General features: G+C 60.6%; 112 protein-coding genes, 1 tRNA gene and 1 pseudogene (1 of these 114 running past the window's edge). 74 read left to right on the plus strand and 40 right to left on the minus strand.

From position 1 onward, the window contains the following. Positions 1-220 precede the first annotated feature (220 nt). From asd to JMA46_RS01265, 14 genes are all read right to left on the minus strand, one after another. A complete protein-coding gene (gene asd / locus JMA46_RS01205; protein WP_207343483.1) occupies positions 221-1,357 on the minus strand; it encodes an aspartate-semialdehyde dehydrogenase in 1,137 nt (378 codons plus the stop codon). 66 nt (positions 1,358-1,423) lie between these two features. Next, complete coding sequence (locus JMA46_RS01210; protein WP_207343484.1) at positions 1,424-1,879, minus strand: hypothetical protein; 456 nt, start codon at positions 1,877-1,879, stop codon at positions 1,424-1,426. Then, positions 1,876-2,049, minus strand: a complete 174-nt coding sequence (locus JMA46_RS17050) for a hypothetical protein (RefSeq protein WP_247646955.1) — start codon at positions 2,047-2,049, stop codon at positions 1,876-1,878. Before JMA46_RS17050 ends, JMA46_RS01210 begins: the two co-directional genes overlap by 4 nt. A gap of 16 nt (positions 2,050-2,065) precedes the next feature. After that, complete coding sequence (locus JMA46_RS01215) at positions 2,066-2,500, minus strand: hypothetical protein (RefSeq protein WP_247646956.1); 435 nt, start codon at positions 2,498-2,500, stop codon at positions 2,066-2,068. 18 nt (positions 2,501-2,518) lie between these two features. Continuing rightward, a complete protein-coding gene (locus tag JMA46_RS01220) occupies positions 2,519-2,833 on the minus strand; it encodes a hypothetical protein (RefSeq protein WP_207343485.1) in 315 nt (104 codons plus the stop codon). Positions 2,834-3,261: 428 nt separating this feature from the next. After that, on the minus strand, positions 3,262-3,849 hold the full coding sequence (locus tag JMA46_RS01225; RefSeq protein WP_282099507.1) for a dihydrofolate reductase: 588 nt from the start codon (positions 3,847-3,849) through the stop codon (positions 3,262-3,264). Beyond that, entirely contained in the window at positions 3,846-4,664 is an 819-nt protein-coding gene (locus JMA46_RS01230) for a thymidylate synthase (protein ID WP_348770018.1), read from the minus strand. The genes JMA46_RS01225 and JMA46_RS01230 overlap by 4 nt, the downstream gene beginning before the upstream one ends. Positions 4,665-4,674: 10 nt before the next feature. Continuing rightward, positions 4,675-5,112, minus strand: coding sequence for a GntR family transcriptional regulator (locus JMA46_RS01235; protein ID WP_207343486.1), 438 nt, complete (start codon positions 5,110-5,112; stop codon positions 4,675-4,677). A 6-nt stretch (positions 5,113-5,118) separates the two neighbouring features. Further along, positions 5,119-6,756 carry a hypothetical protein gene (locus tag JMA46_RS01240; protein WP_207343487.1) on the minus strand — a complete coding sequence of 546 codons (1,638 nt, stop codon included), beginning with the start codon at positions 6,754-6,756 and terminating at the stop codon, positions 5,119-5,121. Between the two features lie 169 nt (positions 6,757-6,925). Next, entirely contained in the window at positions 6,926-7,891 is a 966-nt protein-coding gene (locus JMA46_RS01245) for an NUDIX hydrolase (protein WP_207343488.1), read from the minus strand. Then, positions 7,891-10,134, minus strand: coding sequence for an RNA degradosome polyphosphate kinase (locus JMA46_RS01250; protein WP_207343630.1), 2,244 nt, complete (start codon positions 10,132-10,134; stop codon positions 7,891-7,893). Before JMA46_RS01250 ends, JMA46_RS01245 begins: the two co-directional genes overlap by 1 nt. 77 nt (positions 10,135-10,211) lie before the next feature. Continuing rightward, on the minus strand, positions 10,212-11,198 hold the full coding sequence (gene mshD / locus JMA46_RS01255) for a mycothiol synthase (RefSeq protein WP_207343489.1): 987 nt from the start codon (positions 11,196-11,198) through the stop codon (positions 10,212-10,214). Between the two features lie 313 nt (positions 11,199-11,511). Beyond that, positions 11,512-12,531 carry a hydroxyacid dehydrogenase gene (locus JMA46_RS01260; protein WP_207343490.1) on the minus strand — a complete coding sequence of 340 codons (1,020 nt, stop codon included), beginning with the start codon at positions 12,529-12,531 and terminating at the stop codon, positions 11,512-11,514. A gap of 35 nt (positions 12,532-12,566) precedes the next feature. Next, on the minus strand, positions 12,567-13,265 hold the full coding sequence (locus tag JMA46_RS01265; RefSeq protein WP_207343491.1) for a response regulator transcription factor: 699 nt from the start codon (positions 13,263-13,265) through the stop codon (positions 12,567-12,569). A gap of 146 nt (positions 13,266-13,411) precedes the next feature. Here JMA46_RS01265 and JMA46_RS01270 point away from each other — a divergent pair, with 146 nt between their 5' ends. The 5 genes from JMA46_RS01270 to JMA46_RS01290 all read left to right on the plus strand — a co-directional run bounded on the left by JMA46_RS01270 (position 13,412) and on the right by JMA46_RS01290 (position 18,461). Then, positions 13,412-14,146, plus strand: coding sequence for a permease (locus tag JMA46_RS01270; protein ID WP_207343492.1), 735 nt, complete (start codon positions 13,412-13,414; stop codon positions 14,144-14,146). 213 nt (positions 14,147-14,359) lie between these two features. Further along, a complete protein-coding gene (locus JMA46_RS01275) occupies positions 14,360-14,962 on the plus strand; it encodes an FABP family protein (protein WP_207343493.1) in 603 nt (200 codons plus the stop codon). A gap of 56 nt (positions 14,963-15,018) precedes the next feature. After that, entirely contained in the window at positions 15,019-16,116 is a 1,098-nt protein-coding gene (locus tag JMA46_RS01280; protein WP_207343494.1) for a glycine cleavage T C-terminal barrel domain-containing protein, read from the plus strand. A gap of 177 nt (positions 16,117-16,293) precedes the next feature. After that, entirely contained in the window at positions 16,294-16,911 is a 618-nt protein-coding gene (locus tag JMA46_RS01285) for a PadR family transcriptional regulator (protein WP_207343495.1), read from the plus strand. Positions 16,912-16,955: 44 nt separating this feature from the next. Beyond that, positions 16,956-18,461 carry a DHA2 family efflux MFS transporter permease subunit gene (locus JMA46_RS01290; RefSeq protein ID WP_207343496.1) on the plus strand — a complete coding sequence of 502 codons (1,506 nt, stop codon included), beginning with the start codon at positions 16,956-16,958 and terminating at the stop codon, positions 18,459-18,461. Here the strand turns inward: JMA46_RS01290 and JMA46_RS01295 are convergent. The 4 genes from JMA46_RS01295 to JMA46_RS01310 all read right to left on the minus strand — a co-directional run bounded on the left by JMA46_RS01295 (position 18,415) and on the right by JMA46_RS01310 (position 22,026). Next, entirely contained in the window at positions 18,415-19,131 is a 717-nt protein-coding gene (locus tag JMA46_RS01295; RefSeq protein ID WP_207343497.1) for a GNAT family N-acetyltransferase, read from the minus strand. The genes JMA46_RS01290 and JMA46_RS01295 overlap by 47 nt on opposite strands. A 55-nt stretch (positions 19,132-19,186) precedes the next feature. Continuing rightward, positions 19,187-20,212: a 6-phosphofructokinase gene (locus tag JMA46_RS01300; RefSeq protein ID WP_207343498.1), complete on the minus strand. Its 1,026-nt coding sequence runs from the start codon at positions 20,210-20,212 to the stop codon at positions 19,187-19,189. Positions 20,213-20,341: 129 nt separating this feature from the next. Further along, on the minus strand, positions 20,342-20,590 hold the full coding sequence (locus tag JMA46_RS01305; RefSeq protein WP_207343499.1) for a hypothetical protein: 249 nt from the start codon (positions 20,588-20,590) through the stop codon (positions 20,342-20,344). Between the two features lie 44 nt (positions 20,591-20,634). Next, complete coding sequence (locus tag JMA46_RS01310; protein ID WP_207343500.1) at positions 20,635-22,026, minus strand: PspC domain-containing protein; 1,392 nt, start codon at positions 22,024-22,026, stop codon at positions 20,635-20,637. Positions 22,027-22,141: 115 nt separating this feature from the next. On the opposite strand from JMA46_RS01310, the gene JMA46_RS01315 reads away from it, so the two are divergent. Both JMA46_RS01315 and JMA46_RS01320 read left to right on the plus strand, forming a co-directional pair. After that, positions 22,142-23,416 carry an ATP-binding protein gene (locus JMA46_RS01315; RefSeq protein WP_207343501.1) on the plus strand — a complete coding sequence of 425 codons (1,275 nt, stop codon included), beginning with the start codon at positions 22,142-22,144 and terminating at the stop codon, positions 23,414-23,416. Beyond that, complete coding sequence (locus JMA46_RS01320; protein WP_207343502.1) at positions 23,413-24,069, plus strand: response regulator transcription factor; 657 nt, start codon at positions 23,413-23,415, stop codon at positions 24,067-24,069. The genes JMA46_RS01315 and JMA46_RS01320 overlap by 4 nt, the downstream gene beginning before the upstream one ends. Before the next feature lie 133 nt (positions 24,070-24,202). Here the strand turns inward: JMA46_RS01320 and JMA46_RS01325 are convergent, their stop codons facing one another. Next, positions 24,203-25,435: a pyridoxal phosphate-dependent aminotransferase gene (locus JMA46_RS01325; protein WP_207343503.1), complete on the minus strand. Its 1,233-nt coding sequence runs from the start codon at positions 25,433-25,435 to the stop codon at positions 24,203-24,205. Between the two features lie 248 nt (positions 25,436-25,683). Between JMA46_RS01325 and JMA46_RS01330 the strand changes: the two genes are divergently transcribed. The 8 genes from JMA46_RS01330 to rplL all read left to right on the plus strand — a co-directional run bounded on the left by JMA46_RS01330 (position 25,684) and on the right by rplL (position 31,183). Continuing rightward, positions 25,684-25,756: transfer RNA gene (locus tag JMA46_RS01330), tRNA-Trp, on the plus strand. 122 nt (positions 25,757-25,878) lie between these two features. Then, the gene (gene secE, locus JMA46_RS01335) at positions 25,879-26,169 is read left to right on the plus strand and encodes a preprotein translocase subunit SecE (protein WP_207343504.1); all 291 of its coding nucleotides are present in this window, start codon (positions 25,879-25,881) and stop codon (positions 26,167-26,169) included. An 88-nt stretch (positions 26,170-26,257) separates the two neighbouring features. Beyond that, positions 26,258-27,079: a transcription termination/antitermination protein NusG gene (gene nusG / locus JMA46_RS01340; protein ID WP_207343505.1), complete on the plus strand. Its 822-nt coding sequence runs from the start codon at positions 26,258-26,260 to the stop codon at positions 27,077-27,079. A 130-nt stretch (positions 27,080-27,209) separates the two neighbouring features. Further along, positions 27,210-27,641 carry a 50S ribosomal protein L11 gene (gene rplK / locus JMA46_RS01345; RefSeq protein ID WP_207343506.1) on the plus strand — a complete coding sequence of 144 codons (432 nt, stop codon included), beginning with the start codon at positions 27,210-27,212 and terminating at the stop codon, positions 27,639-27,641. Between the two features lie 159 nt (positions 27,642-27,800). Next, complete coding sequence (gene rplA, locus JMA46_RS01350) at positions 27,801-28,508, plus strand: 50S ribosomal protein L1 (RefSeq protein ID WP_207343507.1); 708 nt, start codon at positions 27,801-27,803, stop codon at positions 28,506-28,508. Between the two features lie 170 nt (positions 28,509-28,678). Beyond that, on the plus strand, positions 28,679-29,767 hold the full coding sequence (locus JMA46_RS01355; RefSeq protein ID WP_207343508.1) for a GNAT family N-acetyltransferase: 1,089 nt from the start codon (positions 28,679-28,681) through the stop codon (positions 29,765-29,767). A gap of 346 nt (positions 29,768-30,113) precedes the next feature. Beyond that, positions 30,114-30,683, plus strand: a complete 570-nt coding sequence (gene rplJ, locus JMA46_RS01360) for a 50S ribosomal protein L10 (RefSeq protein WP_207343509.1) — start codon at positions 30,114-30,116, stop codon at positions 30,681-30,683. A gap of 125 nt (positions 30,684-30,808) precedes the next feature. Next, complete coding sequence (gene rplL / locus JMA46_RS01365) at positions 30,809-31,183, plus strand: 50S ribosomal protein L7/L12 (protein WP_207343510.1); 375 nt, start codon at positions 30,809-30,811, stop codon at positions 31,181-31,183. Between the two features lie 193 nt (positions 31,184-31,376). On the opposite strand, the gene JMA46_RS01370 is transcribed toward rplL, so the two are convergent. Both JMA46_RS01370 and JMA46_RS01375 read right to left on the minus strand, forming a co-directional pair. Further along, a complete protein-coding gene (locus JMA46_RS01370; RefSeq protein ID WP_207343511.1) occupies positions 31,377-31,862 on the minus strand; it encodes a YbaK/EbsC family protein in 486 nt (161 codons plus the stop codon). Then, on the minus strand, positions 31,859-33,058 hold the full coding sequence (locus JMA46_RS01375; protein WP_207343512.1) for an acetyl-CoA C-acetyltransferase: 1,200 nt from the start codon (positions 33,056-33,058) through the stop codon (positions 31,859-31,861). The genes JMA46_RS01370 and JMA46_RS01375 overlap by 4 nt, the downstream gene beginning before the upstream one ends. Positions 33,059-33,522: 464 nt before the next feature. Here JMA46_RS01375 and rpoB point away from each other — a divergent pair, with 464 nt between their 5' ends. Both rpoB and JMA46_RS01385 read left to right on the plus strand, forming a co-directional pair. After that, positions 33,523-37,041: a DNA-directed RNA polymerase subunit beta gene (rpoB, locus tag JMA46_RS01380; RefSeq protein ID WP_207343513.1), complete on the plus strand. Its 3,519-nt coding sequence runs from the start codon at positions 33,523-33,525 to the stop codon at positions 37,039-37,041. Positions 37,042-37,140: 99 nt separating this feature from the next. After that, positions 37,141-41,043, plus strand: coding sequence for a DNA-directed RNA polymerase subunit beta' (locus tag JMA46_RS01385; RefSeq protein WP_207343514.1), 3,903 nt, complete (start codon positions 37,141-37,143; stop codon positions 41,041-41,043). A 146-nt stretch (positions 41,044-41,189) separates the two neighbouring features. Here JMA46_RS01385 and JMA46_RS01390 read toward each other — a convergent pair whose 3' ends face one another. Further along, on the minus strand, positions 41,190-42,179 hold the full coding sequence (locus tag JMA46_RS01390; RefSeq protein WP_207343515.1) for a patatin-like phospholipase family protein: 990 nt from the start codon (positions 42,177-42,179) through the stop codon (positions 41,190-41,192). A 412-nt stretch (positions 42,180-42,591) separates the two neighbouring features. Between JMA46_RS01390 and rpsL the strand changes: the two genes are divergently transcribed. The 40 genes and pseudogenes from rpsL (at position 42,592) to glmM (ending at position 73,578) form a co-directional block, all read left to right on the plus strand. Next, on the plus strand, positions 42,592-42,966 hold the full coding sequence (gene rpsL / locus JMA46_RS01395) for a 30S ribosomal protein S12 (RefSeq protein WP_038464715.1): 375 nt from the start codon (positions 42,592-42,594) through the stop codon (positions 42,964-42,966). A gap of 1 nt (position 42,967) precedes the next feature. After that, positions 42,968-43,438: a 30S ribosomal protein S7 gene (gene rpsG / locus JMA46_RS01400; RefSeq protein WP_038464713.1), complete on the plus strand. Its 471-nt coding sequence runs from the start codon at positions 42,968-42,970 to the stop codon at positions 43,436-43,438. Positions 43,439-43,510: 72 nt separating this feature from the next. Next, positions 43,511-45,625, plus strand: coding sequence for an elongation factor G (fusA, locus tag JMA46_RS01405; protein WP_207343516.1), 2,115 nt, complete (start codon positions 43,511-43,513; stop codon positions 45,623-45,625). A gap of 161 nt (positions 45,626-45,786) precedes the next feature. After that, positions 45,787-46,977, plus strand: a complete 1,191-nt coding sequence (gene tuf, locus JMA46_RS01410; protein WP_207343517.1) for an elongation factor Tu — start codon at positions 45,787-45,789, stop codon at positions 46,975-46,977. A 519-nt stretch (positions 46,978-47,496) separates the two neighbouring features. Next, positions 47,497-50,166 (plus strand): hypothetical protein, encoded by a 2,670-nt coding sequence (locus JMA46_RS01415; RefSeq protein WP_207343518.1) that lies wholly within the window; start codon positions 47,497-47,499, stop codon positions 50,164-50,166. A 21-nt stretch (positions 50,167-50,187) separates the two neighbouring features. Then, positions 50,188-51,303: a hypothetical protein gene (locus JMA46_RS01420; protein ID WP_207343519.1), complete on the plus strand. Its 1,116-nt coding sequence runs from the start codon at positions 50,188-50,190 to the stop codon at positions 51,301-51,303. Positions 51,304-51,863: 560 nt separating this feature from the next. Then, positions 51,864-52,172, plus strand: coding sequence for a 30S ribosomal protein S10 (gene rpsJ / locus JMA46_RS01425; protein WP_038464699.1), 309 nt, complete (start codon positions 51,864-51,866; stop codon positions 52,170-52,172). A gap of 17 nt (positions 52,173-52,189) precedes the next feature. Further along, the gene (gene rplC / locus JMA46_RS01430; RefSeq protein WP_207343520.1) at positions 52,190-52,840 is read left to right on the plus strand and encodes a 50S ribosomal protein L3; all 651 of its coding nucleotides are present in this window, start codon (positions 52,190-52,192) and stop codon (positions 52,838-52,840) included. Positions 52,841-52,844: 4 nt separating this feature from the next. Then, positions 52,845-53,438: pseudogene (gene rplD, locus JMA46_RS01435) on the plus strand (50S ribosomal protein L4); the annotation flags it as partial. 239 nt (positions 53,439-53,677) lie between these two features. After that, positions 53,678-53,983 (plus strand): 50S ribosomal protein L23, encoded by a 306-nt coding sequence (gene rplW, locus JMA46_RS01440; protein ID WP_038464693.1) that lies wholly within the window; start codon positions 53,678-53,680, stop codon positions 53,981-53,983. Positions 53,984-54,013: 30 nt separating this feature from the next. After that, the gene (rplB, locus tag JMA46_RS01445; RefSeq protein WP_207343522.1) at positions 54,014-54,853 is read left to right on the plus strand and encodes a 50S ribosomal protein L2; all 840 of its coding nucleotides are present in this window, start codon (positions 54,014-54,016) and stop codon (positions 54,851-54,853) included. Between the two features lie 12 nt (positions 54,854-54,865). Beyond that, positions 54,866-55,147, plus strand: a complete 282-nt coding sequence (gene rpsS, locus JMA46_RS01450; RefSeq protein ID WP_011775591.1) for a 30S ribosomal protein S19 — start codon at positions 54,866-54,868, stop codon at positions 55,145-55,147. A gap of 39 nt (positions 55,148-55,186) precedes the next feature. After that, positions 55,187-55,552, plus strand: coding sequence for a 50S ribosomal protein L22 (gene rplV / locus JMA46_RS01455; protein WP_044576432.1), 366 nt, complete (start codon positions 55,187-55,189; stop codon positions 55,550-55,552). Further along, positions 55,553-56,392, plus strand: coding sequence for a 30S ribosomal protein S3 (gene rpsC / locus JMA46_RS01460; protein ID WP_207343523.1), 840 nt, complete (start codon positions 55,553-55,555; stop codon positions 56,390-56,392). Then, positions 56,393-56,809, plus strand: a complete 417-nt coding sequence (gene rplP / locus JMA46_RS01465) for a 50S ribosomal protein L16 (RefSeq protein WP_207343524.1) — start codon at positions 56,393-56,395, stop codon at positions 56,807-56,809. 2 nt (positions 56,810-56,811) lie between these two features. Then, complete coding sequence (gene rpmC / locus JMA46_RS01470) at positions 56,812-57,135, plus strand: 50S ribosomal protein L29 (RefSeq protein WP_038464680.1); 324 nt, start codon at positions 56,812-56,814, stop codon at positions 57,133-57,135. Positions 57,136-57,197: 62 nt separating this feature from the next. Continuing rightward, positions 57,198-57,428: a 30S ribosomal protein S17 gene (rpsQ, locus tag JMA46_RS01475; protein WP_207343631.1), complete on the plus strand. Its 231-nt coding sequence runs from the start codon at positions 57,198-57,200 to the stop codon at positions 57,426-57,428. 440 nt (positions 57,429-57,868) lie between these two features. Beyond that, the gene (rplN, locus tag JMA46_RS01480; protein ID WP_044576718.1) at positions 57,869-58,237 is read left to right on the plus strand and encodes a 50S ribosomal protein L14; all 369 of its coding nucleotides are present in this window, start codon (positions 57,869-57,871) and stop codon (positions 58,235-58,237) included. 3 nt (positions 58,238-58,240) lie between these two features. Next, entirely contained in the window at positions 58,241-58,603 is a 363-nt protein-coding gene (gene rplX / locus JMA46_RS01485) for a 50S ribosomal protein L24 (protein ID WP_207343525.1), read from the plus strand. Further along, positions 58,600-59,184 carry a 50S ribosomal protein L5 gene (gene rplE, locus JMA46_RS01490; RefSeq protein WP_207343526.1) on the plus strand — a complete coding sequence of 195 codons (585 nt, stop codon included), beginning with the start codon at positions 58,600-58,602 and terminating at the stop codon, positions 59,182-59,184. Before rplX ends, rplE begins: the two co-directional genes overlap by 4 nt. A gap of 103 nt (positions 59,185-59,287) precedes the next feature. Then, a complete protein-coding gene (gene rpsH / locus JMA46_RS01495; RefSeq protein WP_207343527.1) occupies positions 59,288-59,686 on the plus strand; it encodes a 30S ribosomal protein S8 in 399 nt (132 codons plus the stop codon). A 22-nt stretch (positions 59,687-59,708) separates the two neighbouring features. Then, on the plus strand, positions 59,709-60,245 hold the full coding sequence (gene rplF / locus JMA46_RS01500) for a 50S ribosomal protein L6 (protein ID WP_207343528.1): 537 nt from the start codon (positions 59,709-59,711) through the stop codon (positions 60,243-60,245). A 2-nt stretch (positions 60,246-60,247) separates the two neighbouring features. Next, entirely contained in the window at positions 60,248-60,619 is a 372-nt protein-coding gene (rplR, locus tag JMA46_RS01505; protein WP_207343529.1) for a 50S ribosomal protein L18, read from the plus strand. Beyond that, entirely contained in the window at positions 60,616-61,329 is a 714-nt protein-coding gene (gene rpsE, locus JMA46_RS01510; protein WP_207343530.1) for a 30S ribosomal protein S5, read from the plus strand. The genes rplR and rpsE overlap by 4 nt, the downstream gene beginning before the upstream one ends. Beyond that, complete coding sequence (gene rpmD / locus JMA46_RS01515) at positions 61,329-61,541, plus strand: 50S ribosomal protein L30 (RefSeq protein ID WP_207343531.1); 213 nt, start codon at positions 61,329-61,331, stop codon at positions 61,539-61,541. The genes rpsE and rpmD overlap by 1 nt, the downstream gene beginning before the upstream one ends. 2 nt (positions 61,542-61,543) lie before the next feature. After that, a complete protein-coding gene (rplO, locus tag JMA46_RS01520; RefSeq protein ID WP_207343532.1) occupies positions 61,544-62,023 on the plus strand; it encodes a 50S ribosomal protein L15 in 480 nt (159 codons plus the stop codon). Between the two features lie 220 nt (positions 62,024-62,243). Then, positions 62,244-63,569 (plus strand): preprotein translocase subunit SecY, encoded by a 1,326-nt coding sequence (secY, locus tag JMA46_RS01525; RefSeq protein WP_207343533.1) that lies wholly within the window; start codon positions 62,244-62,246, stop codon positions 63,567-63,569. Next, positions 63,566-64,144: an adenylate kinase gene (locus JMA46_RS01530; protein WP_247646957.1), complete on the plus strand. Its 579-nt coding sequence runs from the start codon at positions 63,566-63,568 to the stop codon at positions 64,142-64,144. Before secY ends, JMA46_RS01530 begins: the two co-directional genes overlap by 4 nt. 114 nt (positions 64,145-64,258) lie before the next feature. Further along, positions 64,259-65,095, plus strand: coding sequence for a type I methionyl aminopeptidase (map, locus tag JMA46_RS01535; protein ID WP_207343534.1), 837 nt, complete (start codon positions 64,259-64,261; stop codon positions 65,093-65,095). Positions 65,096-65,244: 149 nt separating this feature from the next. Then, positions 65,245-66,204 (plus strand): P1 family peptidase, encoded by a 960-nt coding sequence (locus JMA46_RS01540; protein ID WP_207343535.1) that lies wholly within the window; start codon positions 65,245-65,247, stop codon positions 66,202-66,204. A gap of 217 nt (positions 66,205-66,421) precedes the next feature. Further along, a complete protein-coding gene (gene infA / locus JMA46_RS01545; protein WP_207343633.1) occupies positions 66,422-66,643 on the plus strand; it encodes a translation initiation factor IF-1 in 222 nt (73 codons plus the stop codon). A 29-nt stretch (positions 66,644-66,672) separates the two neighbouring features. Beyond that, on the plus strand, positions 66,673-66,786 hold the full coding sequence (gene rpmJ / locus JMA46_RS01550; RefSeq protein WP_011775570.1) for a 50S ribosomal protein L36: 114 nt from the start codon (positions 66,673-66,675) through the stop codon (positions 66,784-66,786). Positions 66,787-66,976: 190 nt separating this feature from the next. Beyond that, complete coding sequence (rpsM, locus tag JMA46_RS01555; RefSeq protein WP_038464651.1) at positions 66,977-67,354, plus strand: 30S ribosomal protein S13; 378 nt, start codon at positions 66,977-66,979, stop codon at positions 67,352-67,354. A gap of 47 nt (positions 67,355-67,401) precedes the next feature. Beyond that, on the plus strand, positions 67,402-67,803 hold the full coding sequence (rpsK, locus tag JMA46_RS01560; protein WP_038464649.1) for a 30S ribosomal protein S11: 402 nt from the start codon (positions 67,402-67,404) through the stop codon (positions 67,801-67,803). A gap of 133 nt (positions 67,804-67,936) precedes the next feature. Further along, on the plus strand, positions 67,937-68,947 hold the full coding sequence (locus JMA46_RS01565; protein WP_207343536.1) for a DNA-directed RNA polymerase subunit alpha: 1,011 nt from the start codon (positions 67,937-67,939) through the stop codon (positions 68,945-68,947). Positions 68,948-69,031: 84 nt separating this feature from the next. Then, positions 69,032-69,547 carry a 50S ribosomal protein L17 gene (gene rplQ, locus JMA46_RS01570; RefSeq protein WP_207343537.1) on the plus strand — a complete coding sequence of 172 codons (516 nt, stop codon included), beginning with the start codon at positions 69,032-69,034 and terminating at the stop codon, positions 69,545-69,547. Positions 69,548-69,682: 135 nt separating this feature from the next. Then, positions 69,683-70,591, plus strand: coding sequence for a tRNA pseudouridine synthase A (locus tag JMA46_RS01575; RefSeq protein WP_207343538.1), 909 nt, complete (start codon positions 69,683-69,685; stop codon positions 70,589-70,591). Positions 70,592-70,817: 226 nt separating this feature from the next. After that, positions 70,818-71,261 (plus strand): 50S ribosomal protein L13, encoded by a 444-nt coding sequence (rplM, locus tag JMA46_RS01580; protein WP_207343539.1) that lies wholly within the window; start codon positions 70,818-70,820, stop codon positions 71,259-71,261. Positions 71,262-71,298: 37 nt separating this feature from the next. Beyond that, positions 71,299-71,814, plus strand: coding sequence for a 30S ribosomal protein S9 (rpsI, locus tag JMA46_RS01585; protein WP_207343540.1), 516 nt, complete (start codon positions 71,299-71,301; stop codon positions 71,812-71,814). A 417-nt stretch (positions 71,815-72,231) separates the two neighbouring features. After that, entirely contained in the window at positions 72,232-73,578 is a 1,347-nt protein-coding gene (gene glmM, locus JMA46_RS01590) for a phosphoglucosamine mutase (protein ID WP_207343541.1), read from the plus strand. Positions 73,579-73,643: 65 nt separating this feature from the next. Here the strand turns inward: glmM and mscL are convergent, their stop codons facing one another. From mscL to coaA, 3 genes are all read right to left on the minus strand, one after another. After that, positions 73,644-74,051: a large conductance mechanosensitive channel protein MscL gene (mscL, locus tag JMA46_RS01595; RefSeq protein ID WP_207343542.1), complete on the minus strand. Its 408-nt coding sequence runs from the start codon at positions 74,049-74,051 to the stop codon at positions 73,644-73,646. A 65-nt stretch (positions 74,052-74,116) separates the two neighbouring features. Continuing rightward, positions 74,117-75,121, minus strand: a complete 1,005-nt coding sequence (locus tag JMA46_RS01600) for a M15 family metallopeptidase (protein WP_207343543.1) — start codon at positions 75,119-75,121, stop codon at positions 74,117-74,119. A gap of 47 nt (positions 75,122-75,168) precedes the next feature. Continuing rightward, entirely contained in the window at positions 75,169-76,137 is a 969-nt protein-coding gene (coaA, locus tag JMA46_RS01605; protein WP_207343544.1) for a type I pantothenate kinase, read from the minus strand. Positions 76,138-76,279: 142 nt separating this feature from the next. Between coaA and glmS the strand changes: the two genes are divergently transcribed. From glmS to JMA46_RS01635, 6 genes are all read left to right on the plus strand, one after another. Beyond that, positions 76,280-78,205 carry a glutamine--fructose-6-phosphate transaminase (isomerizing) gene (gene glmS / locus JMA46_RS01610; protein WP_207343545.1) on the plus strand — a complete coding sequence of 642 codons (1,926 nt, stop codon included), beginning with the start codon at positions 76,280-76,282 and terminating at the stop codon, positions 78,203-78,205. 60 nt (positions 78,206-78,265) lie between these two features. After that, entirely contained in the window at positions 78,266-78,613 is a 348-nt protein-coding gene (locus JMA46_RS01615) for a holo-ACP synthase (RefSeq protein ID WP_207343546.1), read from the plus strand. 1 nt (position 78,614) lies between these two features. Continuing rightward, positions 78,615-80,144 (plus strand): NAD(P)H-hydrate dehydratase, encoded by a 1,530-nt coding sequence (locus JMA46_RS01620; RefSeq protein WP_207343547.1) that lies wholly within the window; start codon positions 78,615-78,617, stop codon positions 80,142-80,144. A gap of 10 nt (positions 80,145-80,154) precedes the next feature. After that, a complete protein-coding gene (glgX, locus tag JMA46_RS01625) occupies positions 80,155-82,275 on the plus strand; it encodes a glycogen debranching protein GlgX (protein ID WP_207343548.1) in 2,121 nt (706 codons plus the stop codon). 36 nt (positions 82,276-82,311) lie between these two features. Next, positions 82,312-83,349 (plus strand): L-glyceraldehyde 3-phosphate reductase, encoded by a 1,038-nt coding sequence (mgrA, locus tag JMA46_RS01630; RefSeq protein ID WP_207343549.1) that lies wholly within the window; start codon positions 82,312-82,314, stop codon positions 83,347-83,349. Between the two features lie 241 nt (positions 83,350-83,590). Beyond that, on the plus strand, positions 83,591-84,670 hold the full coding sequence (locus JMA46_RS01635) for an inositol-3-phosphate synthase (RefSeq protein WP_207343550.1): 1,080 nt from the start codon (positions 83,591-83,593) through the stop codon (positions 84,668-84,670). 159 nt (positions 84,671-84,829) lie between these two features. Here JMA46_RS01635 and JMA46_RS01640 read toward each other — a convergent pair whose 3' ends face one another. Continuing rightward, positions 84,830-85,774 carry a hypothetical protein gene (locus JMA46_RS01640; protein ID WP_207343551.1) on the minus strand — a complete coding sequence of 315 codons (945 nt, stop codon included), beginning with the start codon at positions 85,772-85,774 and terminating at the stop codon, positions 84,830-84,832. Between the two features lie 179 nt (positions 85,775-85,953). Continuing rightward, on the minus strand, positions 85,954-87,645 hold the full coding sequence (locus JMA46_RS01645) for an alpha-amylase family glycosyl hydrolase (protein WP_207343552.1): 1,692 nt from the start codon (positions 87,643-87,645) through the stop codon (positions 85,954-85,956). A 318-nt stretch (positions 87,646-87,963) separates the two neighbouring features. Here JMA46_RS01645 and JMA46_RS01650 point away from each other — a divergent pair, with 318 nt between their 5' ends. Then, complete coding sequence (locus JMA46_RS01650) at positions 87,964-88,383, plus strand: serine protease inhibitor (protein ID WP_348770019.1); 420 nt, start codon at positions 87,964-87,966, stop codon at positions 88,381-88,383. Between the two features lie 125 nt (positions 88,384-88,508). Here the strand turns inward: JMA46_RS01650 and JMA46_RS01655 are convergent, their stop codons facing one another. Beyond that, a complete protein-coding gene (locus JMA46_RS01655; protein ID WP_207343635.1) occupies positions 88,509-91,580 on the minus strand; it encodes a S8 family serine peptidase in 3,072 nt (1,023 codons plus the stop codon). Between the two features lie 270 nt (positions 91,581-91,850). Further along, positions 91,851-93,101, minus strand: a complete 1,251-nt coding sequence (mshA, locus tag JMA46_RS01660; RefSeq protein WP_207343553.1) for a D-inositol-3-phosphate glycosyltransferase — start codon at positions 93,099-93,101, stop codon at positions 91,851-91,853. Between the two features lie 199 nt (positions 93,102-93,300). Here mshA and alr point away from each other — a divergent pair, with 199 nt between their 5' ends. The 5 genes from alr to tsaD are packed head-to-tail and all read left to right on the plus strand — an operon-like array spanning position 93,301 to position 97,490. Beyond that, on the plus strand, positions 93,301-94,515 hold the full coding sequence (gene alr / locus JMA46_RS01665) for an alanine racemase (protein ID WP_207343554.1): 1,215 nt from the start codon (positions 93,301-93,303) through the stop codon (positions 94,513-94,515). Continuing rightward, positions 94,515-95,147: a tRNA (adenosine(37)-N6)-threonylcarbamoyltransferase complex ATPase subunit type 1 TsaE gene (gene tsaE / locus JMA46_RS01670; RefSeq protein WP_207343555.1), complete on the plus strand. Its 633-nt coding sequence runs from the start codon at positions 94,515-94,517 to the stop codon at positions 95,145-95,147. The genes alr and tsaE overlap by 1 nt, the downstream gene beginning before the upstream one ends. After that, positions 95,135-95,869, plus strand: coding sequence for a tRNA (adenosine(37)-N6)-threonylcarbamoyltransferase complex dimerization subunit type 1 TsaB (tsaB, locus tag JMA46_RS01675; protein ID WP_207343556.1), 735 nt, complete (start codon positions 95,135-95,137; stop codon positions 95,867-95,869). Before tsaE ends, tsaB begins: the two co-directional genes overlap by 13 nt. After that, positions 95,869-96,402, plus strand: coding sequence for a ribosomal protein S18-alanine N-acetyltransferase (rimI, locus tag JMA46_RS01680; RefSeq protein ID WP_207343636.1), 534 nt, complete (start codon positions 95,869-95,871; stop codon positions 96,400-96,402). Before tsaB ends, rimI begins: the two co-directional genes overlap by 1 nt. Continuing rightward, positions 96,399-97,490, plus strand: a complete 1,092-nt coding sequence (gene tsaD / locus JMA46_RS01685) for a tRNA (adenosine(37)-N6)-threonylcarbamoyltransferase complex transferase subunit TsaD (protein WP_207343557.1) — start codon at positions 96,399-96,401, stop codon at positions 97,488-97,490. Before rimI ends, tsaD begins: the two co-directional genes overlap by 4 nt. A gap of 38 nt (positions 97,491-97,528) precedes the next feature. Here tsaD and JMA46_RS01690 read toward each other — a convergent pair whose 3' ends face one another. From JMA46_RS01690 to JMA46_RS01700, 3 genes are all read right to left on the minus strand, one after another. Further along, a complete protein-coding gene (locus JMA46_RS01690; RefSeq protein WP_348770020.1) occupies positions 97,529-98,230 on the minus strand; it encodes a VTT domain-containing protein in 702 nt (233 codons plus the stop codon). A 9-nt stretch (positions 98,231-98,239) separates the two neighbouring features. Then, a complete protein-coding gene (locus JMA46_RS01695) occupies positions 98,240-99,136 on the minus strand; it encodes a phosphatase PAP2 family protein (protein WP_207343558.1) in 897 nt (298 codons plus the stop codon). Positions 99,137-99,281: 145 nt separating this feature from the next. Continuing rightward, positions 99,282-100,424, minus strand: a complete 1,143-nt coding sequence (locus tag JMA46_RS01700) for a glutamate--cysteine ligase (RefSeq protein WP_207343559.1) — start codon at positions 100,422-100,424, stop codon at positions 99,282-99,284. A 99-nt stretch (positions 100,425-100,523) separates the two neighbouring features. On the opposite strand from JMA46_RS01700, the gene JMA46_RS01705 reads away from it, so the two are divergent. Next, complete coding sequence (locus tag JMA46_RS01705; protein ID WP_207343560.1) at positions 100,524-101,333, plus strand: shikimate 5-dehydrogenase; 810 nt, start codon at positions 100,524-100,526, stop codon at positions 101,331-101,333. 26 nt (positions 101,334-101,359) lie between these two features. Here JMA46_RS01705 and JMA46_RS01710 read toward each other — a convergent pair whose 3' ends face one another. From JMA46_RS01710 to JMA46_RS01720, 3 genes are read right to left on the minus strand one after another with little or no spacing between them, the layout of a single operon-like run. Continuing rightward, the gene (locus tag JMA46_RS01710) at positions 101,360-102,595 is read right to left on the minus strand and encodes a class I SAM-dependent methyltransferase (RefSeq protein WP_207343561.1); all 1,236 of its coding nucleotides are present in this window, start codon (positions 102,593-102,595) and stop codon (positions 101,360-101,362) included. 29 nt (positions 102,596-102,624) lie between these two features. Beyond that, positions 102,625-103,437 (minus strand): ABC transporter permease, encoded by an 813-nt coding sequence (locus JMA46_RS01715; protein WP_207343562.1) that lies wholly within the window; start codon positions 103,435-103,437, stop codon positions 102,625-102,627. Next, positions 103,434-104,324, minus strand: coding sequence for an ABC transporter ATP-binding protein (locus JMA46_RS01720; RefSeq protein ID WP_207343563.1), 891 nt, complete (start codon positions 104,322-104,324; stop codon positions 103,434-103,436). Before JMA46_RS01720 ends, JMA46_RS01715 begins: the two co-directional genes overlap by 4 nt. Before the next feature lie 340 nt (positions 104,325-104,664). Here JMA46_RS01720 and groES point away from each other — a divergent pair, with 340 nt between their 5' ends. Next, on the plus strand, positions 104,665-104,961 hold the full coding sequence (gene groES, locus JMA46_RS01725; RefSeq protein ID WP_038464523.1) for a co-chaperone GroES: 297 nt from the start codon (positions 104,665-104,667) through the stop codon (positions 104,959-104,961). Between the two features lie 115 nt (positions 104,962-105,076). Next, the gene (groL, locus tag JMA46_RS01730) at positions 105,077-106,684 is read left to right on the plus strand and encodes a chaperonin GroEL (protein WP_207343564.1); all 1,608 of its coding nucleotides are present in this window, start codon (positions 105,077-105,079) and stop codon (positions 106,682-106,684) included. 180 nt (positions 106,685-106,864) lie between these two features. On the opposite strand, the gene JMA46_RS01735 is transcribed toward groL, so the two are convergent. After that, the gene (locus tag JMA46_RS01735) at positions 106,865-108,781 is read right to left on the minus strand and encodes a heavy metal translocating P-type ATPase (protein WP_207343565.1); all 1,917 of its coding nucleotides are present in this window, start codon (positions 108,779-108,781) and stop codon (positions 106,865-106,867) included. A gap of 72 nt (positions 108,782-108,853) precedes the next feature. Beyond that, positions 108,854-109,852 (minus strand): DUF389 domain-containing protein, encoded by a 999-nt coding sequence (locus tag JMA46_RS01740; protein WP_207343566.1) that lies wholly within the window; start codon positions 109,850-109,852, stop codon positions 108,854-108,856. Positions 109,853-110,019: 167 nt separating this feature from the next. Between JMA46_RS01740 and JMA46_RS01745 the strand changes: the two genes are divergently transcribed. Together JMA46_RS01745 and guaB are read left to right on the plus strand one after the other, a co-directional pair. Beyond that, positions 110,020-112,095, plus strand: a complete 2,076-nt coding sequence (locus tag JMA46_RS01745) for an acyltransferase family protein (RefSeq protein WP_247646958.1) — start codon at positions 110,020-110,022, stop codon at positions 112,093-112,095. 188 nt (positions 112,096-112,283) lie between these two features. Continuing rightward, positions 112,284-113,798, plus strand: coding sequence for an IMP dehydrogenase (guaB, locus tag JMA46_RS01750; RefSeq protein WP_348770021.1), 1,515 nt, complete (start codon positions 112,284-112,286; stop codon positions 113,796-113,798). Between the two features lie 100 nt (positions 113,799-113,898). Here the strand turns inward: guaB and JMA46_RS01755 are convergent, their stop codons facing one another. From JMA46_RS01755 to JMA46_RS01765, 3 genes are all read right to left on the minus strand, one after another. Continuing rightward, the gene (locus JMA46_RS01755; protein ID WP_207343568.1) at positions 113,899-114,540 is read right to left on the minus strand and encodes a hypothetical protein; all 642 of its coding nucleotides are present in this window, start codon (positions 114,538-114,540) and stop codon (positions 113,899-113,901) included. A 77-nt stretch (positions 114,541-114,617) separates the two neighbouring features. Further along, positions 114,618-115,265 carry a hypothetical protein gene (locus tag JMA46_RS01760; RefSeq protein ID WP_207343569.1) on the minus strand — a complete coding sequence of 216 codons (648 nt, stop codon included), beginning with the start codon at positions 115,263-115,265 and terminating at the stop codon, positions 114,618-114,620. After that, on the minus strand, positions 115,262-115,343 hold the end of the coding sequence (locus JMA46_RS01765) for a hypothetical protein (protein ID WP_207343570.1). 401 nt of this gene lie beyond the right edge of the window; the window shows 82 of its 483 coding nt (coding positions 402-483); its start codon lies beyond the right edge, outside the window — the gene reads right to left on this strand; its stop codon occupies positions 115,262-115,264. The genes JMA46_RS01760 and JMA46_RS01765 overlap by 4 nt, the downstream gene beginning before the upstream one ends.

The following is a 115,343-nucleotide window of genomic DNA, read 5'->3' on the forward strand; positions in this document are numbered from 1 at the left end:
CACGTCGCCCAGGAACTCAACGCACGCCCACGCAAAACGCTCAACTGGAATACACCAGCCGAGCAACTTCATGATCTACTGATAACCAACTAAACACCAGGTGTTGCAACGACCCCTAGAATTCAAGTGGCCCCGTGAAAACATTTTTAAACGCCGCAGGGCGCACGTTCATAAAGAAAGTGCGCCCTGCTGGAGGCTGAGCTTTTTAGGAACTCTAGTGTTAGAGCGTGCCGACAGCGATCTTGAGCATGCGGCGAAGCGGCTCGGCGGCACCCCACAGGAGCTGGTCTCCCACCGTGAAGGCGCTGATGTATTCCGGGCCCATGTCCATCTTGCGGATGCGGCCCACAGGGACTTCCAGCGTGCCGGAAGCGGCCACCGGGGTGAGGTCGGACATGGAGGCTTCCTTCGTGTTCGGCACCACCTTGACCCACTCGTTGTCGTTGGCCAAAAGGGACTCGATCTCAGCGACGGGGAGGTCTTCGCGCAGCTTCAAGGTCAGCGCCTGTGAGTGGGAGCGCATGGCGCCGATGCGGACGCACAGTCCGTCCATGATGACCTGATTGTCAGCGGAGTTGCCCAGGATCTTGTTGGTCTCCACCCCGGCCTTCCACTCTTCCTTGGATTGTCCGTTGCCCAGGTCCGCGTCGATCCAGGGGATCAGTGAACCGGCCAGCGGAACGCCGAACTGGCTGGAGTCGATGCCTTCGCGCTGGTGGGCTAGGACCTTGCGGTCAATTTCAAGGATGGCCGACGCCGGGTTGTCCAGTTCGCTGGAAACCTCGGAGTTGAGCGTGCCGAACTGGTTCAGCAGCTCGCGCATGTGGCGGGCGCCGCCTCCGGAGGCAGCTTGGTAGGTCATGGAGGTGCCCCACTCGACGATGCCGTTCTTGAACAAACCGCCCAAGCCCATGAGCATGCATGAGACGGTGCAGTTGCCGCCCACGAAGTCGCGTGTGCCATTGGCCATGCCTGCATCGATGGCGGCACGGTTGATGGGGTCAAGGACAATGATCGAGTCGTCATTCATGCGCAGCGTGGACGCGGCGTCGAGCCACAGGCCGTCCCAGCCGCGGCTGCGCAGCTCGCTGTGAACGCGGCTGGTGTAGTCCCCTCCCTGGGCGGTGACAATAATCGGAAGTTTGGCCAACGTGTCAATGTCAAAGGCGTCTTCAAGTTTGCCGGCATCGCCGGCGCTCGTAATCACCGGGGCGCTGCCGCCAGCGTTTGAGGTGGAGAAAAAGACGGGGTTGATATCGCCGAAGTCGCCCTCGTCCTGCATGCGCTGCAGCAGAACGGAACCGACCATGCCGCGCCAACCAACCAGGCCGACGGAAGGAACATTGTTATTGGTCATGGCACCAGTTTAGTGGGGAGGGGCAAATCGGCTGTAGTTCGTTTCATCTGGTGAACAGCGGGTGGGCTATTTGGCTGGATCGGGGCGTGGCCCGTGCCATTTGCTGTCTATGGTTTGCGAGGTGGGAGCAGGCAGGCCCCTTTCGCGTCGCAGTTTGACTGCTTTCGCCTCTCGCCTTGCCTTCTTGGCAAAGTAAAGGGCCAAGGGTACGAATATTAGTGGGAGCAACCATAGCCAGAATGACGGCTGCCCATTGTTCTTCCCAATGGCAACCAGGATGCTCCATGGAATGACCACCATGATGGCAATCATGAAGCCGACCATGAGCCAATTTCCCCACGCAGAAGTGATGGTATTACCGTGCGTCATGCGCGTCACCCCGTATTCCTTAGGCAAGTAGCTGATCCGCTCACCATTGATTGCCCGCACCAGTATGCGTTCAGTCTGGCCAGCGGTTACAGCCGCGTTGTGCCACGCCGTGACGGCCGCATCCCGACTGGGCCGTTGAGGGTCATTTTTCACGCCCGGTCCTGCCTGATCTGACCGATCCTTTCCAAGACGTCAGAATCAGAGAGGCCGGTGATCTCAGGGATGTCTTCCGGGCTTGCCGTGTTGCAACCAATGGTCCAGGAGTCTGCGACGCGCTTGATACTCGCGCCGCCAGCCGGGTTGTCCTGGAGATGCTTGAGCATGATCCAGAAGTTGCCCTCAGCTGCTGAGATGCCAGGCGTTTTGCGCCACGGCGAACCACGTGAGGTAGGCCCGTGGCTGGAGAATGATGTGGAATTCCGGTGTATCCACGGTGATCACACTGACCGCGGATTCGGGGGTGACCAGGCCAATTTCCATGCGCCGGGTGGCGGTCGAGAGTGCGTGGGTGACAGCGGCAACCGGACCGCTGATGCTCAACTCTCCCCCGGATTTTACGGTCGCATATCCTCGGGCAACAAGTGATAAGGCGCCGGCAAAGAAAATCTTGTCGTCATCGAGTTCGTTTTCAATGCGCAGCGCTGCCGCACTGGCAGTGGTTGCTTCACCGCGCACGAGGTTCAGCAATGCCACCAGTTCGGCGAAACCAAAACTGATGGCATCAGGGAACCCTTGTTCTGCCGCGATGTCCGCAGTGCTGGTTGCTTGCGTCAAAGTCTTAGCTCCTTGTGGTTAGAAGCCAAAGAACTTGGCAACGTTCTTGGTGACGGGTTTGGCGCCGTCGGCCACTCCGTCAACAACTGCACCTGCCCCCTCGACCACCGCGTCCGTGGCCGCGACAGCGCCGCCGGCGATCTTGCCACCGACGAAGTTATCGGTGTCATGGATGACGGGCACGTTGTAGTAAAAGAACAGCGCTCCACTGCCAATCGCGGCAGCTGTGCCCAACGGTGGCGGAGCGAATGAGGCGGCACCCAAACCTGCTTTGACGAGGGAGTAAGCGCCCTGCCCGGCTTCGTCATTGGCAAAGTGGTTGACACTGTCCAAGTGGCCCAGCCCAACACCCAGTCCACCCCGCTGTAGATATCCCACCCATCGCGGAACGGCGAATCAGGGTCGGCCAGAAAGTCCGGGCCGAATTGGGCGTGCGGCGTTGGGTTGACGGGCACTTTCGAGGGTAATCCGGGGCTGTCACCCAAACTGGCAACGGAACTTGCCTGTTCCTGCTCACGCACGTTCTTGTTCAGCTCGGTGGCTGTTTCATCCAACATTGTGCCCGTGCGGGCAATGACACAGCGGTACTGGCCGCGCCACTGTGCGGGGAAGCGCGGAGTACTTCAACAGCAGCGGCCAGCATTTCAGACATAGCAGCTCCGGAGTGTGCGGGGACAGGTTAAGTTGTTGCAGATGAAACTCAGCTTAGCGGTGCGAATCTGGGCCCGCGATGGGGTGGACTCCCTGTGCCTGCACCGGTCCTACTCCGGTGCCTCGAATTCGGTTTCTCCCCTGGCCCAGAGTGTGATCCGGTATTCGGTGCCGTTCTTTGACGTGTGCCAGCCTTCCAGCGGCGACGCCCCGCGAAACGTCCATTCGTGATCCAGCACGGGCGCCTGCGTGTCACCTGAAACACCTGTATTAATCACGGTCACCACAGCCACATTGCAATGCTCAATCGCCTGCTCAAAGACCTGCCCGCCGCCGATGACCCAGACCTCGTTGCCGCCGGGGGAGAATTGCGCCTCCACCAGGGCTTCTTCCACCGAGTCAAGCACGACGGCGCCCCCCGCCTCAGGCGATGCGGCCCACCCTTGTTGGCGGGTCACCACGATGTTCGTGCGCTGCGGCAGAGGGCGGAATTTTTCCGGGAAGGAATCCCAGGTTTTACGCCCCATGACAACGGGGTGGCCAAGGGTGACCTTTTTGAAGTGTGCCAGGTCTTCCGGCAGGTGCCAAGGCATGCCGCCGTCGGCGCCAATGACGCCTTGATTGGTTTGTGCCCAGATCATGCCGATGATGGGCTGGCTGAAATGGTAGTACTTCGGGCTAATAGGTGCGTCACTCATACGGCAATCGGGGCCTTAATCGCAGGGTGGTGCTGGTAGTTGACCAGCTCGAAGTCGTCAAAAGTGTAGTCAAAGATTGACTCGGGCCTGCGTGCGAAACGCAGCTGCGGGTAAGGGTAGGCCTCACGGCCGAGCTGTTCTGCGACCTGGCTGAGATGGTCCTCATAAATATGCACGTCGCCTCCGGTCCAGATGAATTCGCCCGCTTCCATGTCCAACTGCTGAGCCATCATCATGGTCAGCAGCGCATAGGAGGCAATGTTGAAGGGCACGCCGAGGAAAGTGTCAGCGGAGCGTTGGTACAGCTGGCAGCTGAGTTTGCCGCGGCCGTCCTCGGTGGGGGCAACGTAAAACTGGAAGAACGCGTGACACGGAGGCAGCGCCATGTTCTTCAACTCGCCAACATTCCACGCCGAAACAATGTGCCTGCGTGAATCCGGATTCTCGTGAAGCGAGTCCATGACCTGGCTAATCTGGTCGATGTGTTCCCCGTCCGGTGTGGGCCACGAGCGCCACTGGACGCCGTAGACAGGACCCAGCTCACCGGCGTCGTCCGCCCATTCGTTCCAAATTTTGACGCCGTTTTCCTGCAGCCAGCGAACATTGGAATCACCGCGCAAGAACCACAGCAGCTCCATGGCCACCGACTTGAAATGGACCCGCTTGGTGGTGATGAGCGGGAAGCTTTCGGAGAGGTCGAAGCGTAGTTGGCGGCCGAAGACACTCCGCGTGCCGGTGCCTGTCCGGTCCGACTTCATGGTGCCGTTGGCCAGCACGTCGCGGAGCATGTCTTCGTACGGGGTCAAAATAGTCACGCGCAACAGTCTACTTGTCCGCCCCCGGCCGTCGAGTTTGTCCAGACCAAGTGTGAGTTGCCCGCTGGCTGAGACGGCCCTGAAGAAGGGAGTGCAGCGCCTTCGCGTCCAGCCCGGCCTGTTCACCTGCATCCAGCAACTGGTCGACGGCGGCGAGCACCTCCGGCGCTGGCGGTTCAGTTTCGGATTCAGCTGGTGCTTGTCGATATCCCGAGACCACCGTCCCCTGCCTGCGGTTGCTGGTGACAAGCCCCACCGCTTCAAGCTCCTTGTAGGCACGGGCCACCGTTCCCGCTGCAACGCCCAGGTCACCGGCCAAACTCCTGATGGTGGGCAATCGGGCGCCGGTGTGTAGTTCACCGACGGCAATGAGTGAGGCAATCTGCGTTTTTACCTGCTCGTAAGGTGGTGTGGCGGTGCCCAAGTCGATGACAATGCGTGCTTCCACGCCTTGCTACCTGCCGCTCGAGGAAGTGTCCGGCAGCGGCACAGGTGTCTGTCCGCAGTAGTCGGCCGGAGTGAATTTTCGCACGGGAAAGAGCAGTAGGAGTGCCCCGATGAGCATGCACAGGATGCCGAGGAGCTGGGTGTTGAACTGGAGTGCCAGCGGGTTCGGATCCGACGGCACTACCGGCAGCAGCACCCCGAGGATTGCGAACCAGCCTCCAGCAACCGTCCGCCCAATGCGGAAAAGAGAGCGGCGGCGCAGCAAGGTGTCAAAGGAGCATGGCGAGTTATTCAGGGCCGGACGCTGAAGGACCAGCGCCCCCGCCAAGGTCCCGATGACTGGGATGGCCAAGGCGTAGGCAGGGGGGGTGAGGAACAAGGAGTTGGGGGTGTTGCCCGCCGAGCTGGGCACCGATAGCAGGCTCAGGACCAGCGCAAGTCCCATGGCGGCGAGCAGAAGTGCCGCCCACAGGGGCCAGGGCAATGGCTTGCCCAACTGCACACGGGGACGCCCCGGCCTGGCGTAATTGCGGCTGATGAGGAATTCCGAGCCTGCAAAGGTGAGCAGCAGGGCAACCACCTCCAGGAATATCAAAGACAAGCCGTCGTGCCACGGGAGGAGAGTGGCAGACGCCAGGCCGAGGACCAGGATCACGGGCAACACGACTGACAGCGCCGAATCGCCCACCTTGGCGGCGGCTGGGCCATCGCCGAGTGCCAGTTCCGGAACCGCGGAGGAAGAGTCCACCGAATCGTCGCTTGCTCCCAGGAACGGCGGCTTCCACATCAGCATGACGCCGAGGATGACCACGTTGACCACGCCTATCCAGTTGATCCAGGACGTGGAGATGACATCCGGGTTGGGAATGGGCTGGACCATGAAGTTACCGGCAATGCTGGCCAACCCCGAGGCAATGGTCACACAGACGCGTAAGAGGCGGTTCATGCCGATGACCCGAAGTGTTCTATTTTGTTCGGAGGTCAGTGTCTCCAGCGAACGGCGTGAGGCAATCAGGCGCATGACCAACAGAGTGCCGAACGTCAGGACAAGCAATGCCGCACCCAAGGCTGCGGCCAGCACATAGCCTTCGATCCTTCCGTTGGTGGCCCCCGCCCAGCCCGTTCCGACAATTGATGACAGTGGCTCCAGTGCGGGAAAGGCGGGAGTGAACGCCAACCAAACCAGGGTTCCGGCGGAGAAGATGAACACTCCCAACACCACTGCCCCCAGGGCGGGCTCAACGAAGTCGCGGGCTCGGCGGAATTCCAACACTGCGGCGCGCTGGGGGGATTTTGGTGCAGGCCAGGACGCCTGCCCAATGGCGTGGACGCCCAGCACGGCGACGATCGGAGCGAAGATCGCGAACCAGGGAATGAGGGCCCAGGCGGAACCGACCGCCTGCAGCTGCCCAGGGGGATATATTCCAGCCTGCCCGGCGGCAACCAGGCTGCTCAACGCCCAGGCGATGAGACCAGTCCACAGCGCGTGCTTGCGCACAGTCTCGAGGATCTTCTCCGGCTTCGGAGCCCACACGACGAAGCGCAGCACCAGGTACAGGACAAGGGCGGCCAGTGCCACGACGGGCGCCAGCACCACAAGAATCTCAAACAGATTCGGTGCCAACGGGTTTGGCTCGGACATCATTCCCCCATATTTCGAAAACCTTTGTATCAAGTATGCAGTACAAAGGGAGGGGTGTCATGCTGTATATCGCATAAACGCTGCTTGTGTGCTTATGCGGGGAGTGGTCCCGCCGAATAAGCGGCCAAGGTGCGAACAAGCGGCCAAGGTGCGTGCCCGATAATGGCGGGAGTCAGTCCTCGTAGGGTTTGTGCTGTTCCAGCGCCACAATGCGGCCGGGTTCTTCGAGCGAAACGTGGGCCACCAAGACCTCCCCGGGGGAGAGGTGCGGATCCAGCAACGGCAGTGATTCGCCCAGATCGACGGACATGTGTCCGGCCAGCGTGGTCAGAATCGTGGGCAGCACAGGGCGGTGCGTGCACACGGCAGTGGCGCTGGTCCTTGTGAGCAGCTTTTCCACGGTTGCCTCGACCTTGGCTGGATTGCGCTTGTGGTCGGTCTCGGTCAGCCAAGGCACCACCTTGACCTTTGCCTTGGTGGCTTGGGCGTAAGGGGAAATTGTTGAGATGCAGCGCATCCAGCCGCTGGTTTGGATGCGTGCGGGGTGCCATGACATCAGCAGCCGCTGAAGGTACAAGGCCTGGCGTTTTCCCGTCGCAGCAAGGGGACGTTCGCCCTCAGCGCGTGTCCATGCTGAACGGGGTTTGGCTTTGGCATGCCTGATAATCAGCAGTGGCCACGTGTCAAGGGTGCCGTTCTCGTGAGCGGCCACCAAAGCTTCAAGTGGCTCCACATCGGAAGGGTTGGACAGCAGGCCGCGGGCCTTGTTGGGGCTGCACCAAATTGCCGCGTCCACCTCCTTCCCATCAGGGATGGGAGGCATATCATCCACTGAAGAAGCCCAGTAGTGAACCTCCTTGAGGCCGGGCTTGACGGGGTAGCGGATGGAAGGCAGCGGAATGCCCAACGTGATGGGCAGGCCGACTTCCTCGTACACTTCGCGCACGGCACATTCAGCCAGGGTTTCGCCCTTGTCCAGCTTCCCCTTGGGCCAGGACCAGTCGTCATAGCGTTGGCGGTGGATCAGCAGGAGTTCAAGCTTCTTCTTCTTGACCCGCCAGCACAGTGCACCCGCCGCGTAGATGGAGGGGCCGGTGAATTCATCCACCGGTTCTTCAAGATGTTCAGTGTTGCGCATTACGAATGCAGTGCTGATCGCGAACGGGAACGGCTGGCAAGCAGCCATGACTGGACATCGAGCAACGGTTCTCCTTCGTCGTTTTGATGGTGTCGTTTCCATTCGCCGTCGTTGTCCAGATGCCAGCTGGACGTGCCCGGATCAAGGTAGCGCGTCATCAACGAGTCAACCTCGGCAATGTCTTCACGGTTGGAAAGCCGGACCAGTGCTTCTACCCGGCGGTCCAGATTGCGGTGCATCATGTCCGCAGAGCCCATGTAGACAATAGGATCCCCGGCGTTGGCGAAGGTAAAGACTCGGGAGTGTTCAAGGAAGCGGCCCAGAATTGAACGCACTGTGATGTTCTCGCTGAGTCCGGGCACTCCTGGCCTCAGCGAACAAATGCCGCGCACAATCACACCGACTTCCACCCCTGCCTGGGAAGCACGGTACAGGGAGTCGATGATGGCTTCATCGACCATGGAGTTGACCTTGATGCATACCTTGGCCGGCAGGCCAGCCTTCTTGTTGGCGATCTCGGTGTCGATCAGCTCGATCAAGCCTGAACGCACCGAGCGTGGCGCTACCAACAGGCGGTCGAAGGACGTCTTGGGCGCGTAGCCAGACAGCTGGTTGAACAGCTTCGAGAGGTCTTCACCCACTTGGTTGTCGGCCGTCAGCAACCCCAAATCTTCGTAGTAGCGCGCGGTGCGGGGGTGGTAGTTGCCGGTGCCAATGTGGCAGTAGCGGCGCAGCCCATCCTGTTCCTGACGGACCACCAAAGACAGCTTGCAGTGGGTCTTTAGACCGACAATGCCATACACCACGTGCACGCCGGCCTGCTCAAGTTTGCGTGCCCAGGAAATATTCGCCTGTTCGTCAAAACGAGCCTTGATTTCCACCAGCGCCAACACTTGCTTGCCGGCCTCCGCGGCATCCACCAACGCGTCAACAATGGGGGAGTCGCCCGAGGTGCGGTACAGGGTCTGCTTGATGGCACGGACTTTGGGGTCGGCTGCGGCCTGCTCCAAGAACGCCTGCACTGAGGTGGAGAATGCGTCGTAGGGGTGGTGCAGGAGAATATCGCGGCGGCGCATGGCCGCAAACACGTTCGCAGCCTTGGACGTTTCGGACGGGTTCAGATCTCGCGAGGTGTGGGCCACATGCTTGGGGTAGCGCAGGTCGCTGCGGTCGATGGCACCGATGACGGACAGTCCGCGCAAATCCAGCGGTGCTGGCAGTTTGTAGACCTCAGACTCTTCAACATCCAGTTCGCGAACCAACAGTGCCAAGATGCTGGGGTTGATGTCCGTGGCCACTTCAAGGCGCACGGGCGGGCCGAACTTGCGGCGCAGCAGTTCCTTCTCCAGCGCTTGCAGAAGGTTCTCGGCGTCGTCCTCTTCAACTTCCAGGTCCTCATTGCGAGTGACCCTGAAAGTGTGGTGCTCCACAATTTCCATGCCCGGGAAGAGCTGATCGAGGTACTGTGCAATGACTTCTTCAAGCGGAATGAACCGCGCCACGCGCCCGGGCACCGTGCCAGCGCGGGGTCCGTCGAGGGCAACGAGCCGGGGCAGCAGGTCCGGGACCTTGACGCGGGCAAACAGTTCCTTACCGCTGACGGGGTTGCGGACCACCACCGCCAAGTTCAGCGACAGCCCGGAAATGTACGGGAACGGGTGGGCCGGATCAACGGCCAGCGGCGTCAGGATGGGGAAGATCTTCTCGGAGAACATCTTCGCCAGCTGCACCTTGGAGGGGTCGTCAAGCTCCTCCCAATGGACCAAGTGGATGTGCTCGTATGCCAGTGCGGGTCTGATCTGGCTGGCGAAGACGTGGGAATGCCGAATCTGCAATTCATGGGCGGCTTCGCTGATTTGCTCCAGCACCTCCAGCGGGCTCAAGCCTGCAGGGGAAGGCACGGCCAGGCCGGTGGCAATGCGGCGCTTCAGGCCGGCCACGCGCACCATGAAGAACTCGTCCAAGTTGGAGGCAAAGATCGACAGAAAGTTTACCCGCTCCAACAGCTGCAAATCGGGGTCTTCGGCCAATTCCAGGACCCGGGCATTGAAAGCCAGCCAGCTCAGCTCACGGTCGAGGAACCTGTCAGGAGTGATGTCCCCTTCAGGAATGAGCGTGGGCTCAAAATCAGGGATCTCAATCCTGTCTTGGGTGGCCCGTGAAGAGGGTACTTCCCCGGAAACGAACCGTTCCCGGCCGCTGCCTGATGCCTTGTTCAGGGTCCCCTTGTATTCGCGCTTCATCCACTGGTCCTCAGAGTTGGTACTGCTTTGAATCACACTTGTCAGCGTGGGCCCCATCCGTTGGGAAGGCCAACACCTTAGGCAGACATTGGCCCATACATGACGTCGGAATCCCACTTCGTAAAGCCCAGCTGGCGGTACAGCGAAACTGCGGCTTCATTGTCTGCATCAACGTAAAGCATAATGGCACGCAGGCCGGCGTTTTGCAGGTGGTCGATGCCCTGTCGCGTCAACGTCCGGCCCAGGCCCAATCCCTGCGCCGCAGGAGTCACCCCCACCACGTACACCTCGCCCATGGCTGCCTGGCCGGGGCGGGAGGCATGGACCTTCGTCCAGTGGAAGCCCAAGATCTCATCGGCGTCATTGACTGCCAAAAAGAATCCCGCCGGGTCAAACCATGGCTCGGCGATGCGGGCTTGCAAGTCGTCAAGGGTCAGCGCCCCCTGTTCCGGGTGGTGGGCAAACGCTGCGGCATTGGCTGCCAGCCATGCTTGCTCGTCCTGGTTCGGAACAAATGTCCGCAACCGCACGCCGTCGGGCGTTGGGTAGTCAAGGTCGGGTTGCGCCGGTGGTCCCATGGACGACGGCGCCTGCCGGACAAGGCGCATGCGCCACAGTTCGCGGATGGCACGGTAGCCGTAGCTGGCGGCAAGATCAGCGGCAGCTTCATGATCGCCGTGAGACCACGCCTTGATGCCTTTGAGCCCGCGGACCTCAAGTAGTTTGTCCACCACAATGGCTCCGACGCCCTCATTGCGGTAGGCCGGGTGCACGACGATTTCCAGCACACCTTCACTGCCGTCGAGCACCACCACGGCGACGCCGGCAAGGTCCTCACCCACCGTGGGCGAGGCGTCCTCTGGGGCATAGGTGAGCAGGGTCAGCACGGTGTGGGGGCCTGCCTGGGCGGATTTGAGTTCAACGAGGGTTTGTTCCGAGAAGGGCGGATTGCCGTCAGCGTCTTCGGCTGCTTCAATCACGGCCTGGATCTCCTGCAGGAGCTCAGGGCCGGGCGCGCCCGGAACCACCGTTACCGGCCAGCTGTCAGTCTTTGCGGGGCTCATAACCACAGCCTAGTGTGAGTGCGCAAGCTAATGCGAGACTCTCCGGCTGTGATCGTGTCGAATGAGCCGGGCGTCAGCTCGGTCCTGCAGCCAATTTGCACCCTTGCGCGGTGATGACATACAGTTTGAGAGCAGCGCGGCCGGGCAACCGGAGTGCGGTGGCAAATGAAGGAACGGAACGGTTCCTGCAGTTGTGCTGGGGGGATGCACCAGTGGGGTGCCTTCGATACGTTCGACCCGTATGTCCTCCACTTATTCAAAAGGGCCCATTTCCGTCAAGGAAATGGGCCCTTTTGCCGTATCAGGGGTTAGCTCAGGCGCTTAGGTTCATATCGTGGGCGTGCACCTGAGCATCCAGCGGTTCGTCGTTGAGGTAGTGGGCCAGGTCGTTGAGCGCCATGTCAGACATCCGGCGGGTTTCCGTCCCCAGTGAACCGGCAATGTGGGGCGTCAGGACCACATTTGGAAGGTCATACAGGATGGAATCGGCGTCAAGCGGTTCGGGGTCTGTGACATCCAGGATGGCGGTAATGCGGCCGCCGCAGCAGGCCTCCTCCAACGCGGCCGTATCAACGAGTGAACCGCGGGCCGTGTTGATCAAGGTGGCGTTGTCCGCCAAGGCTGCCAGTTCCAGCGCCCCGATCATGTGACGCGTGCTGGGAAGCTCGGGGGCATGAAGGGAGAGGATATCTACAGCCGGGATGAGTGCATCCAACGGGATCAGCGTGGCGCCCGCAGCTGAAACCTCCACGGGGTCCGCATAAGGATCTGCAACGAACACGCGCACATCCTGCAATATCTGCAGCAGCTCAACAACGCGCCGGCCAATCTTGGAGTAACCCACCACCCCGACGGTCCTGCCCAAGTTGCCGAGCTCACCGCGCAGTTGGCCATAGCTGTTTGAGCCGCGGTGGTTGCGGGCATCATTGGCCAGCACTTGTGCCCGCTTGCCAGCAAGGATGATGGTGGCCAAAGTGAATTCGGCCACCGGGACGGCGTTGGCTTCGGCACCATTGGAAACAACAATCCCACGGTCCCAGAGTGCGTCGCTGACCAACGGACGCACAGAACCTGCACAGTGGAAGACTGCCCTGAGCTTGGGCAGTTGAGCCAGCCGGGCTTCATCAAGCAAGGGCACGCCCCAGCTGGTGATGAGGATTTCAATCCCAGCCAGGCGCCCGGCAACGGCAGGGTCGTCAAAGGAATCCGTCGACACGGGTGTGCCCAGCTGAACCATTGACTTCAGGCGTTCCAGGCGATGGCTGTCGAATTGCGATTCAAAGGTGCCGTAATCCATGACCAGGAGCGCTTCAGGAAAGAGCTTGCGGTTCAAAGGTGGGTCCTCTCGTGGATTCCCGGCAGCGGGCGTCATGCCTCGCTGAGGGTGTCGTCGGGCACTTTGGAAACGCTGAGCAGATAACCCACGTTCCTGACGGTGCTGATCAATTTTTCGTTCTCGGATCCCAGCTTCGCGCGCAGGCGCCGAACATGGACATCCACCGTGCGAGTGCCCCCGTAGTAGTCGTAGCCCCACACCTCATTGAGCAACTGGGCTCTCGTGAAAACCCGCCCCGGATGCTGGGCAAGATACTTCAGCAGCTCAAATTCCTTGTAGGTAAGGTTCAGCACTGTCCCGTGAACCAGCGCCGTGTAGCTGCCCTCGTTGATGACAATTCCGGCAGCCTGGATTTCCTGGTGCGAGCTGTCTTCCGCCACATCTGCACGGGTCAGGGCCAACCGGATGCGAGCTTCCACCTCTGCGGGCCCGGCAATATTAAGAAGGACGTCGTCTGCCGACCATGACGCTGTCACGGCTGCCATGCCGCCCTCTGTCAACACCAGCAGCAGGGGAATGCTGATGCCGGTCGCACGCAGCAGCTGGCAGAGGGACCGGGAGCCGGAGAGGTCCTGCCGGGCGTCAACCATGATGAGGTCCGCGGGTTTTGCGTCGAGCAAGGCGGTGGGTACTGCTGGAAGAATGAGGACGTTGTGGCTGAGCAGCTCCAACGCGGGCAGGATCTCCAAGGAACTGCCCCGGTGGTTGGTCAGCATTAAAATCTGCGACATGACTTCCTAACAAAGTGCATTGAGCACGCATCTTTCAGCGACAAACAAGTTTCCGGGCCGGCGCTGAAAGCAGCCAAAAAAGTCAAGACGCACCGTCCGCGAGGGTTGTTCCACAGTGTACCGGCAGAATAAGGGAGGATTGGTGTGTGAAGTCATCTATAGCCGGACTTATAGCCATCGTTGCCTTGGTGCTGCTGGTGTCAGCGCACTATCTGGGTTTGGTCTGGACGGTGGGCTTCGGGATTGCCCTGGCCGCCGCTTTTGGGTATGGCTGGCCTCACTACTTGGCGATTCCGGCCAAGAAGACTCTCGGCACCGTCATCGCCCTGACTGGTGTGGGCTCCGCCTTGACCGCCGGTCTGGATGCAGGCGGAGACTACCTGGTGTGGACACCCATCTTGATCGCTGTGGGTTTTGCCGGGGTAATGGTGGTGCAGCTTCTTCGGGGCACCGGGCAGAAGCATCGGCTGGAATCCACCCTGGGAGCCGGAACCGGAGTTGCCATTGCGGGGTTTGCGAGCGGGTGGGTGGCTTCCATCCGGTTCCTAGGGGAGCCGGGAATGACCCTCATTGTGGCCATCAGCGCCGCGGTGGCCATTGCCATTGGCATGCTGCCCTGGCCCGATCGGGTGCTTGCACCGCTGACGATCGTGATGGCTGCGCTTGCCGGGCCCCTCGCGGCCCTGCTGTTTTCCAATGTGCACGTAGCTCAGGCAGCCGTGCTAGGCGTCTTGGTTGGTGCTGTCATGGCTGCTTTCCGCCAACTGCGGACCCTGTCGCGGAAACCGGAACACGTGGTGGGTGTTGTGGCTGCCGGACTGGCCCCTATCCTTTCCTTGGGCGCCCTTGTCTACTTCGTGGAAAAGATTATTCTGCATTAGGCAGGCCGCTCCAAGGCACGAAATCATGCCGCGGCGCACCCAGTCATCAAGCGGTCCGCACGGAAGCTTGGCAGATCATTGTAGGATGGCATCATGAGCGTACTTGCCTTGGAAATTTTCTACATTTGCCTTTTGGTGGTGGCCAGCGTAGCCATGGCCTGGTTTGCCGGACTGGTGGTGTGGCGCCTGTTCAAAGGTCAGCAGTAATCTGTCATGGCCATTGAAATTCCCACCGGCCTGACCCCGGAACTAGTTCCACTGTCGTGGCTTCTTGGTACTTGGACCGGTGCTGGCCGCCTTGGAGCCGGCGAAGCCGACGATGAATACTTCATCCAGACGGCGACCTTCAAGGACAATGGACTGCCCTACCTGCAGTACTCCGCAGAGTCTTGGCTCACGGACGAAAACGGCGCTATTTTGCGTCCACTCTCCGTGGAAACCGGTTTCTGGCAGCTGGATCGGCCCCTGAATGATTCCGACGGCGGTCCCGGCTTGATCCCTGCCGACATGGTCCCTGCACTGCGGACGGCGGACGATGTCGAGGCGCTGCGCAACGCGGACGGCGGCTTTGACCTGGTGGTCAACATTGTCCATCCCGGCGGCATCTCCGAGCTGTACTACGGCAGCATCAAGGGCCCCCAGATCCAGCTTTCCACCGACGCCGTCATGCGCGGTGCCGGAGCCAAGGACTACACGGCGGCAACCCGCATTTTTGGGCTCGTGAACGGCGACCTTTACTGGCGTTGGGATGTGGCTGCGCAAGGGAAATCCCTTGATGCGCATGCCTCGGCGGCCCTGCACAAGGTCAACTCCTAACCGCTGTCCGCCCTGGGCGGTGGAATAGGCCGCTACGAGAAGGCGTTGCACGCGATATGAGCTATTTGAGTCCTTTGTTGAACCGTCACGGAGCCGTGCAGGCAGGCGGCCTCGACGCCGGCGTTGCCGCACACTATGGCGACCCCAACCGTGAACAGCGTCTGCTGGCCGGATATTTGGGCAAGCCCGGCACCGCCGTCGTGGATCTTTCCCACCGTGGAGTGGTGACCGTGGCCGGTCCGGACCGGTTGAGCTGGCTGAATACGTTATCCAGCCAACAGCTGAGCAATCTGGCACCAAACACAGGCACAGAGCTGTTGCTGCTCACGGTTCAAGGCCGCATTGAGTTCGATGCGAGAGTGGTGGACGACGGCGGGACCACGTGGTTGATCGTCGAAGCTGAGGAAGCAGCGCCCTTGGCCGCGTGGCTTAATTCCATGAAGTTCATGTTGCGGGTTGAAATTGCTGATGTCTCGATGGACTGGGCCGTGGTGGGATCGGTGTCCGAGGTTCCCGAATGGGACAAGTATTTGGTTTGGGTGGATCCGTGGCCGCACATTGGCGCCGGCGGGTACAGCTACGCGGCTGTTTCCGAGGATCAGCATCCCGGCCTTGAACGGCCTTGGCGTGAATACCTTATGCCGGCAAGCGAGCTGGAAGACGCTGTTGGTCAGCGGCCGCTGGCCGGCGTCTGGGCGGCGGAAGCGTTGCGCCTTGCCGCGTGGCGCCCCCGCCGTGGGACCGAAACCGACGACAAAACCATTCCGCACGAGCTGGACCTGCTGCGCACGGCCGTGCACATGTCCAAGGGTTGTTACAAGGGTCAGGAAACAATCGCTCGCGTGCACAATCTGGGCCGCCCGCCGCGCCGCTTGGTGTTCTTGCAGCTTGATGGGTCGTTGCACACGCTCCCGGCCCCAGGCAGTGAAGTCCTCCTCGAAGACCGTGTGGTGGGAAAAGTCACCTCCGTGGCCCAGCACTTTGAAATGGGTCCCATCGCCTTGGCCGTCATCAAACGTTCAGTGGACCCCGACGCTGTTTTGAGCGTGGATGATGCTGGTGAAAGATACCCTGCCAACCAGGAAATTATTGTTGCCACCGACGCCGGGCAAATAGTTGGCAGGCAGAGCGGGTTTTTGCGCGCTCCCAGGTAACATGCGCCCCAGCAAGCTGTGCCGTGCACGGGCCCTCTTCCAGAGTGGGGCCCGTGTACTTGGGAAAATTCGGGGACTTTGTGTCCAGCTATTCCGTGAGGAATACTTCGTGTGGAATAATAGCTGTGCGTCGAATCCTGCGTTTGATCCATGGACGGGCAGCGGAAGGAGCTGGGCATGCCATCAGGAGCGCAACTGTCACCCCTGGCCATGGCAGCGTTGGGCCTGCTTGCGGAACGCGCCATGCACCCCTATGAGATGTATCAGTTGTTGATCCACCGCCATGAAGACCGCCTGCTCAAGGTCAGACCGGGCACCCTATACCACGCGGTGGACCGGATGGTCGGGGCTGGGCTGGTGGAAGCCGTCGGCACCACCCGGGACGGCAATCGCCCCGAACGCACCACATTCGCAATACTCCCGGCAGGGACGGCGCGCCTGGCTGCAGGCCTGCGTTCCCTATTAGCAGAGCCGGTCAAGGAGTATCCCCGCTTCGCCCAGGCACTTTCTGAAGCGCACAACCTGCCAGCTGCGGAAGTCATTGAACTTCTGGATATTCGGCGTGCGGCATTGGAAAAGGAATTTGCCGCGCTGGAAGCCGACCGGAAATTGGCGCTTGCACGAGAGGTGGCTCGGCAATACTGGATCGACGTGGGCTACCAACAACACCTGCTCAGGGCCGAACTTGACTGGTTGCAGCGCCTCTGCAGCGACCTTCACGAGGGTTCCCTGCCCTGGATGGACAAACCGAAGGACAGCACTATTCCGGAAATAGCCACAGAGGCTAATCAGTAAGGGCGCATGCCATGAACAATATTTTTCGACTCTAAGGATCACCCATGGATATCGTGGCAAAGCCGTGGCCCGCATTGTGGGCACTCGTTCTAGGATTCTTCATGATCCTGGTGGATTCAACCATCGTTTCTGTGGCGAACCCCAAGATCATGGAAGGACTCCACACGGACATCACTTCCGTCATCTGGGTGACGAGCGCCTACCTTCTAGCCTATGCAGTACCGCTGCTCGTCACGGGACGGCTAGGTGACAAGTATGGGCCCAAGGACCTCTATTTGACTGGTTTGGTTGTCTTCACACTGGCTTCGCTGTGGTGTGGGCTCTCGGGAAGCATCGGCATGCTGATACTGGCCCGTGTAGTTCAGGGACTCGGCGCGGCCATGATGACTCCCCAGACCATGGCTGTCATCACCCGTATTTTTGCTCCCGACAAGCGCGGGCCCGCAATGGGCCTGTGGGGTGCAACAGCTGGCGTGGCCATGTTGGTGGGCCCCATCCTTGGTGGCGTGCTGGTGGACGGGCTGGGTTGGGAATGGATCTTCTTCGTCAACGTCCCTGTGGGCATCGTGGCGTTCGTCATGGCTGTGCGGCTTGTCCCGAAGCTGCAGACTCACAATCACACCTTCGACCTGTTGGGCGTGGCGCTGAGCTCCATCGGCTTGTTCCTGTTGGTGTTTGGCATTCAGGAAGGGGCCAAATATGACTGGGGCACCATCGCCGGACCGCTGTCAGTGTGGAGCCTGATCATCGCCGGAATCATCTTCCTTGCGTTGTTTGTTGGTTGGCAGGCCGTCACCAAGGGCGAACCACTCGTGCCGCTGCACCTGTTCAAGGTGCGTAATTTTTCGCTTGCGAATGCCTCCATCACCACCGTGGGCTTCAGCATCACCGCCATGACGCTCCCGTTGTTCTTCTACTACCAGCTGGTCCGCGGGCTGACACCCACGCAGTCAGCACTCATGATGGTCCCCATGGCTTTGATCTCCGGCATACTGGCACCGTTCGTGGGTAAGCTCGTGGACACAATCAACCCTCGTTACGTGGCCTGTTCAGGGTTCGTTCTGATGGCCGCCTCACTTGTATGGACGTCCGTGCTGATGACACCCGCAACCCCCATCTGGCTGTTCCTGTTCCCCAGCGGGCTGTTGGGTATTGCCAGTTCAGGCATTTGGACCCCGCTCTCCACGACGGCCACCAGGAACCTCGGCCCGCGTGAAGCCGGAGCCGGTGCAGGGATCTACAACACCACCCGCCAGATTGGCTCCGTGCTGGGCTCGGCGGCCATCGCCGCGCTGATCACAGCACGGCTGGCTGCTGAGATGCCCGCCGGCGCCCCAGCTGGGGCGAGCGAGTTCGCAGGTCAGCTGCCAGTTGCCCTGCAGGCCGGGTTCGCCACGGCCATGGGCCAGTCAATGCTGTTGCCAGCGGCCGTGGTGCTGCTCGGCGGACTGACTGCAGCGTTCTTTGCCAAACCACGCCCAGTCGAGGCCATCTTTGCAACTTTTAGCGAGCCTGCAGGGCAACCTGAGTCTGCAACCCAGCAACACTGAAGCCTAGTGAGATGGCCAACGCATGAGCAGCTGAATTATTGATATCCGCACGCCATTGAGCAATGAGGCCTGCACCCAATGCCTCTTGGGCGGCGATGCTTGTGGCCAGCCGCCCGGCACCCTGGCGCCGGTGCTCGGGGGCAACCAGCGTGCCAATCTGGGCAATCAGCCCCTGGTACTCAGCGTAGGCGCTGCAGGCGATGGGGCCGGCGTCGGAGGTACCCGAGTCCATGACGGTGAACTGGTGTTCCCGCAGTGTAAGCCGCACGTCATTGACATCATCCGGCGGGCACCGGGACTCCAGCACAGGCACAGGCCCGGGCCCCGTGGCAACGTGCACTGTGTGGGCAGGCTGCAACACGGCAAAGTCGTCGGCGTAGTACAGGCCCTGCGTGCCTAGACCGCGGCCGCCGTCGTAACGGGTGAGGCGGAGCATGGTCGAATGGTCGCTGAGCTCGTCGTCGTCGTAAGCTTCGGCCGCGGTGAGCAAATGCTCCGGGCCCGTCAGGATCGACTGATCCCACAAACGAATGAAGGTCAGCTGCGGTGAGTTGGAGACGTGGGTGATCCGCACCTTCTCGGCACCCACCAAGAGTGAATCGGCGGGCAGGCCAAGGCCGCGTTCCCACGCCAGGAAGACGATGGGTGCGGAGGCAAGGTCAAACGTCATGCTTTAAACGTTAGCGCCCCCGGCACAGGAGTGCAGGGGGCGCCGGCGGATTTCACTAGCCGAACAGGATGGCCGCTTCGTCGTAGCGGTGCTGCGGCACCTTTTTTAGGTTCCCGAGGGCAGCCTCAAAGGGCACGTGCTCAATCTCGGTTCCCTTAAGCGAAACCATGGTGCCCCAACGTTCTTCCACAACCGAGTCGACGGCGGCCATGCCCAACCGGGTTGCCAGCACACGGTCGAAGCTGGAGGGGACGCCACCGCGCTGGATGTGGCCAAGAATGGTGGCCCGGGTTTCAATGCCGGTGCGGGCCTCAATCTCCGGGGCCAGCTGGTCGCCAATGCCGCCAAGGCGCGGACGGCCAAACGCGTCCAGGCCACGTTCGGAATGGGCGGAATCCTGGTGGTCGGGAACAAATCCCTCGGCTACCACGATCAGCGGCGCACGGCCGCGGTCGCGTGCCTCCAGAACCCATGCCACGATCTGGTCCATACTGGTTTTCTGTTCCGGGATCAACACTGCGTGGGCGCCTGTGGCCATGCCTGCATGCAGCGCAATCCAGCCCACGTGGCGGCCCATGACTTCGGCAATCATGCAGCGGTGGTGGGACTCTCCGGTGGTGCGCAGCCGGTCGATCGCCTCAGTGGCAATCTGCACGGCAGTATCAAAGCCAAAGGTGTAGTCGGTGGCGTCAAGATCGTTGTCCACGGTCTTGGGAACGCCCACAATCTTCAACCCTGCGTCGGTCAGGCGGCGGGCCGCAGCCAGCGTGCCTTCCCCGCCAATCGCAATCATGGCGTCGATGCCGAGGCGTTCCATGTGGGCCTTGATGACGTCAGGGCCGCCGTTGCCTTCAAAAGGGTTGGTTCGTGAAGTTCCCAAGATGGTGCCACCCTGCTTGGAAATGCCGCGCACCATGTGACGGGGCAAATCCATGACGTCGCCCTCAACAACACCGCGCCAGCCATCACGGAAGCCCACAAATTCGTGTCCGTAAACCTTGATGCCCTTCAATACGATTCCGCGGATTACTGCATTCAAGCCAGGGCAGTCTCCGCCGCTGGTGAGAATTCCAATCTTCATGTGTCTTTAGGCCCTTCGAGGGTGGAGTCAATGTGATTTGAGCGCACCATTGAGCTCCTTTCATAGTATTCCAGAAGGCGGTGTGATCCGGACAACTCCGTGTATGTGGCGCGGAGTTGTCCGCGGCAGCTACTTTCGACGTAAAAGGTGCACAGCCCCACCAGCAATCATGGCGACTCCGGCTCCCAGCAGCAGCCACATGGCTGTTTGCCCGGCATCCAGCTCCAGACCCGTCTGCCGGACAATGATGAGCAAAACACCAAGCACAAGTACGACGGCGCCCCACACCATGGTGCCCACCCGCAGCTGAGGCTTCTGCGCGGTTGGGCGGTTGCTGCCGCCTTGGTGGATGCCAAGGTCTTCTGTTGCGTTGTTCATGACGTATTCCTTCGCTGTTGAGTTGGTGGGGTTCGCAGCGCCGGTCATGGCGTCACTGCCGCAGGAACGGTGGAGGCAACGGATACAACGGTGATGTCGCTGGCGGCACCCTGCAAGGTGATGACCATGCGGTGGCCTTTCGCCTGCACGTTGAGGTCGGTGGTTGTACTCGTGGCAAGAGAACCGGTCTGGTCTGCGCCGTCGACCGTCAATGAGGAGGCAGCCAACTCGCTCTTGAGCCGCACCGGCATATCCTTGGGGACTTTGATGGTGACGGAGGAGGCCACCACATTGACGGGGATAAGGACATCGGTGGTCAGGGATCCGGTGCTGAACTGCGTGAAGTCAAGGGTTGCATCGCCAAAGACCATGGAGCGGCCCGTTTCAGCTGCGCTGATGGAGGTGGGCGCCCAATTCACGTTGTTCAACGCCGTGAACTGGCCGTTGTGTGGTGGGATGCTCAACAGGCCGGCCAGCACCAGCATGACAATCGCAAATGCGCTGACACCACCTGCCGCCCGCCCCATGGCGCCCGCTGCCACAATGGCAACGCCGGCGGTGATTGCCGCAGCAGCCGCTGCCGTGGCCACCTGGTAGCCATGCAGGTCAAGGACGTTCGTGCTGTCCAGGATCAGTACAACGGCGCCAACCACCACAGCCAGACCCAATGTCAAAAGACTTGCAGCTGCGCCCATTCGAGGTGTGATCTTGTGCGGCTTTTGCTTCACATACATCTGCGGATCGGGCGTAAAGGTACCAGCTGACGGGTACATCAACGGTGGCTCCTGCCACTGCTCCGGAGGCAGCGACTGGCCTTGGTGCTGAGCTTGCGGTGCGCCCTGGAGAGGTCCCTGGGCGGGGCCTTGGTGAGGTCCCTGCCACTGGGGTGGCGCGGAGGGCTTTGACTTATTTCGCGTCACTGCCCAGTAAATGACGGCTGCGACTCCGGCGATCCAAAATAGTGGCCAGGGGAACCAGGAATCGTCCCGGCCCAAAGCAAAGCCGGGTCCTTGGCCGAGCAAGCCGAGGATTGCCAGTGCCACCGCGCCGCTCATACCGGTAGACCAGTGGCCGCGGCCGGCCTCTTGCGCGTGGATCCGGCCGTCGGGTTCCGGCAGCAGCGCCCAAGCAACTCCGTATGCGAGCAATCCGACACCAAAAAATAGGGTCAGGACCACTGCCAGGCCGCGGACAATGACGGGATCGATCCCCCACCGGTAAGCCAAACCGCTGCACACCCCACCCATCCAGCGGTTGGGGGAGCGTTGCACTCCTAGTCCTTGGATCCACTGAAAGAACTTGGCCGATTCCGGCGGCGGCCCGGGAGGGTACGTGCCGGACTGGAAATTTTCCGTTGCTGGCGTCTGTGGTGCGGGATTGTCCGGGCTGGGTGGGAGGCCTTCCGGCTGTTCTGGGGTGCTGCGTGAGGTGTCCATGCTTCCATGGTTCCTGTTCAATGCCCCCTTGGACTATCCGGGGTGACCCTGAAAGAACCCTGAAGCAACCCCGGGAAGCACTGCGGGCTGGCCCTGAGCATGCTTGGATTGAGGCATGAGCGCAAAGATGTACCGTTCCCCGAAGCGCATGGTCGCCGGGGTTTGCGGCGGGCTGGCCCAGCACCTTGGGATCAAGGTGGGGCTGGTGCGCGCCATCTTCATTGGCACCAGTTTCTTCTTTGGCGCAAGCCTGATCTTTTACGCGTGGTTATGGCTGTTGGTTCCGATGGCCGATGAGCGTGCTGGTGCGCCGGCCCCATTAGTGGAGGCCGACGGGAATCCGAGGTTGAAGCTTTTCCGCCCTGCCGCAGGAGCACCAATAGCCGATACCCCACACCCCGAACGCTCCAAAACCCCTGTTGGCTTCAAGGAGATTGCCATTGGTGGGGGACTCTTCGTCGTGGCCTTCATCTTGTTTGGCAGGCAAATGGGCTGGAACCTGCAGCTGGGAACTCTGGTCCCGCTCCTTGTTATAGTCTTGGGCGCTGTGCTGGCATGGATCCAGCTGGACAACACCCGTCGAATCGGTTTGTTGAGTGCGGCAAAGGCAGACACCCCCACTGCGTTGTTGCGGTTGGGTGGCGGCATAGCCCTCGTGATTGCCGGTGTGATCGTCATGGTGACGGGTTCTGGATCGTGGCCATTGCTGTGGGCCTCAATAGTGGCTTCCCTGGCAGTACTGGCGGGTGTGGCACTCGTGCTGGCCCCCTGGGCGATGAAGTTCTGGCAGGAGTTCCAAAACGAACGGGCCGGACGTATTCGTGAAACGGAAAGGGCAGAAATTGCTGCCCATCTGCACGACTCCGTATTGCAAACCCTGGCCTTGATCCAAAAGAACGCCCATTCGCCCAGCGACGTGACCCGCCTTGCCCGGGCTCAGGAGCGCGAACTGCGGGAATGGATCTACCAAGATTCCGCGCACAATTCGGGCGCCCTGGTTGAGCGTGTCAAAGCCGTGTGTGCCGAGGCAGAGGACCTTTACGGCCAGGCCGTGGAGGTTGTTGCGGTGGGCGATGCCGAACTCACCGAACATAGCAGTGCGTTGGTACAAGCCGTGCGGGAGGCCGTGCTGAACGGTGTACGGCACGGTGGAACCGCTGTCTCCGTGTACGTGGAAGCAGGAGAAAAAGGTGTTGACGTGTTCGTGAAGGATCGCGGGCCGGGCTTTGACCTGACGGGCGTGCCGACGGACAGGCTGGGAGTCCGGGAGTCCGTCGTCGGGCGCATGCAACGCAACGGCGGCACCGCTGAGATCATTAGTTCAGCGGAAGGCACTGAAGTCCGGCTGCATCTGCCCAGCGAAACATCAGCAAATGAGGAAGCCAAATGACCGTGCCTGCAACGCCCATCAAGGTAGTGATTGTCGACGACCATGCAATCTTCCGCTCCGGCCTCAAAGCAGATCTGGCCGCGGACATTGACGTGCAAGCGGAAGCGGCAACTGTGGAAGAGGCCATTGCCGCCGTTCATGCCGTGCAGCCAGACGTGGTGCTGCTTGATGTGCATCTGCCCGGTGGCCGGGGACAGGGTGGGCGCGAAGTCATCGCCGGCTGTGCGGCGTTGCTCACCGGCACGAAGTTCCTGGCACTGAGCGTTTCCGACTCTGCCGAAGACGTGGTGTCGGTGATTCGCGCTGGCGCGCGCGGCTATGTGACCAAATCAATTTCAGGAAGCGAAATTTCCGATGCCGTCAGGCGCGTGGCAGGCGGAGATGCCGTCTTTTCGCCTAGGCTGGCCGGCTTTGTGCTGGACGCCTTCGGCACGGCCGAAGTGGCCGTGGAAGACGAACTGGACAAGCTTTCAGCCCGCGAGCTGGAAGTCATGCGTTTGATTGCGCGCGGCTATTCGTACAAGGAGGTGGCCAAGGCCCTGTTCATCTCCATCAAGACCGTGGAGACCCACGTTTCGGCCGTCCTGCGCAAGCTGCAGCTGTCTTCCCGCCACGAACTCACCCGCTGGGCAGTGGACCGCCGCCTGCTCTAGGCCACCGACTACGGGTCGTCGACTGCAGCGGGACGTCCCTCGCGGGCAGTAAGATTTTTTCGGTCGCTGAGCGACCTCGAAAATCCATCCCCGCTCCGTGACCTCCCGCTGCAGCGTTTGCCGGTTGGCGACGCTACATGGCTGAGCCCAGGAACTCCTGCAGGCGCCCAACTCCTGTGGCGAGGTCGTCGTCGCCGAGGGCGTAGGACAGGCGCAGGAAGCCACTGGGGCCAAATGCTTCTCCAGGGACCACGGCAACTTCAACCTTGTCCAGGATCAGTGCGGCAAGTTCAGCCGACGTGGCCGGGCGGATCCCCCCAATTTCGCGACCCAGCAGGCCACGGACGTCTGGGTAGGCGTAAAAAGCGCCATGCGGGGTGGGGCACTCGACCCCGTCAATGGAGTTCAACCCGGCAACCATGGCCTTGCGGCGACGGTCAAAGGCCACCTTCATCTCCTCAACGGCAGTCAACGGGCCTGCGACAGCGGCAAGTGCGGCCATCTGGGACACGTTCGCCACGTTGGAGGTTGCATGGGACTGCATGTTGGTCGCTGCTTTGGTGACATCCAGAGGCGCGATCATCCAGCCCACGCGCCATCCAGTCATGGCGTAGGTCTTGGCCACACCGTTGAGGATGACCACGCGGTCGCCCAACTCGGGTGTTGCCGTGGCAATCGAGGTGAACGGCACGCCGTCGTAGGTGAGGTGTTCGTAGATTTCATCCGTGATGACCCAGATGCCCTTGGAAGCGGCCCACAAACCAATCTCGCGGGTCTGCCCGGGCGAGTAGACGGCACCGGTTGGGTTGGAGGGGGAAACGAACAGCAGCACCTTGGTGCGTGGGGTCAAGGCGGCTTCCAATTGCTCCACTGTGACGAGGTAGCCCTGCTCCGGGCCGGCAAAAACCTCGACCGGCACCCCGCCTGCCAAGCGGATGGCTTCCGGGTAGGTGGTCCAGTAGGGGGAGGGCACAATGACTTCATCGCCTGGATCAAGCAGCGTGGCGAAGGACTCGTAAACGGCCTGCTTGCCACCGTTTGTCACCAGCACCTGTGCGGGCTCAACAGCGTAGCCGGAGTCACGCAGCGTCTTTGCGGCAATGGCGCTGCGCAGTTCCGGCAATCCGGCGGCGGGGGAGTAGCGGTGGTATTTGGGCTGCCGGGCAGCGGCAATGGCTGCCTCAACAATGTAGTCGGGGGTGGGGAAGTCCGGTTCGCCGGCGCCAAAGCCAATGACCGGCCGACCAGCAGCTTTCAAGGCCTTGGCCTTGGCATCGACGGCCAGGGTAGCGGATTCGGCAATGGCGGCGATCCGGGCGGAAACGCGGCGCCCGGAGGCTTGGTCAGCTGTCAGTTCGGCAGACATCAGGACTCTTTCTTCGGTGGGAGGCACAAAATGCACACATCGTCACTGTCTACTTTAGGCGCATCTGCCGCCCGGTTCGACGTACAGCCATAAGATGCGTAGAATGGTTTACCGGTGTTCAAGCGCCATGATGATCCACGCCTGCAGGCCGGTTTTGGAAAGACGGCTTCCAGACTGTAAGTTGTTCATGGTTATTAACACCGATTGGATTCCTCACGCAGCTGGCCGGGCCAGCAGGTGAATTCCAAAGGGTAGTGGCGCAATTGGTAGCGCAGCGGTCTCCAAAACCGCAGGTTGCAGGTTCGAGTCCTGTCTGCCCTGCGCATGAGTACAGCGGGTTGGCTGCACGAAACACTTCGTGCATGCAGGCCAGTGCTCGGGCGAATATTTATTGCATGGCGTGCAGTCCGTATTCACGGACTTGCAAGTACTTACAACAATTGATGAGTGAGGCACTGGTGACCGAAACTGCGGCAAGCAGCTCCAAGGGCCCAGCCAAAAAAGCAACAAAGCCCAGTAAGCCTGGACTTTTTAGCCGGATAGCTCTTTTCCTCCGCCAAGTCATTGGCGAAATGAAGAAGGTTGTCACCCCCACTCGCAAAGAGTTGATCAACTTCACCGTTGTCGTGCTGGTATTCGTGGTCATCGTGATGGGCATTGTTACCGTCTTGGATCTGGGATTCGGCAAGGCCGTACTGTGGATCTTCGGCGGCAACGCAACCATCGAGCAGTAAAACGCTCAACTTGGCCGACCTCGCCGAATACTTCGGCATGGGGTCGGTTTGAGCCATTTAAGAAACGCACAAGGAAAGCAGGAAATTCGTGTCTGAGCTGGAGCCCGAGGCAACGTACAGTGAGCAGGACCAGGACACTGTGGTTGCTGATGCTGCCATCAATGCCGACCTTGATGCCGTTGCAGAAGAATCTGAGGTCGCAGAAGACGCTGCCGAGGCTGTAGAGGCCGACGTTGTAGAGGACGCTGCCGAGACCACAGAGGAAGACTCGGGGGAGGCAGTCGCAGCGGCGGCAGCAGAACCCGAAGTTGACCCGGCAGACGAATTCAAGGCCATGCTGCGTCGCCAGGAGGGTGACTGGTACGTCATCCACTCCTACGCCGGTTACGAGAACCGCGTCAAGGTCAACCTTGAGTCGCGCAGCCTGTCGCTGAACATGGAAGATTACATCTTCGAAATTCAGGTTCCCATGGAAGAAGTCGTGGAGATCAAGAATGCGCAGCGCAAGGTTGTCAACCGCGTCCGCATCCCCGGCTACGTGCTGGTTCGCATGGACCTCACAGACGCATCGTGGGGCGTCGTTCGCCACACGCCCGGCGTAACCGGCTTTGTGGGCAATGCCCACAACCCCGTCCCGCTGCGCTTGGATGAAGTTTTCTCGATGCTTGCTCCGATCTTTGAAGAGCAGCAGGCTGAAGAGACCGGTGTTCCGTTGCGGCACGACCCGATTGACGCGGACATCGACTTCGAAGTTGGCGAAGCAGTCATCGTCAAGGACGGTCCGTTTGAGGGCCTTTCAGCCTCGATCTCCGAGATCAAGCCCGAGGCTGCGCAGCTGGTGGTGCTGGTTTCCATCTTCGAGCGCGAAACCCCCGTCACACTTGCTTTCAACCAGGTCACCAAGATCTAGTTGCCCACAATTTTCGTTCCACGGGAGCTTGCTTAGCTCTACGTGAAACGTTCGGCCGGACGCCATCCGGCCACCCACCTGGACGCGCTCCGTCGTCCCAGGAAAGTTATTGAGAGAAGAGGACCCTACAGTGGCTCCCAAGAAAAAGGTCACCGGCCTTATCAAGCTGCAGATCCAGGCAGGCGCCGCCAACCCGGCACCTCCCATCGGTCCCGCGCTTGGTCAGCACGGCGTCAACATCATGGAATTCTGCAAGGCGTACAACGCTGCAACGGAATCCCAGCGCGGAAACGTCATCCCCGTTGAAATCACGGTTTACGAAGACCGTTCTTTCACGTTCATCACCAAGACCCCGCCGGCTGCACAGCTCATCAAGAAGGCTGCAGGCGTCGCCAAGGGTTCAGCTACCCCGCACACCGTCAAGGTTGCCCAGCTGACCAAGGCACAGGTCACCGAGATCGCCACCCAGAAGATGGTTGACCTCAACGCAACAAGCATCGAAGGCGCCGAGAAGATCATCGCCGGAACCGCCCGTTCCATGGGTATCACTGTCGAGGCGTAAGCCCCAATACCTGGTGGTCGAGCTTGCCGAGACCCCCAAAGCACCATCCAATTCATTAAGAACGACGCCGACCAACCCACCTCAGGTGGTTGGAAAGCGGACGTAGTGGCAGGGCCCGCGCGGTCCTAATGACCACAACTGCACAAGGAGAAACGCAGCATGGCAAAGCGCAGTAAAGCATATGAGGCAGCTCAGGCGAAGATCGATGCGGACAACACATACGCACCCTTCGACGCCATCAAGCTCGCCAAAGAGACAAACCCGTCCAAGTTCGACGCCACCGTTGAGGTTGCGTTCCGCTTGGGTGTAGACCCCCGCAAGGCCGACCAGATGATCCGTGGCACAGTCAACCTGCCCCACGGCACCGGTAAGACTGCCCGCGTTCTGGTTTTCGCAACCGGTGAGCGTGCCGAAGCTGCTATCGCAGCAGGGGCCGACTTCGTTGGTACCGACGACCTGATCGAAAAGATCCAGGGCGGCTGGACCGACTTCGACGCAGCCGTTGCCACACCTGACCTCATGGGCAAGGTTGGCCGTTTGGGTAAGGTCCTCGGACCGCGTAACTTGATGCCGAACCCGAAGACCGGCACCGTCACCAACGACGTCGCCAAGGCTGTCAATGACATCAAGGGTGGAAAGATCGACTTCCGCGTCGACAAGCACTCCAACCTGCACTTCATCATCGGCAAGGTTTCCTTCGACGCCGTCAAGCTGGCTGAGAACTACGCAGCAGCGCTGGAAGAGGTGCTTCGTTTGAAGCCGTCCGCTTCCAAGGGCCGGTACCTGCAGAAGGCCACCGTCTCCACGACGTTTGGCCCCGGCATCAGCGTGGATCCTCAGGCAACGAAGGTTGTCATCGAGGACTAGTTCTTGAAATTTGTTGGGAAGGGCGTTGTAGCATTTCGCTGCAGCGCCCTTCCTTTTTTGTAGGCTGGTGGGAAGCAGCAGGTTCCAGCAGATTTCAATTGGGGAAGGTGCGGGTTTGGCAACGCCATGATTCGCGCACAAAGATTAGACAGCTACGAGGTAATGAAGTCATGACAGTAACCACCATCGAGCAGTTGCGGATTCCAGAGACGCTCGACGGCGACGCCGCTGCAGATTTCCACCAGGTCGTTGAGGTGTCCCGCCAAGCTCGTATCAAAACTTGGGGGAATGACAAATTGGCGTACACGGCCGAAGAACTCTTCGACCAGTGCCATGACTCCTACGAGTGGTATGTGGTGTTGATCGCTCGAAGCGCCGGGGAAATTATTGGTCTGGCCGGCATTGCGCTGCCTCTGGACGACAACACTGAAATGGCGCATGTCACCCTGGATGTGCTGCCCACGGCCGAGGGACTTGGCTTAGGCCGGAAGCTGCTTGAAGCTGCGGAACTCTTTGTCAAAGGTGAGAACCGTAAGGTCGTCATGGTCGAGACCAGCCATCAGTCCTCAACGCTGGATGTTGGCGACACTGAGCTGATACCAGCCTCCCGTGGAGGCGGCTCACTGCCGCTGAGTAGCAGGGAAGCCCGCTTTGCCTACAGCGCGGGCTACGACCTTGAGCGCGTGGAACAGTTTAGCGTCTGCGCCCTGCCTCTGCGGGTCGGACTGAGTGCAGAACTGACCGAACGCGTCACCACCGCGCACCAGCACGCATACCGTGTGCACCAGTGGATGGACCGCTGCCCGGAGCCATGGGCGCAGGACATTGTGCGCCTGGAGCAGGAGATCGACGGGGAGGGCGACGGCGGCAACCTTGCGGACGCGTGGGACGTGGAGCGACGGCGCGAAGCTGAAGAGATTTCCAGGCTCACAGGCAGGCACACAATGGTCTGCGCCGCCGAATGCGTTGCCACAGGAATGCTGGTGGGGTTCACCTCCATCTCGATACTGGGCAACCGCAGCGATGTGGCATTTCAGGATGACACTTTTGTAGAGCAGACCCACCGTGGCAGAGATATTGGGCTGCATATCAAGGTGGTAAACCTTGAGCATCTCATGCGTGAGTTTCCGCAGCTGGAAGCCATCTACACGTGGAATGCCCCGGAAAAGGAGTACATGCGCTCTGTCAACGAAATGCTGGGATTCGTGAACGCGGGTGTCACAGGGCAGTGGCGCAAGGACTTTAACACCATTGGCTGACCGCCTGGCGGCTAGAGTTCACTACCCCGATTTGGAATCCGACGGCACGCTCCTGTAGCCTTGAGGAACCAAAGACCGTCGGTCGATGTCAACCTCCCCCAGCCAGTAGATGCAGCATGCATTGGATTGCGCAGGAAACGGGTCGGTTGCCATCCGAAAGTCCTTATATGGACGGCCAGCGCAGGTGCACAAAGCTTATTGAGCGGCGTCGAACCGGAAGAAATTCCTGGAACCGCTGCGAAAACGCCCCGTACATCTGTGCGGGGCGTTTTTATTTGTCCAAGTCCCAGCTAGCTGGGCGGGACAGGACCAGACAGGACCGGCATATATTCCCGGAAGGAGGGTTATGGCAACGCCAACAAAGGTGGCTGCGGTTGCAGAGATCACACAAGATTTCAACGAATCAACTGCAGCAGTCCTAACCGAATACCGTGGGCTCACCGTTGCTCAGCTCAAGGAGCTGCGCGTTTCTCTCGGCCAGGACACCAAGTTCGCGGTCGTAAAGAACACCCTGACAGCCATTGCGGCCAAGGAAGCTGGTGTTGACGCTTTCGAAGGTCAGCTGAGCGGCCCCACCGCCATTGCTTTCATCAAGGGTGACGCTGTTGCAGCAGCCAAGAGCCTCACGGATTTTGCAAAAGCCAACAAGCAGCTGGTCATCAAGACTGGTTTCTTCGAAGGCAAGGCTCTCGACGCCTCCGAGGTCGCAGCACTGGCTGCCCTCGAGTCTCGCGAACTGCAGCTGGCCAAGGTCGCCGGCATCCTCAAGGCTCCGATGGCCGCCGTTGCGCGTACCCTCGAGGCCCTGCGTTTGAAGCTGGCTGAAGGCGCTCCCGCTGAAGAGGCTCCGGCCGCTGAGGAAGCACCCGCCGCTGAGGAAGCCCCGGCAGTAGAAGCTGAAGCCACCGAGGCGTAGCGAGCGCCGTCCCCTGGACGCGCCGCCTGCCTGCAGGTGATCAGCATTAGTTTTTCCCTGAGTCCATGAGGATTTGGGTCTTAAGATTCGGCCTTCGGGCCAAGAACACAGAAGGAGCGCCACCCATGGCTAAGCTCACCAACGACGAGCTCATTGCAGCTTTCAAGGAACTGACCATCATCGAGCTCTCCGAGTTCGTCAAGCTCTTCGAAGAGACCTTTGAAGTTACTGCCGCTGCTGTTGCTGTAGCAGGCCCCGCTGGCGGAGCCGCAGAAGCTGAAGAAGAGCAGACTGAATTCGACGTCATCCTCGAAGCAGCTGGCGACAAGAAGATCGCAGTGATCAAGGAAGTTCGTTCCTTGACCTCCCTCGGCCTGAAGGAAGCCAAGGCGGTCGTTGATTCGGCTCCCAAGGCCGTCCTCGAAGGTGCAACCAAGGAAGCTGCCGAGAAGGCCAAGGAAGCCCTCGAGGCTGCCGGCGCCACGGTTACCGTCAAGTAATCACCTCGCATTTCACGAAAAGCCCCGCACCAATTGGTGCGGGGCTTTTCTGCGTCCAGGGGGTATCCCGGCAGCGGAGCCGACATTTTTTATAGGCGACGTAAAGGAGACGCCAAAGGCCGCCCGCGGACGACGCGTCGGATAGTCGCCGGAAAAATGCCGGGCCGGTGCCGCCGCGAGTCGCCCAAGCCTGCTATTCCGGGACGGAGATGTCTGCAACGGTGGCGTTCAAGGCCGTTATCAGGGCGTCGGCTTCGACGAACAGGCTGTAGCCGTGTTCGCCAGCGCCCATGGACACCCTGCGGCCGCGGATCGATTCGTCAGCGAAGACGGGCCACGCCGTGGTGCTGCCCAGGGGAGTGATGGTGCCGCGTTCGTAACCGGTCGCGGCAAGGGCCAGATCGGCGGCGGGCATTTGCAGCTTGTTCACGCCCACCACGGCCCGCAGCTTGGGCCAGGAGATGGAGCGACCGCCGGGCACCAGGGCAAAGAGGAAGGCGCCGTCGCTGCGCTTGACCACAAGGGACTTCACAATGTCTGCGACGTCAATGCCAAGAAGATTGGCAGCCTCAGCCAGGGAGCCTGCCACAGGCCTGGCGAAGATGTCCAATGCCAGGCCGCGGGCCACCGCATCAGCGGCAACCCTGCCATGGCCCGTGGGATTGGCTGCTGGGCTCACTCAGCGTCCCGGAACAGGAGCAGCGCCTCGCCCTGCCCGCCACCGCCGCACAATGACACAGCCGCCTTTCCGGAGCCGCGGCGGCTGAGTTCAAGTGCCGCGTGGAGTGCCAAACGGGCTCCGGATGCACCAATGGGGTGGCCCAGTGCGATGGCACCGCCGTGGATATTGCACTTTTCCGGAGATAGGTGAAGATCACGCATTGACTGGACAGCAACAGACCCAAAAGCCTCGTTGATCTCAACGAAATCGAGATCCGCAACGCTCCAGCCAGCCTTTGCCAAAGCGCTCTCAATGGCGTGGGAAGGCTGTGAATGCAGTGAGTTATCAGGCCCGGCAACCTGTCCGGGTGCGCCGACAACAGCCAACCACGCAAGTCCGTGTGCCTGCGCATAGGCACGTGAAGTCAGCACCATGGCACTGGCCCCGTCGGAAAGGGGGGAAGAGTTCCCGGCTGTGATGGCGCCGTCGGCCGTGAATGCCGGACGCAGCCCGGCCAAAGACTCCACAGTGCTCTGCGGGCGAATGCCTTCGTCCTTGTCAATGACCAGTGGTTCGCCCTTGCGCTGCGGCAAGGATACGGGCACAATCTCGTGCTCGAATATCCCCGCTTCGACGGCTGCGGCAGCACGCTGGTGCGACGCGGCGGCGACCTCGTCCTGTGCAGTGCGTGAAATGCCCAGGAGGATGTTGCCACGCTCGGTGGACAGGCCCATGGAGTCGTTGTCAAAGGCGTCGGTCAGGCCGTCGTGGGCGGCAACGTCGAGAGCCTGGATGGAACCGTAGGTCCAGCCACGCCGTGAGCCTGGCAGGATGTGCGGGGCCTGGCTCATTGACTCCTGGCCGCCGGCGATAACAACCTCCGCCTCGCCGCTACGGATTAAGCGCGCCGCATCAATCACGGCCGTCAGGCCTGACAAGCACACTTTGTTGATGGTCACTGAGGGCACATTCCAACCAATACCGGCCCCGACGGCGCTCTGCCGCGCAGGATTCTGCCCGGCTCCTGCCTGCAAAACCTGGCCCATGATCACAAAGTTGACATCTGCCGCGTCAATCCCGGAACGTGATACGGCTCCAGCAATGGCCTTGGAGCCAAGCTCGACGGCGGTAAAGGGTGCCAACTGGCCGTTGAGCCGGCCCTGCGGGGTGCGTGCTCCTGCAAGAATTACCACATCATTTGATTGTGCCGCCATGTCCGCAGTGCTCCTTGAAACTTGTTCCGTGCGCATCCTCGTTGATCCGCACTGGTTCTCCATAGAATCTAACAGTTTGCTGCTACAAGATATTTCTCCTTGCGGCAGACGCTGACTGCGCTACTGTGACGAGGCTAATAGTGGGGCAAAAAATCGCTGGAAATCAGGGAAATACACCACACCCCAAGTCCATACTTGCGGTTTATCCGTTCCTGGGGTAGACACGCGGGTATATATGACTGTAGAGTAGATCTTTGCGTATCCCTCTTAACCTTCAGCCTTCATATAGCGGTGGGCTTTGTATCGGTCAGGAGTCAAGGACAGCACGCAGCAGCCGACAGAAATTGTCAGCTTGTTGCGCTTTCCAAGACAGTTCTGGCCAGCGTTCCACCCGGTTTGATGACTAGGTGTGAATCGGGTGAGGGGCGTAAGAACAAGCCTGCAGGTCTGTGGAAGGATCCCTCTTGGTCGCCTCGAGCACCTCTAATGTAAATAACGCTGCAACCGCTATCGATTCAAACAGCACCGATGGTGCGAAGAGTCGCCTCTCATTCGCAAAGATTCATGAGCCGCTTGACGTGCCGAATCTGCTTGCACTCCAGACCGAGAGCTTTGACTGGCTCGTAGGTAATGGGCGCTGGCAGGACCGCATGCAGACCGCCGTGAATGCTGGCGATGACAGTGTGGCCGTCACATCCGGTCTGTCCGACATCTTTGAAGAAATCTCTCCCATTGAGGATTTCCAGGGCACCATGTCCCTGTCCTTCACGGAGCCGGAATTCTCTGACCCCAAGTTCACCGTTGACGAGTGCAAGGACCGCGACGCCACATACGCCGCGCCGTTGTATGTCAAGGCCGAGTTCATGAACAACTTGACCGGTGAAATCAAGCAACAGACCGTCTTCATGGGCGATTTCCCGCTCATGACCAACAAGGGCACCTTCGTCATCAACGGCACCGAGCGTGTTGTTGTTTCGCAGCTGGTCCGTTCACCGGGTGCTTACTTTGAGCGTACCGCGGACAAGACCAGTGACAAGGAAATCTTCACCGCCAAGATCATCCCCTCGCGTGGTGCATGGTTTGAGCTGGAGATTGACAAGCGCGACCAGGTCGGCGTCCGCCTCGACCGCAAGCGCAAGCAGTCCGTCACTGTTCTGCTGAAGGCCCTCGGCTGGACCGAAGGCCAGATCTTGGAAGAGTTCGGCGAGTTCGACTCGATCCGCGCCACCTTGGAAAAGGATGCCACCACCGGCCGTGAAGATGCCCTCCTGGACATCTACCGCAAGCTGCGCCCGGGTGAGCCGCCCACCGTTGACGCTGCCGATGCATTGCTGCACAACCTGTACTTCAACTCCAAGCGCTACGATCTGGCCAAGGTTGGCCGTTACAAGATCAACCGCAAGCTTGGCATTGACCTGCCGTTGAGCGACCCCAACGCCTCGGTGCTCAGTGTCGACGACATCGTCGCCATGATCAAGTACCTTGTAGCCCTGCATGCAGGCAACAAGACCACCAAGGGCACCCGCGACGGCGCCGAGGTTGACTTGCGCGTTGACGTCGATGACATTGACCACTTCGGCAACCGCCGCATCCGCGCGGTTGGCGAGCTCATCGAGAACCAGGTCCGCACGGGCCTTTCCCGCATGGAGCGCGTTGTCCGTGAGCGCATGACCACTCAGGACGTCGAAGCGATCACGCCGCAGACCCTGATCAACATCCGTCCCGTTGTGGCTGCCATCAAGGAGTTCTTCGGAACTTCCCAGCTCTCACAGTTCATGGATCAGAACAACCCGCTGGCCGGTCTGACGCACAAGCGCCGCCTGTCCGCTCTGGGCCCGGGCGGCTTGTCCCGTGACCGTGCAGGCATGGAAGTTCGAGACGTTCACCCGTCGCACTACGGCCGTATGTGCCCCATTGAAACCCCTGAAGGCCCGAACATTGGCCTTATTGGTTCTTTGGCTTCCTACGGACGCATCAACCCGTTCGGTTTCATCGAGACGCCGTACCGCCGTGTCAAGGACGGCTTCGTTTCCGACGAAGTTGACTACCTGACGGCTGACGACGAGATGGAAGTTGTTATCGCCCAGGCCAACGCGCCGCTCGATGCCAACAACCACTTCGAGGAAGAATCCGTTCTGGTCCGCCAGCGCGGTGGTGGCGGCGAGCCTGTCCTGATCCCGGCCGACGAGGTCGAGTACATGGACGTATCCCCGCGACAGATGGTGTCCGTGGCAACCGCCCTGATTCCGTTCCTCGAGCACGATGACGCCAACCGCGCCCTGATGGGTGCGAACATGCAGCGTCAGGCCGTTCCGCTGGTCCGTTCAGAGGCCCCGTTTGTGGGTACCGGCATGGAGCGCGCGACTGCCGTTGACGCCGGAGACGTTGTCATCGCCAAGAAGGCCGGTGTGGTTTCGGAAGTTTCCGCCGACGTCGTGGTCATGTTGAACGACGACGGCACGGAGATCAGCTACCCGATCGCCAAGTACCAGCGTTCAAACCAGGGAACGGCCTACAACCAGCGTGTTCTGGCCTCAGAGGGCCAGCGCCTGGAAGTTGGCGGGATCATCGCTGACGGTCCGGCAACGGACATGGGCGAGCTTGCCTTGGGCAAGAACCTGCTGGTGGCCTTCATGTCCTGGGAAGGCCACAACTACGAGGATGCCATCATTCTTTCGCAGCGCATTGTTGCTGAAGACGTGCTGTCTTCCATCCACATCGAAGAGCATGAGATCGACGCCCGCGACACGAAGCTTGGTGCTGAGGAAATTACCCGGGACATCCCGAACGTTTCCGAGGAAATCCTGGCCGGCTTGGACGAGCGCGGCATCATCCACATCGGTGCCGAGGTTGAAGCCGGCGACATCCTGGTTGGCAAGGTCACCCCCAAGGGTGAAACCGAACTGACTCCGGAGGAGCGCCTGCTCCGTGCCATCTTCGGTGAGAAGAGCCGTGAAGTTCGCGACACGTCCTTGAAGGTTCCGCACGGCGAGTCCGGAACCGTCATCGGCGTCCGTGTCTTTGACCGCGATTCCGAAGATGACCTGCCCCCCGGCGTCAACCAGCTGGTGCGCGTCTACGTTGCCAACAAGCGCAAGATCACCGACGGTGACAAGCTTGCCGGCCGTCACGGCAACAAGGGTGTTATTTCCAAGATCCTCCCGATCGAAGACATGCCCTTCCTTGCTGACGGCACGCCCGTTGACATCGTGTTGAACCCGCTGGGTGTTCCTGGCCGCATGAACGTTGGCCAGGTACTGGAAATTCACCTTGGGTGGGTTGCCAAGACCGGCTGGAAGGTTGAGGGCGAGCCGGACTGGATCCAGAACCTTCCCAACCTGCCACGCGAATCCGGTCAAACGAAGGTTGCCACTCCGGTGTTCGACGGTGCCCGTGACTCGGAAATCACCGGCCTGCTCGATTCCACCAATGTGACCCGCGACGGCGAACGCCTGATCGATTCCAGCGGTAAGACACGCCTGTTCGACGGTCGCTCCGGCGAGCCGTTCCCGGACCCGGTTTCGGTGGGCTACATGTACATCTTGAAGCTCCACCACTTGGTGGATGACAAGATTCACGCCCGCTCCACCGGACCGTACTCCATGATCACCCAGCAGCCCTTGGGCGGTAAGGCCCAGTTCGGTGGCCAGCGCTTTGGTGAGATGGAAGTTTGGGCCCTTGAAGCGTACGGTGCTGCCTACACGCTGCAGGAATTGCTGACGATCAAGTCCGATGACATCCACGGCCGCGTGAAGGTTTACGAAGCCATCGTCAAGGGCGAGAACATCCCGGAACCGGGAATCCCGGAATCGTTCAAGGTTCTGATCAAGGAAATGCAGTCGCTGTGCCTGAACGTGGAAGTCCTTTCCGCAGACGGTGCCACGATTGAGATGCGTGACTCGGATGAAGAAGTCTTCCGGGCCGCGGAGGAGTTGGGCATCGACCTGTCACGGGCCGAGCCGAACTCTGTCGAAGAAGTTTAGTGAGTCGGCGGCGGCCAACCCACCGCCGTCGAACATTCACTTCTTCCCGTACCCCGCCTAGACATTCAGACTTAGAGAATTAGAGAGAACAGGACCCATATGTCCAGCGAATCCTCCTTCGGCAGTATGCAGATTGGCCTGGCCACCGCGACAGATATTCGCGACTGGAGCCACGGCGAAGTCAAGAAGCCGGAAACTATTAACTACCGCACGCTCAAGCCGGAAAAAGACGGCCTGTTCTGCGAGAAGATCTTTGGACCTTCACGCGACTGGGAATGCTACTGCGGCAAGTACAAGCGCGTGCGCTTCAAGGGCATCATCTGTGAGCGTTGTGGCGTTGAAGTCACCCGCGCTAAGGTGCGCCGTGAGCGCATGGGCCACATTGAGCTGGCAGCACCCGTCACGCACATCTGGTACTTCAAGGGCGTCCCCTCGCGCTTGGGTTACCTCTTGGATCTGGCGCCGAAGGACCTTGAAAAGGTTATCTACTTCGCCGCTTACATGATCACCAGTGTTGACGACGAAGCCCGCCATGCTGAACTGCCGAACCTTCAGGTCGAGCACGACCTTGAGAAGAAGCAGATGGTGGACACTCGTGACAGCGACATCGCCACGATTGCCCGCAATCTTGAAGGTGAGATTGCACGCCTGGAAGGCGAAGGCGCCAAGGCCAGCGACAAGAAGAAGGCCCGCGACTCCGCGGACCGTCAGATGGCGAACGTGCGTAAGCGCGCCGACGCTGACATTGACCGCCTCGAGCAGGTTTGGGACCGTTTCAAGGCCCTGAAGGTTGCCGATCTTGAAGGCGACGAAGCCCTGTACCGCGAATTGCGTGACCGCTACGGCATGTTCTTCGAAGGTGCCATGGGTGCCGAAGCCATCAAGAGCCGCCTTGAGACCTTTGACATGGCCGGTGAAGCGGAGATCCTTCGCGACATCATCGCCAACGGCAAGGGCCAGCGCAAGACGCGTGCCCTGAAGCGCCTGAAGGTCGTCAACGCATTCCTGACAACCAACAACAGCCCGCTGGGCATGGTCCTGGACGCCGTCCCGGTCATCCCGCCGGAACTGCGCCCCATGGTTCAGCTCGACGGTGGCCGTTTCGCCACCTCGGACTTGAACGATTTGTACCGTCGTGTGATCAACCGCAACAACCGGCTCAAGCGCCTGCTTGACTTGGGTGCTCCGGAGATCATTGTCAACAACGAAAAGCGCATGCTGCAGGAAGCTGTGGACTCGCTGTTCGACAACGGCCGTCGTGGCCGTCCCGTCACTGGGCCGGGTAACCGTCCGTTGAAGTCCCTCTCTGACATGCTCAAGGGCAAGCAGGGTCGTTTCCGCCAGAACCTTCTGGGAAAGCGCGTTGACTACTCGGGCCGTTCGGTTATTGTCGTTGGCCCCCAGCTTAAGCTGCACCAGTGTGGTCTGCCCAAGCAGATGGCTCTGGAACTCTTCAAGCCGTTCGTAATGAAGCGCCTGGTTGACCTGAACCATGCCCAGAACATCAAGAGCGCTAAGCGTATGGTGGAGCGTTTCCGTCCCCAGGTGTGGGATGTTCTCGAAGAAATCATCACCGAACACCCGGTGTTGCTGAACCGTGCACCAACCCTGCACCGTTTGGGTATTCAGGCGTTCGAGCCGCAGCTTGTTGAAGGTAAGGCAATTCAGCTTCACCCGCTGGTTTGTGGTGCTTTCAACGCTGACTTCGACGGCGACCAGATGGCAGTTCACCTGCCGCTGAGCCCCGAGGCACAGGCTGAGGCCCGTATCCTGATGCTGTCCTCGAACAACATCTTGAAGCCTTCCGATGGACGCCCCGTGACCTTGCCGTCACAGGATATGATCATCGGCCTGTACCACTTGACCACCAAGCGTGAAGGTTCTGTCGGCGAAGGCCGTGTGTTCTCCACTTCGGCTGAGGCTGTCATGGCCTACGACGCCGGTGAGCTGCACTTGAACTCACAGGTCAAGATCCGCTTGAAGAATTTCATTCCCGGCGCTGAGCGCAAGGGCCCGGAAGGCTTCGAGGCAGGCAACTCTGCCATCATCGACACGTCGCTGGGACAGGTCATCTTCAATGACACCCTGCCTGCCGACTACCCGTGGGTTGAAGCAGTTGCAGACAAGGGACAGCTCTCCGAGATCGTCAACGACCTCGCCGAGCGCTACCCCAAGGTTGTTGTGGCAGCCACACTGGATAACCTGAAGGATGCCGGTTTCTACTGGGCAACCCGATCAGGCATCACAGTTGCCATCTCCGACATCGAGGTGCCGAAGTCAAAACCGGCCATCCTTGAAAGCTACGAGGTCAAGGCCGCCAAGGTCCAGGCCCAGTACGACAAGGGTTTGATTGCTGACGATGAGCGCCGCCAGGAGCTCATTGACATCTGGAACCAGGCCACCAACGAGATTGCTGAGTCGATGCGGGCATCATTTGCCGCGTCCAACACGATCAACCGGATGGTTTCTTCAGGTGCCCGTGGTAACTGGATGCAGGTTCGCCAGATAGCCGGTATCCGTGGCCTTGTGGCCAACCCCAAGGGTGAAATTATTCCTCGCCCGATCAAGTCCTCCTACCGTGAGGGCCTGTCGGTTCTGGAATACTTCATTGCCACCCACGGTGCCCGTAAGGGTCTGGCTGACACAGCTCTACGTACGGCAAACTCCGGTTACCTGACCCGTCGCCTCGTCGACGTGTCACAGGATGTCATTGTTCGTGAAGACGACTGTGGCACTGAGCGTGGACTGACCCTGCCGATCGCAGTGGTCAACGCCATGGGCGAGATCGTGTTGCATGAGGAAGTCGAGAACAGCGTTTACGCCCGTACCTTGGCTTCCGAGGTCCTCGACTCCAGCGGCAACGTACTCGCCGCTGCCGGCGACGATGTTGGAGACGTCCTCATTGCCAAGTTGTTCGCAGCCGGCATTGAGGAGATCAAGGTCCGTTCAGTACTCACCTGTGAGTCAACTGTTGGTACTTGCGCGCTTTGCTATGGCCGTTCCTTGGCCACCGGAAAAACCGTGGACATCGGTGAGGCCGTAGGCATTATCGCCGCACAGTCCATTGGTGAGCCCGGCACGCAGCTGACCATGCGTACCTTCCACACCGGTGGTGCAGTTTCGGCCAGCCGTGGCGAGGACATCACCCAGGGTCTGCCCCGTATCCAGGAGCTGTTCGAAGCACGCACCCCCAAGGGTGTCGCTCCGATCGCAGAAGCTGCCGGTCGCATCAACATTGATGAGTCCGAGAAGACCATGCGTTTGATCCTGACGCCGGACGACGGCACCGAGGAGATCGCTTACCCGGTTCTGCGGCGTGCACGTCTGCAGGTTGCTGACGGAGAGCATGTTGAAGTTGGACAGAAGCTCATTGTGGGTGCGGTTGACCCCAAGCAGGTTCTGCGTATCCTCGGCCCGCGCGCCGCTCAGAAGCACCTCGTTGAGGAAGTTCAGCGCGTATACCGCAGCCAGGGTGTGGGTATCCACGACAAGCACGTCGAGGTTATTGTCCGCCAGATGCTTCGCCGCGTCACGGTCATCGAGTCCGGCGACTCGAAGCTGCTGCCGGGCGAGCTTGCCGAGCGCGGCCGCTTCGAGACGGAAAACCGTCGCGTTGTGTCCGAGGGCAAGAAGCCTGCATCAGGCCGTAACGAGCTGATGGGTATCACCAAGGCCTCCTTGGCTACCGAGTCGTGGCTCTCCGCTGCATCCTTCCAGGAAACCACCCGCGTTCTGACGCAGGCGGCCATGGAAGGGAAGTCGGACCCGTTGTTGGGTCTGAAGGAGAACGTGATCATCGGTAAGTTGATCCCCGCCGGCACCGGCCTTCCGCGCTACACCAACGTCACGGTGGAGCCCACGGAAGAAGCCAAAGCCAACCTGTTCACCGGTCCGAGCGCATTCAGCGACTTTGACTACGTGGGCGGCGTAGGAGAACTGGGCGCCGAGTTCCGTGCCATCCCCCTGGATGACTACGACTTGGGCACCAACTTCTCCGGCTAGCACCAAGATAGTGCGATAAGAGGGTTGCCGAAGGTCCCGAACCGAGCTTGCGAGGTTTGGGAGGCAACGATCCGGCGGTTGGCCGGCTTCACTGCGAAGCCAGCCAGCCGCCGTCGCGCATTTAAGGCACGTTACGCAATCGCCGGCTAGCTGTAGTCCCCGGCCTGCCACTTCTGCCAATCCCAGGTGGTCAGGAACTTTTCCCCGCTTTGCCGGCCCTTGGTGAACAAGTTGCCCTTGTCTTCGGCGGTCAGGTGGAAGTCGGTGGCCTTGTAAGGGGTGGTATTGACGAAGATCGTTCGCGAGGCTGCCTGTGGATCATTGACATAAGCGCTGTCGTGGGCGCCCATCATGGTGCCTAGCAGTGACTTGGCTAGTTGGACATTGCTGTTGTTCGGGTTCCAGTCTTCGGTGCGGATCGTCGTCTGGGCGGCAAGCTTCACACCAATGGTGGGCCAGCGTGAGCCCTGGCCGTCATGCCGGTCAAAGATGCCCATCGGGAAGTTGGAGAGCAGGCCGCCATCGACGCACAGGATTTGGCTGTGCCCGGTCGCCTCTTGGTTTGCGGTCATCTTCCAGGGCCGAAAAAAGAAGGGGATGGAGGCGGAGGCCCTGATGGCGTCGGCCACAAGCTGTGAATCAGGATCGATTCCCAGCAGCGGCTGATAGTCCCACGGCAACCGCAACATCAGGCCGCGTGAAACATCGGAGACGACCACCACCAGCTTGTACCGCTGGTTCGGCGGCAGCGCGCTGCCGGGGTCATCGTCTTTTAGATCCGCCCACGTCCTGACCCCGTGCGCAGATAGCGTCTCGCACAGCCAGTCGTGCATGAAACCACCCTGGAACAGTCCTTCGTGGAAGAGCAGTCCCGTGGCCTGGCCAACCCCGGGGATGTGGCCCATGAAGCCTGCCTCGTCCTCAAACTGGGAGAAGTCAAGGGCGTCCATGACGCTCTTGATGTCGGTGGCGCTCATGCCAGCTGACAGAAAACCCGCCACGATGGCGCCGGCTGATGTTCCGGCCACTCGGTGGAATGTGTAGGGGTCGCTGTGCTCTGCCAGAGCCGTCACCGCCCCGACCAGGCCGGAGCCCTTGACTCCGCCACCTTCAAGGACCAAATCCGCATCAGCCATGATGCACCACGCTTTGCCGCTCGAACGCCCCGCATGTGAGGCTCTGCAGGCTGTTGATGCGGTCCGCGGGGTCGTGGGGTACTTAGAACATTGCGCCCATGTGCTTTCAGTGTCAAGGCTTTGGAGCCGTCGATTCGTGTACGGGAACCAAGCCGTGGTAACGTAATAAATAATTGTTAGTGTGGCAGTGGATAAGAGTGTCAGCTTTCCTTCGCTTAGGCGTGGAAAGTGGATGCGGGTCCGGGTTGTACGGTTCTTGTACAGCAAATGCCACATTTTTGCATGCCTAGGCGCTGTGAAGTCGCCCAGTCTGCGGCTACCAGTAAACGGCTTTCCCTCAAAGGCAACTTCATTGTGCCGGCAGGGCAAGCGACACGAGAAAACTCTCGAGAAGACAACGGAGAACACGAAAGTGCCTACGATTAACCAGCTGGTCCGAAAGGGCCGGACACCCAAGGTCACCAAGACCAAGGCTCCCGCATTGAAGGGCAGCCCCATGCGTCGCGGCGTTTGCACGCGCGTTTACACAACCACCCCGAAGAAGCCGAACTCGGCTTTGCGTAAGGTCGCACGTGTGCGCCTTAACGGTGGCGTGGAAGTCACCGCTTACATCCCCGGTGTAGGCCACAACCTCCAGGAGCACTCCATCGTGCTTGTTCGTGGAGGCCGTGTTAAGGACCTTCCGGGTGTTCGCTACAAGATCGTCCGCGGCGCATTGGATACCCAGGGCGTTAAGAACCGCAAGCAGGCTCGCAGCCGCTACGGTGCAAAGATGGAGAAGAAGTAATATGCCTCGCAAGGGTCCGGCCCCTAAGCGGCCGCTAGTTGTAGATCCCGTATACGGCTCCCCGTTGGTCACGCAGCTGATCAACAAGGTCCTCGTTGACGGCAAGAAGTCAACCGCAGAGCGCATCGTTTACGGTGCCCTTGAAGGTGTTCGCGAGAAGACCGGTGCTGATCCCGTTGTTGCCTTGAAGAAGGCCATGGAAAACATCAAGCCCAGCCTTGAGGTCAAGTCCCGCCGTGTTGGTGGCGCCACCTACCAGGTTCCGGTTGAGGTCAAGCCGGGTCGTCAGACGGCTCTGGCTCTTCGCTGGTTGGTTGGTTACTCGAAGGCTCGCCGCGAGAAGACCATGACCGAGCGTCTGCGCAACGAAGTTCTGGATGCCTCCAACGGTCTTGGTGCCGCTGTCAAGCGTCGTGAAGACACTCACAAGATGGCAGAGTCCAACAAGGCTTTCGCCCATTACCGCTGGTAACTAGAGCTATCAGGTTGCTGGCGGCGATCCCGCCGGCAACCTTCTCGCTCATCTCTAGAAAAGGGAGAAACCGTGGCACAGGACGTGCTTACAGACCTTAACAAGGTTCGCAATATTGGCATCATGGCTCACATTGATGCTGGCAAGACCACTACAACTGAGCGCATCCTGTTCTACACGGGTGTGAACCACAAGCTCGGCGAGACGCACGATGGTGCTTCGACGACTGACTGGATGGAACAGGAAAAGGAACGCGGCATCACCATCACGAGCGCCGCCGTGACTTGCTTCTGGGACAACAATCAGATCAACATCATTGACACCCCCGGCCACGTTGACTTCACAGTTGAAGTTGAGCGCTCCTTGCGTGTGCTCGACGGTGCTGTCGCAGTTTTCGACGGCAAGGAAGGCGTGGAGCCGCAGTCTGAGACTGTTTGGCGTCAGGCCGACAAGTACAATGTTCCGCGCATTTGCTTCGTGAACAAGATGGACAAGCTCGGGGCCGACTTCTACTACACCGTGGACACCATCGTCAGCCGTTTGGGTGCCAAGCCCCTCGTTATGCAGTTGCCGATCGGTGCTGAGAGCGAGTTCATCGGTGTCGTCGACCTGCTGTCGATGAAGGCCTTTGTTTGGGCCGGCGACTCCAAGGGTGATGTCACCATGGGTGCCAACTACGAAGTCAAGGAGATCCCTGCGGATCTTCAGGAAAAGGCTGAAGAGTACCGTGCCGCCCTTGTTGAGGCCGCTGCTGAGGCTTCAGAAGAGCTCATGGAGAAGTACCTCGAGGGCGAAGAGCCTTCGATTGCTGAACTCAAAGCTGGCATTCGCAAGCTCACCGTGAACTCGGAGATCTACCCGGTATTCTGTGGTTCAGCGTTCAAGAACCGCGGCGTGCAGCCTATGCTCGATGCTGTCATCGACTACCTGCCGAACCCGTTGGATGTTGGCGCGATGATCGGTCACGATCCCCGCAACGAGGAAATTGAGCTCAGCCGCGAGCCCAGCGAGGAAGCGCCGTTCTCGGCACTTGCCTTCAAGATCGCAACGCACCCGTTCTTCGGCCAGTTGAACTTCATCCGCGTGTACTCCGGCAAGGCAACTCCCGGTACGCAGCTGTTGAACTCAACAAAGCAGAAAAAGGAACGCATTGGTAAGCTCTTCCAGATGCATGCCAACAAGGAAATGCCGGTAAGTGAGGTCCACGCGGGCCACATCTACGCGGTGATCGGCCTCAAGGACACCACCACCGGGGACACTTTGTGCGACCCGGCCAACCCGATCGTGCTTGAGTCGATGACCTTCCCCGATCCCGTGATCTTCGTTGCCATCGAGCCGAAGACCAAGGGTGACCAGGAGAAGCTGTCCACGGCTATCCAGAAACTCTCCGCTGAGGACCCGACGTTTACCGTCAACCTCAACGAGGACACCGGCCAGACCGAAATCGGCGGCATGGGTGAGCTTCACTTGGACATCCTGGTGGACCGCATGCGTCGCGAATTCAACGTTGAAGCCAACGTTGGCAAGCCGCAGGTTGCTTACCGCGAAACCATCAAGCGCGCTGTAGCGAAGTTTGACTACACACACAAGAAGCAGACCGGTGGCTCAGGCCAGTTCGCCAAGATCCAGATCGCCATTGCGCCTCTGGATACTGCGGACGGCGAGCTGTACGAGTTTGAGAATAAAGTCACCGGTGGCCGTGTTCCTCGTGAATACATCCCCAGCGTTGACCAGGGCATCCAGTCCGCACTGCCTGACGGCGTGCTGGCGGGCTACCCGATGGTTGGCATTAAGGCTACGTTGCTTGACGGCGCGTCCCACGATGTTGACTCTTCCGAAATGGCCTTCAAGATCGCCGGTCGCATGGCGTTCAAGGAAGCCGCTCGGCAGGCCAACCCGGTTCTGCTTGAACCGTTGATGGAAGTTGAAGTCCGCACCCCTGAGGAATACATGGGTGAAGTAATCGGTGACATTAACTCACGTCGTGGCCAGATGCAGTCCATGGAGGACGCAAGCGGTGTCAAGGTCATCAAGGCTCTTGTTCCCTTGTCCGGCATGTTCGGTTACATCGGCGATCTGCGTTCCAAGACCCAGGGCCGCGCAGTGTACTCGATGAAGTTCGACAGCTACTCTGAGGTTCCGAAGGCAGTAGCCGACGAAATCATCCAGAAGGCTCGCGGCGAGTAGTCGCACTTAGCTTGGGCCTGTTGCTGCGCTTTATGCTGTAGCAGGCCCAAGCAGCAGTAATTTCTTAAATATCAAAAGCCCCCAGTAGACTTACTATGGATTTCGGCGACGAATAGCGTTGCTGAGAGTAAGTCATCTGAAAAATGTTCTAGGAGGAACCCGTGGCGAAGGCAAAGTTCGAGCGGACCAAGCCGCACGTTAACATCGGCACCATCGGTCACGTTGACCATGGTAAGACCACGTTGACGGCTGCCATTTCCAAGGTACTTTACGACAAGTACCCGGCACTCAACGAGCAGCGTGATTTCAGCTCCATCGACTCGGCTCCCGAGGAGAAGCAGCGCGGTATCACGATCAACATCTCCCACGTTGAGTACCAGACCGAGAAGCGCCACTACGCACACGTAGACGCCCCCGGTCACGCTGACTACATCAAGAACATGATCACCGGTGCTGCCCAGATGGACGGCGCTATCCTGGTGGTTGCTGCGACTGACGGCCCGATGGCCCAGACTCGCGAGCACGTTCTGCTGGCACGCCAGGTTGGCGTTCCCTACCTGCTGGTAGCACTGAACAAGTCCGACATGGTCGACGACGAAGAACTTCTCGACTTGGTCGAGATGGAAGTTCGCGAACTCCTCTCCTCACAGGGCTTCGACGGCGACGAGGCACCGGTTATCCGCGTGTCCGGCCTGAAGGCACTGGAAGGGGACCCCAAGTGGGTCAAGTCCGTTGAGGACCTGATGGACGCCGTGGACAACCACGTTCCGGACCCGATCCGCGACAAGGACAAGCCGTTCCTCATGCCGGTTGAAGATGTCTTCACCATCACCGGCCGTGGAACTGTTGTGACGGGCCGCGCCGAGCGTGGAACCCTGAAGATCAACTCTGAAATTGAGATTGTCGGCATCCGTCCGGTTCAGAAGACCACGGTTACCGGTATCGAAATGTTCCACAAGCAGCTCGACGAGGCTTGGGCCGGCGAGAACTGTGGTCTGCTGCTCCGCGGTATCAAGCGCGAAGATGTAGAGCGTGGCCAGGTTATCGTGAAGCCGGGTTCCATTACCCCGCACACCGATTTCGAAGCCAACGTCTACATCTTGGCCAAGGATGAGGGCGGGCGTCACAACCCGTTCTACTCCAACTACCGCCCGCAGTTCTACTTCCGCACCACGGATGTTACCGGCGTCATCACCTTGCCTGAGGGCACGGAAATGGTTATGCCTGGCGACAACACCGAAATGACTGTCGCGCTGATCCAGCCGATCGCCATGGAAGAAGGCCTCGGCTTTGCTATCCGCGAAGGCGGCCGCACCGTTGGTTCAGGTCGTGTCACCAAGATCATCAAGTAGTCTCTGACATACTTGTAGTTCGCAAGAAGGGTCCCAGCTTAGGCTGGGACCCTTCTTGCGTGTCTGGCTGACAAAGTAGTAAAAGTCTATTTTGTACATTCGATGGTCTAAATGACTTGATGCTGCGGTTCCTGCCATAGGCTGGGAACTCAATGTTCGTAGGGGAAGCGCATGAGCCAGCAACAACAACCAGAAATACCCGCCCAACCAGCGCAGCTTGCCATGACCGGTGAAGCCTACCGTCAGGGATATCTGGACGGGCACCTTGCGGGTTGGAAAGACGCCCTCGCTGCACAGGCGGCTGTACACGCGACTGGCGGCAGGATTGCTGAGATTATGCAGCCTCCAAGGCGGTACGCTCCGGAGCAGCAGGTTCCCCAACAAAGAGCGTCTGAACTGGCGGCTCCGCAGCCGCCAATGCCGATGCCACACTACCCGCAGCAACCGCCACAGTGGCAGCAGTTGCCACAGCAGCAGTCGCCACGGTCCGGGAAAGCCCCCCTGGCCGATCCAACTACCATGGCCACCAGGAAACTCAAGCGGGAAACGCAGAACATCAACATAACGCTCTATGTGGCAAGCCTTCTCATGGTGGCCGCTGCTGCATTGTTTGTGGGCAGCAGCCTTCCCGTGACAGCGCGGCTGGTGGGTATTTGGCTGGGCACGGCACTTTTCTACGGTGCGGGTTTGCTGCTCCACGGTAGGGCAATCAAGCTCAAACCGGCGGCTGTCGCCTTTACTGGCACCGCCCTGGCCATCATTCCGTTTGCGGGTGTGGCCACTTACAACCTGGGCTTTCCTGATGCACCGGCTGTATGGCTGGCGACGTCGCTCATCGGCACAGTGGCCTATATATACGCCGCAGTACGCTTGCGCAGTCGCCTAGTGGTTTATGTATCCATGGCTTTCCTGCTGTCCACGGCGTGGTCCTCAGTGGCCATCATGGGGGCGGCGCTTGCCTGGTACTTCACGGCCCTGATCATCTTTGCTGCAGTGCTGGGGCTCATGGGGCACTTGCTCCAGCGCCGCGGGTCCGTGTCCGTCGCCGGCAGCACGAGCACTCTGTATGCCAGAGTTTTTGCTGAACTCGGCCCATGGTTCGCTCCTGTTGGCCTAGTTGGCTCACTTGTCCTTGGTCTGGCCCTGAACGCTGCGGACCATGCCCTGGTGCTCGTTGCAGGCGCGTTTTACTACGCTGTCATGATCGTCACCTCGACCAAGAGATACAGTCGCTACAACTACGTGGGATTCCGGCTCTCGCTAACGCTGGCCGCCCCGTTCTTTGGCTGGATGATCCAGCCTGAACCGGTATGGGCAGCCGCGGCATTTACCACAGTGCTGGCCCTTCAGCTACTTGCAGGTGCCTACACACAAGTGCCGCTCTCCAAACTTCTTGGCCATGCCGCATGGGTACGGCGGGACATCTACATGAGTGTTCCACTCATGTCCGCTGGCGCATTCGTGTGGAGCGTGGCGGAGTTCTTCAGCAACACCGGCACAGCAGGCTCTTGGTCATTGGCGGACGCTGTTGGGGTGGGCGTTGGCTTGATTGCTGCCATGGCCCTTGTCCCTGCTTTCATGCCCCGCGGGGAATGGCTGCCACTTCCCGCGGCCGGGGCCGTAGTGCTGTGCTCGCCTTTCCTTGAAGCCATTGATTGGACCGTCCTGATGGGTGTTGCCCTGGGCTACGCGGTGATCAGGTATTTCTCCGGAAACGGAATCGTCCTCAGACGGGCCATGATGGTCATATCGCGATTCCTCGTGGTTGCTCTCGTGGCAGCAGGCCTAGCTGCAGTGCTTCCAGCTAACCCCGGCAAAACGGAGCTTATCGTCACTGTTGTGGCCGTCCTTGCAGCCCTGCAGCTGCTTGCTGATGCCCTGCTGTCCAAGCTTGCTGCAGCCAATCCTGTGACACGATGGTCTGCCGTCGGTTGGGCCGCCGTTGGCACTGTCCTGGTGGTCGCCTTGTCGGCGACCCAATGGTTCGTGGAGGGGCCAACGGGCCGCTTGGTGGCTGGCCTGTCACTGCTGCAGCTGCAATACGTTTTGGCGGCTGCTGCCATGGGTGCGGCTGCGGCATCCTATTCACTCCCCATGCGGCCACGCACGGTAGCGTCTGCTTCAAGCACGGAGCCTTCTGCCACCCGGACCGTGACGTACCGAGCTGGTGAGCTGCTGGCGCCGTCGTACCTAGTTGTGGCTGCACTTTGCGCAGGACCGGTCCTGCACGCCGGGGGTGCAAGCCTTGCCTGGGCCTTGGCAGCTGCCTACCTCATCGTGGCCGCGGCACTGATTGGTCGTCAGAGCGCACAGCTGCACCGCTGGCTCTACTGGTGGGGGAGCCGTGTGGTGTCACTTCTACTGACCGTGGCGTTGTTCCAGCTGTGGCAGGAATTTGATCCGATGACGCAAGTTGCCGGGATGCGGGTGGGGCTTGGCCACGTCATGCTGGTGGCGTTGGTGCCGCAATTGCTGATTTTGCTTCTTGTGCTGGCGCGCGGCAGCGCCATCAGGGGGCTGTCGGCGGATCTTTGTGTTTCACTGGCAGCTGTTGTTGGTCTGTCAATGGCAGTGTCCATCGGCGGTGGGGGAGGGCGCTGGACAACCATGGTTGCCGTTGGCCTTGCTGCAGCGGCCGTTTCCGGGCTCACCATGGCGGGAGAAACCCGGCGCCAGCCGCTGCTGGCAGTGAGATGGGCGCCACCGACGGCACTGATTGTTGTGGCGTTGGCGTGCACCGGACACCGGCCGGTACTGATCATTGTCATGGCAATTGCGGTTGCTGCGTGGGCATTCGTGGCTGCTGCGGCCCACACGCTCATGGCGAGGAGCAGGTACTTCCTGTTGGCCAGAGCGGCTGCAACGGTCCTCGTCGCGGTGGTGGTCAGGGAACTCACCGGCGACGCGACCGTGCTTTCGCTGGCTGTCACGGCAACATTGTTGCTTCAAGTGTTGATGCAATTCCTTGCGACAAGAACTGCCCGTGTCAATGCTGCGGTAGGTGCGCCGAACCTTCTGCAGCCGAGCCTGTGGCTCGTGTTGGCTGCCCAGCTCGCGCTGCCGGTGTCCTACTACGTTGCCGGGGGCGGCTGGACACCTGCTGGATCAGCAGCCCGCTGGTTGGTTGCGCTGGAGCTGGCCGTGCTGGCCGGCACGGCACTTGCAGCCCAATCCTGGCTGAAGCAATGAGGGGCTTCATATCTGGCGATCGTGGCCATCATGGGTGCGGCAGCCGTCGTTGCGCCGCTTCTGCGCCCTGGCACCACCGCGCTCATACTCTTGGCCCTGTGCCTGGCCGTGATCGCGAGGCGCTGCCTCAGCACTCCCCGGACTCCGGAAATGTCCTGGTACTGGCTCGTGGCCACGGGATGCTTCCTGCTGACCGCCCCGGTGGTCGACGGCGACGCCCGTGTTGGACTGTTTGCCGCGATGTGGGCCGTGGTGGCACTGGCCCTGATTCTTGCAGGTCACGTGATCAAGAAGGCCTGGGTGGCTTTGCCGGCTTCGGTTCTCTTCTTCTTTGCCGCGGTACTCTTCGGCGCCCAGGTGCTGGAATCCACCGGCCAGCCCGGTGTGTCGGCACTTGCAGGGTATGGAGCGGTTGTCGGTGTCTTGTACGTGCTCCGTTTGCTGCTGTTGGACGCTGACCAAGACAGGCCCGTAGAGCTCTACAGCGTTATCGGCACGGCGATTGGAGGAGGGGCAATTTTCGCCTTGTGGGCCATCCTCGACCACCAGACGGTGCTGCTCGGTGCCGCCGCCTACACGGTTGTCGCCGTACTTGCTTGTTTCGAGGCGCCAGCCACCCGCCGCAAGGCATGCGTCGATGCAGGCATTGTCTCCGGAGCGGTCGTGTGGTTCTGGGCCTGCAACAGTTACCTTGACCTGGGCATGTTCTGGGCCATCCAATGGTGTGCCCTAGCACTGGGTGCCTTGGCCGTGATCCGGTACGTGGGGGAGCGGCAGAAAACCGGCAAGGCACTGCTCATGGGAGCGGCAGCCTTTGCCAGCGTGGGCGCATTCACCACCATCTTCAGCGGGGAACCGGTGCAGCAGGTTCTCTCCCTGGTGGTTTTCGCGGCCCTACTGGTGGTGGGGATGACCCTTGACGAACGTGTCTTCACCGTCTGGGGCGCCATCGGTGTGGCCACGGGCGTGCTCTGGTATCTGCGGGGATTCACCTACCTCCTTCTCGCCCTGCTGGCCTTGGCACTCATTGCCTTCGCCATCTGGCGGCTAAACCGCAAGAAGCCCGACGCTGGTAACCCTCGTCCGCCGTTGCCGAACCAGCCGCCCGCAGTGCCCCAGGAACAACAACAGCCGTAACCCCACAGCAGCAACGCAGCCATGACGACGAGCATGTACTCGAGTGTCAACACGATGGGCACCACCAGCAAGGCAGCCATGAGTGCGCAGCCGGGACTGCGTGCACCCGCCGCTTGCGGTGACTTTACTCACGTGGGTTGCATCTCATGCTCCTCAAGGCTGCCGTGAGGGCGCCGAATCAGGGGAAGTAGGGGTGCACGCAGCCATTCTCATGCCAGCCCCGATTGGCGCAATGGCGCAGAATCCGGCATACTTATTGAGTTGTTCAAGTGCTTTTTCGTGTCCCGGTCGAGATAATGCTCGATGCAGGGTCCAAGCTAAAGCCCAAACATAACCAATCCTTCGCAATGAGGTGCGGGTCCGTGCGTAAATTATTACGACACGCCCGACCGCGGGGGTCGGAGCTTCGATGGATTGAGGAACCCGGATTTATCCGGATTCAGTTCATTGGGAGCGTGGCTGGAATCGCCACATTTGAACAGGAAAAGTAAACAGCGTTTACGTCAACAGCATCGCTCCTTATTAGGATGCTTCGTTACAGGAAAGAGAGTCACGACGCCATGGCGGGACAAAAAATCCGCATCCGGCTGAAGTCATATGACCACGAGGTCATTGATGTTTCAGCCCGGAAGATCGTTGAGACGGTCACGCGCGCAGGCGCAACGGTAGTAGGCCCCGTGCCGCTGCCCACCGAGAAGAACATTTACTGTGTAATTCGTTCACCTCACAAGTACAAGGACAGCCGCGAGCACTTTGAAATGCGCACGCACAAGCGTCTGATCGACATCATTGATCCCACGCCCAAGGCAGTGGATTCGCTTATGCGTCTCGACTTGCCGGCCGACGTGAACATCGAAATCAAACTGTAGGGAGGTGCTGAGAAACTATGACCGCGACCCGAAACACTAAGGGCATCCTGGGCACGAAGCTCGGCATGACCCAGGTCTGGGACGAGAACAACTTGCTTGTTCCTGTAACTGTCGTCCAGGCCGACTCCAACGTCATCACCCAGCTGCGCAACGCAGAAGTTGATGGCTATGTAGCGATTCAGATCGGCTACGGCCAGATCGATCCCCGCAAGGTCACCAAGCCTTTGGCTGGTCACTTCGAAAAGGCAGGCGTAACGCCTCGCCGCCACGTCGTCGAGCTGCGCACCGCAGATGCCGACACTTACTCACTCGGCCAGGAGCTCTCAGTTGAGATCTTCGAAGCCGGCCAGAAGGTCGACGTCGTCGGTACTTCAAAGGGTAAGGGCTTTGCCGGTGTCATGAAGCGTCACGGCTTCCACGGCGCCCCGGCCTCACACGGTGCACACAAGAACCACCGCAAGCCCGGTTCCATCGGTGGCGCGTCCACCCCTGGCCGCGTTTTCAAGGGTATGCGCATGGCAGGCCGTATGGGTGCCGAGCGCGTAACCACCATGAACCTCACGGTTCACGGTGTTGACGCCGAGAAGTCGCTGCTGCTGATCAAGGGTGCCGTCCCCGGCGCCCGCGGCTCGGTCGTACTCGTACGCACCGCCGTGAAGGGAGCATAAGTAAATGGCTACTGTAAAGGTTGACCTGCCTGCAGAGATCTTCGACGTACAGACCAACGTGCCGTTGTTGCACCAGGTTGTCGTCGCTCAGCTCGCTGCTGCCCGCCAGGGTACCCACAAGACCAAGACCCGCGCCGAAGTATCCGGTGCAGGCCGCAAGCCGTTCGCACAGAAGGGTACCGGCCGTGCCCGTCAGGGTTCCATCCGCGCCCCTCACATGACCGGCGGTGGCGTTGTCCACGGTCCCACCCCTCGCGACTACAGCCAGCGCACCCCCAAGAAGATGAAGGCTGCTGCACTGCGCGGCGCCCTGTCTGACCGCGCACGCAACGGCCGTATCCATGTTGTGGCTGAACTGGTTGCCGGCATCAAGCCGTCCACCAAGGCTGCAAAGGCTACTTTGGCCGCCGTGACCTCGCGCAAGAACGTGCTTGTTGTCATCGAGCGCGCCAATGATGTTGCCGCGTTGAGCGTTCGCAACATCACGGATCTTCACGTTCTGTATGTTGACCAGCTCAACACCTACGACGTGCTGATCTCCGATGACATCGTCTTCACCCAGGCTGCCTACGAGGCTTTTGTCTCGGGCCGCGCAGCTGCTGAAGCTTTCGCTTCCAGCCTGCTGGTTGTTGACGCGTCGGGTTCCGAAGAAGCTGTTGAAGGCGCCGAAGGCACCATCAAGGGCAACAAGGACTCCATGAAGTACCACGTGCCTGGTTCACGCTGGTACGACGCCACTGTGGCCGAGGCCTGGTTCGCAACGGTTGAGGAAGCCAAGGCTGCAGGCTTTGTTCCCGCCGGCGGCGAAGCTGCCCAGACGATCGAGGAGGACGCCAAGTGAGCGCCGTCACCATCAAGGATCCGCGCGACGTAGTGCTTGCACCCGTCGTCTCGGAAAAGAGCTACGGCTTGATCGACGAAGGTAAGTACACCTTCCTGGTCGACCCACGCTCGAACAAGACCGAGATCAAGCTGGCCGTGGAGAAAATCTTCTCCGTCAAGGTCGACTCGATCAACACCATCAACCGTGCCGGTAAGCGCAAGCGCACCAAGTTCGGATGGGGACAGCGCAAGAACACCAAGCGCGCAATCGTCTCTCTCCGCGAGGGCACGATCGACATCTTCGGCGGTCCGCTTTCATAAGCGGAGACCACTTTAACGAGGAAATATACTATGGGAATCCGTAAATATAAGCCGACAACCCCGGGCCGTCGCGGCTCGAGCGTTGCCGACTTCACAGAAATCACGCGGTCGACGCCGGAGAAGTCTCTGGTCCGTCCCCTGCCCAAAAAGGGTGGCCGCAATAACACTGGTCGTATCACGACTCGTCACAAGGGTGGTGGCCACAAGCGCCAGTACCGCCTGATTGACTTCCGTCGTCACGACAAGGATGGCGTCAACGCCCGCGTAGCTGAGATCGAATACGATCCCAACCGCACGGCGCGCATTGCCCTCCTGCACTACGTTGATGGCACCAAGCGTTACATCATTGCTCCGAACAAGCTCAATCAGGGCGACTTTGTCGAAGCCGGTGCGGCTGCTGACATCAAGCCTGGCAACAACCTTCCGTTGCGCAACATCCCCGTGGGTACTGTTATCCACGCTGTGGAGCTGCGTCCCGGTGGCGGTGCCAAGATGGCTCGTTCCGCTGGTGCTTCGGTTCAGCTCGTCGCCAAGGAAGGCAAGTTCGCCCAGCTGCGTCTGCCCTCCGGTGAAATCCGCAACGTTGATGCGCGCTGCCGCGCGACCATCGGCGAAGTTGGAAACGCTGAGCAGTCCAACATCAACTGGGGTAAGGCTGGCCGTATGCGCTGGAAGGGCGTTCGCCCGACCGTCCGCGGTGTTGTCATGAACCCTGTTGATCACCCTCATGGTGGTGGTGAAGGCAAGACCTCCGGTGGACGTCACCCGGTCAACCCGAACGGTAAGCGCGAAGGCCGTACCCGCCGTCCCAACAAAGAGAGCGACAAGCTGATTGTTCGTCGCCGCCGTACTGGCAAGAACAAGCGATAGGAGCCTGGAGACATGCCACGTAGCCTGAAAAAGGGTCCCTTCGTTGACCAGCACCTCTTTGTAAAGGTAGCTAGGGAAAACGATAAGGGTACCAAGAACGTCATTAAGACCTGGTCCCGCCGCTCGATGATCATCCCGGACATGCTGGGTCACACGATCGCCGTGCACGATGGTCGCAAGCACATTCCCGTGTTTGTTACTGAGTCGATGGTCGGGCACAAGCTCGGCGAATTCGCCCCCACGCGGACATTCCGCGGCCATGTCAAGGACGACCGTAAGGGCAAGCGCCGCTAAGGCGCTTGACTTTACGGCTAAGACGAGAGAGAGATAGCAATGGAAGCCAAGGCAAGTGCGCGTCATCTGCGCGTCACGCCTATGAAGGCCCGGCGCGTCGTCAACCTGATTCGTGGCAAGCAGGCGAATGAGGCATTGGCGATTTTGAAGTTTGCCCCCCAGGCAGCTTCGGAGCCGGTATTCAAGGTAGTCCAGTCCGCAGTGGCTAACGCCCGCGTTCTGGCAGATCGCGACAGCATCGCGTTCAATGAAAATGATCTGTACATCAGCGAAATCTTCGTTGACGAAGGCCCCACGATGAAGCGGTTCCAGCCGCGAGCACAGGGCCGTGCATTTCAGATCAAGAAGCGTACAAGCCACGTAACCGTGGTTGTCGCTACCCCCGAGAAAGAGGAGGCTCGCTAAGTGGGACAGAAAGTAAACCCGCACGGTTTCCGTCTCGGGATCACCACGGATCACCGTTCACATTGGTTCGCGGACAGCAACAAGCCCGGCCAGCGGTACAAGGACTTCGTAAAAGAAGACATCCAGATCCGCGCACTCATGTCAACGGGCATGGATCGCGCCGGCATTTCCAAGGTTGAGATCGAGCGCACCCGTGACCGTGTACGTGTGGATATCCACACCGCACGCCCCGGAATTGTTATCGGTCGCCGTGGAGCCGAAGCAGACCGCATCCGCGGCGAGCTCGAAAAGCTCACCGACAAGCAGGTTCAGCTGAACATCCTGGAAGTCAAGAACCCGGAAGCAGACGCTCAGCTTGTTGCCCAGGGCATCGCAGAGCAGCTTACTAGCCGTGTGGCTTTCCGCCGCGCGATGAAGAAGGCTATGCAGTCCGCACAGCGCACTGGCAGCGTCAAGGGCATCCGTGTCGCTTGTGCCGGTCGCTTGGGTGGCGCTGAAATGTCACGCACCGAGTTCTACCGCGAAGGTCGTGTGCCCCTGCACACCCTGCGCGCCAACATCGATTACGGCTTCTTCGAAGCCAAGACCGTGTTCGGCCGCATTGGTGTCAAGGTCTGGATCTACAAGGGCGACGTCACGAGTAAGGAACTGGCTGCTCAGGCAGCCGCTGCTCCTGCACGTGGCCGCGGCCCCCGCCGTGACGGTGACGACCGCGGTGCCCGCGGCCCCCGTGCCGGTGGCGACCGTCGTCGCAACGACCGCAACGAGCGCACTGAGGCTCCGGCCGCAGTTGAGGCTCCGGCAGCTGCAGCCCCGGCAGCAGAAGGAGGAGAGGCTTAAATGCTTATCCCACGTCGAGTAAAGCACCGTAAGCAGCACCACCCCGGTCGTACGGGTCAGGCTACTGGCGGCACCGTGGTTTCGTTCGGTGAGTGGGGCATTCAGGCTCTCTCCCCGGCATACGTGACCAACCGTCAGATCGAGTCCGCTCGTATCGCCATGACTCGTCACATCAAGCGTGGCGGAAAGGTGTGGATCAACATCTACCCTGACCGTCCCTTGACGAAGAAGCCTGCTGAAACCCGCATGGGTTCCGGTAAGGGTTCGCCCGAGTGGTGGATCGCGAATGTCAAGCCCGGCCGTGTTCTCTTTGAACTCTCCGGTGTATCAGAAGAGGTAGCACGCGAGGCATTGCGCCTGGCAATCCACAAGCTGCCGTTGAAAGCACGCATTGTGCGTCGCGAAGGTGGTGAGTAGAGATGTCAGTTGGTTCCAAGGAACTTGCCCCTGCACAGCTTGACGGGTTCGACAATGCTCGTCTTGTTGAAGAACTCCGCAAGGCTAAAGAAGAACTGTTCAACCTGCGTTTCCAGTCAGCCACTGGCCAGCTGGAAAGCCACGGTCGCTTGCGCGTTGTAAAGCGCGACATCGCCCGTATCTACACAGTGCTGCGTGAGCGCGAGCTGGGCATTCGCCCGGACGTCGTTGCCGCTGCACCCGTGGAGAAGGCCTCCAAGAAGGCTGACAAGGAAGCCAAGAAGGCCTCCAAGAAGGCTGAAGAATCTGAGGAGGACGCCAAGTGAGCGATTCTGTAGACAACATTGAAGAAGGCGCCACGGCTGTGGTTCGTGGCGAGCGCAAGAAGATGCGTGGCTACGTCGTCTCCGACAAGATGGACAAAACCATCGTCGTCGAGGTCGAAGACCGCGTAAAGCACGCCTTGTACGGCAAGGTTCTGCGCCGGAACAAGAAGGTCAAGGCCCACGACGAAGAGAACAGTGCCGGCATCGGCGACATGGTTCTCATCAGTGAGACCCGCCCGCTGTCCGCCACCAAGCGTTTCCGCCTGGTGGAGATCATCGAGAAGGCCAAGTAAGCATTTTCAACGCTTTGCCTTGAGCTTGTGAACTAAACGCAGGGCCCGTCACCGTTCGCGGTGACGGGCCCTGCGTCGTTTAACCCTTCCACCACCCCGTGGTGTGGGGAAGGCAACGCCTGAGCGGGCTTACGGCGTAACGATTGGTTCCGGCGTCGTGCTAGGATTGTCTATTGCTGCGCCTTTTCCGTGCCGCCGTTTTCGGTGGTGGAATCAGGTGGGCAAATACCTCGTAAATGCATCGTGCCACTACAAACTGCCGTCTGCCGCGTATTTTTTCATGCACCTGGCCGGATTGGAAAGTGCATTTGGCATGAAGCATTTAGGCGTGTTTTGGCAAAATCCAGGCGCGTCGAGAGACATCCCGAACAATACGTTCCGCAAGGCTTGTCCATAGCTGATATATGGCCAAGAACCGGCGCGACGAACAGGAGATACTAGTGATTCAGCAGGAGTCGCGGCTTAAGATCGCCGACAACACGGGGGCCAAGGAAATCTTGACCATCCGCGTTCTCGGTGGATCCGGACGCCGCTACGCAGGCATTGGCGACACCATTGTCGCCACCGTCAAGGATGCAATTCCCGGCGGTAACGTAAAGAAGGGTGACGTCGTCAAGGCTGTCATCGTTCGCACCAAGAAGGAACGCCGCCGTGCGGATGGTTCCTACATCAAGTTTGATGAGAATGCAGCTGTCATTCTCAAGGCTGACGGGGACCCCCGCGGTACCCGTATCTTCGGCCCGGTTGGCCGTGAACTTCGTGACAAGAAATTCATGAAGATCATCTCGTTGGCTCCGGAGGTGCTGTAACTTATGGCAAAGATCAAGAAGGGTGACCTGGTTCAGGTCATCACAGGCGCCAAGGCTGAGCGTGGCGGCGACCGTGGCAAGCAGGGCAAGGTCCTGAAGGTCTACAACGAAACCAACCGCGTGTTGGTTGAAGGTGTAAACCGCGTCACCAAGCACACCAAAGCCGGACAGACCGAACGTGGCACCAACACTGGTGGCATCGAGACCGTCGAGGCACCCATTCACATCTCCAACGTTGCTGTAGTGGACCCGTCCACGAAGAAGCCGACTCGCGTTGGCTACCGCATCGAAACCGTTGAGCGCGATGGCCGCGAGCGTCAAGTACGTGTCCGCGTTGCCAAGACCTCGGGGAAGGACCTGCCATGAGCGCCGCAGTTGCAGAGAACACACCCAAGATCACACCCCGCCTGAAGACCCGCTATGCAGCGGAAATCAAGGCGACCCTGATCGAGGAATTCAAATACTCGAACGTGAACCAGGTTCCGCGCCTGGTCAAGGTCGTTGTCAACATGGGTGTTGGAGATGCCGCCAAGGACTCCAAGCTCATCGATGGCGCCGTCCGCGACCTCACAGCCATCACCGGCCAGAAGCCCCAGGTTTCCAAGGCCCGCAAGTCGATCGCACAGTTCAAGCTGCGCGAAGGCATGCCGATCGGCTGCCACGCAACTTTGCGTGGGGACCGCATGTGGGAATTCCTGGACCGTTTGGTCACACTGGCACTGCCCCGTATCCGCGACTTCCGCGGCCTCAGTGGCAAGCAGTTTGACGGCAACGGCAACTACACCTTCGGCTTGACCGAGCAGGTTATGTTCCACGAGATCGACCAGGATTCCATTGACCGCCCCCGCGGCATGGACATCACCGTCGTCACCACAGCCAAGACCGATGACGAAGGCCGTGCCTTCCTCAAGGCACTTGGCTTCCCGTTCAAATCCGAAGATAAATAATCTACGTAAAAGGTCCGTTCTGCGGGCGCGTCGTCCCGGCATTTGATGCCGGCGCGGGTGCGCTACGCGAAGGAAACCGTTACGAGGAAGGGCAAGCGCCCAAATGACAATGACAGATCCTGTCGCAGACATGCTTACGCGTCTGCGCAACGCAAACTCGGCACACCACGACACCGTGTCCATGCCGTTTAGCAAACTTAAAGGCCATATCGCCGACATCCTCAAGGCACAGGGTTACATCACTGCCTGGAAGGTCGAAGACGCCGAAGTTGGCAAGAAGATGACCATCGACTTGAAGTATGGCCCCGCACGTGAGCGTTCAATCGCTGGCCTGCGCCGCATCTCCAAGCCCGGCCTGCGCGTTTACGCAAAGTCCACGAACCTCCCCAGCGTGCTGGGTGGGTTGGGTGTCGCCATCTTGTCGACGTCTTCAGGTCTTTTGACCGACCGTCAGGCTGCCAAGAAGGGCGTGGGTGGGGAAGTCCTCGCCTACGTCTGGTAGTAGAGAGAGAAGGGAAAGAAAAATGTCACGTATTGGACGTCTCCCCATCTCCGTGCCTGCCGGCGTCGAGGTCAAGGTTGAAGATAACCTGGTTTCCGTCAAGGGCCCGAAGGGAACGCTGCAGCTTACTGTTGCCAGCCCCATCGCGGTTGCTCTCGAAGAGAACACCATCAGCGTTAGCCGCCCCAACGATGAGCGCAACTCGCGTTCACTCCACGGTTTGACTCGCACCCTCATTGACAACCTGATCATCGGTGTCACCAAGGGCTACGAGAAGAAGCTGGAAATTGTTGGTACCGGTTACCGCGTAGTCGCCAAGGGTGCGAACCTCGAGTTCGCTCTGGGCTTCAGCCACCCGGTTGTCATTGAGGCACCCGAGGGCATCACACTGGCAGTTGAGAGCCCCACTAAGCTCTCCGTGTCAGGCATTGACAAGCAGCAGGTGGGCGAAGTTGCTGCCAACATCCGCAAGCTGCGCAAGCCCGACCCGTACAAGGGTAAGGGCGTACGCTACGCCGGCGAAATCATCCGCCGCAAGGTCGGAAAGGCTGGTAAGTAACCATGGCACTGTCCGTAAGAGGAAAGTCCAAGGCCGCAGCACGCGGCCGTCGTCACCTGCGCGTTCGTAAGCGCGTCAGCGGCACCACTGTACGTCCGCGTCTGGTGGTCAACCGTTCAGCACGCCACGTATTCGTGCAGGTCATTGATGACACCCAGGGCCTGACCCTGGCGTCGGCATCGACCCTGGAAGCAGACCTGCGCTCATTTGACGGTGACAAGACCGCCAAGGCCAAGCGCGTTGGCGAACTCATTGCTGAGCGCGCCAAGGCTGCCGGCATCGAAGCTGTTGTGTTCGACCGTGGCGGTAACCGCTACCACGGCCGTGTCGCAGCAATTGCTGATGGCGCACGTGAAGGCGGTCTGGCACTGTGACCGAGAACACTAACAAGGAGAACACTGTGTCAGAAGCAACTGCAGCTGACGGTGCAGCCGCAAAGACCGAAACAGCTGCAGGCGCCGATGGCGCCCGTGGCCGTGGCGGTCGCGACGGTGCTCGTGGAGGCCGCGAAGGCGGTCGCGACGGTGGCCGTGGCCGCGGCGGTCGCGACGGTGGACGTGAGGCTGAGAAGAGCCAGTTCATCGAGCGCGTTGTCAACATCAACCGTGTAGCCAAGGTTGTCAAGGGTGGTCGTCGCTTCAGCTTCACCGCGCTCGTCATCGTTGGTGACGGCAACGGCCTGGTTGGCGTTGGCTACGGTAAGGCCAAGGAAGTTCCGGCCGCCATCGCCAAGGGTGTTGAAGAAGCCAAGAAGACCTTCTTCCGCGTCCCGCTGATTGGCAAGACCATTCCGCACCGCGTACAGGGTGAAGCCGCTGCCGGCGTCGTTCTGTTGCGTCCGGCTGCAGCTGGTACCGGCGTTATCGCCGGTGGCCCGGTTCGCGCCATCCTGGAATGCGTTGGCATCCATGACGTGCTGTCCAAGTCACTGGGTTCCTCCAACGCCATCAACATTGTTCACGCAACTGTTGCCGCTTTGAAGGCCCTGGAAGACCCGAAGGCTGTTGCGGCTCGCCGCGGCCTGCCTTTGGACGAGGTAGCTCCGGCCGTGCTGTTGCGCAATATGCAAAAGGCAGGTCTGTAATGACTACACCGAAAAATGTTCAGGTTTCTGCCAAGAAGCTTGAAATCACGCAGACCAAGGGCGTCATTGGCGTCAAGCAGAACCAGAAGGATTGCCTTCGCTCACTGGGCCTGAAGCACATCGGCGACTCTGTCGTCCGTGTTGCCGATGCAGTGACCGTTGGCATGATCAACACGGTTCCGCACCTTGTCAAGGTCGAGGAGGCTAAGTAAAAGTGGCTACTGAGAAGACTGTAGAAACTGCTGAGAAGCAGAATGCGCTCAAGGTTCACCACCTGCGCCCCGCACCTGGCGCCAAGACGGCTAAAACCCGTGTTGGCCGTGGTGAGGCATCCAAGGGTAAGACCGCCGGTCGCGGTACCAAGGGTACCAAGGCCCGCTACCAGGTCAAGGCTGGCTTTGCCGGCGGCCAGTTGCCGTTGCACATGCGCCTGCCGAAGCTGCGTGGCTTCAAGAACCCGTTCCGCGTGGAGTTCCAGGTTGTAAACCTGGCCAAGCTGAACGAGCTCTTCCCCGAAGGTGGCACTGTCACCATCGAGGACCTGGTTGCAAAGGGTGCCGTTCGCAAGAACCAGCCCGTGAAGGTGCTCGGCACCGGCGAGATCACCGTCAAGGTTGATATTGCTGCCGATGCATTCTCCACCAGCGCCGTTACGAAGATTGCTGCTGCAGGTGGAACAACCACCGAACTGTAAAAAGTTCACAAATGCGCACATCTAGCGACTAGACTCTTGGTGGGCGGAGCTTATGTTCCGCCCGCCAAGGGTCTTTCGTTTTACCTAAACAGAATCGCCCAGGGTGTCCCTCAGTTCCCTTGAACTGTCATAGTTTCTATGCGAGCTGGATCACCCACTAGAATCATTCCTTGGGCTTCCGTTGAGAACCCACCACCCTTACTACATATCAGGAGGACGCTTGCTTACCGCATTTGGCCGCGCCTTTCGCACGCCTGATCTGCGACGCAAGTTGTTGTTCACGCTGGGAATTATTGCCATCTTCCGCATGGGTGCGTTCATCCCATCGCCCGGAATTGATTACCGAAATGTCCAACAGTGCGTGAACGCTGCTGACACAAGCCAAGGTATCTACCAGCTTGTGAACCTGTTCAGCGGCGGCGCCTTGCTTCAGGTTTCCATCTTTGCGTTGGGAATCATGCCCTACATCACCGCGAGCATCATTGTGCAGTTGCTGCGCGTTGTGATCCCCCGCTTCCAGGAACTTCACCTTGAGGGCGCCCAGGGCCAGAGCCAGCTCACTCAGTACACGCGCTATCTCACCATTGCCTTGGGTCTGCTCAACGCCACCACCTTGGTGACGCTGGCACGCTCCGGCCAGCTCTTTGCCGGGTGTGGCGCTGCAGGCAAGCCTGGTGCCTTGATACCCAACGACAACCTGGTCACCATCTTGTTGCTGATCATCACGTTGACCGCAGGATCAGGCCTGATCATGTGGATGGGTGAGCTCGTCACTGAAAAGGGTGTCGGCAACGGCATGTCGTTGCTGATCTTCGTAGCCATTGCAGCTCAGTTCCCCACCGCCCTCGGCGCTATTTTGAAGACCCAGGGTTGGGGCACGTTCCTGATCGTGATGGTCGTTGGCTTGCTGGTTGTTGCCCTTGTCGTTTTCGTGGAACAGTCCCAGCGTCGAGTGCCCGTTCAGTATGCCAAGCGGATGATTGGCCGCCGCACCATGGGTGGCACCAGCACCTACATTCCCATCAAGGTGAACATGGCCGGCGTTATCCCGGTCATCTTTGCATCATCGATGCTGTACCTGCCGGCGCTCATTTCGCAGTTCGCCACACCGGCAGATGGCTCGAACCCGCCCTGGTGGATTGAATGGATCAACAACTACCTGACTCGTGGAGATCACCCGATCTACATGTTGATGTACTTTTTGTTGACCGTTGGTTTCACCTACTTCTACGTCGCGATCACCTTCAACCCTGAAGAGGTCTCCGACAACATGAAGAAGTATGGTGGGTTCATCCCCGGCATCCGTGCCGGACGTCCCACACAGGATTACCTGCAGTACGTTATCTCGCGCATCACGCTGCCGGGCGCGCTCTACCTGGGCATCGTCGCCCTGATCCCCCTCATCGCACTTGTCCTGGTTGGGGCAAACCAGAACTTCCCGTTCGGTGGAACCTCAATCTTGATTGTGGTGGGTGTGGGCTTGGAGACGGTCAAGCAGATTGATGCGCAACTCCAGCAGCGCCACTATGAAGGGTTATTGCGATGACAAGAATGTTGATCATTGGACCTCCCGGGTCAGGTAAGGGTACGCAAGCGGATCGGATATGTGTGGAGCTTGGCATTGTTGCCATCTCCACCGGAGATATTTTCCGTGCCAACGTCAAGGGTGAAACCCCTTTGGGTCTGGAAGCGAAGAAGTACATGGACAACGGCGACTTTGTGCCGGACAGCGTCACGAACCGCATGGTTCGCGACAGGCTGGCACAAAGCGACGTGGCGGACGGGTTCCTGCTTGACGGGTACCCGCGCACCTCTCCCCAGGTCGATGAACTTGATGACATCCTGGCCTCTGCCGAAGTAAGCCTTGATGTTGTAGTCCAGCTCACAGCCGACGATGAAGAACTCGTCAAGCGGTTGCTGGGACGGGCCTTGGAAACCGGGCGCAGTGATGACACCGAAGCCGTCATCAGGCACCGCCTGGATCTCTACCGTGAACAGACTGAAGTTGTAGTGTCCCGCTATGCGGAGCGAGGCATTCTGGCCAAGGTCGACGGTTTGGGTGAAATGGACGACGTGACTGCACGCATCATGGACGCCATCAAGAAGGTCAAGACTGCCTAAGGGCGGCAAAGCGTTTTCAAACGGCGCCCTATAGGCGCCCAGTTCTGAAGGAGGGCTCCTTCCCGCACTATGGGGAGGAGCCCTCCATCATTTCCTTAGCGAAAGGATTCTTTCATGGCGTTTGGCCAGCAAAGAATTGAATACAAGACCATCGAACAAATGCGCATCATGCACCGTAGCGGACTGATCCTCGACGCTGCACTGAAGACCACCATCGCGGCAGCAGTGCCTGGCATTACGACCGGCGAACTGGATGCGATCTTCGCTGCCGAACTGAAGAAGGCCGGAGCCACCTCCAACTTCCTGGGCTACTACGACTTCCCAGCCTCGATCTGCACTTCCGTCAATGAGGAAGTAGTTCACGGAATTCCCGGACCCCGCGTCCTGAAAACCGGAGACCTCTTGTCGATCGATGGCGGCGCCATTGTTGAAGGCTGGCATTCAGACTCGGCACGCAGCGTCATTGTGGGCGGACCTGAACACGAAGACCCCGCCGACCGGCGCTTGTCCGACATCACTGAGGAAAGCATGTGGCGCGGTATCGCAGCAATGGCCGGTGCGAAGTACGTGGGCGACATCGGCGATGCCATCGACGACTACGTCACATCCCAGCCCGGACCGGAATTGGGCATCCTTGAAGACTACGTTGGCCACGGCATCGGCTCTGCCATGCACATGCCCCCGGACGTGCTGAACTACTCCTCCAAGCACCGCGGGCCCAAGCTGAAGCCCGGCATGTGTCTGGCGTTGGAGCCCATGCTGGTCCGTGGGGGGCTGGAGACGGTCACCTTGCAGGATGACTGGACGGTGGTCACCGCAGACAAGGCCCGTGCAGCCCACTGGGAACACTCCGTTGCCGTGCACGCCAAGGGTATTTGGGTACTCACCGCGGTCGACGGCGGCGCGGAGCGGCTTGCGCCGTGGGGCGTCACTCCGGTCCCCCTGGACTAGTCCCCACGCCCTCACCGTTTCGGTTCGCAGAGCGAGCCGAAATGGGGGCCCTCGGGCGCGTGGGCCCAACAGCCCCTCCCAATGGTGCCGGGCCGGGTAGGGTGGCCGGAAGACTTGCATACCCGGAGACCACAGCCTAGGAGTGGGACATGAGCGAACAGCCGGTACCGAGCGGCCCCGGATCCATTACCGATGTTCCCGGTATGAGGGTAGGGCAGGCTCGGCGCAAGACCAACGGCTGGCTGACGGGCGTGAGCGTGGTTCTACCACCTCCTGGGACCATCGGATCCGTCGACGTCCGTGGTGGCGGCCCTGGCACCCATGAGACGGACGCGCTGGACCCCACCACCATGGTCCCCACTGTTGATGCTGTGGCCCTGACGGGCGGTAGTGCCTACGGGCTTGCCGCCGCTGGCGGCGTCCAGCGTTGGTGCGAGGAGCATGGGCGGGGTTTTCCCGTCCCGGGCGGCGTGGTTCCCATAGTTCCCGCAGCCGCGATTTTTGACCTTGGGCGTGGAGGTGACTTTGCGAACAGGCCCAATGCCGACATGGGTTATGAAGCGGCACTTGACGCTGCAGACTCAGCCGAGGGGGCCGACGTCGAACGCGGAAATGCAGGCGCAGGGACGGGCGCAGCCATTGGGGCGGGGAACTTTAAAGGCGGTCTGGGAACGGCGTCAGTGAGGCTCACGGGGGAGAACTCACACATTGTGGTGGGTGCCCTTGCCGTGGTGAATGCGGCCGGGATCCCCTGGCAGCCAGGTGCCGCCGCGATCATGCCGGGGGAGGGGCTGAACACCACGCTCGCAGTGGTGGCCAGCAACGCCGTACTGAGCGTCGCCGAAGCGAAGCGCACAGCCACCGCCGCGCATGCCGGGATGGCCAGAGCCCTGAACCCCGTCCACACCCTGGCGGATGGGGATACGATCTTCGTCCTGGCCACCTGTGCCGACGCACTGGTGCTGAACCCGGGCGTTCCTGTTGCCGCACTCATTGAACTTCAGTGCGCCGCGGCCGAAGCGGTTCGCGTGGCCATTCTCGACGGTGTGGCGCAGGCCACGGCTGTGGAAACTCCAGCCGGAACCCTCCGTCCATTCCCTGACGGTTGACAGCACGGACCAATTTAACTTAATGGTCAAATTGCACTAGAGTAGGTTGTTGGTTGTCTGTGCCTGCTCTTTTGTGGGGTGCGCAGCGGTGCTTGGCGTTACGCCATACATGCTGAGTGCGTTCGGACGAACAATAATCAGTAGCAAATCGAACGCCGATCTGAAATCGGTTCCTCTCGGGACTGCCTATGTCGGCGCAACAAAGTTAGCGGAGGATATGGCCAAGAAAGACGGGGTCATTGAGATCGAGGGCGTTGTGACTGAAGCGCTGCCTAACGCGATGTTTCGCGTTGAGCTGAGCAACAAGCACATCGTTCTTGCCCATATCTCAGGAAAAATGCGCCAGCACTACATTCGTATCCTTCCTGAGGACCGAGTTGTGGTGGAGCTGAGCCCTTACGACCTCACCCGTGGTCGTATCGTCTACCGCTACAAATAACCACAACTGCAATCACGCAAAGGAATGCCATGAAGGTCAAGCCGAGCGTCAAGCAGATCTGCGATAAGTGCAAGGTGATTCGCCGTAACGGTCGAGTCATGGTGATCTGCGAGAACCCGCGCCACAAGCAGCGTCAGGGCTAATTTCCTCTTCTTCGAGGAAAACCCGGGCGATTGCTCACGTAAGTAAATTAATAAGGCAGCACAAGTTGGACGAAGGCGAAGCAATTCGCAACCGGTCAACGGACCCCTGGTCGGAGGCCAGGGCCGCATCACAAAAAGATGTGCGGGTGTACTGTCTACGACCTCCGGTTTACACAAGGAGCAGCCAAATATGGCACGTCTCGCTGGCGTAGACCTTCCCCGCGAAAAGCGGTTGGAAGTAGCGCTTACATACATCTACGGCGTGGGCAAGACCCGTGCAAAGAAAGTCCTGGCTGACACGGGGATCTCCCCGGACGTCCGCGTAAAGGACCTTTCTGACGCTGAACTCGTTCAGTTGCGTGACAACATCGAGGGCAACTACAAGGTTGAGGGTGACCTTCGACGCGAAGTAGCAGCAGATATTCGCCGCAAGGTTGAAATCGGCAGCTACCAGGGTATCCGCCACCGTCGCGGCATGCCCGTGCATGGCCAGCGCACGAAGACCAACGCACGCACCCGCAAGGGCCCGAAGCGTACCGTCGCAGGCAAGAAGAAGGCTGGCCGCTGATTTTCAGCGTGTGCCGCCACCTCATTAAACTTTCGTAGGAGAATAAAATGCCCCCAAAGACTCGTGGAGCGGTCCGTAAGCCGCGTCGCAAGGATAAAAAGAATATTGCGCTGGGCCAGGCCCACATCAAGAGCACCTTTAACAACACCATTGTTTCCATCACGGATCCCAACGGTGCAGTCATCTCATGGGCATCTGCCGGTGAAGTTGGCTTCAAGGGCTCGCGCAAGTCAACTCCGTACGCTGCACAGATGGCTGCTGAAGCCGCTGCCAAGCGCGCACAGGAGCATGGCCTTCGCAAGGTTGACGTTTTCGTCAAGGGTCCGGGCTCGGGCCGCGAAACGGCTATCCGTTCACTGCAGGCTGCTGGTCTTGAAGTTGGCTCCATCTCGGATGTCACCCCCAGCGCCCACAACGGCTGCCGCCCGCCCAAGCGCCGTCGCGTCTAACGAGACAAACGAGCTGCGCAGTTGGCCTTCACCTTTGGTGAGGGCCAACTGCGCCGCCCGCAGCTTTCGTCAGTCGTCATTTCCACTACCTGTGTTGCGTCATATAGCGGATGCTCGCTGAAAGGAAAACCCAGTGCTCATTGCACAGCGCCCCACCCTCTCTGAAGAAGTAGTTTCCGAAAATCGCTCACGGTTCGTCATCGAACCGCTCGAGCCCGGCTTCGGATACACCCTGGGAAATTCCCTGCGTCGGACCCTGTTGTCCTCCATCCCAGGCGCTGCTGTCACCAGCATCCGCCTCGATGGTGTGCTGCATGAGTTCACCACGGTCCCCGGTGTCAAGGAAGATGTCACTGAGATCATCCTGAACATCAAGGGACTCTCCGTGTCCTCGGAGCATGACGAGCCCGTCGTCGCATACCTGCGCAAGCAGGGCCCCGGCGTCGTTACGGCTGCAGACATTGCACCGCCGGCCGGTGTGGAATTCCACAACCCCGACATGCACATTGCCACGCTGAACTCGAAGGGCAAGTTTGAACTCGAACTGACCATCGAGCGCGGTCGTGGCTACGTCTCGGCAGCTCAGAACAAGAACGCAGATCAGGAGATCGGCCGTATTCCGGTTGACTCGATCTACTCACCCGTTCTGAAGGTGACCTTCCGCGTGGAGGCCACCCGTGTTGAACAGCGCACCGACTTTGACAAGCTGATTGTTGATGTAGAGACCAAGCAGGCCATCTCCCCGCGGGATGCCATTGCCTCTGCCGGCACCACGCTGGTTGAATTGTTCGGTTTGGCCCGCGAGTTGAACACCGCAGCTGAAGGCATTGAGATTGGCCCGTCACCGACGGACGCCGCTCTTGCCGCAGACATGGCATTGCCGATCGAGGACCTGGACCTGACGGTTCGTTCCTACAACTGCCTCAAGCGTGAGGGCATCCACTCCGTGGGTGAACTCGTTGCTCGCTCCGAGGCTGACCTGATGGATATCCGCAACTTTGGTGCGAAGTCCATCGACGAGGTAAAGGCAAAGCTGGTTGAGCTCGGTCTGTCACTGAAGGATTCCCCTCCAGGATTTGATCTCGCGGCCCATGCCGCAGCCCTTGATGAGAACGACGACGCTTACGGCGACGACGAGCTCTAAAGTCGAACAACTAATTTTCTAGCCGTCCGGGAGAACACTTAGACGTGTTCTTTACGGTTCGGCTGTCACTTGAGGAGAAACACCATGCCTACACCCGCTAAGGGTCCCCGCCTTGGAGGCGGAGCGGCTCACGAGCGCTTGATGCTCGCGAACTTGTCCGCCGCTCTGTTTGAGCACAAGCGGATCACCACCACCTTGACCAAGGCAAAGCGCCTGAGCCCCTACGCAGAGCGACTGGTAACTTTCGCCAAGCGTGGAGACCTCTCTTCACGCCGCCGCGTTCTCGGCCTGATCAGCGACAAGGGCATTGTCCACGAGCTGTTCACTGACATCGCCAAGGCTGTGGAGAACCGCGAAGGCGGCTACACCCGCATCACCAAGATCGGCAACCGCAAGGGCGACAACGCCCCCATGGCCGTCATCGAGCTCGTTCTGGAACCGGTCAGCGCCAAGCAGGCCGTCGTGAAGGAAGCAACCGCTGCCGCCGCCAAGGCTGCTCCGGTTGAAGAAGCACCGGTTGAAGAAGTTGTCGAGACCGAGGTTGTGGCTGAGGAAGCCCCCGCCGAGGTTGAAGAGGCAGCTGCCGAAGAAGCCAAGTAAGGCCCAAGCCATGGCTTGAGTTTTGCCAGGAAGGACCCGTCATCCCGTTTGGGTGGCGGGTCCTTCTGCGTTGGGCCGTCCTGCAGGGGAGCAGCGGCATTCGGAACTACGCCGGTGCGTCGGTAGAATTGGTTCATGCAAAATCCCCATCCTTCTCCGGAAGAACTAGGCCTTGTACGGGTCCGGCTGGACATTGCGTACGACGGCGGACCGTTCAGCGGGTGGGCCGTGCAGCCTGGGTTGGTGACCGTTCAGGGAGCATTGGAGGAGGCTCTCGCCTTGATCCTGCGCCGTCGCGTGCGGCTCACTGTGGCCGGGCGCACCGACGCCGGTGTGCACGCCCGTGGACAAGTTGCCCATCTTGACCTCAAGCAGGATGAATGGGACTCCCTGAACCGGGGACACGACGTCGAGCCTTCCCTGGCTCTGCAACGCCGGATCAACGGCGCGCTGGGACGGGTCCTGGGGAACCTGACAGGGGCCGTGCAGGTCCTTTCAGTGGCAGCCGCGGCACCAGGCTTCGATGCCCGGTTCTCGGCGCTGTGGCGGCGTTACAGCTATAGGATCGCGGACGGTTCTACTGCCCGTGACCCATTGCAGCGTGCGCAAACGCTCTGGTTCAACCACGATCTTGACATGGACCTGATGAACGCCGGTGCCGTGGAGCTGATCGGGCTTGGAGACTTCAAAGCCTTTGCCAAACCACGCGTAGGCTCCACGACCATCCGCACGCTGCAACACTTCGACTTCACACGGCAGGATGATGGTGTGATTAATATCAATATCCAGGCCGATGCGTTTTGCCACAACATGGTGCGTGCTCTGACAGGTGCTGCGTTGCGTGTGGGGCGGGGCGTGGAAGGGCCACATTGGATGCGCGAGCGACAGTTGGCAGGGGTCAGAGACGCGAAATCGGTACTGGCGGGGGCGCATCCGCTGGTTTTCGAGGAAGTCAACTACCCTGATTCGGCAGAATTTGGCGAACGAGCCACTCTCACCAGAGCGCGCAGGACTCATGCCGGACACCCCGGCACCCCATTTTGACCATAGGCGCATATTAACGCTAGTGTTGGTAGTCGTTGTGCGTGTCCTATCCCGATGCCACGCGCCCATTGCAGGTCCGGTTGCAGGACTACCACTGAATGGGCGTTATCGGGAAGTGTAAGGATGACTGGTGTTGGAGCCCTCACCTCTGTTCCGGTAAACGCATAGATAGCAGGTGTCAACCATCTGTGACACCACCAAAGAACAAGAAACGAAGGCAAAAACCGTGCGTACGTATACCCCGAAGCCCGGCGATATCACCCGTCAGTGGCACATCATTGATGCCAACGACGTAGTCTTGGGCCGTCTTGCCAGCCAGACCGCAACACTGCTGCGTGGAAAGCACAAGCCGACCTTCGCTCCCCATATGGACATGGGCGATTTCGTCATCATCATCAACGCCGAGAAGGTCGCCCTCACCGGCGCCAAGCTCGAGCAGAAGCGCGCATACCGCCACTCGGGTTTCCCGGGCGGTCTGTCCAGCGTGAACTATGCAGAACTGTTGGAGAAGAACCCGGTTCGTGCAGTGGAGAAGGCCGTCGCCGGTATGCTCCCCAAGACCAAGCTTGGTAATTCCCAGATCAGCAAGCTGAAGGTCTACCGCGGCGCGGAGCACCCCCATGGTGCACAGCAGCCCCAGACTTTCGAAATCACCCAGGTCGCCCAGTAGTCCTGGCCACCACCTAAATCATTTACCAAGGAGAATCGTGGCTCAGAACACTGAAGAGCTGAACACCGAGGCCGTTGTGGCCGAGGAAGAAGTTTTGACCAGCTACACGAGCGAAAGCTCAGCTGCATCCGATGCAGCCCCCAAGAAGGAACGCCCGGCACTGACCGTCTCAGGCGCTGCTGTTGGCCGTCGCAAGCAGGCAATCGCCCGCGTCCGCGTCGTACCCGGCACCGGCAAGTGGGTTGTCAACGGCCGCGAGCTGTCCAACTACTTCCCGAACAAATTGCACCAGCAGGAAGTGAACGATCCGTTCCGCCTCCTCGACTTGGAAGGTGCCTACGACGTTTGGGCCCGCATCCACGGTGGCGGCCCCTCCGGCCAGGCTGGTGCATTGCGTCTCGGCGTTGCTCGTTCCTTGAACGAAATCGACGTTGAGAACAACCGCGCCATCTTGAAGAAGGCAGGCTTCCTGACTCGTGACGCTCGCGTCATCGAGCGCAAGAAGGCTGGTCTCAAGAAGGCTCGTAAGGCTTCGCAGTACTCCAAGCGCTAAATCTGCGCTTCCCAAAAAGCCCCCCCGCTCGTTCCGAGCGGGGGGGCTTTTTGGGTCCCGCGCACAGATTTAGCGCTTGGCTCCACAAGCGCTAAATCTTTTGTGACCACTGCTGGCGCTGAAATTTGCGTTTGGCTCCATAAGCACTAATTCTTTTGATCTGCCTCTGCTCATTTCGAGACGGAGTTTTTTTTGGGTCCAGCCGCTGCCATTTGGTGGCCCAAGACTGCTCTTTCGCCGCACGCCAGCGTTTGGACCACGAACCAGCGGCGGGGCAACGTCGGGTTCACGAGCGAGGCGCAGGCACGCGGGCTGGACGCGGTTTCGAGGGCGCCAAAGCGAAGAGATGCCGAAGTTGGGGAGCGATGCATGGGGCGGGGGCCAATATTCGTAGTTCCATCATTTAGACTAAAGGGGATGTCAAGATTATTTGGAACAGACGGTGTCCGGGGTTTGGCCAATGGCCTGCTGACGGCTGAATTGGCTCTCTCACTGGCCCAAGCTGCTGCGGTGGTATTGGGTCATCAGCAGATGAGCGAGGGAAAACGGCCACGCGCCGTGATTGCGCGTGACCCGCGGGCCAGCGGTGAGTTCATTGCCGCCGCCGTGGAAGCTGGCTTGGCCAGCGCCGGCGTCGACGTATACGACGCAGGGGTACTTCCCACACCTGCGGCCGCATTCCTCATCGCTGATCTGGGCGCAGACTTTGGCGTCATGATCTCCGCGTCACACAACCCTGCCCCCGACAACGGCATCAAGTTCTTTGCACGCGGCGGGACTAAGCTCCCGGACGATGTTGAGGACGCCATTGAAGCGCAACTGGAACACAGCGCGTTCCGGCCTACCGGCGTGGATGTGGGCCGCATCCAGCGCTTTTCCGACGCGGAGGACCGCTATGTTCTTCACCTGCTGGGCACCTTGCCGCACCGTCTTGACGGCCTGAAGATTGTCCTGGACTGCGCCCATGGTGCGGCCAGCGGATGTTCCCCGCAGGTCTTTAGCAACGCGGGCGCCCAAATAACTGTCATCGGCGCAGATCCGGATGGGTTGAACATCAATGACGGGGTAGGCTCCACCCACCTGGAACTGTTGCAGGAAACCGTGCTGGCCACGGGTTCGGACTTGGGAATCGCCCACGACGGCGACGCCGACCGCTGCCTGGCCGTGGATCATGAAGGCACCGTCATTGACGGTGACCAGATCATGGCCGTCCTCGCTCTTGCGCAGAAGGCCGCCGGGGAGCTCAAAGACGATGTTCTTGTCGCCACTGTCATGAGCAACCTTGGACTTAAGATTGCCTTGCGCAACGCAGGGATCACCATCCGTGAAACCGGTGTTGGAGACCGCTACGTGCTCGAGGAAATGCGCCGTGGGGACTATACGTTGGGCGGGGAACAATCAGGGCACGTGATCTTCTCCAAGTACGCCACGACCGGGGATGGCTTGCTCACCGGTCTGCAGCTGGCCGCTCAGGTGGCCAAGACCGGCAAGACGCTCAAGGAACTGGCCGGGGCCATGACCAAGCTGCCCCAAATTATGGTCAACGTCAAGAACGTCGACAAAAACCGGGCTTCATCCATACCGGCCATCAACGCGGCAGTGGCCAAGGCAGAAGCCGAACTGGGTGACACTGGTCGAGTTCTTCTACGCCCTTCAGGCACGGAACCATTGGTGCGCGTGATGGTGGAAGCCGCGGACGTTGAAACAGCGGAACGCATTTGCAATGACCTGGTGGCAGTGGTCAAGTCAGAGCTGACGCTCTAACAGATACTTAAAAGGTGAGGCGGCAACCCGGGTGGGTTGCCGCCTCAGTTGTATAAGGTGGACAGTTAGAGCTGGCCACCGCGGTTGGTGGTGGTCAGCGCATTGCGGATTTCAGTGAGCAGTTCAATCTGCGGGTCAACCGCAGGCTCTTCATCCTTGATCCCCAGCTTTGCATTGCGGCGTGCAATCATGTGGTTCATGGGCACCACCACGATGAAGTAGATGGCTGCGGCGACAATGATGAAGTTGACCAACACGGTGAGGAACACACCGAACTTGACGTCAACGCCATTGATTGACAGAACCGCAAAGCTGTCGAAGTTGGGGGAACCCACCAATGCCGCTATGAGCGGCATGATGATATTTTCCACCAGCGAGTTTACGACGGCGCCAAAAGCTGCGCCAATAACTACGGCTACGGCAAGGTCTACGACGTTGCCCTTCATTATGAAATCTTTAAATCCCTTTAGCATGTATCTAAAATACCCCATTCGGTGGAGTAGCACTGTCAGCTGTGAAAAGACTTGCTTTTGGCTGTCTACTTGTAGTCGGGTGCTGCGGGCAGACCTGCGTACTTCTCGTAACTGTGAATGCCCCGCACCTTCATGTCCTGGGCCACGGAGACACCCAAATAGCGCAAGTGCCACGGCTCCGCGAGGTATCCGGTAACCGATTCTTCACCAGGCAGGTAGCGGACCACGAAACCGTATCGGGCCCCATACACCGCTACCCACTGTGCCGCATTTGTTGAGGCAAAACAGGAGGCAAAGTCGCAAGCCGTTCCTGCGTTGGCATCACCAATGTCCATGGCGAATCCGGTCTGATGTTCGGAGAAGCCTGGCCGGGCAGAGGTGGAGTCTGCTGCAGCCACTCCCTTGGCGGCTACATAGCCGTTGTAGACAGAAACCTGTGTGTCGTACGAGCGGTAGCTGCTTTTGATGGTGATGTTGATGCCTTCGCGTGCTGCGGCAGCAAACATGCGTTCAGCGGCTGCTGCGGCCTCAGACCGTAGTAGAGGATGTTCCGCCGAACCGGTGAGGACTCTAGGGACTACCAGATCCGTTGGCACATACCGCTGCGGAAGGAGCGAGTGGCGCTTATTGACCAGGACCAGCGGTCTGGCTGGACTGTTGATGTCCCACAGGGCTTTTTCCATGGGAGGGGCGGTTCTTGAGGCGAATAATTCTTGAAGGGGCGAACCGGCCGCGGACCCGGCGATGAGTGGCGTGGCGGTCACCTCGGGCAAGGGCGAAAGCGAATTGCCGGCCCCGGAGAGTAAAAAGGGTGCTTCAGCATCCTGCTGGGAGGCTGCTAACGGCGTTGTACCAGGCCCAGTTGGCAGGGGAGGGGAGGCTGGCGCGACGGCGGTGTCCGGCGTCGTCGGTGATTGGGAAATGGCGGGGGCAGCCGCGCCGAAAGGGAGCAGTGAATCTGCCTCCGACGGGAGGGCCAGCACACCGGTAACGACAAGCGCAGCACCGGCCAATGAGATGGCAACGCCACCTGGTCGCGGCCAGGAGAGTTCACGCTTTAGCCTGGCCATCCGTGTTTGCCGGGGACGCCGGGCCCGACGAAAACCGGCAGCCTGCACTAGACCTTCCTCAACAGCATGCGCCGGATCGAGTGGTCGGCTTCTTTAGTGAGCACCAGTTGTGCACGGCCGCGCGTTGGGAGCACGTTCTGGATCAGGTTTGGCTCGTTGATGCTCTTCCAGATCCGGGAGGCTGTGGCTGTTGCCTCTGAGTCGGAAAGTTCGGCGTAGCGGCGAAAGTAGGAGTCCGGGTCGGCGAAGGCACTGGTGCGAAGTGACCGAAACCGTTCGACGTACCACTGCTCGATATAGCTGGTCTTGGCGTCGACATAGATGGAAAAGTCGAAGAAGTCGCTGACGGCCAGCCCTGAACGGCCGTCGTTGCGGGGGCGGGCGGCGGCCAGCACGTTCAGGCCCTCCACAATGAGCACGTCAGGGCGGCGAACCACCACCTCCTTGTCCGTCAGGATGTCGTAGGTCAGGTGGGAGTACATGGGTGCGCGGACTTCTTCGGCACCGCTCTTGACCGCGCTGACAAAGCGCAGGAGCGCACGGCGGTCGTAAGATTCCGGGAACCCTTTGCGACTCATGAGGCCGCGGCGCTCCAGCTCTGCGTTGGGGTAGAGAAAGCCGTCAGTTGTGACAAGTTCCACATTGGGGGTGTCAGGCCAGCGGCGGAGCATCTCGCGCAGTACGCGGGCAGTGGTGGACTTGCCAACAGCCACCGACCCGGCCACGCCAATGACAAACGGAGTGCGGGAGCCGCGTTCCCCCAGGAACGTAGTGGTGGCGTCGTGGAGGTGTTCGGCAGCACCGACATACAAATTTAGAAGTCGGGAAAGCGGCAGGTAAACGTCGTGGATCTCACGCATGTCGAGCTGATCGCCCAAGCCGCGGAGGCGCTGGACGTCGTCCTCATCCAAGGGCTGCTCAATCTTATTGGCTAGGCGGGACCACGTCTGGCGGTCCAGTTCCACAAAAGGGGACGCGCTGACGCTGCTGCCGGACTCGGTTCTTTGCGCTGTCACAAGGTCAATTCTGCCTTGTTTGGGGCAGTGTGGGAAACGATGAAGCTGAACAGTCCTCCGGGACCTGACGCATTTTCAATGGCACTCCATGGACAAGACGTAGTACGTCCTATAAATAATGCGGGGTTTATGATTGATTTTCATGTGTGGAATTGTGGGATACGCCGGTACCGCCCCGGCTCAAGGAACTGCATCAGCTGCGGGCCACAGTGCCCTCGACGTGTTGGTTGAAGGGTTGCGACGGCTGGAATACCGCGGCTACGACTCCGCCGGCGTCGCCGTTGCGTGCGATGGCCGCATCGAGATGCGCAAGCGCAGTGGCAAGCTTGCGAGACTGCTCGAAGAGTTGGAACGGAACCCGTTGCCTGCCTCCACAACGGGCATTGGTCACACGCGATGGGCCACGCACGGAGGCCCCACGGATGCCAACGCGCATCCCCATGTGGTTGACGGAGGCTCTCTGGCCGTGGTGCACAACGGCATCATTGAAAACTACTTGCGACTAAAAGCCGAGCTGCTGGACGGTGGCTACACGTTCGCCTCTGAGACCGACAGCGAAGTAGCGGCCACCCTCTTGGGGGATATCTACCGTGGGCTGGTCAGTGACACTGACGACGCCGGTGTGCCCGGCCAGGCTTCCGGTTCGCGCCTGGCCAGGGCCATGCAACTGACTGCCCAGCAACTGGACGGTGCGTTCACGCTGGTTGCCACTCATGCGAATGAGCCTGGAGTGGTGGTGGCGGCCCGCAGGAATTCGCCCCTCGTGGTTGGTTTGGGGGACGGCGAGAACTTCCTGGGATCCGACGTCTCAGGGTTCATCGACTACACGCGCCGGGCCGTGGAACTGGGCCAGGACCAAGTGGTCACCATCACCGCCGACCGTGTCGACATCACAGACTTTTACGGGGTGCCGGCACAAGGCCGGGAATACAAGGTGGACTGGGATGCTGCCGCGGCTGAAAAGGACGGCTACCCGTCTTTTATGGAAAAGGAAATCAACGACCAGCCTGACGCAGTTGCGCAGACCCTGTTGGGCCGCAGCGACAGCGCGGGGAACCTTATATTGGACGAGCTCCGCGTTGCCCCGGAAGTGCTCAAGACCATCAACAAGATCATTGTGCTGGCCTGCGGCACCTCCGCCTACGCCGGGCAGGTGGCCAAGTACGCCATTGAGCACTGGTGCAGGATCCCGACGGAAGTGGAACTGTCCCATGAGTTCAGGTACAGGGACCCTATTGTGGATGACCGCACACTGATTGTTTCGATCTCGCAGTCAGGCGAGACCATGGACACGCTGATGGCCGTCCGTTATGCCAAGGAGCAGGGGGCCACGACAGTTTCCATCTGCAACACCAACGGCTCCACCATTCCCCGCGAATCCGACGCCGTGCTGTACACACACGCTGGCCCCGAGATTGCGGTGGCTTCAACGAAGGCATTTCTGGCCCAGATCACGGCCGCCTACCTGCTGGGACTCTATTTGGCACAACTGCGCGGCAACCTCTTCCAGGGGCAGATCAAGGACATTTTGGCGGAGCTTGCCAAGGCACCGGCAAAGATTGCCAGTGTGCTTGCCCATGCAGACCAGATCAAGGAACTGGCCCGCAGCATGGCCGACACCCGTACCGTGCTGTTCCTTGGCCGCCACGTGGGCTATCCGGTGGCCATGGAAGGTGCCTTGAAACTCAAGGAACTGGCCTATATCCACGCCGAAGGCTTTGCGGCGGGGGAACTCAAGCACGGCCCCATTGCGTTGATAGAGGAAGGGCAGCCGGTCATCGTTGTGGTTCCGTCACCGCGCGGGCGTGATTCGCTGCACGCCAAAGTTGTCTCCAATATTCAGGAAGTCAGGGCACGCGGAGCCAAAACCATTGTGATCGCCGAGGAGGGGGACGAATCGGTGCGCGCCCACGCGGAGCACGTGTTCTACATTCCCGAAACCAGCACTCTTTTGGCTCCGCTGCTGACCACAGTGCCGTTGCAGATCTTCGCCTGTGAACTCGCCACGGCGAAGGGGTACGACGTGGACCAACCACGCAACCTTGCCAAGTCCGTCACCGTGGAATAGTGCAGGTCCCGCACGTGGCCTCTTCACTGCAGCGGGAGCGGGTGGGGATAGGCTGGGGTCATGATTATTGGCATTGGTGTGGACGTTGTTGACATTGAGCGGTTTGGGCGGCAGTTGGAGCGGACCCCGGGGCTGCTTGACCGGCTCTTCGTGCCAGCCGAGCGTGGCTTGAACACGCAGTCCCTGGCGGCACGGTTTGCTGCCAAGGAATCGGTGGCGAAGGCGCTTGGCGCCCCGGCCGGCATGAACTGGCAGGACTGCTGGATCGGCCTTGACGAACACGGCCCCACCATCAACGTCAAAGGCACGGTGGCGGCGGTGGCCAAGTCCAAGGGCATCAAGCATTGGCATTTGTCCATGAGTCACGACGGTGGCATCTCCACCGCCATGGTCATCGCCGAAAGCTGACATGATCAGCGCCCACTCTGCGGCTTCTGTCCGCGCCGCCGAAGCACCCCTGCTGGCGGCCGGACGTGGCCCGGAGCTCATGCGCACGGCTGCTTACGGCTTGGCTCAGGGCGTTCTCGCAACGCTGCGTACACGGGGCGCCAGCGTGTACGGAGCACGCGTGGCGCTGCTCGTTGGCCCGGGCAACAACGGTGGGGATGCGCTCTTTGCTGGAGCCTTCCTGGCTGCACGCGGGGCACGCACGACGGCGCTGCTCACCAGTGGCCGCACTCATCCCGAGGCGCTGGCTGCTTTTACTGCCGCAGGCGGGCGGTGTTTTTCCCTGTCAGCCGATGCTGGCGATGCCACGTTGGCCGCGACTGGCTTCCTCGCAGCAGCCGGGGTGTCTGACGTCGTGGTTGATGGTCTGCTGGGCACCGGTGGCAGGGGTGGGCTGCGGGAGCCGGTGGCGTCAATAGTGGCGCGGCTGGAACAACTCTCCGGCAGTGCACGGCCAGCCGTTGTGGCTTGTGACCTGCCCAGCGGTGTGGACGCCACCACAGGCGAAGTCCACGCTCCCGTGCTGCGCGCTGATTTGACGGTCACTTTTGGTGCTCACAAGGCCGGGCTGCTGGCTTCACCGGGTGAACAGTTCTGCGGGAAAGTAAGCCTTGTTGATTTAGGGCTCGGCAGCTATCTTCGTGAGTCTGAGCTGCTGCGGCTCGAACCGGCGGATCTTGCCGCCATGCTTCCCATGCCGAACGTTGCCGATCACAAGTACACCCGTGGCGTGGCCGGGATTATTGCCGGTTCCGGGCAGTACCCAGGGGCTGCCATATTGGCTGTGGCTGCCGCATCGGCGTGCGGTCCGGGAATGGTGAGGTATCTAGGGCCGCCCTCGGTGGCGGACGCCCTACATGTGCGAAACCCCGAAGTCGTAGGTTCGCAGAACGAGCCGCAGGACGTCAGGGTGCAGGCATGGTTGGCCGGACCGGGTATCGACGGCGATTCCCGGCAGCTGGGACGGGCCCGTGAAGCCATGGAGGCGGGGCTGCCCACTGTGGTTGACGCGGCTGCCTTGGACCTGGTTAATCCCGATCACGGAGAGAAGAATGCGCATCTGGTGCTGACACCGCACGCCGGGGAGCTGAGCACACTTTTCGCCCGCTGCGGCATTGACATGCACCGTACTGACATCGAGGCGGCGCCGTTGGCTGCGGCTCGACGAGCTGCCCAGCTTTTTGGTTCAACTGTGCTACTTAAAGGGGCTACGACCGTCGTGGCGGCACCAGGGGGTGATGTCTTCACGCAAGCCAATGGCACCCCGCGGCTGGCTTCGGCTGGCAGCGGCGACACCCTGGCGGGGATACTCGTTGCCCTGCTGGCCATGGTGTCAGCCCCGCAAGACCTGGCAGCAACGGCGGCCCTCGCAGCAGCTCTGCACGGAGAACTGGCTCGCCACGCCAGTGCCCATGAACCACTGAATGCCGGAATGCTTGCAAACAGAATCCCCGCCGTGTGGGGAGCGCTTGCAGCCAGGGAATCAAACTAAAGGGCGCACCATGGACGTTTGGCCGGGCAAGGACTATCCCTTGGGCTCGCACGCTGACGGCAAGGGCACGAATTTTGCCATCTTCAGTGACGGTGCAGCGTCCGTTCAGCTGTGCCTATTTGACGCCGAGGGCGCCGAAACCCGCATTTCACTAGGGGAGGTGGATGGCTACGTGTGGCACTGCTATGTGCCCGGGGTCGGGCCAGGCCAGCGCTACGGCTACCGGGTGGACGGGCTCTGGGACCCGGCCAACGGCGTGCGTTTCAATGCGGCCAAGCTGCTCCTTGATCCCTACGCCAAAGGAATCGACGGAACCGTGAACTGGGGCCAGCCCGTGTTCGCCTACCAACTGGGCGAACCCCTTGTGCGCAACGATGAGGACTCGGCCGCCCACACCTACCGCAGCGTGGTGGTGGACGACGCGTTCGACTGGAATGACGCGCAAGGCAATCCGGATGTGAATCCCGAGACCCCCTACCACCGGAGCGTCATCTACGAAACTCATGTCAAGGGTTTGACTGAACTGCACCCGGATGTGCCGCAGGAACAGCGGGGCTCCTATGCCGCCGTCGCGCATCCAGCAGTGGTGGAGCACCTAAAAAAGTTGGGTGTCACTGCGGTGGAGCTGATGCCTGTGCACCAGTTCGTGCAGGACGAGCGCCTGCTGGAACAAGGGCTGCGGAATTATTGGGGCTACAACACGATCGGGTTCTTCGCCCCACACAATGAGTACGCCGCCAGCACCGACCCCTGCGACCAGGTACGCGAATTCAAAACCATGGTCAAGGAACTGCACAAAAACGGTCTGGAAGTCATTCTGGACGTTGTCTACAACCACACGGCCGAGGGTAGTAATCTGGGCCCCACCCTGTCTTTCCGCGGTATCGACAACGACGCCTACTACAGGCTCCAGGAACAGAACAAGGAACTGTATCTGGACTACACCGGCACTGGAAACTCGTTGAATGTCCGCCAGCCGCACTCGCTGCAGTTGATCATGGATTCGCTGCGGTATTGGGTCAGCGAGATGCACGTGGACGGCTTCCGCTTCGACTTGGCAGCGACGTTGGCGCGTGAGTTTTATGACGTTGACAAGCTGTCCAGTTTCTTTGAAATGGTGCAGCAGGACCCCGTGGTGTCGCGGGTCAAGCTCATTGCCGAGCCTTGGGATTTGGGCCCCGGCGGCTACCAAGTAGGTAAATTCCCGCCAAAGTGGACGGAATGGAACGGCAAGTTCCGTGACACGGTGCGGGACTTCTGGCACGGGGAGCCATCCACCCTCGGTGAATTTGCGTCGCGGCTGACCGGCTCCTCCGACCTCTACGGCAATTCAGGACGCCGCCCGGTAGCCTCCATCAATTTCGTCACAGCCCACGACGGCTTCACGCTGCGGGATTTGGTCAGCTACAACGACAAACACAATGAAGGCAACGGGGAAGACAATCGCGACGGGGAGTCTCACAACCGCTCCTGGAACCATGGGCAGGAGGGCCCCAGCACTGACCCTGCCGTTCAAGAGCTGCGGGCCCGGGCGCAGCGGAACTTCCTCACTACGCTCATGCTGTCGCAGGGCGTACCCATGATCCTGCACGGGGATGAGCTGGGGCGGAGTCAAAACGGCAACAACAACGCCTACGCCCAAGATTCCCCACTGACCTGGATCAACTGGGAACAGGCCGACGCCGGACTCGTTGACTTTTTCTCCCGGCTGGGCAGGCTGCGGCGGGAGCACCCGGTGTTCCGCCGTCGTCGGTTCTTCGACGGACGCCCGGTGGAACGCGGGGAAGACGAAGCGCTCGCGGACATTGTGTGGTTGCGCCCCGATGCGGCCGCCATGACCGGTCAGGACTGGGACAGCGGTTTTGGGCACAGCATCGGCGTGTTCCTCAATGGCGACGGTCTTCCCGAATGCGACGAGCACGGGCAGGAGGTGGTGGATGACTGCTTCTTGCTGTTGTTCAACGGCGGCGCAGATACGGTCAACTTCACACTGCCGGATGCCAGCTACGCTTCGCATTGGGTGGTGGAAGTCCACACGGACGGGGTGTCCGGGAATGACGTTGCCGCAGGTGGTGCCGTGGCGGTGAGCGCGCACTCGGCGCTGGTGTTGCGAGCCCCGGGCAGGGATTAGAAGCAGCACTCAGCATTGCGTGGCAAGATTGAGCGTATGACCTTTCACGCCGCGGAGAACCGCTATGAAACCATGCCATATCGCCGAGTGGGCCGCAGCGGGCTGAAGCTGCCCGCAATTTCGCTGGGCCTGTGGCACAACTTTGGAGATGACAAGCCGTTCGAGGTGCAGCGGGATATTTTGCGACGCGCCTTTGATCTCGGCATCACGCACTTCGACCTTGCCAACAACTATGGTCCGCCAGCTGGCAGTGCGGAGACGAACTTCGGCCGGCATTTGAAGGACGACTTTGCCGCCCACCGCGACGAACTCGTCATCTCCAGCAAGGCCGGCTACCGCATGTGGCCCGGCCCCTATGGTGAATGGGGCTCGCGCAAGAGCGTGCTCTCCAGCCTGGACCAGTCGCTCACCCGGATGGGCCTGGACTATGTGGATATCTTCTACAGCCACCGCCCCGACCCGGAGACCCCCATGGAGGAGACCATGGGTGCGCTGGACCATGCCGTCCGATCAGGCAAGGCGCTGTACGCAGGTATTTCGTCCTACACTCCGGCGCAGACGCTTGAAGCCGCACGGATACTGAAGGAAATGGGCACGCCGCTACTCATCCACCAGCCGTCCTACTCCATGCTGAACCGGTGGACCGAGGACGGCGAGCCAAGCCTTTACGAAGCTCTCGACACGGTCGGCGCGGGCTGCATCGCCTTCTCCCCGCTGGCGCAGGGCATGCTGACTGACCGCTACCTCAACGGTGTGCCGGCTGACTCTCGCGCAGCGAAGGAGCACTTCCTGCACGAAAACGATCTGACCGAGGACAAAATGAACCGGGTCCGCCGGCTCAATGACATCGCCGCCGGACGCGGCCAGTCACTGGCGCAAATGGCCATTGCCTGGATCTTGCGCGAGCAGTCCAAGGGCATCTCCGTCACCTCCGCACTGGTGGGAGCCTCCAGTGTGGCGCAGCTCGAGAACACTGCGGCGGCCATCAACAACCTGGACTTCACAGAAGCCGAGTTGACGGCGATCGATGAGTTCGCCGTCGAATCCGCCATCAACAGGTGGGCGCAAAAATAGTCGTTGCGGGCGTGCGCAGCCGCACCGCGCTGAGAGCCTGCGGCAAATAAATGAGAGATTTCCGCCTCGATGGAACAAAATCGCGGCGAGAGTAGTTGACTAGAATGGTTAGGGCGCCGATGGGGCGTCAGGTCCGGTCGAAACAGCCGTGCGTCGTGCCTTTACGTAAAACGTAAAGGTGTGCGTCGACCATCACCGCAAAGTGAGAACCGGTCCAGTGTGATTTTTATGAAGGAGTTCCGTGTCCAATCATCCTATTCGGGTTGCCATCGTAGGCGTTGGAAACTGTGCCGCGTCATTGGTGCAAGGTGTCCAGTACTACCAAGATGCCGATCCCAGCGTCAAGGTTCCGGGCCTGATGCACGTCAATTTTGGCCAGTACCACGTCAATGATGTGCAATTTGTTGCAGCTTTTGACGTAGACAGCAAGAAGGTCGGTCTTGACCTCTCCGACGCCATTGGTGCCAGCGAAAACAACACCATCAAAATTGCCGACGTACCCAACCTCGGTGTTAAGGTTCAGCGCGGCACCACGTTGGACGGCCTCGGCAAGTACTACCGCGAGACCATTGTGGAGTCGGACGACACCCCCGTCGACATTGTTGCCCAACTGAAGGCGAACAAGGTTGATGTGCTCGTTTGCTACCTGCCCGTAGGCTCCGACGCTGCAGCAAAGTTCTATGCCCAGTGCGCCATTGACGCCGGCGTGGCCTTCGTCAACGCTCTACCCGTGTTCATTGCAGGCACCAAGGAATGGGCCGACAAATTCACCGCTGCAGGTGTTCCGATTGTTGGCGATGACATCAAGAGCCAGATCGGTGCCACCATCACGCACCGCGTCATGGCCAAACTGTTCGAAGACCGCGGAGTGGTCCTTGACCGCACCTACCAGCTCAATGTTGGTGGCAACATGGACTTCAAGAACATGCTTGAGCGCGAGCGCCTTGAATCGAAGAAGATCTCCAAGACCCAGGCTGTCACTTCCAACACCTCGGCTGTGCTGAGTGCGGACGACGTCCACATCGGCCCGTCCGACTACGTTGCCTGGCTGGATGACCGCAAATGGGCCTTTGTCCGCTTGGAAGGCCGCAACTTCGGCGATGCCCCCGTCTCCCTCGAATACAAGCTGGAAGTATGGGACTCACCCAACTCCGCTGGTGTGATCATCGATGCCATCCGTGCAGCCAAAATCGCTCTGGACCGTGGCATTGGCGGGCCTATCCTCTCGGCCTCCAGCTACTTCATGAAGTCCCCGCCGGAGCAGTACGCTGATGACATCGCCCACGAAAAGGTTGAAGCCTTCATTCGCGGCGATATCTAACTCAGCACCACCCCGCCCTACCGACGCTCCTGCACTTTCGGGTGTGTTGGCGGTGACGCTGCCGCACTTTCGGGTGGCCAGCGCCGGGTGCTCCCTCACTCCACGAGGGAGCACCCGGCATTTAAGGTGTGCTTCACGGTGGTGGAAATGGATCAGTTGTCACGAGCAAAAACCGGCGGTGACTGCAGGATCCATCCAGGCGCCCCGCAGCATCTTCTTGACGAGGCGGACCGCCCCGGTAAAACCATCGGCAAGGTCTTCGCGGCCAAAGATGAGCACTGTCCAGCCGGCATTTCTGAAGGCGCTGTCCCGTCGTTGGTCGCTGAGGACTTGAAGCTCGTCCAGATGTCCGCTGCCGTCGTACTGGATTGCGATCTTCCGCCTCCGGTATCCAAGGTCTGCTGAAGGTCCACCCGGCGATTCCCACAAGGTGAGCTGCAGGTCAGGCTCCGGCAGGCCGGCGTCGAGCATGGCAAGGCGCAGTAGTGTCTCGGGGCCGGAGTCGGCGCCCACCCGTAGAAGGCTCAAGGCCTCACGCGCGCGGACAATTCCCTGCAGGTTTCGATGTCCACCCAGCATTGTCCGCAGCGAGGCAATCGTGGCATATGGTGTGTCGCGGCCCTCGAATACTGCGCGAGGCATGCGGATCAGTTGGTCGCCGATGCACGTGAGTTCGGGCAATGGAAGGGTCCTTGCAAGGTCGAGCCACGTCCGGGCGCGTGTGCTGATCCGCAAGTCCCAGTCGGTCTCAACTTCCCCGGGACGGGCCAGCACCGTATGGCCGATGACGCCCTTCCGCCGGACGCCCACCAGCTTCCGTGGCTTGCTGAGGTGGAGCTCATTGGATTCCAACAACCATGGCGGAAGAATCAGCCCGTGCAGACGCGCCGCCGTCGTGTGTGAGATCCAGGCGCCAGGGGTTGCCGCACAGAGTGCCCGGGCCGCATCCCGCAGCTCAAAGTCCCAGGACGCTGGCCTGTACAGTCCGTGACTGACGCCCTCAAAGTTCTGGGACCGCAGCAGATCTGGTGAAAGCCCCAGTGCCTCGGCCTCGCGCAGGGTGAACGGGGTGCAAGGGAGGCGGGATTTCAGCGGTGCGTCCATGTAGACATTGTGGCCCTGATCCAGCCTTGACCGCAGAAGTTATCCACAGGTGCCTCTGCACTGTCCCCCATATCCGTGCTGGATGTGGCGGACAGTGCAGGGGCGTCGTGGGAAGTAGCCCCGAAAATGCAGGAGGGTCGGGTGGGACCGCCCCGAAAGTGCAGGAGGGTCGGTAGGGGTTAGGGGGCGATCCAGAGGGTGGTCTCTGCCGGGATCATTGTGGTCGCGTCGGCGGGATCGCCGGAGCTGAGCACCACCTTGGACACGTCGACGCCGGATGGCAGTGGTGCGGGCTTGTTGGCAAAGTTTGTCAACACTTCCCAGCCGTTGGGGCGGCGGTAGTGCACCAACTGTCCCGATTCACCGCTGAGCCATTCAAGCGACTCCGCCGTCTGCAGCTTCCGTCGCAACGCCAAAGCATCCCGGTACATTTCCAGCGTTGAGCCAACGGTGCCATCCTGTACGTCGGCGGCCTGCAAAGCAAACCAAGACGGCTGGGGCAGCCAGGGCGTGCCACCAAATCCGAAGTTCAATTCTGTAGCGGACCAAGGCAGTGGCACGCGGCAGCCATCGCGGCCCTTGATGTTGTGCCGCGTCCGGAACCAGGTGGGATCTTGCAGGGCCGCCGCCGGCAGATCGGCCACTTCAAACAATCCGAGTTCTTCACCTTGGTACAGGTAGGCAGATCCGGGCAGCCCCAGCATGAAGAGCGTCGCGGCACGGGCCCGACGCAAACCGCGCGCCAAGTCCGTGGCCGGAGTGACGCCGTCGCTCAGCAGCCAAGCCTCCAGAGTCTCCAAGGTGCTGTCATCAGGCAACGCATAGCGGGATGCGTGGCGGACAACGTCGTGGTTGGAAAACACCCACGTCGACGAGGCGCCGGAGGCCTTGGCCTCGGAGAGACATTTTTCGGCGATGGTGCGAAACTCGGTGCCGTCAAAGTGCGCCTGCAGGAGATCAAAGTTGAAGGCCTGGCCCAGCTCGGTGGGGCGGGCGTACTTCAACCGTCGGTCAGTAAATGGAACCCAGGCCTCGGCCACGGCGGCCTTGGGCGGGTCATATTCGTTGAGCACCGAACGCCAGCCGGCGAAGATCTCATGCACGGCGTCGCGGTCAAAGAGCGGGTCGCTGCCGTCATCGACCAGGATCTCCAGGGCCGGCTTGGAGCGCAGCGGCAGGGACATGTCCTTGTCCAACGCATGCGCCACGTCGACCCGGAAGCCGTCAACGCCGCGGTCCGCCCAGAAACGCAGCGTGGTGTGGAAATCTTCTCGCACTTCAGGGTTGTCCCAGTTGAAGTCCGGCTGTTCTGCAGCGAAAAGGTGCAGGTACCACTGGCCAAGCTGGCCTGCGTTCGGGCCCGCTGCCTCCTTCACCCGTGTCCAGGCGCCTCCGCCAAAGTGGGAGGGCCAGTCCGACGGCGGCAGCTCGCCTTCCTCGCCCAGCCCGTCAAGGAAGTGGTAGCGGGCGCGCTCTGGGGAGCCCGGAGCCGCAGCGAGTGCGGCCTGGAACCATGGGTGCAAGTTTGAGGAGTGGTTGGGCACGATGTCCACGATGATCTTGATGCCGGAGTCGTGGGCGGCGGCCACCATGGCGTCAAAGTCGTCCAGTGAACCCAGGCGGGGGTCGACGTTGCGGTAGTCATCGACGTCGTAGCCGCCGTCGGCCAGTGCCGAGGGGTAGAACGGGCTGAGCCAGATGGCATCGATCCCCAGCGCCGACAAGTAGTCCATGTGGGCCGTGATGCCAGGCAAGTCACCCATGCCGTCATTGTCGGAGTCGGCAAAGCTGCGCGGATATATCTGGTAAACAGCGGCTTGGCGCCACCAGGTGGCCTCGGGGTGGGTTGATGCGGGTGCGGGAATGCTCATGGAAGGGGTTCCTCTCGTCTTATCCGTGACGTTACCAACTTTGCGTGCAGCTTTGTTCCAAGCATGCCCGAATGCGGTGGGCTAGTATTGCAGAAACGCGAGGAGGCGGTGAAGTTGGGATGGTTTTGGACCTCGACGACGTCTGGACCTGCAGCAGGCAAGGACGGAGCTTCCCGCGCAAAGGCTCCGTTTCGTGTGGCCGTGGCCTCCGTGGCATGCACCGCGTTATTGACAGGACTGGCGGCCTGCTCATCCGCGCCCGAAGTACCGCCGAATCCCAAGGCTTCCGCCCCCACCACGCAGCCGGAGGAGCCCGCCGTGACACCGTCCAACAGTGTTTCCCCGACAAACAGCAGTTCTTCGTCAGAGGCACCTCAGCCGACGGTCGGGCCGACTGAGCTTTCCATCACCGTGACACCCTCGCCCGGTGCGCAGCCGCAGGTGTTCATCCTGGCGTCCGCCAATGGTGAGCCCGGGGACGGCTTGAGCGTCCCGGACCCAGCCGCAGCGATGGCAGCCTTGGACCGCTACGGGGAGGGCATCTTTTTCCCTGTCCCTGGCCCACAGCAAGCGTGCCTGGACGTTTTCAGTGGCCCGGAGGTGGCTGTTGTCACCGGCACGTTCAAGGGGCGATCCGTCAACGCGACCTTCAAACGCACGGACAGCTGCCAGACCGCGCGCTGGCAGGCACTGGCCCCGCTCTTCGGGGCTGTAGCTGGCGGAACCGGCGCCATCTAGCCTTTACAGCCCGGACACAGCAACTGTGTGCCAGAAGGTGCACGTTGACTCCCGGGATGCGAGAGTTTAGTACGGTTTCTGACACACAGTTGCTGGGAGGTCGGCAGGGGATGCCTGCCTCCAACCTACAGTTTCAGGTCGGTGTGCATTGAATCGTCGGGAAGCTCCAACTGCTGGGGCTTCTGCTTGGGCTTGCCGGGCTTGGCTGGCTTGTCCTTCTTGTTTTTACCGTTGTCAGGAGCCACGGCGTTGCCGGCCGGTGTGACGATGACCGAAACAAATGTCTCGGTTCCGTTGTCTCCGAATGTCACGCGTCCAATGTAGGAGCCGGTTTCCAGTCCGGACCACTTCAGGACCACGGAGCCTGATTGGCCGTTCGCCAGTTTCAACGGGTTCGGGGTCACGGTGGCATTGCCGGAGTTGGATCCCAGCACGGCCGCATCCACGGTTGCCTTGACGGCGGCCCCGCCGTTGCTGGAATACAGGTTGGCGAGGATGGTGTAGGTTCCCGGCGCAGGGTTCGGCAATGACAGGGTTTCACTGGCCGAACCCGTCCTCACGTCGGAGTACGTTCCGGAGGGGTTGAAGACGATCATGTCAAAGTCGGCCGTTGGCTCAGAAGAGATGACGGAGAACTTCGCCAGCTTGGCTCCTTCCGGGACGGTCACGGTCTTCAAAAAGTTCGACGTGTTCACTGTCACCGCCAATGGACCCGGAACCAAGGAAATCGGAGTGGAATCGGCCTTGGACAGCCCGTCCAACGTGACCGCGATGGGGGCGTTGGTACCGGATATCACCGGAATCTTGCCGCTGCCGTTGCCGCCCTTGGAGGAAAACGCAATGTTCTGCTCCGCGAGCACCGGCAACGGCCGCACTGCGATGGGGGAGGCCACGTTCTTGCCGGCCCCCTGCCACACCAGGCTGCCGGTGGCAAATTCACTCAACGGTGCCGTGACATTTTCGAAGGTCACCTTGAAACTGCGTTGCTCTCCGGCGTAGTTGAAGTTCAGCACCGGAGGGGTGACCGTGACATCCACGCCGGGAACACTCGCGCTGGCACGGTAGAGACCCGGGGTCAGTGCGGTCACCGTACGGGTGACGGTGACCTTTCCGGCCAGACTACCAACGGCGAACGAAGCCACGTTCATGTCGCGTGCCGGGGTGCTGCCCAATCCCGGGATACCCAGGTCCAAGCCTGTGCCCTGCACGAACTTTAAGTAGTCATCGACGCCGGCATCGTAAACCAGCCCAGGTTCCAGAGCAGCGGCTACGGCCACCTGCCCTGCGCCAGTGGCAAAGACGTCGGTGTTCTTCGTCCCGTCCTCGTTGACCACATCAGTGGCAGTAGTCATCATGGCCGACTTGACTGTCGCCGGGGACCACAGTGGGTTCTTGGAAAGGAGAAGTGCTCCAAATCCGGCAACGTGCGGGGCTGCCATGGATGTTCCTGACATCATGCCAAACTGGGCGCCGTCCGAACCAATGGGAGAAACCCCTGCCAGTACGTTGACTCCGGGTGCGGCGACGTCGGGCTTGAGCAGGTCTGAATCCGTGGCGGTGAGTGGTCCGCGGGAAGAGAATCCGGCAATCTGCGGCTGCGGGTCAACGGGCAGCCCCGTGGTGTCCTTGTTGACGAGGGCTACCAAAATATCCGGATTGGCCGTGACCGTGTCCTTGATCTCCTGACTTGCCGGCGGGTTGACGTGGACGGTGGGGACCGCGTGGAGGTCCAGGTCCTCGGACCCGGTGATGATGTTGACCAGGATCATGCCGATGCCGCCGGCGCGCTTGACTTCGGAGCTCTTGGCAACGCGGTCAAAGACGCCGCGGTCGCAAACCACCACTTTGCCGGTGACCTTGGCCGCATCCAGCGAGTCCGGGCCGCAAAGCTCCGGTGTGGCTGCTCCCGCTGCGGCTGCGTCCGCGCCCAGCACGACGTGGCTGGGCGGAACCTCGTGGTCCATCATGCTGGCTCCACGGAACTTGCTGCCGTCGGAAAATTCAGCCGTCCCTTGCAACTCGGAGCTGAAGGTGGTGGCGGCCACGGTGGTCAGCCACGGGGCGCCATGGTTGACCGTGCTGGGTGTGGGCCCGGAGTTGCCAGCTGAGGCTGAAACAAAAATGCCTGCCGATGCGGCGGAAAGGAAGGCCAGGGCTACGGGGTCCGTGGTGGTGGATGTGCTGCCGGAAATGGAGTAGTTGAGGACATCGACGCCGTCCAGGATCGCTTGGTTGATGGCTGCGATCGAGGCGGAGCTGTAGCAGCCGCCTGTGCCCGGGTCATCGTCCTCCCAACAGATCTTGTAGATCGAGAGCTTGGCTGCCGGGGCAATGCCGCCGGTGATGCCAAGATCTTTACTGCCAATGTTGGCGTGGATATTGGGATTGCCTGCTGCGGTGCTTGCCGTATGGGTGCCGTGGTTGCCGACGTCCACAGGGGAGATGAGTTCCTGCGGCGCTCGGTGCTCGGGAGCTACGGAGCTCAGGAAGGTGTCCGCGAAGTACCTGGCGCTGAGTACCTTGGAGTTGCAGGCGGTGCCGTCAAAGGCTGCACCGGTGCCGACGCCCTTTTGGCACTCGCCAACGAATGTTGCACCGTCGGCCTTCAGCATGGCGATCTTGCCGTCATTTGTCCTGTACGGGACCCCGACTTTGGGATTGCCCTTCAGCGGTTTGACCTTCTCGCCTGCAAAGAACGGGTTCGACGGCGTGTAGCCGGAGTCGATCACGCCGACCACCACGCCCTTGCCGGCGTTCTTTACGCCGCCAAAGTCCGTTTTCCACGAGCCTTTCTTGCCGCTGAGGCCCAGGAAGTCGGTGGTGGAGTAGTCGGGTGCGTTTTCAGTGTCCGGCGCGACCATCAGTACGTCTGGGTCCTTGGCCAGGGCGAGAGCCTGGTTAGCGGACAGCGTGGCGGAGAAGCCGTTGATGGCCGCCGTGAACTTGTGCTTGATCGTGACGTTTTCCGATTTGGCCACAGCAACCTGCTGGTTTTCCAGGTGGGCCTGGTACTTTTTGACCTCCGGACGCGCGGCGTCCAGTTTGCGACCCTGCACTGGCCGGGTTGCGGACAGTCCGGTCGTTCCGCCGTCGTAGGTGGCGGCGGGTTTCTCGGCCAGGACCACAATGTAGCGGCCGGCCTGGTAGTCAATCGGGTCAATATTTTTTTCTTGGACGGTGGAAGGCGCAGACTGCATCGTGCCAGCAGCCGCCGGCAGCACCCCCACGGTGGACAGGAGCAGCGGAAGGCCAGCGGATATTGCCGCAGCCCTCCTGAAGCTTGGTCTGCTGAACAGAGATCTCCCCAGATTTTTCACGAGTAATGCGAACCTTTCGGCGGGGACCGCCCGGCGCCTTTGCCGGAGCGATCAGCGGAACGCCAGAGTTGACAACTTTGTCAAAGTTGGCGGATACCTGACAAACCGTACAGGGTCACAGCCGCTTGTGAAAGGGGTCACGCATAATTCTCAACAACCAGGTGGGGCCACATACTGGTAAGTCAGGGCCAGATCGTAGCTGAGGATGGTCTGGGCGGCTGTGTCTTCCCAGCCGAACGATTCGGCAAAGACGGAGGCGGCCCGGCCCATGTCTGCGCGGGTTTCGCCGAAGTCATGCAGGGATGCCAGCGCATCCGCCCACACGCGCGCCGAGCGGCCCTCAACCAGAAGTCCCGTGCGGCCGTCGCTGACAGCACGCGGAAGTCCACCGACATTTGTGGCAATGACGGGCGTGCCGCAGGCCTGGGCTTCCAGGGCGACCAGACCGAAAGACTCGCTGGAGGACGGCACGGCCACGACGTCAGCACTCCTGTACCAGTCAGCAAGCTGCCCGGGCCCCACGGGAGGCAGGACGGAAGCGATACCGGCCAATCCGGCGTCGCCAATCATATGCTCGAGATCGTACTTATCATTGCCGCTGCGGGCGCCCAAAAACGTCAACAACAAGTTGATGTCAGGGCGCTCCTGACGCAACAGGGCAGCGGCCCCGACCAGCACGTGTGGGCCCTTGAGCCGCTGCAGCCGCCCGGCGAACACCACATGGAAAATTTCTCGTTTGATGCCCATCAGCTGCCGGGACCGGTCGCGGAAGGCAGGCTTGAAAATCTTCAGGTCGACGCCGGGGGAGACTACATCGATGCGTTGCTCGCAACCGTCATAGTGGCCTTCGAGTTCGGCCGCCTCGGCTGCAGTGTTGGCTATCAGGCGGGTGGCAGCACTGACAATCTGCTGCTCGCCGTCCTCCCGGATGCCTGGTTCGGCGGTTTGCCCCTGCGGGAGGTGATTATTTTTGACCCGCGCCATGGTGTGCATGGTGTGCACAAGCGGCAAGTCCAGCGCCTGGGCCACCAAGATCCCCGCCATCCCGGAAACCCAGTAATGCGAATGGATGACAGTGACAGGATCCCCGGGCAGGGCACTTACATGTGCTGCCACGGCGTCAGCCATCTCGGGAATGAAATCAGGCAGAGCCTCTTTGGAAATCTTCGTAAACGGGCCAGCTGTGATGTGATGAACGGCAACGTTGGCTGCCACCTGCACGTGGTCAGCTTGTCCTTCGGCGGTCCGACGCGTGTAAATGTCCACGGCCACCCCGATGGCGGCGAGCTCGAGGGCCAGGTGCAGAACGTAGACATTCATGCCACCTGCGTCGCCGCCGCCCGGCTGCTCGAGCGGGGAAGTATGGAGGGAAAGCATGGCGACGCGCCGGACCTGGTGCACTGCTGCCTTCCTGGTGGATGGTGTGCGCAGCCGCCGACGAACACGTCAAAGCTGGGCTGTTACTACCCTAATCTTGCCACCGCCAAGCCACTGAACCTAGCCCGAAGGCAACGAGGACACGTCGTCCATGACACGTGCCATGGCGTTGTGACGGACGGCACTGGCGAGCGGTGTCAGGGAAGAGGCCTAAAATGGAGATGTGAGCACCTTCGTTGCGCCCGTTCCTGAGCTGGAACGGCAAGCCATCATTGACCTGTCCGCGATCGCCAACAATATCCGCCGCCTTCGTTCCATTGCCGCGCCGGCCCAACTCATGGCAGTGGTCAAGGCCGATGCCTACGGACACGGCATGATCCAGGTGGCCCAAACAGCAGTGGCCGCCGGCGCCGATTGGCTGGGCACCGCCCATGTCAGTGAGGCACTGGGCTTGCGTGCAGCCGGGCTGCAAACGCCTGTTTTGGCGTGGCTGCACACCCCGGCCACCGACTTCGCCTCGGCCGTCGCGGCTGACATCGATCTTGGCTGCTCCGGCTGGGAACTGGAAAGCATCGTTGAAGCGGCCCGTTCCTTGGAACACCCGGCGAGGGTGCACTTGAAAGTGGACACCGGGCTGGGACGCAACGGCTGCTCGCTGGCTGATTGGCCCGCGCTGGTTGAAGCCGCCGCGAGCTACCAGCGGCAGGGCGTGTTGCGCGTTGTGGGTGTGTTCAGCCACTTGGCGGTCGCCGATGAAACAGACCGTCCCGAAACCGACCTGCAGCTTGCGCGTTTCCGCGAGGCCGTGGCCGTGGCGGAGAACGCGGGACTTGATTTGGACGTCCGCCATCTCGCCAATACTCCGGCCACGTTGTCCCGTCCGGACACCCACTTTGACATGGTGCGTGTGGGGTTGGGCCTGTACGGGCTGTCTCCGTTTGCTGACACTACTTCCGCAGAGCTGGGCCTTGTCCCGGCCATGACACTGCGAACCCACATCGCGTTGTGCAAGGATGTGCTTGCCGGCCAAGGGGTGTCGTACGGGCTGAACTACGCCACGGCAGAACCCAGCACCTTGGGGCTGGTGCCCTTGGGTTATGCAGACGGCATCCCGCGCGTTGCCACTGGCGGGCCCGTACGCGTTGGCGGCATCACGTACCCGGTGGTGGGGCGCATCGCCATGGACCAGATGGTGATTGACCTGGGGCCTGCCGGGCGGAGCCACTTTGCCGACACGGCAGGAACAGCGCTGGGGGCCACAGCCGAGATCTTTGGCAACGGGCTCGACGGCGGACCCCTCGTCGAGCGGTGGGCTGAAGCTGCCGGGACGGTCAACTATGAGATCGTGACGCGGATCAGCCAGCGGGTGCCACGCACCTATGTTGGACAGGCTGACTGCGGGTCAGCGGCTGCTGCCGACAGCGACGGTGCACACTGATGGTGTGGGAGTTCGTCACGGACACACCTGAGCAAACCCAGCGGATCGCCGAGAACCTGGCTGCACTGCTCCGAGCCGGTGACCTCATCATCCTCAGCGGGGAACTCGGCGCGGGAAAAACTACTTTTACCCAAGGCTTGGGGCGCAGCCTCGGCGTGCGTCCGGGCATCATTTCCCCGACCTTCGTGTTGGTGCGCATTCACCCGAACCTTCCGGAGGGGCACAACCCAGGAGGTCCGGATCTTGTCCACGTTGACGCGTACAGGCTTGCCACGCCAGGGGAAATCGATGACATCGATTTGGAAAACACCATGGACAGCTCAGTGACAGTTGTTGAGTGGGGCGAAGACAGGGTTGAACATCTTGCCGCCAGCCGCCTTGAAATTGAACTGCTGCGCGCCGTCGGCAGTGGGACACCCCAGGCTGTGCGGCCCGCCGAGGCCGGACAGGTTGCGGGTGAACGTGGCGAAGCCCCTGACTTTGCGGACAGCTTTGACGCCGATGAAGATGACGGGGAACCTCGCACCCTGCGCCTGCGCGCCGTCGGGCCACGCTGGGCCAACACCGACTTTTCCAAGCTTGGCCCGCTTTCACAAAATACAGAATTGGCAATAAACCCGTGCGAATCCTGACCATTGACACCTCCGCCATTGCCAGCGCCGCGGTCCTTGACTTCGATCCGTTGGACCTGGTGCGGACTACGGAACTGGTGGCCAACTTTGCCACCGACGACACCCGCAGCCATGCCGAGGTGCTGGCACCCGGGGTGAAATCACTTTTCACCGACCCTGTTGTGGAAGGCCCGGCACTGGATGCGATTGTGGTGGGCACCGGCCCGGGGCCGTTCACAGGGCTGCGTTCAGGCATTGCGATGGCCCGTACGCTGAGCTTCACGTGGGCTGTACCCCTCTACGGCATGATGAGCCTTGACGCGCTGGCCCAGCAAGTCTTCGACACACCAGCGCGTCGGGATGGCCGTGCAGTTGGTCCGCTGGCCATGAACGACTTTGTGGTAGCCACCGATGCGCGCCGCAAGGAAGTGTATTGGGCCAAATACAATGCCGGCGCCCACCTGATTGACGGGCCCCATGTGGGACCGGCAGAGGAGATTTTCGGCGTCCAGGTCTTTGGCGCAGGCGCCGGACTGTATCAGGACGTGCTGGAAAGCAACGGCTGCAGCGTCCACCCAACTTTTGCCCACGCGCAGCCCACTGCCTTTGAGCTGGCGCGCGCGGCTGCCCGCCGGATTGCCGGGGCCGGTTCGCTCGAAGCGGCCGGATTTTTACAATCGACCCCGCTGTACCTGCGCGAATCCGACGCGAAAGTGCCCGGCCCCCGAAAGCGGGCGCTGTGATGGCCAGCCCTGGGCAACAAGGAGAGCCAGGCGGCCCACCTGCACTCCTGCGCGACATGGGGCCGGGCGATGTTGACTTCATTGCCGCCCTGGACAAGCTGCTTTTTGGTGTAGACGCCTGGCCCAGGAGCATGTTTGTCCATGAACTTGAACATCCTGAAACCCGCCGCTACGTCATTGCCGAGGTGCCCGACGCCGACGGCGGCAGCACCGCCGTCGGCTATGCAGGCCTCATGTGTGTGCCGCCGACGGGGGACATCCAAACCATTGGTGTGCTGCCGGACTATGAAGGCCGGGGAATAGCCCGGGCCATGATGGATGAACTCATCACCGAAGCTGCCAAACGCGGAGCCACCGAGGTCATGCTCGAAGTCAGCGCGGTCAACCCCCGTGCCCAACGGCTCTACGAACGCTACGGCTTCAGTCACATCCACACCCGGCGCAAGTATTACCGGGACGGCTCCGACGGGCTCGTCATGCACCTGTCCCTGCCAGCACCAGAAGCATCCGCCACCTCGAAGGACCACCTATGAACCACACCCAACCGCTGATCCTGGGGATTGAATCCTCCTGTGATGAAACAGGCGTAGGGCTGGTGCGCGGCACAACACTGTTGACCAACACGGTCTCCTCCTCCATGGAAGAACACATACGTTTTGGCGGAGTCATTCCCGAAATTGCCTCACGTGCCCATCTGGACGCCTTCGTCCCCACCCTGCAGCAGGCTTTGGTCGATGCCGGGGTGAGTCTCGATGACGTCGATGCCTTCGCTGTCACCAGCGGACCAGGTTTGGCTGGTGCCCTCATGGTCGGTGTCAGCGCCGCCAAGGCCTTGGCCCTGGCCACGGGCAAGCCGCTGTACGCCATCAACCACTTGGTGGCACACGTGGGAGTCGCACTGCTGGATGAGTCCATCGCTGCGGTGAACGACGACGGCGGATTGCCGGAAAACCTTGGCGCGTTGTTGGTGTCCGGAGGGCACACCGAGATCCTGCGGGTGCGCAGCATTGCCTCCGGCGTGGAACTTCTCGGTGCCACGATTGACGATGCGGCGGGGGAGGCCTTTGACAAGGTAGCCCGGCTGCTGGGCTTGCACTACCCGGGCGGGCCTGCCATCGACAGGCTGGCGAAGGAAGGTAACGCCAAGGCCATCCGCTTCCCGCGCGGGCTGACCATGCCCAAATACATGGGAACGCCCGAAGCGCCGGGCCCGCACCGTTACGACTTCTCCTTCTCCGGGCTGAAGACTGCCGTGGCCCGCTGCGTGGAAGGCTACGAAGCCAGGGGTGAGGACATCCCCGTGGCGGACATTGCGGCGTCGTTCCAGGAAGCAGTGCTGGATGTCATCACGGCCAAGGCGGTGCTGGCGTGTAAGGAACAAGGCATCACGACATTGCTGCTGGGCGGGGGTGTGGCTGCCAATTCCCGCCTGCGTGTGCTTGCTCAGCAGCGTTGTGCGGCGGCGGGCATTATGCTGCTGGTGCCAAAGATGTCCCTATGCACGGACAACGGCGCCATGGTGGCGGCCTTGGGTGCCCAGCTGGTGATGAACGGCGTCGTTCCAAGCGAGCTGTCCTTCGCCCCGGATTCCTCCATGCCGGTGACCAGCATCAGTCTGTAGCCATCGACTGCACCACTTTGGAAGTGCTGGATGGGCGGCTAGATGCTCGTGGCGTCGTCCTGCGCAGGTTTGCCGGCCCTGACTGTGCGGCGTTTGAGCAGGAAGCTGATGCCGGCTGGCAGCAAGGAGGCCAGCACAAGAAGCACAGCCAGGACATCAATGTTGTTGGCTATCACCTCAAAGTGCCCTAGCCAGGTTCCCAGCATGACGATCGAGCCAGCCCAGCCCACGGCCCCAACGATGTTCCAAAGCGTGAACTTTCGGTAGTTGTAGTTGGCCACCCCGGCAACGAGGGGAGCATAGGTGCGCACTATGGGGACAAATCTGGCCAACACAATGGCCCAGCCACCGCGCCTGGCAAAGAAGTCTTCTGTTTCATGCAGGTATTTGCTCTTGAGGATTTTGGCGTCGTCCTTAAACCAGCGGCGGCCAAATTTACGGCCCAGGAAATAACCCACTTGGTCCCCGGCAATGGCAGCCAGCACCACCACCCCAATGAGTACTGGCAGCGAAATGTTGAGCTCGTGGTGCAAAAGCCCAGCCGTGAACAGCAGCGAGTCCCCGGGCAGGAATGGAAACAACAGGCCTGATTCAATGAAGACGAACAAGGCCACAACTGCGAGTACCGCCGGCCCGAGCCCCTCCAAAAGGGTTACGGGGTCCAGTGCGGAAAGCAGTCCGGAGTGGTGGGCTCCGTTTAGGGGGAGCAGCGACTGAACGGCAGGCAAAACGGACGACACCACGCGGCCTCAGGAATTCTGCTCGTTGGTGGTGGAGCTGCCGGCGGAGGTGGAACCTCCCGGCGAGGCGAGGCCACCAGCAGGCCGACGAGCGCGGCCGCCAATGGACTCGCCAGTGGTGCCTATGGCCGGTCTCGGACTACCAGCCGCATTGTGTTCAGGCTTTGGCGCGGCAACAGGCCCGAAGCGTGCCAGGAGTGGAATGCGGGGCAGCAGCTGGGCCTGGAACCTGTTCCACAAACCGCAAAACAACAGCACACCCGCGCTCGCAGCCAGGAAAGACGCGATGACGTCGCTGGGGTAGTGGACGCCTTCGTAGAGCCGGGACCACGCGACGGCGACGGACACCAGAACGCCCAGGACCACGGCTGGTTTCGCCCATGGACCGTTCCTGAGAAGGAAGAAGAAGGCCCAAGCGAAGCCAACGACCAAGGCCACGTGGCCGCTGGGAAAGCTGTTGGATCCTGTTTCCGGTGCCAACGGGTCAAAGAGCAAGGCCGGGTTTGGCCGGGGCCGTTCAACAATGGCCTTAAAGAATTGACTGGACAACCAACCAAAAGCCGCCACACCGCCAAAGGCCACGGCGTTGACCGGCGATTTACGCACGATCAGCAGAAATAGGCATAGTGCAGCGATGATGAGGACCCCGCCCACCGGCGAAAAAACAGTTCCGATGCTCATGGCGATGAAAGTCAGGATGCCCACGTGGCTCCTGCTCAGCTGCTGGTCAATGGTGAACTCACCCGTGCTGAAGTCCGGCGTTCCCACGGCATAGAAACCGATTGCCAGCACTGCGACAGACAAGACGGCCACCCAGAGTCCCCAATAGGCAGGCTGTGGAAGCACGGCCAGGCGGGTGCGGAACAGAATTCCAGGTTCGTTGCTGCTGTGGGGCGGTGGTGCCATGCGGGAACTCCCTGATAGGTGGCGTGAAATTGTAGGGCAGGACGTAATGGCCCTGCCCTAATTCTTACGCGCGGCAGCTGAGAGTTAGCTAAGAAGCCCCACGCCACGGGACATTCGGAGAGCGTTATCCGGCCAGCCGGTGGGGTTAGTTGCTTGCCATTTCCGCAACAAGTTCACGTACGACGGCGCGCAGCTCGCCTCCGTGGGCGGCGGCAACGCGGCGTTGTCGTTGGTAGCTGGCGCCGTTGGCGATGATCTTTTCCACGCTGGCCAGTTCGTTGGAGCAGCCCAGCTTGGCTGCGACCGGTTCCAGCTTGTTCAGCAGCTCAACGAGGTGTTCGGTGACGAGTTGTTCGTTGCCGGCGGCATCCAAAATAATGATGGCGTCCATGCCGTACCGGGCCGCGCGCCACTTGTTTTCCTGGATGTGCCAGGGCGGCATGGTGGGGATGGTGCCGCCGTCGTTCAAGGTGGTGGAAAAGTCTTCCACGAGGCATTGGGTCAGTGCGGCGACGGCGCCGATCTCCTCAAGCGTGGACATGCCGTCGCAGATGCGCATTTCAATGGTGCCGAGGTTTGCGACGGGGCGGATGTCCCAACGGATTTCGTTGTGGGCATCAATGACACCGGTGGTGAACATGTCCTGGACGTAGGATTCGTAGGCGGCCCAGTTGGGGAATTGGAACGGCAGCCCGGCCGTGGGCAGCTGCTGGAACATCAGGGCGCGCTGGGAAGCGTATCCGGTGTCCACCCCATTCCAGTAAGGGGAGGAAGCGGAGAGTGCTTGGAAGTGCGGGAAATGGTTGACGAGCCCGTCCAGCACCGGCATGGCCTTGGAAACATGGTCCAGGCCTACATGGACGTGGACACCGTAAATCTGCATCTGGCTGCCCCACCACTGGGTCCTGTCCACGAGCTTGGCGTAGCGTTCCTTGTCGGTGACGGCCTGCTCGCTCGGGTTGCTGAAGGGGTGGGTGCCGGCACTGAGCAGCTCGAGCCCGAGGGGGGTGGCGGCGGTGCGCAGGTCGGTGAGGCTGTGGCGCAGATCGGCGATTCCGTCGGCGACGGTGTTGGCGACGCCTGTGACCAATTCCACAGTGTTTTGCAGCATTTCACCCTTGATGTGGGGGTGTTCGCCGGTCTTCATGGATGCTGGGTCTGCGGACTCGATGTTCGAGAAAACGTCGTCTGCGCGGGCTGCGAGTTCGCCGGTTTCCTTGTCAACGAGCGCAATTTCCCATTCCAGGCCCAGCGTGGACTGCTTGGACTTGGCAAAATCGATTTTCACTTCGGGCGCCCCCTTGGCAATGGTGGAGTTGTGGCGCAACCCGGCAAGGGTGCCCGCTGCCCTCTGATTCTAGTTCAGGTTCTGCTGCACAATGGGATCATGTCAATTGTGAACAAAGACACGACCCTGTGCATTTCCCTCGCCGCCCGCCCGAGCAATATCGGCACGAGTTTCCACAACTACCTCTACGACAAGCTCGGGCTGAACTACGTTTACAAGGCGTTCGCCCCGAGTGATTTGGGGCAGGCCATTGCCGGCATCAGGGGTCTGGGTATCCGCGGTGCGGGTGTTTCCATGCCATACAAGGAGGCCGCCATTGCGCTCGTTGACGTCATGGACGCTTCAGCCGCAGCCATTTCCGCTGTCAACACCATCGTGAACGACGGCGGCATCCTCACCGCCTACAACACCGACTATCTGGCGATCGCGCAGCTTTTGGCCGAAAACCCGCTGGCCCCGGACACGGCCGTCCTCCTGCGTGGTTCCGGGGGCATGGCCAAGGCCGTGGCTGCGGCCCTGCACGACGCCGGATACGTGAACGTCACGATCGTGGCACGCAACGAAGAGGGCGGCCGGGACCTTGCCGCGCTCTATGGTTTTGCGTGGACTCCCGAGGCCGCAGCCGGTGCGGGGATGCTCATCAACGCCACGCCGCTGGGCATGGCAGGGGAGCAGGGATCTGTGCAGTCCTTCACGGACGAGGCGGTGGCGCAGGCACGACTGGTGTTCGACGTCGTCGCACTTCCTGCGCAAACCCCGCTCATCCTGGCTGCCCGCGCCGCCGGCAAGCTGGTCATCACCGGAGCCGAGGTCATTGCGCTGCAGGCGGCTGAACAATTCGTGCTTTACAGCGGCGTGCGGCCCAGCCCGGAATTGGTGCGCGAGGCCTCGGAGTTCTCGCGCCGCTAGAAAACTGGCAAGTGGAGTGTCCGCAGTCAGAGAGCGCGGTGTGGCTGGACCGGGCTGTGGGGTTCAACCACGACGGCGACCCTTTCGTCCCCGATGCGGGTCAGGACAAGCGTGGCCTTGTTGGGGCCTTTGCCTGAACCAGTCAGTAGCTGGCGGCGCAACTCCTCAGGCGTGGTGGAGATGCCGCGCTTTTTGATGTCCAGCACGCCGATCCGGTTTGCCTTGACCCAGGCCTTGAGTGCCTTCACGTTGAACGGCTTGACCTCCAAAATCTTGTAGCGGCGGGCAAACGGTGTGTCCACGGGCTCGTCCGAGCACAGGTAGGCGATGTGTTCGTCGACGAGGTGGGCCCCCATGCTCCGTGCCAGATCAGCCACGAGACCGGCCCGGATCACGGCACCGTCGGGCTCGTACAGGTATCCGGACAGCGGGCCGGGCTCAACATTTTGGGCGGCAGGGTCGTACGCGATGGAGCTGGTGAGTTCATACATGCCCTGAACGCCGGTGACCAGGGCTGCGCGGCGGATGCCGGGACGCGCCAGTGCGTTGAAGTATAGGGCCGCCTCCACGACGTCGCCGTTGACGGAGATCCACTGCGCTTCGGCCGTGTCGGGCACGGCTTCGTGCGGAATGCCGGGGCCCATCTTAACACCAATAGCCAGTCCCTTGTCTGCCAGTGCCTCCACGAATGACAACGGAGGTGAAAACGCTTCCGGGTCGAATAGGCGGGTGGTCCCGGAACTGCTGGTGGTGCGGCGGGCGGGGTCAAGCCACACGCCTTCAATGCCGCTCAGGTCCACGTCCTCGGCTTTGGCACACACTACGGTGGCGTGCGGGAAAGGCATCAGATTGACCGTGGTGCAGGCGGCCGTGACCTCATCCATTTCCACAGCCGTGACGGAGATGTCAAGACTTGCCATGGCCAGCGAATCCGCACCCAGGCCACAGCCAAGGTCGGCCACGGAGGTGATGCCCGCCGTCGTAAATCTTTGTGCATGCAAGGCGGCAATGCTCAGGCGGGTGGCTTGTTCCAAACCGGCCGGGGTGAACAGCATTTGACGGGCAAACTCACCGAACTTCGCCTCGGCCTTTGCTCGTAGCCGGGCCTGGGTCAATGCTGCGGCAACAAGCTCCGGGGGATGCCCGGCCTTGCGCAGTGACTCGTTCAACTTCAGCGAGTCGGCGTCCTTGTAGGGTCCTAGGGAGGACAAGAGTTCCCAACCAACAAGTGTGAGCAGGGGGGAAATCGCATCAGTGGGCATGCCTCAAGCCTAGTCGCAGCGAATGCCTCTCAGCTGTCCTTGCGGATCCAGCGGAACGTGAGGCGGCACAGGATGAGTCCCACCACGAGCCACACTCCCAAGACAAGGGCCACCAAACCCAGATCCCATGCACCGCTTGGCTCAGCGACTTCAAAGGAGGCCGGCAGGAATACACTGCGCATGCCTTGTGCCATCCATTTCAGCGGGAAGATGCTGGCAAAGTTCTGCAGCCAGCCGGGCAATTGCGCAAAGTTCAGGTACACCCCGGAAATGAACTGCAACAGCAACACAATCGGGATGACCACAGCCGTTGCACTCTTCCCTGTGCGGGGGAGGGCGGACAGCGCAATGCCCAAAACACAGCTGGTGATGACGCCAAAAAGAAAGACCCACGCAAATGTTAGCCACTTCTCGGGCTCTGTTGGCAGCTCCACATTGAAGGCAAAGCGAGCCACGAGCAGCAACAAAATAACCTGAAACACGGAGCTGACAAGCACCATGCCGATCTTGCCCATGAAATAGGAAAATACTGGCAGGGGAGTTCCGCCGAGCCGTTTGAGCGTGCCGTCGCCTTTTTCCCCGGCTATGTCCACGCCCAGATTTTGCACTCCGCTGAGCAGCATTCCGGCCGCCACCATGCCAGGGACGTAAAACGCCGCCCAGGAGATGCCGCCGCTGCCATCCGGGGCTGCACCGATATTGCCGCTCGTGCTGAAGGCCACCGCAAACACGGACAGCATCAGGATGGGGAACAAGAACGTGAAGAAGACGGAGTCACCTTGGCGAAAATACAGTCTAAGTTCATAGGCTGTGCGGGAGAATCCCAGCTGGATCGTGTTCATGCTGATTCCCTTTCGGCTGGATCGCTCGCATCGGCTGCGCCTTTTTCGTGGGCAGCGACCATGGACAAATAAATGTCCTCAAGACTGGGCCGGGTAATTTCAAGCCCCGGCACCTCTCCGCCCTTCTCTGTATAAAGCCGGGTCGCCAGCGCTGCCGGCTCTGGTGTGCGCTCTTCACGCACGACGCCGTCCTGCCGCCACCGCACGAGCGGCACCCTGGCGTCGGCCCCGCCAATGGTGTCGATGGGGCCGATGTCAACAAGTTTCCCGTTGACAATCACCCCGGCCCTGTCAGCCAGAGTTGCTGCCTCATCCAGGTAATGGGTTGTCAGCAAAATGGTGGTGCCCTCAGCTTTGAGCTGGTTGATCAGCCCCCAAAATTGCCGCCGGGCCGCCGGGTCAAAACCGGTGGTGGGTTCATCCAGGAACAAAAGCTTGGGGCGGCCAATGATGCCCAGTGCCACATCCACGCGTCGGCGTTGCCCTCCGGAGAGCTTGCTGATCCGTGTCTTCGCTTTCTCCCCCAGCCCCACCGCGTCAATGACCTCGGATACCCTGCGCGGGTTTGGGTAGTAGCCGGCAAAGTGGGTCAGCTGCTCCAACACCGTGACATTGCCGCTCTCACCACTGGACTGCAGCACAATCCCCAGCTGGGCCTTCCAGTCCAGTCCGCCGCGCTGCGGGTCAACACCCAGAACCTGCACGTCACCGCTGCTGCGGTCCCGGTAGCCCTCAAGGATTTCAATGACCGTGCTTTTGCCGGCACCGTTGGGGCCCAGCAGCGCAAAAGTCTCGCCCGCAACGATGTCGAATGAAACGCCGTCCACGGCCATGAAGCCGCCATAGGATTTCGTCAGGTCACGCACCTGCACAGGATTCGGGGTCATGGGTTCATCCTTGCATCGGACGTGCTGTGTGACCAAGTGATTCATGGCGGACTCTCCCTGCCCAACCACACCCACCCCACATTGGGCGCCGGCGGTGCGCCGTGAGCGAAACCCGGCCCGCCGACGTCGTACATTTGGGTGAAAATCTGGCACTCGTCTTGACCGAGTGCTAATGAAAACTCTAGAGTCGGAGTTAGCACTCTCACCCTGAGGGTGCTAACTCGCTTTTCTTTTTTGCCAAGGGGCACCACCGGCACCGCGACGACGGTTGGCACCTAACAAACTTGGCAGCGAAGACAGCCAGCCATCCATAGAATTTACGTGTGAAGGAGAGGTCCGAGTGTCGGTCTCTATTAAGCCTCTTGAGGATCGTATTGTTGTTCGCCAGCTCGAAGCAGAGCTGACCACCGCTTCAGGTCTGGTCATCCCGGACACTGCAAAGGAAAAGCCCCAAGAGGGCGAAGTTGTGGCAGTGGGCCCCGGCCGTGTCGATGACAACGGCAACCGTGTCCCGATCGATGTTGCCGTTGGCGACGTCGTCATCTACTCCAAGTACGGTGGAACCGAAGTCAAGACCGGTGGCGAAGAACTGCTGGTTCTGTCCGCCCGCGACGTACTGGCAATCGTCGTTAAGTAACGACTTTTTGCTCCAGTAACCACTTTTGTAAAGCCCCGCGCCGGGCAAACCGGTGATCGAGTCTGTCTGGATCACCGGATGCGGGCGCGGGGTCTTTGCGTGAAAGGACAAACGCATGGCAAAGCAGCTTGAATTCAACGACGCCGCACGCAAGGCCCTCGAGGCCGGCATCAACAAACTGGCGGACACCGTCAAGGTGACCCTCGGGCCGCGCGGACGCAACGTTGTGCTTGACAAGAAGTGGGGAGCTCCCACCATCACTAACGACGGCGTGACCATCGCCCGCGAGGTGGAGCTTGAGGACCCCTACGAGAACCTTGGCGCACAGCTGGCCAAGGAAGTAGCCACGAAGACCAACGATGTTGCTGGTGACGGCACCACCACCGCCACCGTTTTGGCACAGGCACTGGTTTCCGAAGGACTGCGCAACGTGGCTGCAGGTGCAGCCCCCGGCGAACTGAAGCGCGGCATCCAGGTTGCAGTTGAGGCCATTGCCGCCCGTCTGCTGGAGAACGCACGCCCGGTTGCCGGAGGCCAGGTGGCAGAAGTTGCCGCCATCTCCGCGCAGAGCCAGGAAATCGGCGACCTGCTCGCCGAAGCGTTCGACAAGGTCGGCAAGGATGGTGTCATCACCATCGAAGAATCCTCCACCACCTCTACCGAACTGGTCCTCACCGAGGGCATGCAGTTCGATAAGGGCTACCTGTCCCCGTACTTCGTCACTGACGCGGAACGCCAGGAAGCAGTCATGGAAGACGCACTGATTTTGATCAACCAGGGCAAGATCTCCAACCTGCAGGAATTCCTGCCGCTGCTGGAAAAGGCACTTGCTGCCGGCAAGCCCTTGTTTATCATTGCCGAGGACGTCGACGGCGAGGCACTGTCCACGCTGATCGTGAACCGCCTGCGCGGCACCTTGAACGTTGTGGCTGTCAAGGCACCGGGCTTCGGCGACCGCCGCAAGGCCATGCTGCAGGACATCGCGATCCTGACCGGCGCTCAGGTTGTCTCCCCGGAGATCGGCCTGTCGCTGGACCAGGTTGGCCTCGAAGTGCTGGGTACGGCTCGCCGCATCACTGTCACCAAGGACAACACGACCATTGTTGACGGCGCTGGCACGGCCCAGGACGTCGCTGACCGCGTTGCACAGCTGCGAGCTGAGCTCACGCGCACCGACTCCGAATGGGACAAGGAAAAGCTGCAGGAACGCTTGGCCAAGCTGGCCGGCGGCATCGGCGTGATCAAGGTTGGCGCAGCCACCGAGGTTGAGCTGAAGGAAAAGAAGCACCGCATTGAGGACGCCGTGTCCGCAACGCGTGCTGCCTTGGAAGAAGGCATTGTGGCCGGTGGCGGTTCCGCACTGGTTCAGGCCGCCAAGGCACTTGACGAGGATGCTGCAGTTCTTGCGCTCACTGGCGATGCCGCAACAGCCATCGAACTGGTTCGCAAGGCCGTTGCCCAGCCGCTGCGCTGGATCGCACAGAACGCAGGCCACGACGGCTACGTTGTGGTGCACAAGGTTGGCGAACTTGAAGACGGCTTCGGCTTCAACGCTGCCACCGGCGTCTACGGAAACCTAATCTCCGACGGCGTCATTGACCCTGTCAAGGTCACCCGTTCAGCACTGCGCAACGCAGCCTCCATCGCAGCTTTGGTGCTCACCACCGAAGTTCTCGTGACGGATAAGCCTGCCGAGACTGAAGAAGCAGCACACCAGCACTAGCCCCACCGGCCGGCCCGGTAAATCGCTGGAGCGATTTGCCGGGAACCTGGCCGGGCGTGGGCCCACCCACGCCCGGCCTGAACGGGACGGGTTGGCTGAAGGACACCGTTTGCGCTTTCTTCCACCGTTGTTCGGTGGACGAAAGCGCAAACGGTGTCCTTTTTTGTCTCAGGTTTTGTGTCAGCGGCGTTTCTTGCCAGGGGACAGGGCCCTCAGGGCGTTGAGGATGGCGGCCAAGTCCACGAACTCCTGGGAGAGGGCACCCGCTACAGCCGGAATCTTCCCGGTGGCGGCCACGATCATCAATCCCACGCTGAGGATGATGCCGATCCAGATGCTCTGGATGGCGATGCGGATGGTCCGACGACCCAGTCGCACGGCCTCTGCCACCTTGCCCAGGTCATCGTGGAGGATCACTACGTCGGCAGACTCGCTGGCCGCCGTCGAGCCTTTGGCCCCCATGGCAATGCCAACGTCGGATGCGGCAAGCACAGGGGCGTCATTGACGCCGTCGCCCACCATCATCACTTGGCGCTGCGGCAGTTCATGGACAAGCCGCACTTTGTCCTCGGGCAAAAGCTCGGCCCACACCTGGGTGATGCCAACCTCTTTGGCGATGAATTGGGCCGTGGCCTCGGCATCACCGGTGAGCATGACCATCTCGGAGACCCCCATCTCCCGCAAGGCCGCCAGTGTTGCGGGGGCCTCGGGGCGGACGGGGTCGCGCATGATGAGCGTGCCTGCAAACTTTCCGTCCACACCGACATAGACGGCCATCTGACCGGCGACGATTTGCGTAGCCTGAACGCCTGCGGTCTCCTCAGCCACAAAAGACTGCTTGCCCACGAGTACCCGGCGGTCCGCGAAGAGTGCCGTGACACCGTGCGTGGCATGCTCGGTGGCGTTGTCGGTGGTTTTCAAGGACAGTCCACGGTCCAACGCCTCAGCCACAACAGCTGCGGCCAGCACGTGGGATGAGTACTGCTCAGCGGAGGCGGCCAGGGCTAGCAGTTCCAAAGGGTCAAGGGATGCGCTGCGGATCTCTTCCAGAGTGGGCTCGCCGCCGGTGAGTGTGCCCGTCTTGTCGAAGGCGGCGGTCTTCACCCGGGACAGCTGCTCCAGCGTGCCCGCACCCTTGACAATGATCCCGGCCTTGGCGGACTGACTCATACCGCCAAGGAATGCCACGGGTGCAGCGATCAGCAGGGGGCACGGTGTTGCCACCACCAGGACCTCGGCGAAGCGGGAAGGATCCCCACTGAGATACCAAGCTGCCGCGGCCAAGAGCAATGAAAATACTGTGAACGGGACAGCGTATCTGTCTGCGAGCCGCACCACGGGAGCCCGGCTGCTGGACGCCTCGCGCACCAGGGCAATGATTCGGCTGTACTGGGAGTCCTCCTCCCTGGCTGTTGCCCGGATCCGGACGGCGGAGGGACCGTTGAGCACACCGCTTGGCACCGGGCTGCCGGTCTCGTGCTCTACCGGCAGGCTTTCACCGGTCAGTGCGGATTCGTCGAAAATGGCGGCGCCGGAGAGCAACAGCCCGTCAACCGGAACCACCTCCGACGGCCTGACCAAGAGAGTGTCGCCGATTTCGACGCTGTCGATGGGGACCTCGGTGGTGCTGCCGTCTTCATTCTCCAGATGTGCTGTGCGCGGTGCCCGCTCCAGCAAGGAGGTGAGTTCCTTCGTGGCGCGGCCCGCTGCGTAATCTTCCAACGCTGCGCCACCGGTGAGCATCAGGACAACGATTAAAGAGGCAATGTATTCGCCCACGGACACGGTTGCCACGATGGCGGTGACGGCAAGGATGTCGATGCCCCAGTGCCCACGCATGATGTCCCGGACCATGCCGATCGATTGGTGGGCGGCCACGGCCAGGGCAAAGATGCTGGCCACCCAACGTGCCGCAGAGTCCGCGCCGGAAAGTAGCAAAATTGTCACTGCCAGGCCGACCAAAATGGTCAATGCGACCACGGGATAGCGCCGAAGAGCCAGAGACAGCAACGGCCTTGGAGGTGTGTCCCCGGCGAGGGGAGTTCCGTTATGGCCTACAGCAGGGGTGTCGACGGTGGGTGTGCGGGAGTCGTCCATGCTCCTACTCTGCCCCAGGTAGGCTGCCAATCCCAGTGGGACGGCAGAACAGTGGCAAATGCGAAGATGCGCTCAGCGGCGGAAGGCGCTCCTTGAGCCCACGCTTCGCGCTGTTGCCGCAGCGTGGGCGGCCGAGTAGCGGGTGGGAGCGGGGCGCCGTCGTTGGACCAAGCGGTAGATCAAGAGCACTGCGGCTGCGGAGGCCACGATGCCTGCAACGTTCAGGAAAAGCTGCAAAGCAGACCCTGCGGCACGGCCTTGTTCACCCAGCACCAATGCGACAGCCACGTAGCCCGCTGCGGGAACAGTCGTGACGGAAATAAAAACCCCAACCAAGGCCGCAGACTTCTTTCCTATGAGGGAAAGCATGCCTGCCGCCCCAGCCAACACCGCCACGATGAAAGAGTAGGGCCCCGGGTGGTAGATGAATTCGGTGGCCTGATTGTTGTTGAGGACGTCAGCCGGACTAAACAGCCCCAACCCCTGTGATCCGGCTGTGGCCAGCGCCGTGAGCACCATGGCTATGGGGAAGCCGATCAGAAGGGCCAATGCCGCCCGACGGGCGAGTTTCCACCGCCGGTCCACCACGGCCAAGGCCAGCCCTGCCAGTGGACCAAATTCAGGACCCACCACCATGGCCCCGACGATCGCGACGGTGGAGTTGGTCACGATGCCTATCCCTGCCAGTTGCACGGCGATGACCAGAAAAGCCAGATAACTCCAGGTCAACTTTGAATCAGAATTGGTGTCCTTCTCCACTTCGTCCCAGATGATGGCGTCGGCACCGTCCCCAGCCACCTCTTCTTCGGCCTTGTCCAGGCGGTCGGAAATCATGAGTTCGGGAGCTGTGACAGTGATGGAGCCCTGCTGGTCAATGTGGAGCTTGTGCAGCTTTTCCAACAGCAACTCCACGGATTCGCGCACAGCTTGCAATACGACGACGTCGCCTTCAGGGACCAGCGACGCGCCCTTCGAGCGTGAAATTTCCGAAACTCCAGGGTGGCTGCGGGCAATCTTGACCACCTCATCCGCTGTGCTCGACGGGACAACAATGCGGATCTGCAACGCCATAGGAGTGTCCTTTTACTGTGCCGGTTGGTGCGCTTGATTCTATGGGATGGCTGGTTCCCGGCGCCGCTGACTTTAGGGTGATGGTGTCGATCCGGTACCGTGGTGAGGGACTTCTGGCCGTTGCAACGGCAGTCAAACGGCTGTTGAACCTGAGGAAAGTGCAGTTAATGTTGCTTGAAACCATGTCCCCGGCGAAGCCGAGGGGGCGTCGGAGAGCTGTGTCGCCGGTGGCGGGGGAGTCGCGTAAGTTCCTTCCGGAGGTGCAGGGGCTGCGGGCGGTGGCTGTGTTGATGGTGGTGGCTTACCATGTGTGGTTTGGTCGGATTTCCGGTGGCGTGGATATTTTCTTGTTGATCTCGTCGTTTCTGTTGACGGGTCAGTTCGTGCGGAAGTTGGAGTCCGGGCGGGCTTTGGAGCTGGGGCAGTATTGGGCGCATTTGTTCAAGCGTTTGCTGCCGTTGATTGCTGTGACGTTGTTGGCTGTGTTGGGGGCCGCCCGGTTGTTCCTGCCGAGCAGTGCGTGGTCGGGTGTTTTCAAGCAGGCGTGGGCGTCGCTTTTTTATTATCAGAATTGGTTTCTGGCGGCGGAGTCGGTTGATTATTACGCCACGGACCACAGCCTTGCCAGCCCGCTGCAGCATTTTTGGTCGCTTTCCATTCAGGGTCAGATCTTCATTCTGTGGCCGCTGATCTTTGCCGGTGCGGCACTGGCGGCGAAAAGGTGGCAGCTGCGGATCCGGCCGCTGTTGGTGTGTTCGTTTGGGGCGGTGTTTGCGCTCTCGCTTGTTTTCTCGATTGTCACTACGCAGACCAATCAGTCGTTTGCCTACTTCGACACGCGAACCCGTTTGTGGGAGTTCGCGCTGGGTTCGCTGCTGGCACTGGCTTTGCCGTATCTGCGCTTTGGCCGGCAGGTCAGGATCGTGATGGGCTGGGTGGGTGTTGTGGCGATGCTTTCCTGCGGCTTGATTCTGCAGGTGGGTCAGCAGTTTCCTGGGTGTATGGCGTTGTGGCCCACTCTTGCGGCGGCGTTCATCATTGTTGCCGGGTTTACAGATAGTCCGCGTGGTGCTGACAGGTTTTTGAGTTGGAAGCCGTTGGTGAAGCTCGGCGACAGCTCTTATGCCCTGTATTTGTTTCACTGGCCGATTCTTGTCATTTTCCTGATTGTCTCGGATCAGCAACAGGCGGGTCCGTTCTCCGGGCTGGTCATCATTATTGTGGCGATGGTCGCTGCCGCGATGGCGACGAAGTACATTGACACTCCTTTGCGGCGGAACAAGTGGATCGAGAAGAAACGACGCCGGGCCGTCACCGTGATCGCCGTGTGCGTGCTCCTCGTCGCCGCACCCCTAGCGACCGGGCAGTCCCAAGTCCGCGCAGCTGCGGAGGCGGCCGGGGCGCAAGTCCCCAGCGACAACCCGGGGGCGCTGACGCTCCTGCCCGGTTACGTTGACAAGGTCTCCGAAGGTGCTGTGGTTCTGCCAGCACTTGTGGGCATCATTGGCGATTGGCCCAAGTACGCTGCCAAGTGCGAGGGGGTCGACACGCCCGAGTCGGAGGCCTTGGCTAAGAAATGCACACAGGATGGCGTGCTGGACGGCAGTGCGGTGGAAAACGTGATCGTAGTGGGAAACTCGCACGCTGACCACCTCTCCGGCGCCGTCCGCAGCATGGCGCAGGTGAATGGCTGGAAGGTAACCAAAATACTGGGGCTGGGCTGTGTCTTCGGTGCCGACACTTCTGGGCAGGACTCGCGGTGCAGTGCCTTCAACGACGAAGCCGAGCAGTACATCCTGAAAATGCAGCCGGACCGCATCTTCACCATCGCCACCAAGACCACCGAGTCGACACCCGACGAAGAACTGGTGCCCGGATATGAAGACTCGATAAGGACATTCACCGATGCGGGCATTGCTGTTGTTGGAGTCAGGGACAACCCACGGTTCACCATCGATATGCCGTGGTGTGCAGATTCAAAGGGGCCGGATTCAGCTGAATGTAAGGTGCCGCTGGACACAGTCATGCCGGCGGTCTCACAACTTGACCAGGCGGGAGCGGACAACCCGCTATTCTTCCCAGTCGACATGACGGACCTGATCTGCCCCGAATCCGTGTGCGCGCCGGTCGTCGGAAATGTCCACGTTTACATCGACAACAACCACGTGAGCCAGACGTATTGGAACACCATGGCCTCGGAGTTCGCCAAACGGTTGAGTGTGCAGCGCGGTTGGTCTCAATAGCCCCCAACGGAGATGAGGGAGGGGGTGTTTTAGCGGGCAGTTTCCCGCCGACTTGTGATGCTCCCCACCGGAATAGTGTCAGGACCGCTTTCGTTTTAGACTGTAAACAACGCACAGACTGGCTTCGTAATGACGGGGCTGGCCATTGGATGCACATCCCACCGGTTCTACCCCGCCAAGGAGCCTTCGTGTCCCAGCCTGAAATCAATGATCCCTTTGCCTTAGTCGGATTGACGTATGACGACGTCCTGCTTCTTCCCGGCCACACCAACGTCATCCCGTCCGAAGCTGACACCAGTTCACGGGTGTCCAAGCGCATCACGGTGAAGATCCCGTTGCTGTCTGCCGCGATGGACACCGTGACGGAGTCACGCATGGCCATTGCCATGGCCCGTCAGGGTGGTTTGGGCGTAGTGCACCGCAACTTGTCCATCCAACGCCAAGCTGAAGAAGTGGATCTGGTCAAGCGCAGCGAGTCCGGCATGATCACCAATCCGGTGACTGTTGGTCCGGACGCCACCCTCGCCGAGTTGGATGAGCTGTGTTCGCGTTTCCGTGTCTCCGGCCTGCCCGTGGTCGACGGCGGTGGCCGTCTCGTGGGCATCGTCACCAACCGCGACACCGTGTTCATTCCGGAAAGCGAATACCCGAAGCGTAAGGTCAGCGACGTCATGACACACATGCCGTTGATCACCGGCCGCGTCGGCATCAGCCGCGAGGAGGCCTCCGGCCTGCTGGCAAAGAACAAGATCGAAAAACTCCCCCTAGTGGACAACTCCGGCGTGCTGCGTGGACTGATCACCGTGAAGGACTTCGCCAAGGCCGAGCAGTACCCGCTGGCCACGAAGGACTCCGAAGGACGCCTGCTGGTTGGTGCAGCCATCGGCTTCTTCGGCGACGGCTATGAGCGTGCCATGACACTGGTTGAAGCGGGAGTTGACGCCTTGTTCGTGGACACCGCCAACGGCCACAGCCAAGGTGTGTTGGAAATTATCGCCCGCCTGAAGAAGGAAAAGGCAGCCGCTCACGTTGACGTCATCGGCGGCCAGGCGGCCACCCGTGAGGGCGCCCAGGCACTCATCGACGCTGGCGCCGACGCCATCAAGGTCGGCGTTGGCCCGGGCTCCATCTGCACCACCCGTGTGGTCGCCGGAGTCGGCGTTCCCCAGGTCACCGCCATCTACGAATCCGCCAAGGCCGCAACCCCGGCCGGTGTGCCGTTGATTGCCGACGGCGGCCTGCAGTACTCCGGCGACATTGGCAAGGCCCTGGTGGCTGGCGCTGACACCGTCATGATCGGTTCGCTTTTGGCCGGCACGGAAGAGTCCCCGGGCGCCACCGTGTTCGTCAACGGCAAGCAGTTCAAGGCGTACCGCGGCATGGGCTCCTTGGGCGCCATGCAGTCCCGCGGCGAGAACACTTCCTACTCCAAGGACCGCTACTTCCAAGCGGATGTGTCAGGCGACGAGAAGCTCATCCCCGAAGGCATTGAAGGCCGTGTGGCCTACCGCGGCCCGCTCGCATCGGTTGCCTACCAGCTGGTGGGCGGTCTGCGCCAGACCATGTTCTACGTCGGCTCACCCACCATCCCGGAGCTGAAGGCGCGCGGCAAGTTTGTACGCATCACCGCGGCCGGACTGAAGGAATCCCACCCGCATGACATCACCATGACGGTGGAAGCGCCGAACTACCTGAACAAGTAGCGGGGTTCTAAAAGCAGACAAAAAACGACGACGGCGACCCACCTTTCAAAGGTGGGTCGCCGTCGTCGTTCGCCTAAGCAAGCTCTTGGCGGAGAGCCATCTACTGTGAAGGGGCCACATCCTGCTGGGCGGACAGCACTGTCTTGAGCTGGTCCATGGCCTCTGCGGCGGGGAAACTTTCCTCGGTGAATTCAGATTCAGAGCCGCTGCGCAGCACCCAGTCACCGGACTCCACCGCTGTCAGCTGGGCCACGATCGGCTCGGAATCGACGCGCAGGCGCCGGATCACTGCGGTGGCTGGCAGCCCTTCGGCTGCACCTGTGAGGTATTCGTTGCCCAAATGCAGGCCGAGTTCAAGCAGGGCAGGACCGGATTCGATCGGCTGGATTTCATGTACGCCATAGGGGCTGATGCTCAGCAGGATGGCGCCAACATTGGAGCCAACGGCGAACAGCACATGGCTGCTGCTGGGTGTGGTCAAGGAGATTTCAAGCCACTCCTGAGCTTGGGAAAGGACAGAGCCAACCACGGCGCACTTGTCCAGGGGCACAATCTTCTCGCCCTGGGGTGTGGCGAGCCCGCGCACCATCAACGTTGTCAGCCCGGCATTGTGCAGAAGCTGGTTATCGCCGTGCTGATCAAGGCGCAGCAGGCCCAATGTCACGGCAGCCGATTCCGTGGGGGTCATGGAAAGCAAAGTCAAGAGTTCGTGGTCAGTCATGTGCAGTTCAGTGTCAGTCATGGACTAAGCGTATCGGCCGAGGGGCCCCAGCCGAGCGAAGCGAGGTGTGGGGAGACACGAAAGCGGTATCGGCCGGACTAGAGCGGGCCAAAGTTCCTGTTGCCGTGCGGATCGTGCCAAGTCATGGACAGGTTCTCCAGTTCGGCTCGTATCGTTGCGTGGCGGTCGATGTACCTGCGGAAGTCCCGGCGCGCATTTTCTGCTCGGTAGGCCGGGACAGCGAAGACGCTGACCGTGCCAACGACGATGAGCAGGCACACGGCAATAAAGGAGAAAGCCGGCACCGGCCCCTGTGTCAGCCACCCGGAGATGGCGAAGGCCACGGGGAGGCCTACAGCAGCGGTAATGAGGATGGCGAGGTTGATTCCTGACGTGAATTTTTGTGGTGCGCGGGAGGCTGTAGGCCGTCGGGACTGCGGAATTTTTGGCAGTTTAATGGCCCGGACCAGTGCTCCGGTGGCCAACAAGGCGAGGCCGATCAGAATCAAGGACAGCCACAGGGCTATTGCACTTGTCATAGTGGCCAGGGAAAGGAGGCCGCCGCCGAGCAAGGCGATTCCCAGACCGGTAGCGGCGCCGGACAGGCCCCGCCACTGCCCGTGAATCCAGGCCATATCCCGCAGCGCGGAGGTGCTGGTCTCTGGCGCAGTGCGGGCCATGTCTGAATCAAGCCAGTAGGTGAGTGCGCGCCCGGGCAGGGGAGGGAACGGGTTTGAATAGCTCATGGGGCCTGTTCCTTTTGCGTTGGATGAATTTTGTGTGCTGCGAGCTTCTTGGCCCAAAGGACCAAGAAAGGATAAATG

The organism is Arthrobacter sp. E3 (genome assembly GCF_017353415.1).
GTDB lineage: Bacteria > Actinomycetota > Actinomycetes > Actinomycetales > Micrococcaceae > Specibacter.

Bases quoted from the DNA above. Each gene is read 5' to 3' on its own strand.
- asd (WP_207343483.1), bottom strand. From the start codon at position 1,357: ATGACCAATAACAATGTTCCTTCCGTCGGCCTGGTTGGTTGGCGCGGC.
- JMA46_RS17050 (WP_247646955.1), bottom strand. From the start codon at position 2,049: ATGCTCAAGCATCTCCAGGACAACCCGGCTGGCGGCGCGAGTATCAAG.
- JMA46_RS01225 (WP_282099507.1), bottom strand. From the start codon at position 3,849: ATGAGTGACGCACCTATTAGCCCGAAGTACTACCATTTCAGCCAGCCC.
- JMA46_RS01240 (WP_207343487.1), bottom strand. From the start codon at position 6,756: ATGATGTCCGAGCCAAACCCGTTGGCACCGAATCTGTTTGAGATTCTT.
- JMA46_RS01245 (WP_207343488.1), bottom strand. From the start codon at position 7,891: ATGCGCAACACTGAACATCTTGAAGAACCGGTGGATGAATTCACCGGC.
- JMA46_RS01250 (WP_207343630.1), bottom strand. From the start codon at position 10,134: ATGAAGCGCGAATACAAGGGGACCCTGAACAAGGCATCAGGCAGCGGC.
- mshD (WP_207343489.1), bottom strand. From the start codon at position 11,198: ATGAGCCCCGCAAAGACTGACAGCTGGCCGGTAACGGTGGTTCCGGGC.
- JMA46_RS01265 (WP_207343491.1), bottom strand. From the start codon at position 13,265: ATGTCGCAGATTTTAATGCTGACCAACCACCGGGGCAGTTCCTTGGAG.
- JMA46_RS01275 (WP_207343493.1), top strand. From the start codon at position 14,360: ATGGCCATTGAAATTCCCACCGGCCTGACCCCGGAACTAGTTCCACTG.
- JMA46_RS01280 (WP_207343494.1), top strand. From the start codon at position 15,019: ATGAGCTATTTGAGTCCTTTGTTGAACCGTCACGGAGCCGTGCAGGCA.
- JMA46_RS01285 (WP_207343495.1), top strand. From the start codon at position 16,294: ATGCCATCAGGAGCGCAACTGTCACCCCTGGCCATGGCAGCGTTGGGC.
- JMA46_RS01290 (WP_207343496.1), top strand. From the start codon at position 16,956: ATGGATATCGTGGCAAAGCCGTGGCCCGCATTGTGGGCACTCGTTCTA.
- JMA46_RS01295 (WP_207343497.1), bottom strand. From the start codon at position 19,131: ATGACGTTTGACCTTGCCTCCGCACCCATCGTCTTCCTGGCGTGGGAA.
- JMA46_RS01300 (WP_207343498.1), bottom strand. From the start codon at position 20,212: ATGAAGATTGGAATTCTCACCAGCGGCGGAGACTGCCCTGGCTTGAAT.
- JMA46_RS01305 (WP_207343499.1), bottom strand. From the start codon at position 20,590: ATGAACAACGCAACAGAAGACCTTGGCATCCACCAAGGCGGCAGCAAC.
- JMA46_RS01310 (WP_207343500.1), bottom strand. From the start codon at position 22,026: ATGGACACCTCACGCAGCACCCCAGAACAGCCGGAAGGCCTCCCACCC.
- JMA46_RS01315 (WP_207343501.1), top strand. From the start codon at position 22,142: ATGAGCGCAAAGATGTACCGTTCCCCGAAGCGCATGGTCGCCGGGGTT.
- JMA46_RS01320 (WP_207343502.1), top strand. From the start codon at position 23,413: ATGACCGTGCCTGCAACGCCCATCAAGGTAGTGATTGTCGACGACCAT.
- JMA46_RS01325 (WP_207343503.1), bottom strand. From the start codon at position 25,435: ATGTCTGCCGAACTGACAGCTGACCAAGCCTCCGGGCGCCGCGTTTCC.
- secE (WP_207343504.1), top strand. From the start codon at position 25,879: ATGAGTGAGGCACTGGTGACCGAAACTGCGGCAAGCAGCTCCAAGGGC.
- rplA (WP_207343507.1), top strand. From the start codon at position 27,801: ATGGCAAAGCGCAGTAAAGCATATGAGGCAGCTCAGGCGAAGATCGAT.
- JMA46_RS01355 (WP_207343508.1), top strand. From the start codon at position 28,679: ATGACAGTAACCACCATCGAGCAGTTGCGGATTCCAGAGACGCTCGAC.
- rplJ (WP_207343509.1), top strand. From the start codon at position 30,114: ATGGCAACGCCAACAAAGGTGGCTGCGGTTGCAGAGATCACACAAGAT.
- rplL (WP_207343510.1), top strand. From the start codon at position 30,809: ATGGCTAAGCTCACCAACGACGAGCTCATTGCAGCTTTCAAGGAACTG.
- JMA46_RS01375 (WP_207343512.1), bottom strand. From the start codon at position 33,058: ATGGCGGCACAATCAAATGATGTGGTAATTCTTGCAGGAGCACGCACC.
- JMA46_RS01385 (WP_207343514.1), top strand. From the start codon at position 37,141: ATGTCCAGCGAATCCTCCTTCGGCAGTATGCAGATTGGCCTGGCCACC.
- JMA46_RS01390 (WP_207343515.1), bottom strand. From the start codon at position 42,179: ATGGCTGATGCGGATTTGGTCCTTGAAGGTGGCGGAGTCAAGGGCTCC.
- rpsG (WP_038464713.1), top strand. From the start codon at position 42,968: ATGCCTCGCAAGGGTCCGGCCCCTAAGCGGCCGCTAGTTGTAGATCCC.
- JMA46_RS01415 (WP_207343518.1), top strand. From the start codon at position 47,497: ATGGCCACCAGGAAACTCAAGCGGGAAACGCAGAACATCAACATAACG.
- rpsJ (WP_038464699.1), top strand. From the start codon at position 51,864: ATGGCGGGACAAAAAATCCGCATCCGGCTGAAGTCATATGACCACGAG.
- rplC (WP_207343520.1), top strand. From the start codon at position 52,190: ATGACCGCGACCCGAAACACTAAGGGCATCCTGGGCACGAAGCTCGGC.
- rplB (WP_207343522.1), top strand. From the start codon at position 54,014: ATGGGAATCCGTAAATATAAGCCGACAACCCCGGGCCGTCGCGGCTCG.
- rpsS (WP_011775591.1), top strand. From the start codon at position 54,866: ATGCCACGTAGCCTGAAAAAGGGTCCCTTCGTTGACCAGCACCTCTTT.
- rplV (WP_044576432.1), top strand. From the start codon at position 55,187: ATGGAAGCCAAGGCAAGTGCGCGTCATCTGCGCGTCACGCCTATGAAG.
- rplP (WP_207343524.1), top strand. From the start codon at position 56,393: ATGCTTATCCCACGTCGAGTAAAGCACCGTAAGCAGCACCACCCCGGT.
- rpmC (WP_038464680.1), top strand. From the start codon at position 56,812: ATGTCAGTTGGTTCCAAGGAACTTGCCCCTGCACAGCTTGACGGGTTC.
- rpsQ (WP_207343631.1), top strand. From the start codon at position 57,198: ATGCGTGGCTACGTCGTCTCCGACAAGATGGACAAAACCATCGTCGTC.
- rplX (WP_207343525.1), top strand. From the start codon at position 58,241: ATGGCAAAGATCAAGAAGGGTGACCTGGTTCAGGTCATCACAGGCGCC.
- rplE (WP_207343526.1), top strand. From the start codon at position 58,600: ATGAGCGCCGCAGTTGCAGAGAACACACCCAAGATCACACCCCGCCTG.
- rpsH (WP_207343527.1), top strand. From the start codon at position 59,288: ATGACAATGACAGATCCTGTCGCAGACATGCTTACGCGTCTGCGCAAC.
- rplF (WP_207343528.1), top strand. From the start codon at position 59,709: ATGTCACGTATTGGACGTCTCCCCATCTCCGTGCCTGCCGGCGTCGAG.
- rplR (WP_207343529.1), top strand. From the start codon at position 60,248: ATGGCACTGTCCGTAAGAGGAAAGTCCAAGGCCGCAGCACGCGGCCGT.
- rpmD (WP_207343531.1), top strand. From the start codon at position 61,329: ATGACTACACCGAAAAATGTTCAGGTTTCTGCCAAGAAGCTTGAAATC.
- JMA46_RS01530 (WP_247646957.1), top strand. From the start codon at position 63,566: ATGACAAGAATGTTGATCATTGGACCTCCCGGGTCAGGTAAGGGTACG.
- map (WP_207343534.1), top strand. From the start codon at position 64,259: ATGGCGTTTGGCCAGCAAAGAATTGAATACAAGACCATCGAACAAATG.
- JMA46_RS01540 (WP_207343535.1), top strand. From the start codon at position 65,245: ATGAGCGAACAGCCGGTACCGAGCGGCCCCGGATCCATTACCGATGTT.
- infA (WP_207343633.1), top strand. From the start codon at position 66,422: ATGGCCAAGAAAGACGGGGTCATTGAGATCGAGGGCGTTGTGACTGAA.
- rpmJ (WP_011775570.1), top strand. From the start codon at position 66,673: ATGAAGGTCAAGCCGAGCGTCAAGCAGATCTGCGATAAGTGCAAGGTG.
- rpsM (WP_038464651.1), top strand. From the start codon at position 66,977: ATGGCACGTCTCGCTGGCGTAGACCTTCCCCGCGAAAAGCGGTTGGAA.
- rpsK (WP_038464649.1), top strand. From the start codon at position 67,402: ATGCCCCCAAAGACTCGTGGAGCGGTCCGTAAGCCGCGTCGCAAGGAT.
- rplQ (WP_207343537.1), top strand. From the start codon at position 69,032: ATGCCTACACCCGCTAAGGGTCCCCGCCTTGGAGGCGGAGCGGCTCAC.
- JMA46_RS01575 (WP_207343538.1), top strand. From the start codon at position 69,683: ATGCAAAATCCCCATCCTTCTCCGGAAGAACTAGGCCTTGTACGGGTC.
- glmM (WP_207343541.1), top strand. From the start codon at position 72,232: ATGTCAAGATTATTTGGAACAGACGGTGTCCGGGGTTTGGCCAATGGC.
- mscL (WP_207343542.1), bottom strand. From the start codon at position 74,051: ATGCTAAAGGGATTTAAAGATTTCATAATGAAGGGCAACGTCGTAGAC.
- JMA46_RS01600 (WP_207343543.1), bottom strand. From the start codon at position 75,121: ATGGCCAGGCTAAAGCGTGAACTCTCCTGGCCGCGACCAGGTGGCGTT.
- glmS (WP_207343545.1), top strand. From the start codon at position 76,280: ATGTGTGGAATTGTGGGATACGCCGGTACCGCCCCGGCTCAAGGAACT.
- JMA46_RS01615 (WP_207343546.1), top strand. From the start codon at position 78,266: ATGATTATTGGCATTGGTGTGGACGTTGTTGACATTGAGCGGTTTGGG.
- JMA46_RS01620 (WP_207343547.1), top strand. From the start codon at position 78,615: ATGATCAGCGCCCACTCTGCGGCTTCTGTCCGCGCCGCCGAAGCACCC.
- glgX (WP_207343548.1), top strand. From the start codon at position 80,155: ATGGACGTTTGGCCGGGCAAGGACTATCCCTTGGGCTCGCACGCTGAC.
- mgrA (WP_207343549.1), top strand. From the start codon at position 82,312: ATGACCTTTCACGCCGCGGAGAACCGCTATGAAACCATGCCATATCGC.
- JMA46_RS01640 (WP_207343551.1), bottom strand. From the start codon at position 85,774: ATGGACGCACCGCTGAAATCCCGCCTCCCTTGCACCCCGTTCACCCTG.
- JMA46_RS01645 (WP_207343552.1), bottom strand. From the start codon at position 87,645: ATGAGCATTCCCGCACCCGCATCAACCCACCCCGAGGCCACCTGGTGG.
- JMA46_RS01655 (WP_207343635.1), bottom strand. From the start codon at position 91,580: ATGCAGTCTGCGCCTTCCACCGTCCAAGAAAAAAATATTGACCCGATT.
- tsaE (WP_207343555.1), top strand. From the start codon at position 94,515: ATGGTGTGGGAGTTCGTCACGGACACACCTGAGCAAACCCAGCGGATC.
- rimI (WP_207343636.1), top strand. From the start codon at position 95,869: ATGGCCAGCCCTGGGCAACAAGGAGAGCCAGGCGGCCCACCTGCACTC.
- tsaD (WP_207343557.1), top strand. From the start codon at position 96,399: ATGAACCACACCCAACCGCTGATCCTGGGGATTGAATCCTCCTGTGAT.
- JMA46_RS01695 (WP_207343558.1), bottom strand. From the start codon at position 99,136: ATGGCACCACCGCCCCACAGCAGCAACGAACCTGGAATTCTGTTCCGC.
- JMA46_RS01705 (WP_207343560.1), top strand. From the start codon at position 100,524: ATGTCAATTGTGAACAAAGACACGACCCTGTGCATTTCCCTCGCCGCC.
- JMA46_RS01710 (WP_207343561.1), bottom strand. From the start codon at position 102,595: ATGCCCACTGATGCGATTTCCCCCCTGCTCACACTTGTTGGTTGGGAA.
- JMA46_RS01715 (WP_207343562.1), bottom strand. From the start codon at position 103,437: ATGAACACGATCCAGCTGGGATTCTCCCGCACAGCCTATGAACTTAGA.
- JMA46_RS01720 (WP_207343563.1), bottom strand. From the start codon at position 104,324: ATGACCCCGAATCCTGTGCAGGTGCGTGACCTGACGAAATCCTATGGC.
- groL (WP_207343564.1), top strand. From the start codon at position 105,077: ATGGCAAAGCAGCTTGAATTCAACGACGCCGCACGCAAGGCCCTCGAG.
- JMA46_RS01735 (WP_207343565.1), bottom strand. From the start codon at position 108,781: ATGGACGACTCCCGCACACCCACCGTCGACACCCCTGCTGTAGGCCAT.
- JMA46_RS01740 (WP_207343566.1), bottom strand. From the start codon at position 109,852: ATGGCGTTGCAGATCCGCATTGTTGTCCCGTCGAGCACAGCGGATGAG.
- JMA46_RS01745 (WP_247646958.1), top strand. From the start codon at position 110,020: ATGTTGCTTGAAACCATGTCCCCGGCGAAGCCGAGGGGGCGTCGGAGA.
- JMA46_RS01755 (WP_207343568.1), bottom strand. From the start codon at position 114,540: ATGACTGACACTGAACTGCACATGACTGACCACGAACTCTTGACTTTG.
- JMA46_RS01760 (WP_207343569.1), bottom strand. From the start codon at position 115,265: ATGAGCTATTCAAACCCGTTCCCTCCCCTGCCCGGGCGCGCACTCACC.